The following is a 114,712-nucleotide window of genomic DNA, read 5'->3' as shown; positions in this document are numbered from 1 at the left end:
TGCTCGAGCAAATATTTACCGCGGGACTCTCGATTGCGCTCGGTATCATGATCGGGAAAATCACCAGCTTGTTATTTTTGCCGTTCCTCCAGACCACCGACAATACGAGCCGGCAGGTTCCGCCGTTCCACGTGGTATTCTCGGCGATCGATACGATTCGTCTATACAGCGTAGTCGGCGTGATGATGGCGATCGGCGCCGGCCTGCTGGTCGGCCATATTCGCAGACTCCGCGTGCATCAGGCCGTGAAGCTGGGAGAGGAGCGATAAACCGTGATCGATTGCGAAGGACTCGTGAAAATTTACAAGACCGACGATCTCGAGGTGGTGGCGCTCCAAGGTCTGAATCTCTCCGTGAAAGCCGGCGAAATGATGGCCATCATCGGCAACAGCGGCAGCGGCAAGTCGACTCTTCTGAATATATTAGGCGGACTCGACCGGCCTTCTGCGGGGCAAGTCACCGTCGGGCCGTGGAATCTGCTGAAGGCCAGCGATGAAGATCTGGTCAAGTACAAACGCGATACTGTCGGATTCATATGGCAAAACAACGCGCGAAACTTGCTGCCTTTTCTTACGGCGCTCGAAAACGTAGAAATGCCGATGATGTTCTCCGGCAAGCTGGACCGCCATTACGCCAAGCAGCTGCTCGAGTGGGTCGGCTTGAAAGATCGGATGCACAACAAGCTCCAGCAGTTGTCCGGCGGCGAACAGCAGCGGGTCGCCATCGCGATCTCGCTCGCCAACAAACCGCAGCTGCTGCTGGCCGACGAACCGACCGGTTCGGTCGATACCCGTACGTCGGATATGATCATGGACATTTTTCGAAAGTTTAATCGGGAATTGGGATTGACCATCGTCATCGTCACCCATGATTTGTCGCTCGCCGGCAAAGTCGACCGGGTCGTCGCGATCCGGGACGGATTGACCAGCACGGAATTCATCAAGCGCAATCCGAATCTGGACCTGTCCAAGCCGTTTGTGCAAGGGGAGTCATTGGAGGAGGTGCATGAAGCGTTCGTGGTCGTCGACCGGGTCGGCCGCTTGCAGGTTCCCAAAGAATATTTGCAGGCGCTGTCCATCGCCGACAAGGCAAGCATGGAGATTGATGGAGACAAAATTATTATTCGCGCACCGAAATTATTGGAGGGGGAAAAAACCGAATGAACAAACCCAAGAATGGGATCCACCGTTGGATGCTGATTGGCCTTGCCTTATCCCTGCTGTTCCCGCTGCTGGCAGCATGCAGTACCAAAAAAGATCTCAACGATCCGGCCAACCGCCGCACGTTGAAAATTGGCACCCTGTACGGCAGCAAACAAGATGAAACGTGGTTCCGGCAGCAATTTACCGACATGTTCGAACTGACGCATGAAGGGATCGATATCGAAGTTGTGCCTGCAATTGATTGGAGTGAGCAGCAATTCGAACCGCAGGACAAGAACGGCCGCCAGAAGCAGCCCGATCCGCTGGAGAAAGCAAAAGCGATCATGACCGGGTCCAATCCGGTGGACGTGATGATTTTCGACATGAACATGCTGTCTACGTTCGCGAACGAGAATCTGCTGAAGCCGCTCGACCCGATGCTGAAGGAAGACAAAATCGATACGGCGGAATTCGTTCCCTCCGTCATCGACGCGATCCGGGATGCGGGAAACAACAACATTTACGCGCTCACGCCGACCTTCATGCCGACCGCGCTCTATTACAATAAGAAGATTTTTCAAGATACTGGGGTTACGCTTCCCGCGGACGGGATGACTTGGGACGATGTTTTCAACAAGGCGAAGCAGTTGACCAAAGGCAGCGGCAAAGACGCCATTTTCGGGTTTTCTTTTAACCAATGGGGAGGTTCGGGCGAAAATTTCTGGGATATTCAAAACTATGTCGCCCCGCTGGAACTGAAAATTTTCGATGATAAAGCCGAAAAAATGCTCGTGAACAGTCCGCAATGGGAAAAAGCCTGGAGCACGATTTATGACTTGTATAAAGCGCATGTGTTCCCGCGGCAACAAGATATGAACGTGGATCAGCCGATGACCGACCGTGCTCAGTACAACCCGTTCCAAGGGCAGCTGTTCCTGAACGGCCGTGTTGCGATGACGCTTGGAGATTACGGCATGATTAATCAGATTCAGCAGTTCAACGACAACGCCGACAAGCTGAAGATGAAAAAGCTGGACTGGGATGTGGTGACGATGCCCGTGCACGCAACCGTTCCGGGCGTCGGCGGCAGCTACTCGTTCAACTCGCTGGCCGGAATCAATTCGAAAGCGCAAAATCAGGATGACGCTTGGGAATTCGTGAAATTTATGAACGGCAAAGAATGGGCGAAATTCAAGTCCCGCAGCACCTATGAAATGCCGTCCCGGACCGAATTCATCAAGGAGAGGGAAGGTATGCACTACAATGTGAAGGCCTTCACTCAGCTGAAACCGGCTCCGTGGATGGGCAGCTCTCTGAATGATCAGAAGCTGTACCGTGAAAGACCGAACTTGAACATGATGCAGCAGCTCGTGAATAACGCCTATATGTCCGTTTTCCAAGGCCAGAAGTCGGTGAAACAAGCGCTTCAGGATTTGGAGACGAAGGGCAACGACGTGCTGCAAAAAATCAAATTGAACCCGGACGGACCGCTGGAAGGCGTGTTCGACGACGTGTACGGTCCTGCCAAACCGATGGATAGCGTACAGGCAGAAGCTGTACCCGCAGGTTGAGTCCCCAACTGCGCAAGCGACGGAGAACATTCCGTCCTTGCGCGGTTTTTTGTTTGCCTGACGTTTCAAATCGTGCCGGAGGGCGTATTCTACAGATAAAGACTTTCCGGAGGGTAAGAAATGAGATGGGTCTATTGGCTGCGGCTGTACGACAGCAAGTTCCAAGCCGGCTGTCTCGTGCGGCGCATGGAGCATGACGGTTGGCTTTACGGGGTGGACTTGCCTCGGGAGATCGAAGTTTTCCGCTCTCGGCGCGGCCGGTACGGCGTGCGATATATTCCGTAATCGAGGTTTCCGCTCCTTGGCGATGCAGGCCGGCGTGTGGTAAGCTGTATATCGGCTCTACTGCGTTTGGAAGGAGGCGACTGCAGATGAATCGCTTGCCCATATCGGCGGAAACGGCTGTGAAGCTTGCCGCGTTCATGAAGGTGCCGTTGGAGCACTTGATGCATATGCCGCAGCATATTATGCTGCAGAAGCTGGCGGAGATGGCCAAAGCCGAATCCGAGAACCCGAAACCCGGTACAGCCGATGTTTCTAAGGAAAATCCTTGACAGCAGGCTCGTTCCTGGTGTATACTCATTTTTGTCGCTGTTGAAGCGCATATGATAATGACGCGGGGTGGAGCAGTCCGGTAGCTCGTCGGGCTCATAACCCGAAGGCCGCAGGTTCAAATCCTGCCCCCGCAACCAACCTTATCTCGGGACCGAGACGAGGGCCCTTAGCTCAGTTGGTCAGAGCTGTCGGCTCATAACCGATTGGTCGGGGGTTCGAGTCCCTCAGGGCCCACCAACCATGACCATTACGCGATACATAACCTAGGCAAGACCGGACACTGCCCTGAGCGGTGTTTTTCTCTTTTAGCATGCCTTTTTTTAGGGTTGCATAAACGTCGGAAGACGTGCTATATTAGGTTTTGTTCCATGCCGGGGTGGCGGAATTGGCAGACGCACAGGACTTAAAATCCTGGGGTGAGTGATCACCGTACGGGTTCGACCCCCGTCCTCGGCACCACATACATAAGCAACGACAATGGATGAATTGCCTTAAGCTCTCACAGGAATACGAATGTATATAGGAAATCCCTTTTTCGGAACTTGCTCCATCAAGCCGAAGAAGGGATTTTTTCGTTCGACATATTTCGAGATTATTCGACACATATTGACAAGCTCGTGCAATCGCGTTATGATAAAAACATCAACAATGTGTAAACGGTTACACATGAACGAAAAGGACCAGCCGGATGTGTGTTTCTTTCCGCATTCACAAGCTTGGTCCTTCCTAAATCCACCATGTGTAACCGGTTACACATTGGAATATCTGACCTTTTTTTCGGACATGGAGGTGCATATTGGCCACTATACGCGATGTTGCGAAGCTTGCGGGCGTTTCGATAGCGACCGTTTCCCGGTTGCTGAACAAGAGCGGTTACGTGAACGAAGAGACAAAGTTGAAGGTGGAGGCCGCGATTCGCAAGCTAAACTACGAGCCCAATACGATCGCGCGCGGTCTCGCCGGCAAGAAGACCGGTACGCTGGCGCTCGTGCTGCCGGACATTTCGAACCCCTTCTTTCCCGAACTGGCGAGAGCGGTCGAAGATGTGGCGCGCACGTACGGCTATACGGTTCTCCTCTGCAACTCCGACAATCAGCCGGATAAGGAGCGCGGGTACATGCAAGTGATGCGCCAAAGGTATGTGGACGGGATTCTGTTCGTCTCTCATACGCTGAACGCCCGCGATTTGGAATCGATGAGCGAAGCGAAAATCCCGATCGTCATGCTGGACCGCTCGCCCGCCAAAGTGATATGCCCGGTCGTCCGCTCCAAGAACGGCGAAGGCGCCCAGCTCGCCGTCCGCCACTTGCTGGAAGTCGGATGCCGGAAAATCGGCCACATCTACGGTCCGCAAGAAATGATTGTTGCGAAAGAGCGGGTCATGGGCTACGAGGAAGCGGTCAGATCGTTCCCATGGTACACGCCGACGATGATGGAGCCCGGTTATTTTACGATCGAAGGAGGAGCGGACGCGGTGGAGAAGCTGATGTCCAGACATCCGGACATCGACGGATTGTTTATCGGCAACGACTTGATGGCGCTGGGCGCGCTGAAAAAGCTGAAGATGCTCGGAGTTTCCGTTCCGGACCAAGTGGCGATATGCGGATTCGATGGTATCCAGATGGCGGCGCTTACGGAGCCGGAACTGACGACGATCGTCCAGCCCATTTACGACATCGGGATGATGGCGACTCGAATTTTGATTAAGAAAATTGAAGGGCTGATGGAAGAGCATCCTATATTTGAATTCGACGTCTCATTGGCAGCCAGAGGCACGACCCGTACGGGAAGGGGGTGAGGGGATCTGTCCGGACGCCGCCTGTCCTAGAGAAGCAAGAACGAGTGGGGGGGAAATACGCATGGGTTCAGATATTGTCGTCGTCGGAAGCTTGAACATGGATATGACCGTCAAGGTTGCCCGCAGGCCGAACCGGGGCGAGACGGTGTTCGGGAACAATTTTTTCATGAGTCCGGGCGGGAAAGGAGCCAATCAGGCTTACGCCGCCAGGAGGCTTGGCGCCTCCGTGTCGATGATCGGCCGAGTTGGCGCGGATGTATTCGGAGAGCAGCTTCGGAGCAATCTTCAACGGATAGGAGTTGATATGTCATCCGTTGAGGCGCTGCCCGGGCAGTCGTCGGGGATCGCCCTCATTTCCGTTGATCCGGAGGGGGACAACAGCATTATCGTCGCTCTCGGGGCTAACGAATCGATCACGACGGCGGACGTACGCCGATACGAAGCGCTGATACGTCAGGCCAAGCTGCTGATGGTGCAGTTGGAAATTCCGCTCGAGAGCGTTATGGAAGCGGTGGAGATCGCCCATCTTCACAAGGTGCCGGTACTGCTCGATCCCGCTCCCGCCCGGCCTTTGCCCGACGAACTGCTCAAAATGGTGGACTACATCGTCCCGAACGAGAGCGAGATCGCGGAGCTTACGGGCATTAAGGTGTTCGACGAACCGTCCGCTATTCGTGCGGCCGCTGTGTTGATGGGCAAAGGGGTAAAGAACGTGTTTTCCAAGCTCGGAGGCAAAGGCGTCGTCGTCGTCAAGCCGGATCAAACCTTCCATGTGGAGGGATACTCCGTCGAAGCCGTCGACACGACGGCGGCCGGCGATTCATTCGCAGGAGCGGTAGGTGCGGCGCTTGTCGCGGGGAAGGACGTCATCGAAGCGGCCCGGTTTGCCAACGCGGTGGGCGCGATTGCAGTTACCCGGGCGGGCGCGCAAGCTTCGATGCCCGAATTGGCGGAAGTCGAATCGTTCATGAAGCAACCGAAATAAAACCAGTTACGACCACATCTGAGAGGGGAAGTTCAAATGTACAAAGCAAAAGGTTGGGTCCTCAGTGTACTGCTTCTTTCCATCGTCCTGGTCCTTTCCGCGTGCGGAAAGGCCAATAATAATACTTCACCCGCCCCGGGAGGTTCCGCAAACGCGCCCGCCGGGAAAAAAATCAACGCGGTATTCTACGTGAACGGCACGCTCGGCGACAAAGGGTTCTTCGATTCCGCGCAGCGGGGCATGGTAAAGGCAGGGAAAGAGCTCGGCATCAACGTCAAATCCGTCGAAGGCGGCACGAACCAGGCCGACTGGGCGGCCGGACTGGAGTCGCTCGTCTCGAGCAAAAAATACGACGTTGTCGTAGTAGGCACGAGCCAAATGATCGATATCGTCAAAGATATCGCGGCCCGTTACCCGGACGAGAAGTTTATTTTCTTCGATGACGTCATCGAGGGCATGCCGAACGTTTACTCTATGCTGTACTCCCAAAGCGAAGGCTCCTTCCTGGCCGGGGCGTTCGCGGCGCTCGTCACGGAAAACACGGAACTGAAGGCGGCCAATCCGGACAAAGTGATCGGATTCGTCGGCGGCATGGACATTCCGATCATCAATGATTTCAAAGCGGGCTACGAGCAAGGGGCGCATTATATCGACCCCGGCGTCAAGGTCGTCGCCTCTTATATCGGCGATTTCGCCAATGCGCCGAAGGGCAAGGAACTGGCGCTCTCTCAATTCAATACGCAAAAGGCAGACATCGTCTACCAAGTAGCGGGCGGCGCCGGTCTGGGTGCGCTCGAAGCGAGCAAGAATGTCGGCAAATACTCGATCGGCGTCGATGGCAACCAGAACCCTCTGTACCCGGGCAACGTGCTGACTTCGATGGCGAAGAATATTGACGCATCCGTCGTCCGCGCGCTCGGCCTGTATCAGCAAGGCACATTGGCATTCGGCACGAATGAAGTGCTCGGACTGAAGGAAGGCGGCATCGGGCTTTCTAAGGACGATTTGTATGCCAAATATGTGCCGAAATCGATTCAGGACAAAATGACCGACATTGAGAACAAATTGGCAAGCGGCGAAATCCAAGTCAAATCGATTTTGAAATAACGAAGAATGGGGGTGAATCGATTTTCACCCCTCTCAATCTCCAGAATCGGGGTGGCAAGATGACCATTTTGCTGGAAATGAAGGACATTCATAAGGTGTATCCGAATGGGACTGCCGCCAACCGAGGGGTTGATCTCACCGTATACGAGGGAGAAATTCATGCGCTGGTCGGTGAGAACGGGGCCGGCAAGTCGACGTTGATGAAAATATTATTTGGCCTGGAAGCGCCGACAAGCGGAACGATCGAATATAAAGGCAAGCCGGTCTCGTTCAAGGGGCCGAAGGACGCGATCGAACAAGGGATGGGGATGGTGCACCAGCACTTCATGCTGGCGCCGTCGCTCTCCGTCTCGGAGAACATCGTTCTAGGCGAAGAACCAAAGAAAGGCCCGCTGTCCATGTTCCGGGACCGCGCCACAGAACGGCGGGGAATCGTCAAGCTCATCGAAACGTACGGATTGAAGGTCGATCCGGATGCGCGGGTGGAGACGATCCCGGTCGGGCAGAAACAGCGCGTCGAAATTTTGAAAGTGCTGTACCGCGGCGCCCGGCTCATCATTCTGGACGAGCCAACGGCCGTGCTGACGCCGCAGGAGACGGACGAGCTGTTCGCTTCCATCAAGGCGCTGGTCGGGCAGGGCTATACAATCATTTTCATTACGCATAAATTACGCGAAGTGATGGAAATCTCGAATCGGGTAACCGTCATTAAGGCGGGGAAGACGATCGCCACCTTGAACACGAAGGAGACGAATCCGGAACAAATCTCGAGGCTGATGGTCGGCCGCGAAGTGCTGTTCCGGGTGGAGAAGCAGCCCGCCGAGCCGAAGGAACCCGTGTTGTCGATCCGGGATCTCCATTCCGTCGACGACAAAGGCGCCCCTGCGCTTCGCGGAATATCTCTCGACATTCGGGCCGGAGAAGTCGTTGGAATCGCGGGTGTGGAAGGTAACGGTCAGACGGAGTTGGTCGAGGCGATCACGGGATTGCGCAGGGCAACATCCGGTTCGATCCGCTACCTTGACAAGGAATTGGTCGGCAAGAGCGTAGCCAATATCCGGGCGATGAAGATCGGCCATGTGCCGGAAGACCGGCAGACGACCGGGGCCAGCTTGACGTCCACGATTGCGGAAAATTTGATTCTCGACCATTATCGGAATCCGGAATTCAAGCGGGGACCATTTCTTAATAAAAAGAAAATTAAGCAATTCGCCAAAGTGATGATGGAGATTTTCGACGTGCGGGCGCAGAACGAAGAGGTGCTGGCCGGCTCACTGTCGGGCGGGAATTTGCAGAAGGTCGTCATCGCCCGCGAGCTCTCGAAAAATCCGAAGCTGCTGATCGCATCGCAGCCGACGCGGGGCGTCGATATCGGCGCGATCGAGTTCATTCACCGTGAAATCATCAAGAGGCGGGACGGCGGCGCGGCCGTGCTGCTCGTGTCGGCCGAGCTGTCTGAAGTGATGGCGCTGAGCGACCGGATCGCCGTTATTTATGAAGGCGAGATTGTCGCCGTGCTGGACAATACGCCCGAACTGACCGAGGAAAACATCGGGTATTATATGCTCGGATTGGGCAAAAAACATCGGGAAAAGGAGGGGGCGGCGCAATGAAAACGGAAAAAGCGATCTATTTGGAATTGGCCGGCATCGCGTTCGCGATCGTCATCGCCCTATTGTGCGGCTTCGCCGTCATCCTGGCGACAAGCGCGGAACCATTCACCGCCTTGTCCTCCTTGATCGTCGACCCGGTATCGAATCTGTTCAATATCGGCACCATCCTGAATAAGGCGGTTCCGCTCATCTTTACCGGCTTGTCGCTCGCCGTCGTTTTCCAGTCCGGCGTGTTCAGCATGGGCGCGGAAGGACAACTGTACGCCGGGGGGTTCCTGGGTGCACTCGTCGCCGTAAATATTCACGGGCTTCCGGCATGGATTCATTTTCCGCTCATTCTCGTCTGTGCGATGGCCGGAGGCGCGCTTTTCGCAGGCATTGCCGGATGGCTCAAGGCGTACTGGAACGCCAACGAAGTCGTGACGACGCTGATGCTCAACTTCGTTGCGATTCTGGCGACATCCTATTTCGTGAACAACGTGTTCAAAGATCCGGCAAGCGGCGGTTATGCGCGGATGCCGTATATCAGCCCCGATCTGCTGCTCAAGAAGCCGATTCCCGGCTTTCCGGCGCACACCGGGTTCGTGCTGGCGCTGCTCGCCGTCGTCGTTGTCTACTTGCTGCTGTATAAGACGAAGGTCGGCTACGAGCTGCGGCTCGTCGGCAAGAACAGCCGGTTCGCGGATTACGGCGGGATCCACACAAACCGGGTCATCATCTCGAGCATCATGATCGGCGGCGCGCTGGCCGGGCTGGCCGGCATCGTGGAAATATTGGGCGTCCACGGCACGTACAAGGACAACTTCTCGGCCGGACTCGGCTTTGATGGGATCATCATCGCGCTGCTCGCCCGCAACCATCCTGTCGGCGTTCTGATCGCGGCGCTGTTCTACGCTTATATCCAGGTCGGCGCGCAGACGATGCAGGTCGGAAGCGACATGCCGCGCGAAGTGGCCGTCATCATTCAGGTCATGCTCGTCCTGCTCGTCTCGTCGCAAGCGATATTCGCCTTTTTGAAGCAAAAATACGCCACCCGGCAAAAGGCGGTGAAATAAATGTGGCAAGCACTGTGGACCCAAATCGCGGACTTGACGTTAATCGTCGTGCTGCTGCGCCTCATGACGCCGATTCTGCTGTCCGCCCTGGGCGGGTTGATTTCCGATATCGCCGGCGTCATCAATATCGGGCTGGAGGGCCTGATGCTCCTCTCGGCGTTCACCTCGATCGCGGTCGGAGCGGCGACGGACAGCTGGGTGATCGGCACGATCGCCGGCGTTGCGGCTTCCGTCGCGATGTGCTACGTGATGGGTTTTTTCTCGATCAAGCTGAAGGTCGATATCATTATCGCAGGCTTCGCTGTCAACATTTTCGGATCCGGCTTTACGGTGTTCCTGATGAGCAAGATTTACGGCTTGACCGGCAACTACTCGCCTGAAAACTTGAACCCGATCCCGAACGTCGTCATTCCGGGCATTCAGGACATCCCGGTACTCGGCAAGCTGCTTAGCGGGCACAATCTGATGGTCTGGATTTCGCTGATTGCCGTCGTCTTCTGCTTCGTGCTGCTTTACCGTACGCCATACGGAGTACACTTGCGCTCCGTAGGGGAAGCACCAGCCGCGGCGAAATCGCTCGGGATTCCGGTAGGACGGGTCCAGTATTCGGCGCTCGCGTGGAGCGGGGTGTTCTCCGGCTTGGCCGGCGCGTACATGTCGATGGGCATGACCAGCATGTTCGTGAAGGACATGACGGCGGGCACCGGCTTCCTGGCCCTTGCCGTCGTGCTGCTCGGCAATCGGAACCCGGTCGGCATTTTCTTCGGTTCGCTCATCTTCGGACTCGCCAGCGCCGTGACGACGATCGTGCAGACGACGCCGGGCAGCCAGGTGCCGAGCCAGTTCATCCAGATGATCCCGTATGTCGTCACGATTGTCGCGCTCGTCATTTTCGCCGTCCGCAAAAAAAGAAAGCTGCTTACGCAAGCGTCCTAAAGGGAGGAACCGAACTATGAACACGAACAACAAACGGAAAATCATCATCGACTGCGACCCGGGTCACGACGACGCGATCGCCATTCTGCTCGCCGCCGCTAACCCGCGGATCGAACTGGTCGGCATCACCACCGTTGCAGGCAACGCCGAAGTGGAGAAGACGACGGTCAATGCACTCAAAGTATGCGAGATTGCCGGCATCCCTCACGTTCCCGTTTCCAAAGGCGCCGGCCAGCCGCTCGTACGCGTCCGGGAGACCGCTCCCGACATTCACGGCGAGTCCGGCATGGACGGTCCGCTTCTGCCTGAGCCAACGAAGAGCGCGACCTCTGAGCATGCCGTCGATTATCTGATTCGTACGCTGATGGCGTCGGAAGGCGATATTACGCTCGTTCCGGTCGGCCCGCTGACGAACATCGCCATGGCGATGCGCAAGGAACCGGCGATACTCGGCAAAATCCAGGAAATCGTCATCATGGGCGGCGGCACGTTCGGCAACAAGACGCCGGCGGCAGAGTTCAACATTTACGTGGACGCCGAAGCCGCCAAGGTCGTGATGGAGAGCGGCGTGCCGATCACGCTGATGGGTCTCGACCTGACGCATCAGGCGGTCGCGACTGACGAGGTGAAGGAGCGCATCATGGCGGTCGGCAACCGCCAGGCCCGTTTTATCGCGGAGCTGCTCGACTTCTTCAGCGGAACGTACCGGGAAGTATTCGGCTTCGAAGGCGCGCCGATTCACGACGCTTGCTGCGTGGCCTATTGCATCGATCCGACCGCGTTCGAGTGCAAGAAGCTGCGCGTCGACGTGGAGACGAAAGGCGAATTCAGCTACGGAATGACCGTCATCGATTTGCTCGGCGTAACCGGCCGGGAGCCGAACGTTAACGTTGCGCTCAAGCTCGACCGGGACAAGTTCTGGTCCATGCTCGTCGACACGATCCAAAACTACAACTGAGAAGGTGACAACATGTCCGCAACCCGAATCATTCTCGACGTCGATACGGGCATCGACGACGCGCTCGCTTTGCTGTACGCGGTGAAATCCGATGACATCCAGCTGGAAGGCGTAACGACCGTGTTCGGCAACGTGAGCGTGGAACAAGCAACCGTCAATACGCTGCAGGTGCTGGAGCTCGCGGGCGCACCGGCAAGCGTTCCGGTTGTCAAAGGCGCGGATCGTCCGCTGGTGCGCAAATGGGAGGGGCCGGTCGTTCATATTCACGGCGACAATGGACTAGGCGGCTTCCGGCTGCCGCCTCCGTCCCGGCAGGCGGCCGAAGGGCGTGCCGCCGAATACCTTGTGCGCAAAATCAACGAGCTTGGCCGGGACTTGACGCTTGTATTCGTCGGCCGGCTGACGAATCTGGCGCATGCACTCGCCATCGACCCGTCCATTGCCGGGAAAGTGAACCGTCTCGTCTTGATGGGCGGTGCGCTGCGGGCGCCGGGGAATGTAACGCCGACCGCGGAAGCGAACATCTGGGGCGATCCCGAAGCCGCTCACCGCGTATTCGAGTCGGGCATGCCGATTACGATGGTCGGCCTCGACGTCACGATGCAGACGGTCATGAAGGAGGAGCACGTGGCGCTCGTGAAACGAAAAGCTGGTACGGCGGGCGAACGAACGGCCGAATTCATTGAGCAAATATTGGCTTATTATTTCTCCGCATACGAGAAGCAGAACGGATTTTACGGCTCTCCGCTTCACGACCTACTGGCGGTCGCGGTCGCCGGCGATCCGACGCTTGTCGGGACGGAAGAGCTCGCGGTCAAAATCGAGACGAAGGGCGAGCTTAGCTCTGGAGCTACGATCGGAGACTTGCGCGGAAAGCCGGATTACGCAGTCAACGCGTCCGTCTGCGTATCGGTCGATTCGGAACGGTTTCTCAGCCGGTTCATCGACGTCCTCGCGTCCGGAGCACCGTCGGCGCAATGAGGTCGGTAATCGTCATCTTGCTTGGAGCCGTCAGCTACGGAGTGTTGTCGACCTTCGTGAAGCTGGCGTACCGCATGGGCTTTACCCCGAATGAAGTCGCCGGCAGCCAAGCGGCGTTCGGACTCGTATTGCTGCTGCTTCTGCTCGCGTTGATCGGACGGAAATCCGCGGTGCCGATGTTCAAAGGGGTAACCGCCAAAACATGGGTGGCCTTGCTGCCCATCGGGATATCTGTCGGCGCGACAAGCATTCTATACTACAATTCGCTTCGCTATGTGCCCGCGTCGATCGCGATCGTCCTGCTGTTTCAGTTCACCTGGATGGGCGTGCTGGCGGAAGCCGCGCTCCGGCGCCGGATGCCGGAGAAAGAGAAGCTGATCGCCTTGGCGTTCGTGCTTGCCGGAACGGTCCTTGCCGGAGGCATCGCGGGCGGCACCCTTCATCAATTGAAGCCGCTGGGTGTCGTGTTCGGGCTGTTATCGGCCTTATTCTATACAATCTTTATTACGTGGAGCAGCAAAGCCGCCGTGCAGGTCGCCCCCGTAACCCGAAGCGCGATCAATGCCGCCATATCCGCCGCAGTGGTCGCTGTCGTCTACCCCCCGGCCTTTCTCGTCAATGGGGCTTTGGCCGACGGGTTGTGGTATTGGGGGCTGCTGCTCGGATTGTTCGGCATCGTCATCCCGCAAATTTGTTTTGCGGTCGGGACGCCCAATACCGGGGGAGGCCTCGCCTCGATCCTGAGCGCGGCCGAACTGCCGGTGGCGGTCATGATGCCGGCATTGGTCCTGCAAGAGCATGTATCCGCTCTGCAATGGACGGGCGTTGTCGTGATTTTGCTCGGCGTTGCGATGCCGGAACTGATGAAAAGGAGGAATAAGGTTGAAGCCCATCATCTTGGATGTTGATACGGGAATTGACGATTCACTTGCCATCGCTTACGCGATTCATTCGCCGGAGCTTGAGGTGCTCGGCATTACGACTTGCTTCGGCAACGTCACGGTGGAAGAGGCGACGAGAAACACGCTCATCGTGCTTGAGCATCTGGATAGCGAGGTGCCGGTCATCCCGGGCGCGGGCAAGCCGCTGTTCCGGTTTCCGCTGAAAGGCAATACGGTCCATATCCATGGCCATGACGGTATCGGGAATACGCTGTCCGGCGAACCGGCCCGAAGCGCGCTGAACGGACATGCCGCCGGCTTCATCGTGGAGCAGGCAAGGCAACGGCCGAAGGAGCTGACGATCGTCACGGTCGGCACGCTGACAAACCTGGCGCTTGCCATTATGAGCGCGCCCGAGCTTGTCGAGCTCGTCGACCGGGTTGTCATCATGGGCGGCGCGGTAACCGTGCCCGGCAACGTCACGCCGACCGCCGAAGCGAACATCTATGCCGATCCGGAAGCAGCGGAATTCGTGTTCCGCTCGGGCATTCCGATTACGCTGGTCGGGTTGGACGTGACGATGCAGACGCTGCTGCCGCGCCGCGAGCTGCAAGGCTGGCGGGAGAAAGGCGGCCAGCTGGGCGGATTTTTAGCCGATATGACGGATTTCTACATCGACGCGTACGAAAGGTTCAATCCGGGCATCGGCGGCTGCGCGCTGCACGATCCGCTGGCGGTAGGCGTGGCGATCGATCCGAGCTTCATTCGGACCGTTCCGATGCACGTGCAGGTGGATGTAGAAGGCGTTCATTCGCTTGGCCGCACCGTCGGCGACCGGAGAAGCAAGCCCGCGTCCGGGCCTAACATGGACGTAGGTCTCGAAGTGGACGCAGTCCGGTTTCTGGACCATTTCCTGAGCCGAGTCGTGTAATCTCATATTGGCTATTGCCTGGAGAAGGCCGGGACGTTACCGGCCTTCTCCAGGCTTTTTTTGAAAGTAAAGTCCCCCAACCCGTCCCCCAACCCGTCCCCCAACCCGTCCCCCAACCCGTCCCCCAACCCGTCCCCCAACCCGTCCCCCAACCCGTCCCCCAACCCGTCCCCCAACCCGTCCCCTACCGCTAAGCACCAAAGTACAGTTCCCCCTATTCTTGTCATAAGTCCTGCCGTTCCGCTCGATAACGTCTAAGTGCGCAGAGGAAACGCGAGAGGAGGTGGACTGTAGTTTCATTTTGCCAAGCTAAAAATAAGATATAGGTCTACGACGATGCTGTAATTGTATTTTGCGAAATTACAGGGCCATTTCGGGCACACGCCCCTCAAAGCAGCTCTCCAATTTGGCAAAATAGAACTACAAATCGGTTCAAGGCGAATTCTTCGCTGTAAATTGGCGAAATACAATTGCAGAACGGTACGCGAACAAAATAGCTCACGCATGCCCGGCAGGGAATTTTGTTTTTCCAATTGGTTAATCATCGTTTAAACTAATTACATATAACAAGCCAGTAAGGAGGGGACCTCGTGCAGCTTGAAACCGAAAGGCTGTTGATTCGGGAAGTGAAGGCCCAAGATTTCGAAGCGATACATGCGTACGCGTCGGATCCGAATGTTGTCCGGTATATGATATGGGGACCGAACAGTGAGCAAGACACCCAAGATCACATTCAGCGCTGTCTGAACATGCAATTGCAAATTCCGCGAGCAGGTTACGAGTGGGCTGTAGTATTGAAACAAACGGGCCGATTGATCGGCGGCTGCGGGCTGCATGTGGAACAACCGTTGCAGGCGGAATTGGGTTATTGTTTTCACGCAGACTACTGGGGACAAGGCTACGCTTTCGAGGCTGCAACCGCTTTGCTGAAATTCGGCTTCGGCGAGCTGGGTTTACATCGCATGTATGCCACCTGCCGTCCTGCCAATATCGGTTCCGAGAAAGTGATGCAAAAAGCCGGCATGAAATATGAGGGACATCTCCGGGAGCATATGTGGCATAAAGGACAGTGGCATGACTCGTATTTGTACTCCATTTTGAAGCATGAATTTAAGGGGATGACAGGATGATACCGGCCGTTCTGCCCAACGACTGGCAGCAAGTGATGCAGGAGGAAATGCAGCAGCCCTATTATCAGGAGCTCATGGATCGGCTGGCAGAGGAGTACCGGACGCATACCGTTTATCCGGACAGAAGCCACATTTTTCAGGCGCTGAAATGGACGCCGTTTGAGCAGGTGAAGGCGGTCATTCTCGGACAAGACCCTTATCATGGAGCGGGTCAGGCCCACGGGTTGAGCTTTTCCGTGCAACCCGGAGTCCGAAAACCGCCGTCTCTGCAAAACATTTTCAAAGAATTACACAACGACCTGGGGTGCAAAATTCCGAATCATGGCTGCCTGGAGCACTGGGCGAAGCAAGGGGTGCTACTGCTCAACGCGGTGCTGACCGTGCGGGAAGGGAAGCCGAACTCTCACCGCAAGCTGGGGTGGGAGAATTTCACGAACCGCATCATCGCCGCACTCGGTCAGCGGGAACGGCCGACGGTGTTTCTGTTATGGGGGAGACATGCCCAGGAGAAGGCGGCGCTCATCCAACCGGACCGTCATCTCCTCATTGAGTCGGCACATCCAAGCCCGTTATCCGCGCATAACGGCTTTTTCGGCAGCCGTCCGTTCTCCCAGGCGAACGAATTTCTTGAATCTACAGGACAGACCGGGATCGACTGGCAAATTCCCGATTTGCCCTAAATAGGAGGACCGGTGTATGAGCGGCACCCGCTGGTTAACGCCGGCTACAGGTTATTTATCGGGTTACACGCATACGCTGAACCCTTACACCGGCTGCTCGTTTGGCTGTTCCTATTGCTACGTTCGCAGACTGCCGGTCGCTCTTTTCCGAGGAGAGCCTTGGGGCACGTGGGCGGAGCCTAAAAAAGGCGATCCGAAGCGGCTGCAGACAGAACTACGCAAAGCGAAAGCCAAAGGGTCCGTCACCGTGTTTTTCTCATCGGCGACGGACCCGTATCAACCGCTCGAGGCGAGCGTGAAGCTCAGCCGTACCTTGCTGGAAGCGATGGCGGACGAGCCGCCGGATTTTGTGCTGCTGCAAACCAGAAGTCCGCTGGTCGCCAGAGACATCGACGTCTTGCAGCGGCTGGGGCGACATGTTCGCGTCAGCATGACGGTGGAGAGCGACCGTGAGGACGTCCGCCGCCGGTTAACCCCTTCGGCTCCGCCTTTCGCGGCTCGTTTGAAGGCTCTAGCGCAATTGCGCGAAGCGGGAATCGCTACACAAATTGCGGTATCCCCGCTGCTGCCGCACTCACCGGGCTTCGCCAAGCTGCTTGCCGGCACTGCTCCCCGAGTGATCGTGGACGACTATTTCCGCGGCGACGGCAGCGAAGGGAGGCGCAGCCGTTCGCTCCGCATGCCGGAAGCATACGAGCAGGCTGGCTGGAGCGATTGGTACACGCCCGAAGCGGCGGACGCCTTGCTGCGGCAATTGCAAAGCCTGTTGCCGGAAGGGGCAACAGGCTTTAGCGTCGAAGGCTTTGCGCCTCCGCCATGATTCCACTTATTTACCGGAAGGAGATCCGTCTGTCGTGCCTGTCCCGCCCGACGTTCCATCCGGATTGCGAATCGGGTGCTTCGTCAAAGCTGTCTCAGCCGGCTCTTGTTCGCCGAGCACGGGCTTATATTTGGAGGAGACGTAGGCCGAAGCTTTCACCTCGGTGATGACCTGCGGATAGAAGGCCGCCGGGTCCGGCAAAATCAGGCGGTAATTCACGATCGCTTGATCGCCGATGAAACGGATGCTCGAGATGTCGATGCCATAGCCCGGATGTGGCGCCATAGCGGAGACCGTCACCTTCAGAAGGTCGTCGCTCACTTTTTCCGTAGTTAATTTGATATCGCTCAAAACCGTTGTCTCCGGATTCACAGGCGGAATCGGCTGCGTGTTCGCGACGAACTGGATGGCTCGGTGAACCATGCCGGCCGCTTCGCTGCGTGAGATCGCAGCTTTAGGACGGAAATTCTCTTTCGCGTCCAGCTTGGCGATTTTGGATATCAGCAGTCTCTGAACGGCTTCCATATAAGCAGGATTCACCGATTTTTCGTCATTGAAAGTCATGTACATCTGGATCCAAGCGTATTCTCCTTTTGTCAAAATCGCCTTGTACAGCCAGTAGGTGAACTGCTCACGCGTGGCATTGGCTTTCGGATCCATATTTTTCGGCAGATCCAAGCCGTTAAGATGGGCAATGACGAATGCTTGGGCATACCAGGCTTTGTTCGGCACCTGGGTGAAGTAATCGCTGGCTTCCGGCGCCTTGATGAACCTCAAGTTGTCGATATTCAGGTCCAGCCCTTTCACGATGAGCGTTACCGCACTCGCCACGTTCATCGCTTTTCCCGGCGCGAATTTCCCTTTACCGTCCCCCGAAATCACCCCCATCTTCTCCAACTGCTCGATCGAAGCCTTTTCCGGATCTTTGCCCACATCGCTGAACGCATACGCCGATCCGGCCAGCGACAGGCACAGAGACGCGATGAGAAGCAGCAGCATGAGCGGTTTGCTTTTCAGCCATTTCATCGTAAATATCCTCCTCATCTTAAGTATTTGCGGAAGTTTTACCGCTGTCGTCCTCTGTGACGCACGAGATCTGGAAAAGGTTGCACCAAGTCAGCCGGAATGTTTCGGCATGTTGATTTTGACGCACGTTCCGACGCCAGCCTCTGATTCAACTGCTATTGTTCCATGATGCTGTTCGACGATTTCCTTGCAAATCGCAAGGCCGATCCCTGTCCCGGTTGTTTTCGTTGTAAAAAAAGGATCGAAGACACGGTCGATAATGTCCTTCGTCATCCCTTGGCCATTGTCGCGGAAACAGAGAATGATATGCCGGGAAGAAGGATCGAGCTCGATTGCAATTTCAATATGGCCCCCCTTGGATACCGCATCCATGCCGTTATTCACAATGTTCAGGCACACTTGTTCTAACTGGGACGCAATCCCCAGCACCGCCAGGTTTTCGTTCGGAATCCGAACGGTAAGCGTAATATCGCGGTCGGCCGCCATCTGTCTAGTAATCACGGTAACCCGCTCCACCACCTCTTTCAGGTTCACCGCGGTTTCTTTGTTCATCGGGGTTTCATTTTTTCGGGCGAGAAGAAGAAAGCTGGATACAATGCCGTTGATCGAATCGACTTCGTCGATACAATAATTGAGATACTGTGCCATTTCGTCGATATTGGCACCAGGCTGCTGCAATTTGTTTTTGAGCAGCTGGGCAAATCCTTTGATGGAGGCAAGAGGATTCCGAATTTCATGCGCCATACCTGCCGCCATATGTCCCATGACCGACACTTTTTGGGCATGCAGATAATCGATTTTTTGATCCATAGCGACAAAATAACTGCGGGAAAATGCGGTAAATCGGGACCAGCAGCACATGACCACTCGCTCGTACAACATGAGACGAACCGTGGATTCGTCCACGGTTTCTTCGATCACGGCGAACAGCCGATGTTGAATGGTCGTGTGCAGATTTTGGCTTAATTCCAGCATAAGTGCGACGTTCCGTCCGAGCATTTGAACCGAGATGACTCCTTCTTGGAAGCCTTCATTCGCTATGGTTTCCAGATACCGGCGATACTCGGAAAGGTCTAGAAATAAAGCGTCCACGATACCCGCGATCATATTTTCGAAGTGGGGTTCAAGAATCAATCGGTTCGCAGCGACGAACAATTCATTTTCTTGGCTCTGTTCGGAAACGGAACGAAAATGAGTTTCCAGAATCGTGGGGATGGCATCCATAAGTTGATTGCGAAGCAGGTAACGGTCATCTGCAGACATATGCTTGTCCCAGCCTTTGCGTAGAGAATAAGAGTGGATTCGAGATCGACGGCCAAATCCCTTCTCCCTTAATCGCGGGAATTTCAAAGTTTAGGCCTTCGCTTCAATCGAGCCATCTATTGGCCGCATATAGTGGGAGTGAACTTTACCATGCAGGGCAAAGGTATGCCATCGTGGTGATTCGTGGAATTATGTTTTCGTAAAGTGCATCCCATGCAAGGGAGGTCAGGGCCTTGGAGCTCTTAAGCAGCATGATCGGAAACCCGGTTGAACTGCATATATCAGGCAATATCGAATGGGTCGGCATCCTCATTGATTACGGTCTCGACGTGGTGGTCATCTATGACGGAAGCCAATACGTTTATATTCCTTACGTCCATATTCTAAAGATGAAGTTGAACAGTACCGCGGAAATTTCGATGAATGAAACGGCGCAGAGGCAATTGAACAAAGAAAGTGAGCTGTCTTACCGGAAAATATTAATGAAAGCCCGAGGCATGTTCGTTCAAATCGTGACCGGCCATCAATCCGTCTACGGTTACGTAACGAATGTCATGAGCAACTATTTTGTGCTTCATTCTCCAGTTCACCGTACTTTATTTGTTCCGATGCTTCATATGAAATGGCTCATCCCTTATCCGGAAAATCACGCCCCATATTCATTAACTCCTGACGTTCTGCCTGCACAGCCATCCTCATTAAAGCTGGCCAACAGTTTTGAAGAAACATTGAAGAAAATGAAGGGGCAAATCGTCGTTTTCGATCTCGGCCACGAGCCGGACAAAATCGGTTGTTTAAAGAATATCGATAACAACACGGCGGAATTGGTCACAGCGGATCAAAGCACGGTTCATTGGAATATCCAGCATCTGAAATTGGTAAGCTTCCTAAACTTGTCGCGGTGAAGAGCTCTTCGCTTCTGGACCTTGGAATCGGACACTTTCCTGAAAAGTGCCGTTCTCCAGGGTCTTTATTTGTTTGCATCATTTCTTTACATAAAACAAACACCTTGATAATACCCGTAATAGTAAACCGGTTTAATCTCGATTCAGCACGCATAACGAAACAAATGGTTGTTTTGGAGGGGGGGACCGCAAGCAAAAAACAGTTGAAGGGTGATCGCTTTGTCAAACCGCTTTAACACTTTATCGAAAGGTTTGCCTGCCCATGTCCACCATTGAGGATGTAGCGAAAGCGTCCGGCGTTTCGAAAGGAACCGTATCGAGCGTGTTCAGCAAGAAGCGCCCGATCAGCAAAGAAGTGTCGGAACGCGTGCTGGCCGCGGCGAAGGAGTTGAACTACAAGCCGAATTACTGGGCCCGCAGTCTGGCGAACAAATCAACTAAGATTCTCGGCCTGAATATCCCAGGCGAGCAGTTCAAATTCAGCCAATTCCATCTTTCGCTGATGAATGGTGTGCTAGGGGTTTGCTACCGGCATGGATACCGTCTGCTCGTCAATTCGCTCCCGCCTTCTTACTTGAGCCAGGTTGAGCACTGGGTATCGGATCCTGTCGACGGAGAAATCATGCTCGATCCCGAAAACGAAGATCCGCGGATTATGGAACGGATTCATGGACAGGTGCCGATCGTGCTGGTCGGCAGACCGTCGTCGCAATACGAAAGCAAAGTTTCTTATGTAGATAACGACAATGTGGGCATGACAGAACAGATCACGCGTTACTTGCTGGAACTCGGACACCGCAATCTTTTATTTCTTAACGCGCCTAAGCACCGGACTGTGGCCGGAGATCGCGAGCTCGGATTTCGCAGCGCTTGCCGGGAAGCCGGCATTCCCGAAACGCATCAGCAGATCGTATTCAAACCGGATATTTATCGTCCGTCGAATGAATTCGGGTACGAAACGACGATGAAGGCGCTGCAAGAGATGCCGGAGATCACCGCCGTGATCGCAGATACCGACACGATGGCCCTGGGCGTGTACAAAGCGGCGGAACACCTGGGTATGACGATACCCGATCAACTTTCTGTATACGCTTTCAGCGACGATTCGACGTATTCTCCCGAGTTCACTCCTCCTCTCACAGGGGTTCGTCTGCATGCTGAACAGTTGGGGAGAGAAGCGGCGGTTATCCTGCTTGAGCAGCTGTCCAAAGAAACGAAAACCGTCAAACGAGCAATCGTACCGACGGAAATGGTCATCCGGAGTTCCTGTACGCAACGGAAAACTTTCATGAAATAGGGAGGCCTTCGCACATGAAAGTGAAATTTACGGCATTGTTGTCAGCGATTTTCGCCGTAACGATTCTTTTGTCCGCATGCAGCAACAGCAGCAAGAATAACAATTCCGACGCCTCGCCGTCCCCAGCGGCACCGTCACCAACCGGCACGGAGGCAGGGTCCTCTGCGGAACCCAGCGCACAACCCGAGAAGCTGCGCATCTTGGCTGCCAACGTAGGCGGCAAAACGCCGGAAGAAACTGCGCTGTTCCAACAAGAACTCAGCAAGCGCACCGGTTTCGAAGTAACGCTTGAGAAGCCCGCAAGCGACTACGACCAAAAGCAGCTCACGGCGCTCAGCTCGGGCGAAAAATACGATTTAATGGAAATCAGCGACCTCGCCAAATTCAGGAATTTCATCAGCCAAGGGGTCGTCACGGATTTGACGGATTTCGTCACCTCGTCATCGATGCTGTCCGACCCGGCCGTCATTCCTTCTGCAGAATGGGATTTGCTGAAGACCGAAGACGGCAAAATCTACGGTGTTTTCTCCAAATTCCAAGGTGCTACTATGCCGATCGTGCGGCAGGATTGGATGGATAAGCTGGGGTTGCAGCAGCCGAAGACGCTGGATGAACTGTATAAAGTACTGAAGGCGTTCAAAGAAAAGGATCCGGACGAAAATGGTAAGGCTGACACGTACGGCCTCAGCACGGCGGGTCTGTATGAAATCCAAGGCATCATGAGCGCAGCCGGATTGAAGGCCCGCTATGTCATGAAGGATGGGAAACGGACGATCCCCTACGCGACCGATGCGGCGATTCCGATGTATGAATGGTTTGCCAAACTGGTCAAGGAAGGCATCATGGACCCGAACTTCGTGACGAACGATACCGCCAAAATGCGCAATTTGTTCCTTACTGACCGCGTGGGAATGGTCACTTACTGGGACGCTTGGGTAGGTATGTTCAACAACTTGAAGAAGCAGGAAGATCCGAACACGAAGTTTGTGGCCAAGGGCATCGAGAGTATTCCCGGTCCGGACGGCACGATTCTGATGCGCCGCGGCGACCCGGATTTCTGGTTCATCCCGGCCAATGCCGAACATCCGGAAGCGGCAAAGAAGTTTCTAGAGTTCTGGCACAGCCAGGAAGGCATAATTCTGGGCAGCTTGGGTATCGAGGGCGAGGACTACACCGTAAGCAACGGAACCTATACGCTGACCGAAAACGGTAAAGCGCACAATTTGGACCACGGCGTTCCGTTCTGGTACAACACGAAAGTAGAGCCGCCATTCGGAAAGCTTCCAGGCGTGCAAGAAGCGCAGGATTTGGCGACGAAATACGCGACGTTGGAGCTCGCTTTACCGGGTTGGCCGGACGCCGAGAAAATTTTGCAAAATTACGCCTTGAAAGCCATGTCCGGCCAAATGCCGGCCAAAGATGCCGTTGCCGCTATGCAGAAAGAATTAAAAGCCGCCAATCTGATCGACTAATCCAAGCTGCCGGACGATATCAGCGGGCGGGGGACAGTTTTCCCCGCTCGTGTTTTCGTCTGCCGGACGACAGGGACGTGATGAAAACATGAATGCGATAAGGAAGCATGCGGTGCTCTACCTCATGATGGTGCCTGTCGTCGCCTACTTCATCCTGTTCGCATATTACCCGCTGGTTAAAGGGCTGCAAGTAAGCTTTCAGGATTACAGGCTGATGGGCAACCGTCCTTACATCGGTTTCCACAACTTTGAGACGGTGCTGCATGATCCGATGTTTTGGCGGTCATTCTGGAACACATTGTGGATCGGGGCAGGCATTATGATTTGCGGTTTTCTTGCTCCGCTGATTCTGGCCCTTTCTTTGAACGAGGTGCTGCAAAATTGGTATAAGAAAACAGCGCAAATGATTTTATACATTCCCCATTTGCTGTCCTGGGTCGTTGTCGGAGGGATTTGGATCTTTCTGCTCTCCCCCGACACCGGTCTCGTCAATTTGCTGCTCGTAAAGCTGACAGGACATTCACCCATTCATTTCTTGTCCCAAGAATCGTGGGCACGCAGCATTATGATCGGATCCGCCGTTTGGAAGGACATGGGATACAACTGCATTTTATTTCTGGCCGGCATTGTGGGGATCAATCCTTCGTTGTATGAGGCTGCACGAATGGACGGAGCTACCCGTTGGCAGCAAGTTCGATTTGTTACAGTACCTCAGCTGATGAACACAATGAAGGTCGTCATTCTGCTGAATACAATGGGTATTTTTCGCATCTTCGATCAGGTTTTTGTTATGCGGAACCCCGCGATTGCAAGAAAAGTCGATGTGTTGATGATGTACACCTACCAGAAGGGGATCATGGAAATTCGTATCGGCGTGGCGGCCGCCGCCAGCTTTTTCGTCGTCCTGTTCACGTTGCTGATTACGATGGCGGTAAGAAAATTGACTCGCTTCGATGAGGTGTGATGCCCGATGAGTAGAGAACGTTATGACCGTATGGGTTGGAAAAACAAGCTGTTCGACGCTGTCAATGCCGGATTTCTGCTCGTTTTGATGCTGACGATGATCATTCCGCTGCTCAACGTCGCCGCGCTGGCTTTCTCCTCCGGCATGGCGTCCATGCGGCCGGACATCATTCTTTTCCCGAAACAATTCAGCACTGAGGGCTTCCGGATCGTATGGAACAGCCTCGATTTATGGCTTCCGTTCCGGAACAGCGTCGTCGTCACTGTAACCGGAACGACGCTGCATGTGCTGCTCTCCAGCCTTGCGGGCTACGTGTTGATTCACCCCCATCTGCCGGGCAAAAAAATTATGGTCACATTTGTGCTTCTCACCATGATGATTCCTCAGGATGTCGTCATGATTCCTCTTTACGTCGTAAATAAAGAGCTGCATTTGATCAACACGTTGAACGCGCTTGTGCTGTCGGGACTCGTGTCGGGATTTTCCATCCTGCTCATGCGCAATTTTTTCTTGAGCGTTCCGTATGAAATGGCGGAATCCGCCCAAATCGACGGAGCGGGGGCATTCCGCATTTTCTCGACTATGTATATGCGGCTCGCGACGGCAGGACTGGCCACGGTGACGTTGTTCGAATTCGTAAGCCGCTGGAACAATTTCTCCTCAGCGCTTTTGTTCATTAACAATACCGCCAAATATACGCTCCAAATTGCGCTCAAAGCGATGATCATCGACACATCCAATACGTCCGGCACTTATTTGGTGACGACCAATGTTCGAATGGCCGGCATTCTCATCACGATCATTCCGCTGATCGCCATCTATCCGTTCGTGCAGCGGTTTTTCATGAGAGGCATCCTGCTCGGTGCCAACAAAGAATAGGAAAGGTGGCTGCGCAATGCAAATGACCTCAACGGAGATCCGGGAACAAAATCATCTGCTGATCATTCAGCAGATTCATATTTCGAAAGAAGAAGAGCGAACGTATCCGGAAGTGCCTTTCACGGTCAGCGGACCGGTAGAACGGATTGAGGTTCGATATACATACGAACGTTCCGGGGGAGGAACCGTTGTCGACATCGGGCTAAGATCGCCCGAACGCATCGTCGGCTGGAGCGGCGGCGCGCGGGATTCGTTCCTTGTCGGGTTGGAGAAGGCGACGCCGGGTTACTTGGCGGGACCGATCGCGGAAGGGGATTGGGCCGTTATGCTGGGCGCCTACCGTATTCCGGCTGCCGGATGTTCGATACGGCTGGAAATTCAGCTGGTCTACAAGCACTCACGCTGGATGAAAGGCGATTTGCATACACACAGCGTGCACAGCGACGGCACGTACGCCATATACGAGGCGATCTCCATTTGCAAGGAAAAAGGGTTTTCGTTTCTTGCCTTGACCGATCACAATACCGCCTCGCAAAATCGGACGACCTTTGCCGCCGAAGAGCAGCTGGTACTCATTCCCGGCGTGGAATTGACGAATTACAAAGGGCACGCCAACTTGCTCGGCCATCCCGATGCGCTCGACGATTTTCGCGTCTTGACGTCCGAACAAGCTGCGTCCGCGCTCAGGAAGGCGGCGGAACAAGGGGCTTTCGTCTCGCTGAACCACCCGTTCTGTACGGATTGTCCCTGGGAATTCGGCTTCGATGTTCCTTATGACGCGATCGAGGTTTGGAACGGGCCTTGGCGTCCGATTAACGCGGCGGCAGTCAAGTGGTGGCAGGAACAGTTGAGTACGGGTCTTCAAATCACGGCCATCGGCGGCAGTGATACCCATTCTCCTCATCCGTATGTAAAGCACGGACGACCAACGACGTATGTACTTGCGGAGAGCGAGACAACCGGCGGCATTCTGGACGGTCTGAGGCGCGGCCGCGTCATCCTGTCTTGCGATTCGGACGACACATTCATCGACCTGGCTGCGGGCGGCGCCGGGATCGGCGACATGTTGACCGTTCCGGAAACACAGCATCTCGAACTGACCATGAAGGTACGGCACGCCAATGGGGACAGGGTATTGTTATGGTCCGACCGGGGCGTCGAGCGGGAATGGACGGCAGAAGGCGACGTCGATTATGTATTCCAAGTGGCTGCAGATCGGAAGTTTTATCGCGCAGAATCTTATCGATTCATACCGGAATGGAAACAGGAGTTTATGACCTGCCTTACCAATCCGATCTATTTGTGCAAGCCATAAACACAACAAAAAAACCCTTGATGATCAAGGGTTTTTGCGTGTATGTATCCTCAAAATACTTGACGTAATTCAATCTGACCTTCCCCATATCCTTGCGGGTCCGGCATGCGCATGGCCCACTCGATGGCTTCTTCCCTCGACTTCACATCAATCAGAATGAAACCGGCAATCAATTCTTTCGATTCCGTAAATGGGCCATCCGTAACCACCGGCTTTCCCCCTGGTTCCGGAAACGAAAGGCGAATCCCATTTGAACTTGGATGAAGTCCTTTAGCCATAACCCGCACGCCTGCCTGAACTAATTCCTCATTATACTTCGTCATGGCTTCATTGAGCTCTAAGTTCGGGAGATTTCCGCCTTCCGAATTCTTTGAGGCTTTGACAATCAACATAAATAGCATAAATCTTCCTCCTTATTTTTGAGTCAAGTTCCTTTTAGCTCTATATAAATACAACGAACAAGAAATATCAAAATCGACAACATGAATAAAAAATCTTAAATAAATCAGAAAAAAAAGAGAAGCCTTGTGTATCAAGGCTTCTCGTGGTTGTATGTATGGTGATCTCAGCAGGGTTCGAACCTGCGACCCCCACCCTGTCAAGATGGTGCTCTCCCAGCTGAGCTATGAGATCATGGGATAGTGTCGACAAGAACTTATTATAGCGGCTTGCTCGCCTGAAGTAAAGAGGAAGTTTTGTACTTCTCGTCATCTCGCGGGCGACATTTGTTATACTACCAACTGCCCGAACCGATGTCAACCGATTTTCGGCCTTTTCGGTGATGTTTCCGGCCCGCCCCGCGTACAAATGTAGCATTCGGCATGGGAAGCGGGAGGCGAACCGATGAACGAACCGGTTTATTTGGTGGTTTGGCTGCTGGGCTTGTTCGGGCTGCTGGGCTGCGTGCTGGCCGGAGTGGCGAGGCTCGTGAAAAGAGACACAACGGAGCATGACCGGCGATATGTCTGGAAAACGGTGAAGTGGCCGCCGGACGACGATGCATCGGATCAGCCTTAATATCCGCAAAGAAGGCCCCGGAGAGCCGGAGCCTTAACGAATGATGCCGGGCTTACTCATCATCCCACTTGCGGGTATATGCCTTTTTGGTGACCCAGAGCACCAGCCAGGAGACCAGGATGATCAGCACTCCTGCGATGATATAAGTGGTTAACAACGCTCCAACGTCCTTTCCCCCAAGTTCTTTCTTATGATAACGGATTCCGTTCCGTTACACCAGCTTTCCGTTCTCGATGCGGTACACCTTGTGCTGCTCCACAAATTTCATTCGTCCGGTGCGCCCGGCAAATTCCGGCTGATTGTCGTCGTAGTGCATCAAGTAAACGATCTCCTGGATCCGTTCCGGCAAGGTAAGCAGGTTCGGCAAGTCCGCATGAACAACCCCGGGCGGGTGAAGCTGGCAATCGTGAAAAATGAGACTGACGCCGCGCTCGCTTACTAACCGTTCCAGCAGCTCTCCGTCGAACACCATATCGGCGGAATAAAAGAACGTTTCGTTCAGCAGCAACGAATAACTCGCTTTATTCGGAATGTGCGGGGTTCTCAACAATTCTACACTTAATCCGGGAAGCAATTCGGCAGGCTGGTTTTCCTTCAGTGGATGCACCTCAAAGTAGTCGTCCAGCGTCCGGTTCTCGTCCTGCTGCAAACCGCCTTTGAGCGTATGTTCCCATAAACGTTCGATCAGCGTGTCGGCAATGTAGAGAATCGGCTTGCGGCGGTAAACGAACTTCATTTGAAAAGCGAACTCTTCCAGACCGCCCACATGATCGGCGTGAATATGCGTGATGAGGACGGCATCCATCTCATCGAAGGTTTTGCCCAGTTCGTATAAAGCCCGGGGAGCGGTGATGCCGCAGTCCAACAGGAGGGTTCGTCCGTTGATCTCCAATAAGGCGTTGTTGTTATAGAACGTTTTGGCGAAGGCGCTTCCGGTACCTAACATCTGCAATTTCACACCATGACCTCCTTGGCAAGCGGCGGCCTGTTATAGGCCGGGCATTCTTGATCAATGTACCATAAATTTACCCCGCGATAAAAGGCGGCTCCCCTTGGAACCACGCGGTGTCTCCCGGCATAGGCTGTGAAGACGAAAACCGTTTTCACACGGGAGGGAATGGGATGTCCGCCAAACCGAAAAAGAAGAAAAAGCAAATTGCCGCCGACCGCGTTCAGCCGCAGATGAAAATCGTGACCTCCGACGTGTGCGCCGTTTGTAAGACGCCTTGCGCGCGAGGACTCGCGTATTTGGCCAGAATGAGCGTGCCGGGCGCGGTCGGAGAGGGTGTTCCTTGCATCTTGACATTGCCGGGCCGCAAGTAGTTTCGTTCGTGTAACCGAAAAAACGCAAACTCCGCGCAACTTTCCGCTGGAATGTCGGTATAACCAAGTACAGACAAGAAAGCAGGGAAGCAAGAAAGCGACGGAGGTAGCGGGACGATGAAGTGGAAAAAAATTGCGACGATGACTCTGGTCCTTACGCTGGTTTGCGGAACGGCCGTATTTGCGGAATCCGTATCCGATAATGTGAGGATCGTGATCAATAAGAAAGAATTGGACGACGCCGGTCTGATCGTGGACAACAAAGCCTACCTGGCGGTCAGCAAGTTCGCAGGCGCGATGCAGGCAATGCTTACTTGGGACAACGACACGAAGAAAGTGACGATCTACAAGCCCAACGTGCACATGTTGACGATGAAGGACAGCGTTCCTTTCCAAAGTGTGCCCAAGGACAAATACAAATTTTTCGTTTATGCCCAGATCGACAGCCTGAAAACGTCTATTTCCGCTTTTAAGATCACCATTACCGATCCTTACGGGGAAGCCACGCTGATCGACGCCCGCGACTCCTCGGATAAGAATTTTCCGTCCGATATGGACATTTTCGGAATCAAGACGAAAGATTTCACCTACGATTTCAAATATGCGGGTACGTATGTCGTCCGCTTTCTGATGAAGCAGGATGACGGTTCGGGATACCAAGTCGTGTCCGAAAAGGTTATTACCGCAAAATAAGACGAACTTAAAGGGCCTCTGCGTGTTCGGCAATACGCAGAGGCTTTGTCGTTTGACCCGGGTGTGGCGACATGATACGATACGTGGGGAAGACCAATTCATGCCATTGAACGGAGGTTCGCCATGAGCGATCATGTCCATGACGAGAACTGCAACCACGAACACGACGATGACGCGGTGTTCGTCGTAACGGACGAAGACGGCAACGAACACGAGATGGTGCTCGTCTACACGTTCGAGACCGGCGACCGCGCGTATGCCGTTCTGCTCGACCGCAACGATCCGGAAGACGACGGCGTCATTTTCCGCATTGAGGAAGACGGAGAAGACGAAGTGCTGGTCAATATCGAAGACGACGAAGAATGGGAACGCGTCATGAAAGTATATGAAGAACTGGCCGCCCAGGAAGCGGAGTAACCGAGGGAAAGACGACAAAACAAAAGGCAGCGCTGTCCGGAAGTAGGACATGCGCTGCCTTTATCATTTTACTTCCGCGGATTATAATACATGACTCGCCCGTTGAACAGCTTCACTTCGGCTTGCAGCCGCTTGCCGATCCATTTGCACAGCTCGTTGGCTTTGGCTTTATCTCCGTGCGTCGAGCCTTCCGGAAGGACAACGTGTATGTAGGGAACGACCGCGTCATTCTCCTCCCGCGTGCCGGTGCCGAATACGATGTGCCGGTACAGCGGGTTTTTGCCTTTCAAATAGAACCATTGGCCCGCGGCCTCCGGTTTTTGCTCGATGGCGTACGGAAAAGCGGCGTCGGCATATTCCCAGCCGAGCTGCCGTCCGGTTAGGGACGTTTGTGAAATATAGTGCTGCAGCTGTTCCTTCACGCCGTCCAAAGAGATCTGGTCGACGGCCGAGCCTTGCACGAGCGATATGTAAGCGCTTTGACTCATCGGTAGCCCACCCCCACGCCCATGATAGCATTTCCGTTTGGGGTTGGCAATCATTGCCTTAGACGCCACATCGCTCCGCGGCATCAAGAAAGGTCTGCTCCACATGGGGCAGACCTTGGCGTTCGGCAGCGCTTAGGATATGGCCGTTTCTTCCACGATCACCTTCACATTAGTGATGGATCGGTCCTCCGGTCCTTTGACGGGGAGGCCGACATCCAGGTGATCGACGATATAATCGATGTTTTCTTGGGAAATGACCTCACCCGGAAGCAAGATCGGAATGCCGGGCGGGTACACGTAAATGAATTCGGCGATGATCCGGCCGGCCGACTCCCGGAAAGGCACGAGCTCGGTTTCTCCGTAAAAGGCGTCCCGCGGAGAGAGCGACAGGTGCGGGATTTCGGGGATCTGCACCACGATTTCCTTCACTTCTCGCTTATCGAGAAACTCGGAGGACATTTCCCGCAGGGCTTCCACCAAAATGCCCAGCGCTTCTCCATCGTCTCCCGGCGTGACCAGGCAGAGGATGTTATACATATCGCTGAGCTCCACTTCGATCCGGTAACGTTCGCGAAGCCAATTTTCCGCGTCATATCCCGTGATGCCGAGCTTTCGGACATGGATCGTCAGCTTGGTCGGATCGTAATCGAACGTCGCTTCCTCACCGAGGATGTCATCTCCGAAGCTGTAGAGTCCCGGAATCTCATTGATCGCGTCACGGGTCCGCTTCGCCAAAGAGACCGTACGTTCCGCCAGCTGCTTGCCCTCAAGCGCAAGCCTGCGTCGTGCGGCATCGAGCGAAGCCAGCAGCGGATACGAGGTGGAAGTGGTCGTGAGCAAGCTGATGATCGTCTGGATCCGCTGAATATTGATGAGACCGCCCTGTACGTTGAGCACCGAGCTTTGCGTCATTGAACCTCCGAGCTTATGCAGGCTGGTCGCGGCCATATCGGCGCCTGCCTGCATGGCGGACATCGGCAGCTCGTCCGAAAAATGAATCAATGCGCCATGCGCTTCGTCGACCAGCACTGGAATGTCGTATTCATGTACCAGATCGACGATTTCCTTCAGGTTCGCGCAAACTCCGTAATACGTCGGGTTAATGATCAGTACCGCGGCGGCGTCCGGATGACGTTCCAGCGCACGGCGGACGGAGCGGGTCGTCACTCCGTGATCGATGCCTAGGTTGCGGTCCCGGACCGGCGATAGAAAGACCGGGCGGGCGCCGGCGAAAATAATGGCGGAGAGCACGGATTTGTGGACGTTGCGCGGTACGATGATTTTGTCCCCGTCCCCGCAGACAGACATAATCATCGTCATGATCGCGGTGCTCGTGCCTTGTATGGAGAAAAACGTCGCGTCCGCTCCGAAAGCGTCGGCCGCTAATTTCTGCGCTTCCTTAATAACGCCTGTCGGCTGATGAAGATCGTCGAGCGGCGCGATATTGATGAGGTCGATGGACAATACATTTTCACCGATGAAATCCCGGAATTCCGGGTCCATGCCGGTTCCTCTTTTATGACCGGGAATATGGAATTGAATCGGTTTGCGTTCCGCGTGCTTGCGAAGCGCGTCGAACAAGGGAGTGCGCGACTGGTCCAACTGGGCTCCCCGCCTTTCTATACCGGGATTTTTGTCGTATTTGCAATAAGCATGAGTATAACAAAAACGGGGGGGAAATCAACACTCGTGGCGCTTGTCACCAAAACGTCATGGCTTTCCGTTTGGTACAGATCGAAACTGTATGCTACCATTTGGTTTATTGAAGATGATCGTTCCCATTCCCCGGCTTGAGGAGAGAAAGCGCATTGAAAAGTAAACTGATCATCGTTGGGTTCATGCTGTTTACGGTATTTGTGGGCTTCGGCATCATTATTCCCGTGCTGCCGCAGTTGATTGCGGACGTCAGCCCGAACGCCGCCGAATGGCATACGGCGCTTATGTTGTCGCTTTACTCGCTCATGTCTTTTATTCTGAGCCCCGTATGGGGCGGCTTGTCCGAGCGGATCGGCCGCCGTCCGGTGATTATGATCGGCGTGCTCGGTTTCAGCGTGAGTTTTCTGATTTTCGGCTTGTCCGGCGGAAGCCTCGCCATCATGTATGCTTCCCGGATTTTGGGAGGGCTGTTCTCCGGCGCCGTCACTTCCTGTATCGTGGCCTATGTGGCCGATATCACGACGAATGAAGAGCGCACGAAAGGAATGGCCGTTGTCGGCATGAGCATCGGTATGGGCTTTACGTTCGGTCCCTTTTTCGGCGGATTGCTCAGCCAGATCACCCATCACGCTCCGTTTTTCGCCGCTGCGGCTCTGTCGCTGCTTACATTTTTCGCCGCCTGGCTCAAGCTCACGGAATCGCTGACGCCGGAAAAAAGGGCGGAAGCTGCACGTACCAAAAGGGTGTCGAGATGGACGGCTTTCCAAGGGCCTCTGAAGTATTTGTACGTTTTGGCGTTCTTCGTCACGTTCTCGTTGGCTATTCTTGAAGCGACGCTGCAATTGTTCGGCATGGAACGGTTTGACGTCACGCCTTTGAAGGTCGGTTATATGTTTTTCTTCTGCGGACTGGTCGGCGCTTTGGTACAAGGCGGAATTGTGAGGCGCCGCGTCAAAAAAGGGCAAGAAGGCCGTTATATCGCGGTCGGCCTTGTATTTTCCGCCGCTGGATTCTTTTTGCTGCTTACTGCGCAAAGCTGGCTGATGGCGACGATTTATTTATGCGTTTTCGGAATCGGAAATGCGCTTCTGCGTCCGTGCGTCACTTCTCTGATTACACAGAAAACAACGGTGGGGCAGGGAATCGCATCGGGTCTGAGCTCGTCCATGGACAGCCTTGGGCGCATCGTCGGCCCGCTGCTTGGCGGAGCACTGCTCGCCGCTTCCTCCTGGCTGCCGTTCGTCGTATCCGGCGCGCTGTCGTTGGCCGCATTGGCGCTGCTGGCCCAATTCCGCACGCTTGACCGGCGCAGCAACGAGGCGTCTGCCTGACAACCGGATCGCATAAGTGCCTTCGTACCGGACCACCTCGCGTGTGTCGGGAACGGAGGCACTTTTTTTATTTTATATGCAAAAAAGTTATTTAAGTAATCTTTACCATTCTGCCACTCGGCGTTCACAGTTTGCTGGGAATTTAATCTTGCGCTGATCTTTGGGTGGTACGATAATCGACAGTGCCGGCGTCTCTGGCAGGAATTGGACTCGGTCTTAAGTCCGGGTCGAAGTCCGGTCTCCAGCCGTTTATCGGCAGGACGCCGGGTGAGCTATGCTAAACAAGGACAGTAAAGAAACCGCAGGAGCGGGAGGAGAAACCAGCGTGACGAGATTTATTCAAGGAGCATTTAGAAACAAAGCGGCCGTCATCCTTCTGGTGATCATGGTTCTTGGCCTGGGCATTTTCAGTTACCTGAAGATGCCAATGGAGTTTTTGCCGGAAGCCGATCAACCGATGGTTACGGTTACGGTAGTAGGTCCAGGATACGATGCCGCAAGCATGGAACAGAATGTAACGAATCCGGTGGAACAAGCGGTTGCCGGGGTCAAAGGAAAAACGACGGTGACCTCTACCTCGGGCGACAGCTTCACCCAAGTCATGATGTACTTCGATTCGAAGACCGACATGAAAGAGGCGAAAACGGAAGTGGAGCGCGCGGTCAACGCGGTTAAGCTCCCGGAACGTATGTCGCCTCCATACGTCGTGCAGCTCAACACGTCGATGATTCCGATCTCGGTTGCGACGCTTACGTTTAATGATAACGTGAGTGATGCGCAAAAAGAAAAGCTGGAGCAGCGCATCGTCGATGCCTTCAACGGAATAGACGGCGTAGGCAACGTGCAATTGTCCGGCAAGTCGGCTCCCAAAGTGAGTATTACGCCGGATGCCGCCAAGCTTGCCGCCAAAGGCGTTCCTTTCCAGGCGCTGTACGGCGTGCTTCAAGGCCGTGAAGCCTCCGCTTCGGTCGGAGAGAAGATGCTCGACGGAACGGCGGCCAATCTTAACGTGACTGCGAATTTGGGAGACGTCGACACGCTGAAGAAGCTGCCGGTTGCACCGGGCGTCACCCTTGGCGATGTTGCCGATGTCAAGCTCGCTGCCGAATCGGAGAGCGTAAGCCGGTTCGAGGGCAAGGACGCCCTGCAGATCGTGATCACGAAAGCGGCCAACGCGAATGCGGTCACGGTAGGCAAAGACATCCAGAAGACGGCTGACGAATTATCGGCCGAAAACAAAGACGTGAACCTGAAGTTCATTTTCAGCACGTCTAGCGAGGTTGTGCACTCCGTCAACGACATGATGCGGGAAGTGCTGATGGGCGCCTTGTTCGCAACGCTGGTCATCCTGCTGTTCATGCGGAATATCCGGGCGACCTTGGTTACCATCGTCTCCATTCCGCTTTCGCTCGCGTTGACTTTGTATTTGCTCGACATGTCGGGCATTTCCCTCAACGTTCTGACGCTGGGCGGCGTGGCTGTGGCCGTCGGACGTCTGGTGGACGACAGCATCGTCGTCATCGAGAACATTTTCCGCCGGCTGCAGAAGGAGAAATTCTCCGTTGCCCTGGTGGTGGACGCGACCAAGGAAGTGTCCCGCGCGATTACGGTATCCACCCTGTGTACCGTCGCGGTTTTCCTGCCGATGGGCATGCTGCGCGGATCGCTGCAAAGTTTCTTGCTGCCGTTCGCGCTGACCGTGACTTACTCGCTGCTCGCTTCGCTGCTGGTCGCTTTGACGGTCATTCCGCTGATGAGCGCCGGCGTGCTCAAAGCATCTAAAATTAAAGAGCATTTGCCGTCTCAGCGGTTTAAAAAGTTCCTGCATTGGAACTTGCGCTTCAAATGGATTCCGATCACGATCGCGTTCTTGCTGTTGATCGGATCGGTTGGCACTTATGCAGCGATGCCCAAAGGTGCCATTGATTCCTCCACGGCTGCAAATTTGATCGTCACCCTGGACTACAAGCCGGATACGCCGGTGGATCAAGTGTTCGAAAACGGCAAGAAGATGGAAGCGTTCCTGATGAAACAGGAAGGCCAAGAGTGGGTCATGATGGAGATGGGCAACAGCGCCGACGCCGCGAAGTGGGGTCAGGTCGTATCCCCGACGCTCGTCAGCCTGAAGCTGCAAATGAAAGAAGGCGCCGACGCCGAGAAAATCATCGAAGCCGTCAAGGCAGAACGCGCCAACTATCCCGGCGCTAACGTGAACGTCGGACAAGGCGCACTGTTCGGCGGCGGGAGTTCGACTCAGGTAACGATCGACGTCACCGGAGATGATCTGCAGCAGATCGGCAAGACGGCGGAAGAGGCCATGGCCCAAATTAAGCCGATCAAAGATGTGCTGAAAGTGGAAAGCAATCAAGAAGAGAAGAAAACCGTTTATACGCTTGAAGTGGATCCGACCCAAGCGAAAGCCGGGGAAGTCGCTCAGCAGCTTCAGGGCATGATGAACCCGGTGCCGATCGGCTCGCTGAACGCCAGCGGACAGACGGTTCCCGTCATGCTGCAGCCGGTCCTCGTGCCGAAGTCCTCCGCTGAACTGGCGAACCTCACGGTCATGACCGAGCAGGGGCCGAAGCCGGTGTCGAGCTTCGCCAAGTGGGTGAAAGCGGAGAAACCGGCGAAATTCTACCATAAAAACGGCAAAAGCTTCGTTCGTATTACGGCATCGGTAGAGCCGAGTCAGCTTTCCATCGTGGGAGACAACATCAACAAAGAAATCGCAAAAATCAAAACGCCGGATGGCGTGAAAATCGTAGTAGGCGGAGCTTTGGCCGATCAAGCGGGCGATTTCACCGATTTGTTCATGGTAATGCTTGTATCGATCGCCATCGTATTCTTAATCATGGTGGTAACGTTCAAAACGATCCGCACGCCGATTGCCATCTTGTCGTCGCTGCTCTTCGTTCCGATCGGCGCCGTGCTCGGCCTGCTGATTTCGGGTGTGTCGCCGGATATTACCGCAATCTTCGGCGTGCTGATGCTGGTCGGCATCGTCGTGACGAATGCGATCGTGTTGATCGACCGTGTCCGTCACAACGAAGAGACGATGACGATTCGGGAAGCGCTGATCGAAGCGGCGGGAACCCGGATGCGACCGATTCTGATGACGGCTGTTGCCACAGTCTGCGCCATGCTGCCGCTCGTGTTCGGTTCTTCGCAAAGTGCAGGCATCGTTTCGCAGAGCTTGGCCATCGTGGTCATCGGAGGGTTGATCGCGGCGACGCTGCTGACGCTGGTCATCGTGCCTTGTATTTATGAACTGCTGTTCTTCCGCAAATCCGCGCGTCAGCGCCGGATCGCTCAAGAGCAGCAAAAACAAGTGGCAGCCGCCGTGTAAACCGGGTTGCGCCACGGATCGGGAGACCTCTGAGGGTCTCCCGATTTTTGTTTGCGCGGAGGCGGGCGTTTTAGGCTTGTGATGAATGGCACCGTTTTGTTACGCTGTTGGTATGCATGTCGAGACGATGAAGGGTGTGTGGGGTATGAACGTGGAAGAAGCGATTCGAACGAGGCGGAGCATCGGCAAGGTGAAGCCGGACGCCGTACCACGTGAATTGGTGGACAAGATTATCGAGGCGGCCGTGTGGGCGCCGAATCATTTTCATACGGAGCCGTGGTCGTTCATCGTGATGACGGGAGAAGGCCGCCGCGTGCTCGGCAAGGTGTATGCGGAAGTCGCGGGAGAGAGCAAGCGCGAGGAGACGGAAGAGGAGAGAGCCGAGAGGCTGCGGAAGGCCGAGCAAAACGCGTTCCGCTCACCCGTTGTGATTGCGGTCGTATGCAAGCCATCGGACGCGCCGAAGGTTGTGCGCGCCGAGGAACTGGCCGCGGTGCATGCCGCGGTCCAGAACTTGCTGCTCTCCGCCCATGCCCACGGGCTCGGCGCGGTGTGGCGCACGGGGGACGCCGCCTACCATCCGGCGGCCAAGCGCGCGTTCAACCTGGAGGAAGGCGATGAGGTGGCCGGCTATATCTATGTGGGCTATCCCGATATGGAGCCGCCGCACGCGAAGCGAACGCCGGGAACGGAGAAAACCGTCTGGCTCGAGGGGTAAGTTGTCGCTTTTAACGCGAGTCGGCGTACTACAGCTGCATCGTTTAAAATTGAGCGGTAGTCTTACCGCAACACAAAAAAAGGGTTATCCCGGACAGACACCGGGATAACCCTTTTTGTTCACTGCGAGGAAGCCATACGATACAACGGCAGCAGCGTCTCGAACGTGTCCTGCGCCTTACGCAGGAAAGCCCGGCCGTTGGACAAGAGCGGGTCTCCTTGAGGAATATGGATCCCGCAGGTGATTTCGGCCGCTTTCACCGTCTGCAGCCTGCGGAGCCAGTCGGCCAGTTCGGCGTCCGAGAGAGAGCCGTGCGGCGTTCCTTCCGGCACGGTGTGATCCTTGGACCACACATAATCGGCCGGGACGGCGCTTCGTACGGAAGAGAGCTCGCGCAAGGCGCGCTCCGCAAAAACCGTCTTATCGGGACATTCATATATAATCGCGAACTGCACAAACACATGAGTCGGCCAAATCCCGATCTGAAAGTGAGGATGCCCTTTATAACCCCGCGGATTTCTGGACCAAGCCACCCATGTGTCGGCCGGAGGATTCACCGATCTTCTCGCATGCTTGGCCACATGAGCCGTCATCGATTCCCCGCACAAGCCGGCCAGCACGGGCGAGAGATCCGAGCCCAGCGCGTCCAGTTTGGGACGGACCGTTCCGATAATCGCTTCCATGCGGCCCTCCAGCCCGGGTACCGTCATTGCTCGAAAGTCTTCTTTTTTAAAACCCGCAAATAAAGTTTTCGTCACGCTGTCACCTCGTCCAATGATGCAAAACACACTCCCCACTATAAGGGAAAATAGTCAAGAAACCAAGTTGCCATTACATAGTATGGAGTATAAGATAAAGGTAAGTAAGAATTTTCTGAACATTCGGTCAAGCTCGAGTCATGCGGATTTCGCAGGGGGTGGGATGGCCGTGTATCGCAGTCATGAAGTGGAATATTGCAATTTGGAGATCCGTTTCGACCGCCGTCAAATCCAGAATTTAATCCGCGAATTGATTCAGCAAGGCTACTCCCTCTATTGGAACGAGAATGACAGCTATTTCATCATTTCCGTGCGTACGGGGCGCAAGCTGCTTAAACTCCGGTTTCAACGGTTCCAAGGCCGCTATAAAATGGTCGGAAACTATGTGGTGAAAGACGAGAGACTGGCGCTGTGGATTGAAAAGCTGATCAACGATTCCCGAGGCCATGCCGTCGTCAAACGGTTTCGAGATCGTCAAGTGCTGATCGAAAATATTATGTTCGGAGAAATCATCCGTCTCGTGGAGGTGTCAGGCGTGGAACATCGGATCATCTATCAGAAGAGACCTCAAATCACACTGGAAGATATGGTGCAGGCGTTCAAATCCAAACGGGCCGAAATTCGCGCGGGCGTGCTTCGTCTTGAGGTCGATTATGAGCTGGCTGTGCTGCACGAAGCCCTTCAGCAGGGACGGACCGAGGATGCGGAACTCAGCAAGGAAAAGCTGCAAACGATGCGAACGGAAATGCTGCTGCTCGAGTTGTGAGATGAAAATAAAGAAGCATCCTTCCGCGTGGGGAGGATGCTTTTTGCTGTGCTTACGCCGCTTTGGCGAATTGCAGTTCGATGTTGAGTTTAATGGTGTCGCTGACAAGTACGCCGCCCGCTTCCAACGCGGCATTCCACGTCAGGCCGAATTCGGAACGGTTGAGGGAGCCTGCTGCGGAGACGGCGATTTTCTCGTTGCCCCATGGGTCTTTGGCCGGGCCGGAAATCTCACCGTTCAACGTAACGGGTTTGGTTACGCCTGCGATCGTGAGGTCGCCGGTAATTTCGTACTCTTCTCCGCCTTTAGAACGTACTTGGGTTACCGTGAAGGTAATGTTCGGATGCTGCTCCACGTTGAAGAAGTCCGGCGATTTCAGGTGGCCGTCGCGGCCTTCGTCTTTCGTATCTACACTCGCCGCGTTGATCTTGATGGTTGCCGTAACATCTGCCAGATTGGCCGGATCCGCAGCCACTGTTGCGTCGAAGTCGGTGAAGCTGCCGCGTACGTTGCTGATCATCATGTGGCGGACGCTGAAGCCGATGCCGCTGTGGGATTTGTCGAGCTGCCAGTTTACTTTTGCCATATTATAAGTTCCTCCTTAAGTGTTCTTAGTTAATACTATAAGTTAACTAACTATAAAAAAGCAAGTGGATAATTAGGCGAAATTTCCTCCGCCGGCATCGAACAATCCATGCGGGAAGAGAGCGGCTGTTTGGGTAAAAGGACGTAAGGTTTTCATCAGCAGGCAAAAAGAGTACAATAGGAATGTTATGACCGGACGGAAGCGGTTCAAGCTTCGAACGGGTCAGCCTTGTCAGTGAAAAATACGCAGTCGAAGGATGAAGAGAACATGACCAAAGCAAACATCGGCGTCGTCGGCATGGCCGTCATGGGACGCAATCTGGCACTGAACATCGAGAGTCGCGGCTTCACGGTGGCGGTATTCAACCGTTCCCCCGACAAAACGAAGGATTTGCTTGAGACGGACGGTAAAGGCAAAAACCTGGTCGGTACATACTCGGTGGAAGAATTCGTGAACGCGCTGGAAAAGCCGCGCAAAATTTTGATTATGGTTCAAGCGGGCGCCGGAACCGACGCCACGATCGAATCGCTGCTTCCGCACCTCGATCAAGGCGACATCATCATTGACGGCGGCAACGCCTACTTCCCGGATACGCAGCGCCGTAGCCGGGACTTGACCGCCAAAGGCTTCCACTTCATCGGAACCGGCGTGTCCGGCGGCGAAGAAGGCGCGCTGAAAGGTCCGTCCATCATGCCGGGCGGTCCGGAGGAAGCTTATCGTCTGGTCGAGCCGATCTTGACGGGTATTTCCGCCAAAGTGAACGGCGATCCATGCTGTACCTACATCGGACCGGACGGGGCCGGCCATTATGTAAAAATGGTGCACAACGGCATCGAATACGGCGACATGCAGCTCATCTGCGAAGCATATCAGCTGCTTAAAGACGTACTGGGCATGTCAACCGAAGAGCTGCATGCGACATTCAGCGAATGGAATAAGGGCGAGCTCGACAGCTACCTGATCGAGATCACCGCCGATATTTTCTCGCAAAAGGATCCGGAAACGGGCAAGCCGATGGTCGACGTGATCCTCGACGCCGCCGGACAGAAGGGCACGGGCAAATGGACCAGCCAAAGTGCGCTGGACCTGGGCGTACCGCTGTCGATCATCACGGAGTCGGTGTTCTCCCGTTTCTTGTCCGCCATGAAGGACGAGCGCGTCGCGGCCAGCAAGGTGCTGAAGGGACCTCAAACCCAAGCGTTCCAAGGCGACAAAACCGCGTTCGTGGAGAGCGTGCGCAAAGCGCTGTTTGCCAGCAAAATTTGTTCATACGCGCAAGGCTTCGCGCAAATGCGCGCCGCTTCCGAAGAGTACGGCTGGAATCTGCGCTATGGCGACATTGCGATGATTTTCCGCGGCGGCTGCATCATTCGCGCGCGCTTCCTTCAAAACATCAAGGACGCGTACGACCGCGATTCGAATCTTCGCAACTTGCTGTTGGACGAATACTTTAAAGGTGTCGTCGAATCCTATCAAGACGCTTGGCGGGATGTAGTCGCAACGGCGATCAAGTATGGCATTCCTGTACCTTCGTTCGCCAGTGCGCTCGCTTATTACGACAGCTACCGTTCGGAACGCCTGCCGGCGAACCTTCTGCAAGCGCAGCGCGACTACTTCGGGGCTCACACCTTCAAACGGCTGGACAAGGAAGGCACCTTCCACCACGATTGGATCCATTCCTAAGATCCTGATCGCGGCCGGCACAGAAGCTCTTCGAGCATTTCGCGGAAACAATCGGTTTCCGGTTGGTCGGGAGTCCTTCGGTGCAGAAGCAGAAGCGCCATCTCCGCATAACATGCGAAACAAGCCAGCAAACGCGGCTGATCGAGCCCCGACCATTCGGGCGCTCCATCGGCCGCTTTTCTTTTGACCAAATCGAGCGCCCATAACACGTCCTCGCGGACAAAAGGCTGGGCCGGATCCAACAACCGCTGAAGCGGATCTGTCCGGACGGCGTATTTGGCGGTTTCGTTCAAGTGCATCACCCGAGGTGGAGGCATAGTCTTGCACTATCCACCTTACGGTAAAAGTAGCGGTTTTATACCTGTCTGACCTTATGCTATGATAGGTAAAGCGTTAAAGCGAAAGAGGGATAAAGGGTTGATTGCAGCGCATAAAAGCCGAAACCTGATCGTTGTCGGATTTATGGGAACTGGCAAGTCGACGGTGAGCAAGCTGCTGTCTCAAAAGCTCGGATATACGGGCGTCGACACGGATGAGGAAATCGAGCGGCGAAGCGGAAGGACGATACCGGAGCTGTTCGCATCGGAGGGAGAGGCTTCTTTCCGCGATTGGGAAAGCCGGGTGATCCGCGAGGTGTTGGCGGGTGACCGTCAAGTGGTGGCCACTGGGGGAGGAGCGGTGCTCCGGGAAGAGAACCGCCTAGCGATGCTGGCCGCAGGCTGGGTCGTTGCGCTGACGGCGGACCGGGATACGCTGATCCGTCGTGTCAGCCTAAGCGCGGAAACGGGAAACCGTCCGCTGCTCGCGGGAGATGCGGCCAAGCGGGTCGATGAACTGCTGGAGGCCCGCAGGCACGCTTATGATTTCGCACACGTTATGATCGACACTTCGCGCCGGTCCCCTGCGGAAATTGCAGAATTGCTGCTTCGTTGGTTACGGTAATTGCGTCCAAGCCAACATTCCGCCTACCATATTGACGGGCTTTTCAAATCCGATCATGGTCAAATATTCGCACACTTGACCGCTTCGGTGGCTGCTGCGGCATACGAAGATGACTTCCCCTTCGCGGGGGATTTCGTCCAGCCGCTGCGGTATTTGGCCCATAGGAATATGGACGGCGCCGGGAATCATGCCGTAAGCGACTTCTTCCGGTTCCCGGACGTCGATGATGAGCGGCTTCTCTCCGGCATCCAGCCGGGCTTTCAATTCTTCAACCGAGATTTCTTCATGCGGATTCATCGGAATCATCCTTTCGGTTCGGACAGTACCATCATCATATGAAACCGTATGCCGCAGTGTCAATGGCTGCGGCCGGAGGCTGCCATGGCTGTTGTATGGGGAGTTGCCGCTGCCGGATTCCTCGGGGCGGCCGCTCGTTACGGAATCGGATTTTTGCTGCCGCATGGGGACGGAACCGGATTGCCGTGGGCGACGTTGTTCGTGAATTTGAGCGGTTCGCTGCTGCTCGGGCTGCTCATCGGCCGGGCCGCCCGCCGGCCGATGCCCGAATGGCTGCGCGAAGCGGCGGGCACCGGATTTCTAGGCGCTTTTACGACATTCAGCGCCTTTAATGCCGAACTCAGCGCACTGGTGCGGAACGAGGCGTATGCGTCCGCCGCACTTTATGTGCTATTGAGCGGAGGCGCCGGCTGGCTCGCTGCGGCTGCCGGTCTTGCCTGGGGACGGGGGAAATCCTCATGATCCTATGGCATCTCATACTGGTCGGCGTCGGCGGATCGGCAGGCGCGGTTTTGCGGTATGGAGTTGCACGATGGTTCGCCAACCGCGGCAAACTGCCTATTTATGCGACCTTAACGGTGAATCTTGCGGGATCGTTCGCCATGGGGGTGTTAATCGGCGCCCGGCTTTTAGAGGAAAAGCCCGATTGGTATGCTTTGATGGGCACGGGCGTTCTGGGCGGACTGACCACGTATTCGACTTTGAACGTGCAGAAAGCGCTGCTTGTCCGCGAAGGAGCGGCCGCCCGGTTAGGGAAATATGCCGCGGCCACCTATGTCGGAGGCTGGCTGTTGACCGCCTTGGGCATTTGGATTGGACGAGCCTCGTCGTTACATACATAGAATAGGAGTGTTCCGGTACATGGATATGATAGTCACGCCTACGGGCCGGCTGAAAGGCGAACTTCAAGCGTTGTCATCCAAAAACTACACGACCCGTTATTTGCTTGTCGCCGCATTGGCGGAAGGAACGAGCACGATCCGGTTTCCGGCGCATAGCGAGGACGGGGAAGCGATGCGCCGCTGCATACGCGACCTTGGCGCCGTTGTCGAGGAAGACGATGAGAAAATCGTCGTTACCGGTTTCGGCCGTCACCCGCGTCCGGTGAAGGAACTGAACGTAGGCAATGCCGGTGCGGTGCTTCGTTTCGTGCTCTCCATTGCGGCGCTGCTTCCCGAAGTGACGTTCGTCAACGCGTATCCGCAGTCGCTCGGCAAGCGTCCGCACGACGACTTGATCACCGCGCTTCAGGGAATGGGCGTGGAGATTGAGCACCACAACGGAAAGCTGCCGATCACCGTGAAGGGCGGACATCCGAGAGGCGGTAAAATACAAGTCTCGGGAAGCGTAAGCTCGCAGTTTTTGAGCTCGCTGCTGTTTCTTACGCCGCTGCTGGACGAGGACAGCGAAATCGAAGTGCTTCACGATCTGAAATCGAAGGTCGTGATCGGTCAGACGCTCGAGGTGCTGGCGCAAGCCGGTATCCGGGTGGAGGCTTCGGACGACCTTATGCATTACCGCGTGCCGGGGCGCCAGAAATACCGTGCGCAGGAATATACGGTGCAAGGCGATTATCCGGGATCTGCCGCTGTATTGGCCGCGGCTGCGGTGACGCAATCGGACGTGAAGCTGTATCGGCTGACCGAAGACAGCAAACAAGGCGAACGCGCTGTCGTGGACGTGCTTCGTGCGATGAAGGTGCCGCTTACGCACGAGAACGGCATCGTACATGTCCAAGGCAACGGACGTCTCACCGCAGGCGAATTCGACGGCGACGAGTTTACTGACGGCGTGCTGGCCATGGTGGCGGCAAGCGTCTTCGCCGAAGGAACTTCCCGCTTCTATAATGTAGAGAACTTGCGTTACAAAGAATGCGACCGCATCACCGACTATTTGACGGAGCTTCGCAAAGCCGGCGCCAATGTGGAAGAGAAGCGGGACGAAATCATCGTGCACGGCCGGCCTGAGGGAGTGGAAGGCGGCGTAGAAATCGACGCGCACTTCGATCACCGGGTGATCATGGCGTTAACCGTGGTCGGTCTGCGCGCGAAAAACCCGATCCGGATACGCGACGCGCATCATGTGGCCAAGTCTTATCCGCAATATTTCGACCACCTGAAACTGCTCGGCGCTCAAGTACAATGGGTAGAGTAAGTTCCCCCCAAAAGTGACGATAAGCTTCGATGTTTATTCCGATTACTTTTCGGGGAGCCCCCGAAGAACTAGAAAAAACTGTAACAATTAAAAGGAGGTCGTCATCATGGCATTTGAAAATCCTTCCCGGGACGAGATCAAGCAGATTTTACAGGAGGCCGGTACGATCGCGGTTGTCGGTTTGTCCGATGATCCTTCCAAAGTGTCGCATCAGGTGTCCGCCGCCATGCAGGCCAAAGGGTACCGGATCGTGCCGGTCAATCCGAATGCGGAATCCATTTTGGGCGAGAAGGCGTATCCTTCGCTCAAGGACGTTCCCGGACCGATCGACATTGTCAACGTGTTCCGCCGTCCGGAGCATACGCCTCCGATCGCCGAAGAAGCCGCTGCCGTAAGGGCGAAAACGCTGTGGCTCCAGCTCGGCATCGTGAATGATGAGGCTGCGCGCATTGCGCAGGAAGCCGGCCTGACGGTGATTATGGACCGCTGCATCAAGGTGGAAGATTCGATTTTGCTGCCGGGCGGCAAAGCATAAAGGCGAAGCTTTGAGGAGCGGCATCCGGTATACGGATGCCGCTTTTTTTTGACAAATTGGTGGACTCGGCTTACCATCGAGAAAGAGGAGGGGTTTGCCGCATGTTCGGAGTCGGCTATCTCCAAAGGCTGGGACGGGCGATGATGCTCCCGATGACGGTGCTGCCCGCGGCCGCTATTTTTCTTATGCTGGCGAGACTGCCCTGGGAACCGCTGGGTTGGCCCCAAGTGGCCGATTTGCTTCACGCCGGGGGGCTCGCGTTGTTTCAATACACGCCGTATATTTTTGCCGTCGGCATCGCGTTAGGGCTGTCCGATCAGACGGCGGCGGCGGGAATCGCGGCGCTCGCGGGCATGCTGATATTTTCCGCGATCACGCAAACCTACGATCCCGGCGGCGTTCAGCCGTCGATGTTCGCGGGCGCTATCATCGGCATGGTGACCGGATGGGCGCACGACCGGTTCAAGTCTTTTCAGCTGCCGGAATATTTGCAATTTTTCGGGGGGACGCGTTTCGTTCCTCTGTTTATGAGCGCTTTTTCGCTGCTCTTCGCCTGGCTCATGATCATGATGAGCCACAGCTTGTCGAATCTTGCATCTTCCGCCGGTATCGTGGTCGGATCCGCGGGAGGGTTCGGCATTTTCCTGTACGGCTTTTTGCACCGGATTTTGGTGGCGTTCGGCCTTCATCATATTCTGAACCATGTGTTCTGGTTTCAGGTGGGGGAATACCACACATCGGACGGAGCGGTATACTTCGGTGACATCCCGCGGTTTTTCGCCGGCGATCCGAACGCGGGCGCCTACATGGCGGGCTTGTACCCGACGATCATGTTTGCGCTGCCTGCCATTGCGTTCGCCATCATTCACGAGGCGCGCGAAGATCTGAAGCCGAAAATCTCGAAACAGTTCCGGGTAGCGGCGCTGGGCTCGCTGCTCACGGGAGTCACCGAGCCGGTGGAATTCGCCTTCTTGTTTGTGGCCCCTTATTTGTTTCTGTTCCATGCCTTGCTGTCGGGCGGCATCATGTGGCTGACCTACGAGCTCGGCATTCGTCACGGCTTCAGCTTCTCGGCGGGGGCTCTGGAATATTTCATCAACCTGCCTCTCTCGACGAAGGGGTGGCTGCTCCTGCCGCTCGGCGCGGCGGTAGGCCTGCTGTATTACGTGCTGTTCCGCTGGAGCATCCGGCGTTTTCAATTAACGACGCCCGGACGCGAGGACGCCACGCGGCTCGACGATTGGGCCGGCGACATTCCGTACCGGGCTCCGCTTATTCTTCAATCGCTCGGCGGCAAACAAAACGTCCGCGTACTGGACGCCTGCATCACCAGGCTGCGGCTTACGGTAGAGGATGACCGGCGTATCGATGTGCAGGCGCTCCGTCATTTGGGCGCGGCCGGCTTGATCCGGCTTGGAGGCGGACATGTCCAAGTGGTGTTCGGCACCTACTCCGAGCTCATCCGGGAAGAAATCCAGAAGCTGATGAAGCAAGACGTGCAGCAAGTTCAGTTCCACGCGCCGGTGCAGGGCCGGATGATCCCCCTCGAGGAGGTAGACGACCCTGTTTTCGCCAGCCGTCTCGTTGGACGCGGTGTTGCGTTTATTCCGGAAAAGGGCGAGCTGGTTGCGCCGGTGAAGGGCAAGATCATCCATGTTCACCCCTCGCTGCACGCCGTCGGCCTCCGGACCGCGGATGGTTTGGAGGTATTGCTCCATGTGGGGATCGACACTTCGCAGCTGGGCGGCAAAGGCTTCACCGCGCTCGCCAAGGAAGGGGACGAGGTGTCGCCCGGGCAGCCGCTGCTGCGGTTCCATCTGCCGACCCTCCGGCGGCATGCCAAATCGCTGGCTACTCCGATGGTCATCACGAATCCGGATATCGTCCGCTCCTGGCGCTTTGCACCGTTCAAAACGGTAAAGAAGGGGCAGGCGGCCGTCATGTCCGTTGTCGTTCGTCATAGAGAAGAGAAAGCGCAGGGGGTGGGCTCATGATTCAGGCATTAAGCGCTTCGGACGGTATCGCCATCGGCAAAGCGTTCGTTCTCCCTCAATGGGACTGGGAGCTTCCCGACCAAAAAATCGACGTGGCCGATCTCGCCAAGGAATTCGAACGTTTATACGAAGGGGTGCGCCGCTCCAAAACCGAAATCGCCCGGATCAAATCCGAGCTCGACGAAGCGGTGGGGGTTCAGGAATCCAGCATCTTCGACGCGCATATCGCCATTTTGGAAGACCCGGTATTCATGAATGAAGTGCAAGGCATCATCCAGCGGCAATACAAAGCGGCGGAGGTTGCCGTCAAGGAAGCGATCGATCACTTCGTCACGATGTTCGATCTGCTGGACGACGAATATATGAAAGAACGCGCGCTTGACATTAAAGATGTCGGCAACCGGCTGCTCAAGCATTTGCTAGGCGTGCCGGAAATATCGCTGCCCGAAGACACGCAGCCGTTCATCCTCGTCGTTCGCGAGCTGTCGCCTTCTCAGCTCATTAATCTAAAGCCGGAGCTGGTGCTCGGAATCGTCACGATGGCGGGCAGCCCGACTTCGCATGCGGCGATTATGGCGCGAGCTTTCGGCATTCCGCTCGTCATGGGCTTGGAGGGCAAGCTCGACCGGACGATCGCCACGGGCGACCTCTTGATCGTCGACGGAGGTGCGGGCGTCCTGCATGTGGATCCGGATGCGGAGACGATCGACAAGTACGCCGCTCTTCGCAAACGCCAGTTGTCCCAGCGGGAAAAGCTGCTGTCCTACGCCGGTGTGCCGTCGGTTACACCGGACGGATTCTCCATGGTGCTTGCGGCCAATATCAGTTCAATCAAGGAGCTGGAGGCGGCGCTCGCGAGCGGTGCGGAGGGGGTCGGACTGTTCCGCACGGAATTTTTGTACATGGACCGAGATCATTTCCCGACGGAAGATGAACAATTCGAAGTGTACCGTGCCGCCGCGGAAAAACTCGAGGGCAAGCCGCTGATCATCCGGACACTGGACATCGGCGGAGACAAACAGCTGGATTACTATGAAATGCCCGAGGAAGAAAATCCGTTTCTCGGCTACCGGGCGATCCGGTTCAGTCTGGGCCGGAAAGACCTGTTCAAAATTCAGCTGAGGGCGTTGCTCAGGGCGGCCGTATATGGCGACATCCAAATTATGTACCCGCTGATCACATCTGTTGAAGAGGTGCGGGAAGCCAACCAGGTACTCGCGGAGGCGCGGAAGGAGCTGCAGGCGGAAGGAACGGCTCATCGCGGCGACGTGCCCGCGGGCGTCATGATCGAAGTGCCCGCCGCGGTGGCCATTGCGGATTTGCTGGCGGAAGAGGCGGCTTTTTTCAGCATCGGCACGAACGATCTGGTGCAGTTCACGCTGGCGGTCGACCGGATGAACGAGAAAATCAACCACTTGTACGAGCCGCTTCACCCGGCCGTCCTCCGCATGCTCGTTCAGGTGACCGAAGCCGCCAAACGCCGCGGCATCCCGGTCAGCGTATGCGGGGAAATGGCGGGCGACGTTCTGGCGCTTCCGATCTGGCTCGGTCTCGGCATCGAGGAATTAAGCTTGTCGGCGCAAGCCATTTTGCCGGTGAAAGAATGCATGCTGCGGACGCCGGCTGAGGCCGGCCGGCGCATGCTGGACGAACTGCTCCGCTGCCGCACGGCGGAGGAAGTTCGCGAACGGGCTCAGCAATTTCATGTCGAGATGACGCCGAAGCGGGGAAGAGTGCGGACCGGCGTGAATTCCCGCCCATAAGGAGCCAATCGCATGTCGTTATTTTCCAAACGCCGCGGCCTTATTCCCGGCTTTCGTTGGCGTCGCTGCGTGCCCGCCGTCGTATGGATGGCGGTTATTTTTGCGCTTTCCTCCCGTTCGGGAGGGCAGTTGAACGAGTGGCTGCCGTTTTTTCGCGGCATTTTCCCGGGTCTGCAAAGCTTCGATCCGATGCATTATGCGGCCTATTTTATATTGGCATTGACTGTGGCGTATGCTTTCGGTGCTTACGCCTTTACGTTGAAAGGCTGTTTGTGGAATGTGGCCTTGTGCGTGATATACGGACTTAGCGACGAATGGCATCAAGCCTTTGTGCCGAACAGGTCGCCCGATCCGCTGGACCTGTGGCACGATGCGGTGGGCGCCGTATCGGCGTGCGCGATCCTGCTTCTGATCAAGCTCTTCCGGCAAAGAAATAGAAGCGCTTAATACCAAAATTTACAGGGAGAAACGGAGCAGGAATCGATCTGCGGGCCTCGAATTAAATGGGTAAGCTCGAAGTGGCATGAGGAGAGAACCCCTTTGAATAAAAGATGCGAATGCGGCGATACGAAAAGCCTTGCGCTGCGCACCGTCATATTTGCGCGGAAAGTGTCCATCACGAGAGTTCCGGTGTATTGCTGCTCCCAATGCGGGAGCCACGAAGTGTTTTCCGGCGTGAAGGGGGACATCAGCCGCCTGATCCGCGAACTGGGCGCGAAGCCGGCGCCCCGCACCATTCCGTTCGATCAGGTGCATGAATGGGCGGGTATTTTGACCGCGGCCGCTTCGGAAGGGGACTCGCTTCATAAGACCGCCGTTGAGCGGGCCGCGGAAGAGCGGACCAACGAGCTGCTCGATTTATGGCTGATTGCCTCCTCCGTCGGAGATGAGAACTGGAAGGCCGAACTGCAAAGCCGCTTGGCCCAATTGAACGCCGCATACATATCGTAAGACCGTCGGAAGGAGCGATCCTTCCGATCTTTTTTTGGCGATCTTTTTTGCGGTGGAAACGGTTTTCTGCTAGGATGAAAACATATCGAGCATTTTCAAGGAGGCGTGACATGTGGCAAACGAAATCCGTCAGTTAACCAAGGTGGAAGAGTGGGAGGAAGCGCTCAAAAGCACTTCGGAGCGCCCGATGCTTCTGTTTAAACATAGTACGAGCTGTCCGATCAGCGCAGGTGCGCATGAAGCCTACACCCAATACGTCGAAGATGCGAAAAACGCCAAAGTGGATTTTGCGATCGTGCATGTCATAGAGGATCGTCCGGTCAGCAATGCCGCGGCGGAGACGCTGGGCGTGCAGCATCAATCGCCGCAGGCGATCTTGATCCAAGACGGCAAGCCCGTATGGAACGAGTCTCACTGGCGCATCACCTATGAATTTTTGAGCGAGAAGCTCGGCGAGCCGGAATCTTCCGGGCGATAACCGCCGAAATGGGGTCCTGACATGCCGGAACATTGCGAATCCGGCGGTTTTGTTTTATGATTACCTTAATAATCCATGACCGGACAAGCTGGATGCCATTCCGATCATACTAATGGAGCGAACAATTGTGACGGTAACTATTTATGACGTAGCGCGTGAAGCCGGCGTTTCCATGGCGACGGTTTCGCGTGTCGTAAACAACAATCCGAACGTGAAACCGCAAACGCGGAAAAAAGTTTTTGAGGCGATCGAGCGCCTCGGATACCGGCCGAACGCGGTTGCACGCGGCTTGGCCAGCAAGAAGACGACGACGGTAGGCGTCGTCATACCGGACATCGCGAACGCGAACTTTGCGGAAGTCGCGCGGGGCATCGAAGACATCGCGAACATGTATCATTACAACATCATTCTTTGTAACGCGGATATGCGCAAGGACAAAGAAATCCGTGTTATCAACACGCTTCTGGAGAAGCAGGTCGACGGCTTGCTCTTCATGGGGGGAACCGTCACCGACGAGCATCTCCAGGCGTTCAATACTTCGAACGTGCCGATCGTGCTTTGCGCGACGACCGACGAGAAGGGCAACATGCCTTCGGTCGATATCGACCATGAAGGCGCCGCGTTCGATGCGGTGACGAAGTTAATCGGGGAAGGCCACCGCAGCATCGCCATGATCAGCGGCACGCTGAAGGACCCGGCCATCGGCTACGCTCGGTTTCAGGGGTATAAGCGGGCGCTGGAGAAAGCGGGAATCCCGTATCGTGAAGATTTCGTACGCGTAGGCAACTACAAATACGAATCCGGAATCGAAGCGACCCAGTATTTCCTCGAATTGTCGGACCGTCCTACCGCGATATTCGCCGCCACGGACGAAATGGCCATCGGTGCCATTCACGGCCTGCAGGATGCCGGGATTGCGGTTCCGGGTCAAGTATCCGTCATCAGCGTGGACAACAGCCGTATGGCTTCCATGGTTCGTCCGCAGCTCACGACCGTAGCGCAGCCGATGTACGACATCGGTGCCGTATCGATGCGTCTGCTCACGAAGCTGATGAAGAAAGAATCGGTCGAGAACGCGCGGGTCACGCTGCCGCATGAGCTGGTGCAGCGCCAGTCCGTCGCCGGCGCCAAAGCGTAAACTGTATAACCGAACACAAAGCCCCGCCGGGGATTCTCTCCCGCCGCGGGGCCTTCTTTGTCCTTCAGAAAGGGGATTTCGATGAATTACGGAACGATCGGCATCATCGGCGCGATGGAGCAAGAAATCGCTCTGCTGCGCCAAGAGCTTCAGAGCGAAGAAACGCTGCATCACGCCGGCATTACTTATCATGTGGGCCTTTTTCACGGCAGGAAGACGGTGTTGTGCAAATCAGGCGTCGGCAAAGTGAATGCCGCAGTCTGCACGCAGGTGCTGATCGACCGCTTCGGAGTAGACGCCGTTATTTTTACCGGGGTGGCCGGTGCCCTGGATCCCTCGCTTGAAATCGGAGATATCGTCATCTCCCGCAGCTCCGTGCAGCACGATATGGATGTAACGGCTCTCGGCTTTGCCCGCGGAGTGATTCCTTACCAGGACACGTCTGAGTTTCCGTCCCACCCGGATCTGATCCGGGTGGCGAAGGAAGCAGGCGAGCGGGTGTTTCCCGGTCGCTGCGTCATCGGCAAGGTGCTTTCCGGCGACCAGTTCATCGCCGGCCGGGATCTCGTGCGCAGGCTGCATGAGGAGCTGCAAGGCACCTGCACCGAAATGGAAGGGGCGTCCGTCGCGCAAGTGTGTCACATGAACGGGATCCCTCACGTGATTATCCGGTCCATGTCCGATAAAGCGGACGGATCCGCGCACGTCAATTTCGAGGAGTTTACGGTCGAATCCGCGAACCGTTCGTTCGCCATCGTAAACGATATGATTCAGCGTTTATGACCACAGGCATTATCCGAGATGCTGGAGCGCGAGCTCCAGCATCTTTCGATTTTTTTCCGTGATTTCAGCCCGGCGGGGCATTGGAGCCCACAAAGAAGTGTCGTCCAGCCAAGCGGCAGGCATAAGGGCCGGTCGCTTCTCCGAGGTGAGTGAAGGCCAGTCCGCGGGAAGCAGGGCTTCGGAAGGACTTTCATCAATTGTCCGGAGCAGCGGATCTCCGTTCATTTCCAGCCACAGCAGTCCCCAAGCCCGGGGGACGACCCGCCAATGGTCGTACCCGCCGCCGCCCAGCGCAATCCATTTTCCGCCTGTATAACGGTTCGCAGCTTCGTGAATCAACCTGGGCATCTCCAGGTAAATTTTCATGCTGCAATGCATATGCGCCAGCGGGTCGAAGGCATGGGCGTCACAGCCGTGCTGGCTGACGATCACATCCGGCCGGAAAGCCTCGACAGCCTTCTCCAGAGCGGCCGTGAAGCACTCGAGCCAGGAGTCGTCTTCCGTATACGGCTCCATGGGGAGGTTGAGACAGGCGCCGTAGCCGGTCGACACGCCGCGTTCGTGGGCAAACCCGCTGCCCGGAAACAGGAACTTGCCCGTCTCGTGCATGGACAACGTAAACACATCCGGATCGGTGTAAAAGAACCACTGTACTCCGTCACCATGGTGCACGTCGGTATCCACGTACAGAACCCGCGCGTCATATTTATCCCGGATCCGGGTGATGGCCGCCGCCGCATCGTTGTAAACGCAAAAACCCGAACCGCGTTCGGGGAAAGCGTGGTGCAGTCCGCCTGCCAAGTGCAGCGCGCGGTCCGCCTTGCCTGACATCACGGCTTCGGCGGCGGCAAGCGAACCGGCGACGACCGAGACGGCCGCTTCATGCATGCCGGGGAAGTACGGCGTGTCACCGTCCGCCTGCAGTCCGTATTCCGCCGCACGCGATACGACGGAGGGATTCGGGTGCTCGGCGCTAAGCGCTTTCACGGCTTCGATATAATCGGCACGATGAAGCGAGCGCACCGTCTTCTCGGCTTCCGCCGACGGAAGGGAGGGCAGCATGCGGGAGGAATCGAGCGTCCCGCACTTCCGTAGAAGTTCTTCCGTCAAAGCAAGACGGATCGGATGAAACGGATGATCTTCATGAAAGCGGTACCGCCCGCCGGCGGACGAATCAATCCAGACGGTTCTCGAAGTCAAAAGTCGTCTCCTGCCTTTCTTAAGCGCTGCCTCAGTACATAAAACGCTGACGAAACCGGACGCGGTCGAATTTCTCGACGGACTCCTGCGGCACCTGTCTGCCGACACGCACCATGAGGCAGTTGGCCGGGTGCGCGGTGATTTCCGGATCGTCCGTCGCGAACCATACCATGCCGACCGATTTCATGAGCCGTTCCATCATCTCGCGGTACTGCCACACGGACAGCCCGCTTCCTTCCAAATCCCAATGCCAATAATATTCGGTCGTATAAACGATGGCGTTATCCAACTGCCCGTTTTCGAAAGCGGCGGCAATCATCGCTTTGCCGAGTCCCATGGAACGGTAGGCATTGGCCACCTCCACGGCACCCAGCTCGATCAGATCGTCCATGCCGGCTTCCGACCAGCGCTCCATTTCATCCGGATAATGAAACGTCACATAACCGACAACGGTATTGCCGTCCCGGGCCAGCACAACCCGGCCTTCGGGAAGGCCGGCGATCTCGATGAGCGCCAGATGCTGTTCTTTCGGCCTGCGAAACGCATCCAAGTCCGGGTGCATCGTCATGGTTTGCAGACGTTCCGGCGGCACCGGACCTTCCACGGTAACGGTTTTGCCCGCACGCTCGATCGTATGGATAACCTCGGTTTTGTTATGTTTCATGCCGATCTCTCCAACAGCCGACCGCCGTCCGATCGAATGCGGAAGGGGTCGCTCTATTTGGTGTCATTATACACCAGGCTGCGCACTTTGTCCCTTTGCGCTCTTCATTTTACATCCCCCCATGTGCGCGCTTTCAATTTGCTATGTTATAATGCAAGTGGCGGAGAGATAAAATCTCCTGGAGTGTGTAAGCGCATTCGATAGTTTGTCGGGATACCAGACGGGAAGGTGAAAAGAATGACACTGGATCAAAATGAGAAATTGCCCCCGGTGGCGGCGGTCTCCAACATGGGACCCTACGAGGAAGCAGTGAAATCGTTCCGGTGGGAAGATGTCGAATCGCATTTCACTTGGTCGAAGACAGGGAAGGTCAACATGGCCTATGAAGCGATCGACCGTCATGTCGCCGAAGGCAAAGGGGACAAAATCGCCCTGCACTACAGCGACAACACCCGGGAGGAAAGCTATACGTTCGCGGATTTGGCGAAGCAGTCCAACCGGTTTGCCAACGTGCTTCGCGGGCTCGGCGTGTCCAAAGGCGACCGCGTATTTATTTTCATGCCGCGCACGCCGGAGCTGTACTTCAGCTTTCTCGGTATTTTGAAAGTCGGTGCCGTCGTCGGTCCTCTTTTCGAAGCGTTCATGGAAACCGCGGTCAAAGACCGTCTGCAGGACAGCAGCGCATCCGTGATCGTCACGACTTCATCGCTGCTCTCGCGCGTTTCCCGTTCGGAACTTCCTGATCTGAAGCATGTCGTCGTTTTCGGTGACGGTGTGGAAGAAGGCGGCGGAATCGTCGACTTCACGAAAGCGATGGCCGGAGCCTCCGATCAAGCGGAGATCGAATGGCTGGACCGCGAGGACGGTCTCATTCTGCACTATACATCCGGCTCGACCGGCAAGCCGAAAGGCGTATTCCACGTGCAAAACGCCATGATGCAGCATTATCATACGGGCCGAATCGTACTCGATCTCCGCGAGGACGATGTGTATTGGTGTACCGCCGACCCGGGCTGGGTGACGGGTACCTCGTACGGCGTGTTCGCGCCTTGGCTGAACGGGGTGACGAACGTCGTGCGCGGCGGGCGTTTCAGTCCGCAGGATTGGTACGGCACGATACAAAAATATAAAGTGACGGTCTGGTACAGCGCGCCGACTGCATTCCGCATGCTGATGGGGGCCGGAGAGGACGCGGTGAAGCCGTTCGACCTCTCGAGCCTGCGCCACGTGCTCAGCGTCGGCGAACCGCTGAACCCGGAAGTCGTCCGCTGGGGCTTCAAAGTATACGGCGAGCGCATTCACGACACCTGGTGGATGACCGAAACCGGCGGCCATATGATCTGCAACTATCCAAGCATGACGGTCAAACCGGGGTCGATGGGACGCCCGATTCCAGGCGTTCAAGCCGCGATTATCGACGATCAAGGCAACGAGCTGCCGCCGATGCGAATGGGGAATTTGGCGGTACGCACCCCATGGCCGTCGATGATGCGCAAAATCTGGAACAACCCCGCCAAATACGAAGAATATTTCCGCATCCCGGGCTGGTATGTGTCGGGAGACTCCGCGTATCGCGACGAGGAAGGATACTTCTGGTTCCAGGGCCGGATCGACGATGTCATTAACACTTCTGGCGAGAGGGTAGGCCCGTTCGAAGTCGAGAGCAAGCTGGTGGAGCATCCGGCAGTGGCCGAAGCCGGCGTCATCGGAAAGCCGGATCCCGTACGCGGTGAAATCATCAAAGCGTTCATCTCGCTTCGGGAAGGGCACGTGCCTTCGGAAGAGCTCAAAGCCGACATCGCCAAATTCGTCAAAGAAGGGCTGTCCGCCCATGCGGCGCCGCGGGAAATTGAGTTCAAGGACAAATTGCCCAAGACCCGCAGCGGCAAAATTATGAGAAGGGTGCTCAAGGCTTGGGAGCTGAACCTTCCGACGGGCGACCTGTCCACGATTGAAGATTGATTTCATACGGCCTTATCCCTCATCAGGCAAAAACCTCCGATCGCGCCGGTTAACGGTGCGGTCGGAGGTTTTTTTCGTACGTCCTGTTATTTGATTTGCACGGTGGCAGAGGATGGAGACTCCCCGGCCTCGTTGACAGCCGTCACCCTATACCAGCCGGTGGCAAGCGGAGAGACGTATTCAAACTCATTCGTCTCCGTCGTGCCGAGCATCTGGTAACCGGAAGACTCCGATTGAGAGTAGAAGATCCGGTAGACGGTTACCTTCTCGGAGGACGGATTGAGCTGCCATTTAAGCACGACGCCAAGCTCCGTTTTTTGCGCTTTAACTCCTTTAGGCGCGGACGGCATAGAAGCCGTGCTGCCCGTGTTGCCCGGCTGATCGTTGCCTCCGGCGCCAGGGTTCGCCGGTAAACCGGGATCGCCGGTGCCGCCCGGATCCGGGAAGCTGGGATCCGGCGTTCCCGGAACTCCGTCGGTGGCGACGAACTCGCTGCGAGCCGATTCGTTGCCCGCCACGTCCACCGCCGTCACATAGAAGCTGTAGGCCACTCCGGCGGAACCCGCCGCCGTGAAGCGCGAATCCTCGCCGGTGAGCACCGAGTTGCCGGTCTTCTCGTAATTGGAGCCATCCATGGAGCGGTACAGCCGGTATCCGACGACATCCGCGTCCGCTGTCGGTGTAAACGACACCTGCACGATGTTTCCGACCGCTTCGGCGGATATATGCGGAGGAGCGGAAGGAGCTTTGCCGTCATCCGTTCGGGGATCCGTCTTGGACGGCGCACTTTCTCCCGCATCCGCCGGTAAATAGTAGGCGAGAGCCTTGCGGCTTTGAGCGGACACTTTGAGCAGAGCCGCCTTCAAATCTTCGATCAGCTGGTCGATCGGCATTTCTCTCTTGATCATGATCGCTTCGCGCAGCATATCTTCGGGCGTTGCGGGATTCGGCACGTAATTCACGCCGTTATACGAAATATATTTCATTTTGACGAGCGTATCGTCTTCTTCGGTCGGGATGAACTCGCGGTTAAACAAGTCGGTCACCGTTTTGCCGGCTTCTCTCGTCAAGTCCGTCGGGAGCTTGCCGCTCACGCTGGACACGGTCATGGAGACAATGCCGTCCGGCCGATTGAACTCCCGTGTGGGGAACAGCCCAGGCTTGGCATCCGTCACGAGATTCATCACTTTCGCCCAAATCAGCTTGGCACGGTTATGTCCATCCCCGGACAACGTATGGATCTGCTTTTCATAGCCCGCCCAGACGCCAAGCGTGATGTCCGGCGTGAAGCCTTGGAACCAAACATCCCCGTAGTTTTGCGTAGTGCCGGTTTTCCCGGCAATCGGGATCTTGGAGAAGTTTTTAAAGTTCGATTTCACGCTGGTGGCCGTACCGTTGGTGACGACGGTACGCAGCATATCGGTCATCAAATAGGCCGATTGTTCGGACACGATCCGCTTCGGAACGGCTTTATGCTTATAGACGGGGTCGCCGTCGGGTCCGTTGATCTCCTCGATCAGATAGGCGTCGTTAAACACACCCTTATTGGCAATCACGCTGTACGCGTTCGTCAGCTCTTCCACGGAAACGCCGTATTGCAGGCCGCCGATGACGCCGGTCTGCGCGGACATGTCGCTCTTGGTCAGGGTGGTGATTCCGACGGACCGGGCGAAATCCCAAGCTTCCGGGATCGTCACCTTGTTCAGAAAAATTTTGAGTGCCACCGTGTTCAGCGACTTGTTCAACGCCTCGCGGGCGGTTACCAGTCCCAAATACTTGTTGTTGGAGTTTTTCGGAATATGCCGTCCGCTGCCGCCGTTGTTCAGAATAATCGGGGCATCGTCCAGCACGCTGGCCGGTTGAATCAGGCCTTTATCAATCGCCGGCAAGTAAGCGCCGATCGGCTTCATCGCCGACCCGGGCTGACGGGTCATCTGCGTCGCGAAGTTCATCTGCTCGATATGGAAGTCGCGGCCTTCGATCATCCCGATGATGGCGCCGGTTTTGTTGTCAAGCATGACCGCTGCGGTTTGCTCGACGCCCTTGACCTTATGGTCGGGCGAGAAATTTTTCGGGTCTTCCGCCACCTGATGCATCAAGTCATACACTTGTTTGTCGATGGTGGTCGTAATTTTGTAACCGCCGCGCAGCAGCTGCTGACGTGCGTTTTCAACCAGATCGGTATTTTCCTTTTTCCGCAAATCCTCTCTCTTCAGTGTCGGATTTTGCAGCAGCACGAGCTGTTCGGACGCTTGGCGCTCCACCTCGAGCATCAAGTAAGGGTATGTATTGTACGCTTTCTCGGTCGTTTTGGCGAGCGAGCCGTACAGATCGAACGCCAGCGCCTCTTCATATTCGGCTTGGCTGATTTTGTTCTCCTCGAGCATCCGCTTCAACACGAGCTTCTGGCGGTCCTGTGCACGTTTGAAGTTTTTCGGGTTGAACTCGCCTTTGCTCGTAAAGGCCGAATAAACGGACGGCAGCTGAGGCAGACCGGCGAGATAGGCGGCTTGGGCGATGTTTAATTGATGGAGATCGTCCACGCCGAAAATGCCTTTGGCCGCGGCTTTGATGCCGAACAAGTTGTAGCCGGACGAACCGTTGCCGTACGGAATTTTATTCAAATAAGCCGTAATGATTTCTTTTTTGTTGAGAAACCGTTCAAGGCGGAGGGAGAGGAATATTTCTTTGGCTTTGCGGCTCTGCGTCTGGTCGAGCGTCAGAAATACCCGCCTCGCGACCTGCTGCGTTATGGTGCTGCCGCCGGTTTGAACGTTTTCATTTAAGAGCTGCTGCTTGACGGCGCGAAGAATGCCGTTGGAATCGATGCCCGGATGCTGAAAAAAGTTTTTGTCTTCAATCGACACGACCGCGTCGATAATGGGCTGCGGAATTTCGTCATACTTCACAGGGCGCCGGTCTTCTTCCGTGCGCAGCTGTCCGATGAGCGATCCGTCGCGAAAATAGACGAAGCCCGTTTGGGCGTTTTCGCTGATTTTCTGTTCAATCATTTGCCGGCTGCGGACCGGATCGTCTTTGGTCAAAGACGCCACATATCCGGCAATCGCGCCTGCGGCGGTCAAACCGGCCAGCAAGGCGAAAAACAAGAGCCACAGTACGGTGAAACCGGCGATTTTGCCCGCCACTGCCCAGCGTTCCTTCGTACGCTTAGGGGAAGGAGGCAGGTGAGCCGTTCGTTTCGATTGATCCATCGGGTAACCTCCTTAACGCAAACAGCATTATTATAGCACATTTTGGTTTCGCGTTGATTTTCTTCGATATAGGGCATAGAAGGAATATGCGTGCGTGTTGACAGGTCGAATTGAACATGATATAAAGTGTATCAACACATGGATATCCAGCGATGAAGGGAACCCAGTAGCGTTCGGAATCAACGTTCCAGAGAGCCGGCGGTCGGTGCAAGCCGGTACTTGAACGGACGCGAAATACGTCCCGGAGCTTCTTCTGCCGAAACCGCCCCCGGGCGGAAGGAGAAGACGGCGGTCGGCCGATACCCGGCTTGAGGAACGCACGGCGCCGGCGCCGGACGTTCAAACGAGGGTGGTACCGCGATAACTCGCCCCTGCTGCAAAGCAGGTGCGGGTTTTTTTGTGTGTGAAAGGCTAATAACTTTGAGGTGATGAGAATGACTTCGACAACAGACAATCCCGTTCTTCCTCAAGATTTACTGGACGATCTCGAATATCGCGGACTGCTCTTCCAAGTTACGAACCGCGAGAACTTGAGCAGCAAGCTGAGCGCCGAGCGAGTCGTGCTCTACTGCGGCTTCGATCCGACAGCCGACAGTCTGCACATCGGCAGCTTGCTTCCGATTTTGACTTTACGCCGGTTCCAAAACGCCGGCCATCTTCCGATCGCACTCGTCGGAGGGGGCACCGGCTTGATCGGCGACCCGAGCGGCCGCTCGACCGAGCGCTCGCTTAACGGTCCCGAGACCGTAGCCGCATGGACCGACAGCCTGAAGCGGCAGCTGTCCCGATTTTTGGACTTCGACGCACAGCCGAACGCAGCCAAGCTTGTCAGCAACTATGACTGGCTCGCACCGCTCGACATTATCGCGTTTCTGAGGGACGTAGGCAAAAATTTCACGGTCAATTACATGCTGGCGAAGGATTCCGTCGATTCACGGCTCGCCCAAGGCATCTCCTTTACGGAATTCAGCTACATGATTTTGCAGTCCTACGACTTCTACAAGCTGCATACGGATCACGGATGCTCGCTTCAGATCGGGGGCAGCGACCAGTGGGGCAACATTACGGCAGGTCTTGATTTAATCGGCAAAATGGGCGGCGGCGACGCTTATGGCTTGACAATGCCGCTGGTCACCAAGAGCGACGGCAAAAAGTTCGGCAAGTCCGAATCGGGCGCCGTATGGCTCGACCGGAACAAGACGACCGCTTACCAATTCTATCAATTCTGGATCAATACGGACGACGCGGACGTGATCCGCTTCCTCAAGTATTTCACGTTTCTTTCCCGGCAGGAGATCGAGGCGCTGGAGGAGGAGCTGAAGACGAATCCGGAAAAACGCGCCGCTCAGAAGACGCTGGCGCGGGAAGTGACCCGCCTCGTCCACGGCGAAGCCGCGGTGGAAACCGCGGAGAAGGTGACGCAAAGCTTGTTTTCCGGGGATGTGTCGCAGCTGGGTGAAGACGAGCTGGCCGAGGCGATCCGGGACATGGCGAGCGCGACGGTGGAAGACGGCGACGATTTACCGCTGATCGATTTGCTGGTCGCTTCCGGCTTGGCCGCTTCCAAGAGCCAGGCAAGGAAAGATATCGAAAGCGGTGCCGTCTATGTCAACGGGGAGAAGTTCACCGGCCTCGACAGCGTTGTGAGCCGCGGACAACGGCTGTTCGGCAAATACGTCATCTTGCGAAGAGGGAAGAAAAACTACGCCGGCATTACGTTCCAGTGATGTTGATATGAAAAAAAGCCGCTCCGACTATCGTCGGGGCGGCTTTCGTATCTATGCGATTAGCGGCTGTAGAACTCGACGATTTGCTTCTCGTCGATGTCTTGGGAAAGCTCATCGCGGCTCGGCAGGCGCACATACTTGCCTTCCATCGCGTTGGCGTCAAAGTCGATGTAAGCCGGCAGGTGATGACGAGCTTCCATCGCTTCTTTGATCGACTTCAGGCTGCGGCTGCGCTCACGCAGGCCGATAACATCGCCCGGTTCAACCAAATAGGAAGCGATGTCGACTTTTTTGCCGTTTACCGTCACGTGACCGTGGGCAACGAGCTGACGGGAACCGTAACGAGTATTCGCCCAACCCAGACGATAGACGAGGTTGTCCAGACGGCTCTCGAGCAGGAACATGAAGTTCTCGCCGGAGATCCCTTTCATATGGCTTGCACGTTCGAACAGGTTGCGGAATTGCTTCTCGTTCAGACCGTACATGTGGCGCAGTTTTTGCTTCTCCTGAAGCTGAACGCCATAACCGCTGATTTTGCGGCGTTGACCAGCGCCGTGTTGGCCTGGAGGGAACGGGCGTTTCAGTTCTTTTCCGGTGCCGCTCAGGGAGATTCCGAGACGGCGGCTCAATTTAAACTTGGGACCAGTGTAGCGTGCCATATTATGCAGACTCCTTTTTCAAAAGGGGATTTTTTTGAAAAGTGGGGTTCGCTCGCGCCGGATTTCTCCATAACCGCAACGCCTTGAGACGTCCGGTTCCGTGCAGGAAGTTCAGCCGCTGCCTGACGGTGGGAAATCGGAGAGGGTGACACAAACTCGTACGCCCAATAATCAACAAGTTATATTATAAGAACTCACCGGCTTTTGTCAAGCATTTTGTATAAGTTAAGAGAAAGGGGAAAGCCTACCTTGCAAAGAAAGGAGGATTTGCCATGCGGACACGAATGGCCGTTTTTGCGCTGCTGTGTTTGGCATTGACCTCGACCGGATGTATGCAGCGCGCGGAAGGCATGCCGGCGGATAAGGCGTTCGCGCTGTCGGCGTCGGCTTTATCCGGAAGTGACAGCTACGGCGTTGCCGGCGAAATCGCAGTATACGACCCCAACGGAGCAATAGCAGGCAAATCGCGTTATGAAGGGGAAGTGACCGGCCACGGAAAAATCAATGTCAAATGGTCGGACAGCTCGCCGCTTGTCCGTACACAGGCAGCGGGAACGCAGAAGGGTCAACCCGCATTTCCGCCTCTGCAGCTTTTGAACGAGGTCAAGCACGGCAAGGCGACGGTGAAATATGCCGATCGCTCGAATGAGGACAGAGTCGTGAAGCTGCTGGTGACATTGGACGAAAATACGGCTACAAAGCGAATCGCGGAAGGGCTGCGGGCGGAAATACGCGGACTGAGAACCGACGTGACCGGGAAATCGCTGAGCGCGAAGCAAAGAAAACAAGCGGAAGACGTGCTGAGCAAAGCGGACCGAACGTTGGACGAAGCGCTGTCCACGCTGCGGGTCCGTACCGTCTGTTTGTGGACAGCCGACCGCAGCACCTGGTTCCCGCGGCAGATGCGGGAAGAGACCGTGCTATCCTACCGATGGAACGGCAAACCGTATCGGGAAAAGCGGGTTTCGGAAACGAATTTCCTACGCGGCGGTTCGAATGGTACAATGGGTGGCAGAAGGTAGCAGTTATTTATCAGTCAAGGAGGATTTCCGATGCGAGACCCAAGGATACAGCAATTGGCGGCGAATTTGGCGGGGTATTCCATCAAAGTTCAGCCGGGTGACAATGTGTTGATCGAAATGATCGGGGACGAGCGCGAGCTGCTGAAAGCGCTGATTGAGGAAGTGGCCCAACGGGGCGGACGGCCGTTCGTCGAAATTACCGATAAGTCCGTCGAGCGGGCGCTGCTCCGAAACGCGACGCCGGAGATGATGGAAACATGGGCGTATTATGACCTGGAGCGTATGAAAAAGATGCAAGGGTATATCGGCATTCGTTCGGGCAACAACGTCAACGAGCTGGCGGATGTTCCTTCCGAAAATTACAAATGGTATGACCGCCTGTACAGGCATCCGATACATAGTGAACAACGGGTAAAAAAGACCAAGTGGGTCGTTCTCCGATACCCAAGCCCATCGATGGCGCAGCTCGCCCAAATGTCCACGGAAGCGTTCGAGGATTTTTATTTTAACGTGTGCAATTTGGATTATGCGAAAATGGACCGTGCCATGGATCCGTTGGCCGACTTGATGAGACGCACCGACAAAGTGCGGATCACGGGGCCGGGAACCGATTTGACCTTCTCCATCAAAGACATCGGCGCCAAAAAATGCTCCGGTGAGCGCAATATTCCGGACGGTGAAGTATACTCCTGCCCGATCCGCGACTCCGTGAACGGCACGATCTCTTACAATACGCAGAGCGTATATAACGGATTTACTTTCGAGAATGTGAAATTCCGTTTCGAAAACGGCAAAATCGTCGAAGCGACCGCCAACGACTCCGAGCGGATCAACGCGCTGCTGGACACTGACGAGGGAGCCCGTTATATCGGCGAATTCAGCATCGGCTTCAACCCGTTTATTTTGCATCCGATGAAAGATACGCTGTTCGACGAGAAAATTGCCGGAAGCCTGCATTTCACCCCTGGACAAGCCTATGAAGACACGGACAACGGCAACCGCTCGTCGGTGCATTGGGATCTGGTGCTGATCCAGCGGCCCGACTATGGCGGAGGCGAAATCTATTTCGACGACCGGCTGATCCGCAAAGACGGCCTGTTCGTCATTCCGGAGCTGCAGAATCTGAATCCTGACGCTTTGAAATAAACGCTGACCCTTGCATGTCTCCGCCTATTAAAGGTATGATGGGAAAAGCAGGTTAACCCTATTTTTTGGAGGGAATACGATGTCCAACAATGCGGCAATTGTAGAGCTTTCGCAGACAGCGAACAAATTCCGATCTTCCGTAGTCTTGCAGGCCGAAAACAAGTACATCGACGTGAAAAGCATTCTGGGCCTGTTCACCACGCTGGTCGGCACGCACTCGTACGAGCTGCATGTGCACGGTCCCGACGCGGAAGAAGCCAAGAAAGAGTTGGCCGCCGTGTTCGCCAAGCATAACTTGAATGTTAAAGTAGTGGAATAATGATTCTGTAGTACGGTAAGCGCCCCGGCTCTTGGAGACGGGGCGTTTTTCTTGTGCGGCCCCCCGCGGCAGGGCGGGAGGAAAAGCGGGGACGCCCCGTCCTTGTGCTTCGCGGCAATTTCGTCTAATATGAAAGGGATAGCGATGATTGGAAGTTTGGCACAGGGGGAGTGGGAATGGCTTCACTGGAGACGGATACGATCGCGAACCTGAAGCAGAAGGCGCTCCGCCTGCTGCAGGAAGATGCCGATAAAATCGAGAAACTAATCGCCATTCAGATGGAAAACCTGACGACCCGCCAATGCCCGTTATACGAAGAAGTGCTCGATACGCAAATGTACGGGTTTTCCCGGGCGGTCGAATTTGCGGTTCGTACCGGATTGGTGGAAGAAGGCGCCGGCAAGCAGCTGGTCAGCCAATTGGAACGGAATTTGGCTCTGCTCTATGAAGCGCTGAACAACCGAATAGAGTAGCCGGACCGGTTCCGCTCGGAGCCGTTTGCCATAAGTTGACGCTTGACCTCGCGGTCAAGCGTCTTTTTACGTTACACGAAGTAAAACGCGACGCCGAGAATGACGTACACGATCAGAAGCAGCTTGCCTTCATACCAGGTGGTGGTGCCGTCTCTCGAGATCGACGTGGCGATGAGAACCGCGACGGCGATCGCCGCAAGCTCGATCGTGGAGAAGATCAAGTCCATGGGACGGCCGAAAATCAAGCTGACGAACACGAGGACGGGTGCGACGAACAGCGCGATTTGGAGGCTGCTTCCGACGGCAATTTCGACCGCCGCGCCCATTTTGTTTTTCATCGCGAGCAGGATGGCGGCGCTGTGCTCGGCGGCGTTGCCGATAATGGCCACCAGGAACGCGCCCACGAACAATTCCGATAAGCCGAACTTGTCGGTGAACACATGAAGCGTATGTACGAGCCATTCGCTGACAAAAGCGACCATCAGGGTAGCCAGCACCAAATACAAAATCGACTTGTTGCGCGACCATGCCGGCGGCTCTCCGTGGGAGGGCTGGGTTTCCTCGTGATCTTCGAGGAGATCCTTATGCGTAAACATGGAATAAACGAGCCAGCCCGCATAAGCCAAGATCAGACAGCCGGCGACGGTGACGCTTAGCGATATCGTTTCGTTCGGAGGAAATTTTTCCGTTTTCACGAACACCGCGGGAATGAACAGCGAGATGACGCCGAGCATCATGAGCGAAGCGTTCTGACCGGCCAGATGGATGTTGAACCTTTGCTCCTTGAACTTGAGCCCTCCGACGAATGCGCTGGCGCCAAGCACAAGCAGCAAATTGCCGATGATCGAGCCGGTCAAGCTCGCTTTCACGATGTCGAACAATCCTTCTTTAATCAGGAATATCGAGATGATCAGCTCCGCGGCGTTGCCGAATGTGGCGTTCAGAAAACCGCCGAGCCGCTGACCGGCATAATGCGAGACGGCCTCGGTCGCTTTGCCCAGAAAGCCGGCCACGAACACGATGGCCAATGCCGAGAGGATGAACTCGGGAACCGGTCCGAAGTGCAGGTAATGGGCTGCCGCGCTTAGCGCGAAGGTGAGGATGAGGAGCGGAAAAAACAGTCGCTTCACTTGCGTACACCTCAGTTGTGGAGAATGGTTTGCGGTTACGGTTCCTTATACTATAGCGAAAAGCCGTTGGCGTGTTCAAGTCGCGCACCTGGTAAGCCCGGGAGCCCGCCAGCGGTTGCTTGTGGCTGGATCTTCCAGTACAATGTAGTCATTAAAGGTTCGGGAGAGTGGGTCGCCATGACGGAAGAGCTGCAGCAAGAAGGACTCATACGCATATCGGATGACGTTGTCGCCACGATCGCGGGTCTGGCGGCACTCGAGACACCGGGCATCGCCGCCATGTCGGGCGGGATCTCCGAAGGATTGGCCAAGCGTCTCAGCGGGCGCAACGCGCAAAGAGGAGTGTCCGTTGAAGTCGGCCAAGTGGAAGCGGCCATCGACCTGCGCATCGTCGTACAATACGGCATTCCGATCCAAGAAGTGGGCCGCAGCCTGCAGGACAACGTCCGTGAAGCGGTGGAGAACATGACCGGCCTTCGCGTGGTGGAAGTGAACGTGAAAGTGGAAGGCGTGGCTTTCAAGGATGAGGAAGCGGAAGAGTGGAACCGAGTGAAGTGAACGAACGAAGAGCCATCCGGAAGGATGGCTTTTTTGGTGGGCTGAAAAAGGAAAACACCCCCGGGCAAGCCGGGAGTGCGGCATGGTCATGCATGGATGGCGGAACTGCGATCTTTGTCCTTGGCATTCACACGGTTGTATTCTCGCGAGATGCTGAGCAGAATTCCCATGCCGACGAGCGTCACGAGCATGGAGGATCCCCCATAGCTGATGAATGGCAGGGTGACTCCGGTAACCGGAATCGCGCCGCTTACTCCGCCCATGTTGATGAGGGCTTGAATGGCAATCAGCGAGACGAGGCCGACGCCGACCAACGTTCCGTACAAGTCCGGACACCTCAACGAAACAATCAGCGCGCGCCACAGGAACAGCAAGTAAAAGAGCAGGAATATGGTCGTGCCGAGGAACCCGAGCTCTTCGGCAATGACGGCGAAAATAAAGTCATTGTATGCATACGGCAAATAAAACAGCTTCTGCACGCTATGTCCGAGGCCCGCGCCGGTAAACCCGCCGTGGCCGAACGCTTCAAGCGAACGCACCAAGTGATAGCCGGTATGCTTCTCATCCGCCAGCGGATTCATGAACGCCGTAAACCGGGCAAACCGGTAACCGCCGTCGAATCCGGGATGGCTGAGCAAATAGATGCTGAAGCCGAGGGCGCCGATCCCGAGCAGCAATGCGGCCGAAAGGAGCACATGCTTCAAGTTGGAGCCGCCGGCGACGATGACGGTGGTGGCGCACAGAACCAAAATGATGCAGGAACCGACGTCCGGCTGAAGCAAAATGAGACCGACGACAAAGCCGACCACCATCATGACCGGAAGAAGGCCCCGTTTAAATTCGCGGAACTTTTCGTCCTTTTTGGTGATGATCGACGCGAGATACAAGATAATCGCAAGCTTTGCGAATTCGGTCGGTTGAATGCCGAGGCCGCCGATGCCGAGCCAGCTGCGGGCGCCGTTGGTTAAACTGCCCACGAACAAGACGACGATCAGCAGGACGATCGTGAAGAAGAGGTACGGTAAAAACCATTTTTTATACTTTTCGTACCGGACGTTCATCAAGACCAGCATGGCGAACGTCCCCATCCCGGCCCATAGAAGCTGTCTCTTCGTAAAATACAAAGCGTCGTTGCCGAATTTGGCGGACACGACGGTCATGCTGGAGCTGGCGCTAAATACCATGATCAGGCCGAAACCGACGAGCAGAAGCGTGAGGATGAGCAGCAAAAAATCCGGCGTCCCGCGCTGGCCCGCGGCCGGGGTTTTCATCGATAGATCCCCCGCGGTCTCAGCTGAGCAGCTGCTTCAATTCTTGCGCGCGCTGGGCAGCGGCGTTAAGAATTGGCTGCGGAACCGGAGATTCGTAGTCCAGTCCGTGCGGGAAGGTGGCGCGTCCGATGTAGACGGCTTCGACTTCCAGAATTGCGTCCGGATTTTCCAGCTTGCCTTCCACCGCGCGGGTATTGATGCGGAGGAAATAGTCTTCTCCGTTCGAGCGGTCGTGAAGCTTCAAATCATATGTAGCGCGGCGGTATTCCCATTGCCAGCGGACAAAGCCGAGTTTCTCGCTGGAATCGTCAAGATGGGCCAAATCGCTACGGATTCCGGTTAAGCCCGTGTTCTCGAGTATCATGTTAAAGCTCCTCCTTTGGAAGGTCCACACAAGCCTTATATTTCAAACTTCATCATAGACGGTTTGCTTTCCTTCTGCAAGCGTGCAGGAACGGGTAATTTAGAATGTTTTTTGAATTCGGCTCCGGTGACTCGCCGTGTCGTTTCTGATACAATAAGCACAAAAACGGCTGCGGAAACGTGACTCCAGAACCGAAGCCTTAGGAGGCGCGTCTGATCGTGAACGATGAAACCTTGCAATCCCTGTGCTCCGATATGGTGAACTGGCGCCGGCATCTTCACCGCCATCCGGAATTGTCCTTCAAAGAATACGAAACCTCGCGTTTCATCGCGGATTTGTTGGAATCTTGGGGACTGGAGGTGCGGCGCGGACTGGCGGGCGGCACCGGCGTCATGGCGAAACTTACGGGCGGCCGGCCCGGCCGGACAATCGCGCTTCGTGCGGATATCGACGCGCTGCCGATCGAGGATGAGAAATCGACCGAATACAAATCGACCGTTCAGGGCGTAATGCATGCGTGCGGGCACGATGCGCATACCGCCCAGCTGCTTGCGGCAGCTCGATATTATACGCTCCATAGGGAAGAGACGGCCGGCACGCGCGTGTTCATCTTCCAGCCGGGCGAGGAGTTCCTCCCGGGCGGTGCGGTCGGCATGATCGCCGACGGCGCATTGGAAGGCGTAGACGCCATTTACGGCGTTCATGTGTGGTCGCCTTTTCCCGCGGGCGTCATCGCGACAAGGCCGGGCCCGTTCATGGCATGCCCCGACGAGTTCGAGGTGGAGATCATCGGACGCGGTGGTCATGCGGGCCTTCCGCATCAAGCCGTCGATGCGCTGATGACCGGCGCGGCGTTGGTGAACGCGCTGCAGACGATCGTGTCCAGAAGCGTGAATCCGCTGGACTCGGCGGTGGTGTCGGTCGGCCAGCTGCATTCCGGCACGGCGCGCAACGTCATTGCCGAGCGGTGCAGCGTGAGCGGCACGGTGCGCACGTTCACGCCCGAAGTTCGGGCCTTGGTCCGCCGCCGGATGGAAGAAGTCGTCCGGCACACCTGCGAGACGCACGGAGCCGAGTACCGATTCCAATTCTTTGAGGGCTATCCGCCCGTGGTCAACGATGACCATGAAGCGAAGAGGGTATTTTCCGTCGCGGCCTCGCTGTTCCCAGAAGCCGAAGTACGGCTCGCCGATCCGATTATGGCAGGCGAAGATTTCTCTTATTATCTTGAGCAAAAACCCGGTTGTTTTTTCATGGTCGGAGCCGGAAGGGACGACGGAACATCCGCTCCTCATCATCACCCGAAATTCGATATCGACGAGCAGGCGATGCTTGTGGCGGCCCGGATGCTGATCGGGGTTGCCGACGATTCCGCATCGTTAAGCGCAGCGAGATAAATCGGACGAATGGCGCCTTTTATTTTCGGTCACGCTATACCGGAAAGGAGGGGCTCCCATGCGCAACATTGCGGAAACGATGACAAAGGAATGCATCACCATATCGCCGATGGACAGTTTGGCCGACGCTGCCGTCCTCATGAGAGAACATGACACAGGCTTTCTTCCGGTGGTCGAAGGGAACAAGCTGGTCGGTGTCGTAACCGACCGGGACATGGTGACCCGCGGACTAGCCAAACAGCTTCAAGGCTCCGCATCCGTGAAAGAAGTGATGTCGGACGACCTGACCACGGTGAAGCCGAACGCGTCGGTGGACGAAGCCGTGAGCCTGATGGCGTCCCGGCAAATTCGCAGACTTCCGGTCGTGGAGAACGGTGAATTGAAAGGCATCATCGCTTTGGGCGACCTGGCCGTGCAGCAAGTGTTCGTAAGCGAGGCCGGAGACGCGCTCAGCGGCATCTCGGAGCATGAACACCGGGAATCGACGTATCACTGATCCCGGTCGGTGTTGAAAAACAGGTCCATTTTCCAGCGTGATGCGGAAAGTGGACTTTTTGTGCGCTTGCGTGTTTCAATAGGGGCAGATATGGTTAAATCCATATATATTTGTGTGGATTTTTAGGTTTTCATGTCCATTTTATGACCCAAGGAGAAGTGGGAATGACGACTTCTGAGGCAGACGGCCAAGATTTGGCCAAGCGGTTGGAAGACACGGAACGAAAGCTGGAACGGGCGGAGAAACTGTTCCGGCTTCTTTCCGAAGCTACGCGTGAGGTTGTTTATCAGTGCGGCCCGGACGGGGTCATCTTTTACTGTTCTCCCTCTCTCCTCGAGCTGTTGGGCTACTCGGCGGATGAACTGGAAGGCCGGAGCGAAGAGATCTTGTACCATCCTGACGATATTCGCAAGCTTCGCGGCGCCAAGGATAAATCCACCCATCAGTTTAGAATGCGGCGTGCATGCGGGAAATATTTGTGGTTCGAAGTCACTACCGGTTACGTATCCACGGATGAAGGTCTGTCGTGCATTCAACGGATCGGACAGGAAATTACCGAGCGGAAAAAAATGAGGAAATTATCGCGGAAGCCCACAGCATTGCCAAGATCGGCAGCTGGGAATGGGATATTAAGCATCATGAAGTCACATTCTCGGATCAACTTCGCAGAATCTGCTTGATCGACACGGATCAATGGAATCGAAGGGCTCCTCAATTGGCGGACTTGGTGCCGGACGAAGACCGGCCGCGTTTCATGGAAAAAGTGGACCGTGCCCTGCGAGGAGACGGCCTGGACTTTGAATTTCGTCAACAACAGCCGGACGGTAACTTCCAATATTTTCAAGTCCGGGCACTCGTTTCATTCGACGATAACGGCGAAGCCGCGAAGATCAACGGAACGGTTCAAGACATTACAGACCGTAAAATTATCGAATTAAAGCTGCAGGAAACGGTCGAGCGATACACGTCTTTGAAAAAATACAATCACGACGCCGTCATGTCAGTAGACATGGAAGGCAACATCATCAACGGAAATATGATGGCTCAGCAGCTTACGGGGTATCCGATCAGCGAAATCATCGGCAAAAACTTGTCGCACTTTATCGGCAAAGACAATGTGAAAGAGATTTTATCCCGGTCGGTGAAGGATGTTACCGTTGAAAACAGCATCGACCGGTTTATTCATCGGAACGGCCATACGGCCGAGGTTCTCACCACCGTCGCCCCCATTATCGTGAACGAATCGAATGTGGGATATTACATTATCGTAAAAGACATTACGGAACAGAAAAAACTGATCATCGCCAAAGAAGCCGCGGAATCGACGAACAAGGCCAAGAGCGAATTTCTGGCGATGATGAGCCATGAAATCCGGACGCCCATGAACGGTGTCATCGGCATGACGGATTTGTTGATGGAAACGACGAACCTCGAACCGCAGCAGCGGGAATACCTCGCGGTCATCCGAAAAAGCGGCGAGACGCTCCTTGCCATCATCAACGATATCCTCGACTTTTCCAAAATCGATTCCGGCAAAACCGACCTTGCCGAAGAGCCTTTCGACGTGAGATCCTGCATCGTGGAATCCGTCGACCTGCTTTCTCCGAAAGCTCATGAGAAGCAGCTGCAGATTTCGTACTCGCTTCAATCTAACGTGCCGGCTATCCTGGTCGGCGATGCCAAACGGTTGAAGCAGGTGATCCTCAATCTCCTCGGGAATGCGGTGAAATTCACGAGCCAAGGCGGCGTATTCGTCGAAGCACGGCTGGCAGCGCGGCATCAGGACGAAGTCCTGCTGAAATTTACGGTGAAGGACACAGGGATCGGCATCCCCCCGGATAAAGCGGAGAATTTGTTCCAGCCGTTCTATCAATTAGACAATTTTATGACGCGGCAGTCGGAGGGAACCGGCCTTGGGCTTGCCATCAGCAAAAAACTGGTAAATCTGATGGACGGGGATATTTGGCTGGAGCAAGGGGAAGGGCCCGGCTCGACCTTCATATTCACGGTAAAGCTGAAGGAGAAAATAATGCCGGCGCAGGATGCGAATCCGGCGGAATCGTCCCGGATCGAGATGCCTTCACGCAAGCTGAACATTCTGGTGGCGGAAGACAACAAAATCAATCAGCTTGTCCTGCTCAAAATGTTAGAGAGATACGGACATCAAGTCCAGGTTGCCGAAACCGGCGAGCAAGTGGTGGAGGCCGCGTCGGCCGAACGTTTGGATATGATTTTCATGGATGTGCATATGCCGGGCATGAACGGCTTTGAAGCAACGGCCGCTCTACGGGAATACCATCCGCCGGGTGATTGCCCGGTCATCGTCGCCGTTACGGCCAGCGCGCTCAAAGGCGACCGCGAAAAGTGTCTCGAAGCCGGCATGGATGATTATATCAGCAAGCCGATCAACACCCGGGTGATCCGCGAAGTGCTGGAAAAACATTTTCCGTCCACAGAGATCAGCCGCGCCGTTCGATGACTTGGATAAAAATCCTAAAGGATAGGTCCCCCGGCAGTTGACCGCTTAACGTCCGTGTGTGGTATGATAAGCAACAGTACCAAAGAGCCGAAAGGTGAGGTGAGGCTTTATGGCCGTTATGCCACAGACCCTCCCTGCGGCAGCACCGGGCGTCTTGGATACGGTTCCCGTCGATTTGACGGAACTGCTGTGCCGCGCCTACACGCTGGGAGATATGATCAAGCGATCCGCCATGGCGGATGAATATGTTTATTGGAAACAAGTCGTCGAGAGAGACGAAGAGGCGAAACGTATCGCCCGCCGTCTGTCTGACGCCAAAAATAAGTTTGCGGAATGCGAGCGTTTCGGCCGGTTTCATCCGGATTACAACGAAGCGCTTGACCGGTTGTACGCCGTTCAGGCTGAGCTAGACGCGCTGGAGTCCGTCCGCCGATTCAAAGACGCCGAGCGGGAGCTGGACACGCTGCTGCACGAAATTTCGTTCGCCGTTGCACGTGCCGTTTCCGAATCGGTCAAGGTGCCCGATGGCGATCCGAACGCCAAAGGCTGCGGAAGCGGAGGCTCCTGTTCGTGCGGCGGCGGAGGCTGCGGCTGACATCGATTCGACAAGGCCGGGGGAATGACGGATGTTTGCGGAACGTATCGGATATATCGTTTGGTTCAGCGATTTTAAAGCGGCCCGCGGGCTGGACAAGTACGGCTCGCTCCACTATTTGTCCCGTAAAATGAACTACGCCGTGCTCTACATGGATGCCGACGGCTCCGAAGAGACGGTGCGCCATTTGCAGCGGCTTCCTTTTGTCAAGAAGGTCGAACGTTCATACCGTGGAGAGATCAAAACCGAATATGAGAAAAACGTACCGGACAAGACCCGTTTTTACGGGTTATGAAGGAATGTCCGGCTCACAAGAAAGTCTCCTGGCCGCGGAGACTTTTTTTGTATCTTTCATCCAAAACCGGAGCGACTTGATAGATAGAAGCCTTGGCGGTCTGTTAAATTTTTGTTGAATCTTCAGGAAGTCGTGCGGTAAAATGGACTTATATTCCATGTCAGAATAACCATGTTAAATGGGCATTTAGAACTATAAAGGGAGGGAATAAGCCGGTGAAAGACAAACACACGGAGCGGTGGAACACGTATGAACCTTTTCACGTCGTTCTGGGCGATAAGAGAGTGGCCGATATCATCATCACCAACCATGCCAGAGCGCGCTGGACCGACCGGGTGGAAAGCGAGAAAACCGGCTATTCCGATATTGCCCAATATATGTGGGAATGTTTGAAAGAAGGAAGAATCATCTCGTACTACCGGAACGAGCAGGACGTGTACACGATCGATGACGATCTCGTTTTCGTCGCCGAATTTGCCGTATCGGACAAGGATACGGACCTGCTCGGTCAGCCGCTTCACAAAATGATCGTGGTGACATTTCTCGGACGAATGTCCGAAACGATGGAGCTGCGTGATCTGAAAACCTATTATTCCTGGCTCCGGCATTCGCGCCGGATGACGCTGATCAAAAATAACCGCAAGCGCCGCTAATTGCGGTCGATTGCAAACCCAAGAAGGCTGTTCCCGGCGTTTGACCCGCAGGGAGCGGCCTTTTTCGCTTAGGGTTATGGTATAATATAGCGCAGATATTCGCGGGAAAAGGCGGGAGAGCATGGCGCTTAACGTGCATCAGCTGCATATTTTTTACACCGTTGCGGAGAGAGGAAGTTTCTCTTCGGCGGCTTTGGCGCTTCACATGACTCAGCCTGCCGTCACGATGCAGGTGCAGGCGCTGGAGGAACGGTTCGGCACGAAGCTGCTCAACCGTACGACCAAGAAGCTGGAGCTTACGGAGGCGGGGCATTGGCTGCTGCCTCAAGCCCGCAAAGCGGTAGAGCTGATGCGCGAGACCGACGCGATGATGGTTCGTTTCATCCAGGAATTGAAAGGCCGGCTGCAATTCGCGGCCAGCTTGACGATCGGCGAATACGTCCTGCCTCCGCTGCTCGGATCGTTCTTGAAGCGCCACCCGGAACTGTCCGTCAGCATGAAGGTGATGAACACCGCCGAAATTATCGAGGCGGTCCAATTTCAAGGACTCGATTTCGGCTTGATTGAAGCGCCGTGCGTCGTACCGGGTTTTCACACGGAAGCGGTCATGAACGACGAATTGGTGCTCGTGGCGCCAGCCGGTCATCCGTTCGCGTCCCGGGAATCGGTGGAGCTTTCGGAAGTGCTGGAACAGCCGCTCGTGCTGCGTGAAAAAGGTTCCGGCACCCGACAGGTGGTGGAAGAAGAGCTGGTTCGCCAAGGCGCGGATGAAGGACGGCTTCGGGTCGTCAGCGAATTCGGCAGCACCGGGGCGATTAAATCCGCGGTGGAAGCCGGATTGGGCTTGTCCGTTCTGTCCGCGTGGACGATCAAGCACGAAACGGCGCTTGGCTTGCTGAAGCCGGTCCGCATACGGGACGTGGCCTTCAGGCGTCAGTTTTTTGCCGTCCGGCTGCAGTCTTCCTTGCTGCCCATACCGGCTGCCGCATTATTGGAACAATTGAGAGGGCTGTCTCATGAGCAGAGCTGACCTGCATACGCATACGACGGCATCGGACGGCCGCCATCGGCCGGAGGAAGTCGTCCATATGGCATCGGAAGCCGGATTGGCGGCGGTCGCCGTGACGGATCACGATACGACTGCGGGAACCGCGGAAGCGCTGGAGGCCGGGAAACGGTACGGGATTCGCGTGCTGCCCGGCGTGGAAATCAGCACCTCCGCCGAAAGCCGCGACATTCACATCCTCGGCTACGGATTTTCTCTTGAGGATCCGGTGTTTCTTCAACGGCTCGCGGATTTGCGGCAAGTACGCAACCGGCGCAACGCGGAGATGATCGCGAAATTGAATGAGTTAGGGATGGCCGTCACACGGGAAGAGGTGGAGAGGGAGTCCTCCTCTTCTCGGCGGGGGGACGGTTCCGTCGGTCGTCCTCATATGGCGGAAGTGCTCGTTCGTAAAGGATATGTGAGAGATTTGCGGGAGGCGTTCGACCGTTTTCTCGGGGAGACGGGAGCGGCTTACGTGAACCCTGAACGTATCCGGCCGGAAGAAGCCGTACGCTGGATTCACGAAGCGGGCGGCGCGGCCGTGGTCGCTCATCCGGGACTGTACCGCAACGACCCGCTGGTGCTGGCATTGTTGGACTCGGGCGCCGACGGGCTGGAAGCTTTTCATTCCGACCACGATGAGGAAGCCCAGCGCCATTACGAGAGATTGGCCCGCTCGCGGGGCAAGCTGGCGACGGGAGGCTCCGATTTTCACGGCACGCTCGGCGGCGTCACGTTTCACGGCGCGGTAGGCCACCGGACAGTCGACGCTTCCGTCGTGGACGAGCTGCTGGCGCTTGCGGCTAGAAGAAGTGATTGAAAAACGGCGGTACCGGTTATGTCAGGCCGGTACCGCCGTTTTAAGTCACTCACCCTAACTTACACTACGAGTGGAGCAGAGCCGGTCACTTCACCCGGCTGGGGAGCTGCTGCACGAGCGCTTCGTCGGGGGTGACGTACAGCGTTTTTTGCCCCTCATAAATCACGTACCCCGGCTTGGCGCCGTTCGGCTTACGGACGTTGCGAATGCGCGTGTAGTCTACGGGCACGTTGCCGGACTCGCGCGCTTTGCTGAAATACGCGGCGAGCGTCGCGGCTTCATGCAGGGTCGCTTCGCCGAATTCGACGCTCCGGATGAGCACGTGCGAGCCGGGGATGTCCTTCGTATGAAGCCACGTGTCGGACGGCTGTCCGAGACGGTTCGTTACATAGTCGTTTTGCGTGTTGTTTTTGCCGACATAAATGTCGATTCCCTCGCTGGATGTGAAGCAAAGCACCGCAGGCGCGTCCTTTTTCTTTTTGCGTACGCCGCGTTTTCCGCCTCTCTCGCGAATATAGCCCTGCTCCGTCAGTTCCTCGCGAATTTCCTCGATATCCCTCGGCGTCGCCGTCTCCAGTCCTTGAAGCACAGATTCCAAATATTCGATTTCGCCGCGGGCGGCGGCCATCTGTTCCTCCACCGCGGCTTTGCTGTTTTTCAGCTTGTTATATTTTCGAAAATACCGCTGCGCGTTTTCGGTAGGGGTCAGCAACGGGTCCAGGCTCACATCGATGAGCGGCTGGTCTTCATCATAATAATCGGTGATGCGCACCGAGACGTCCCCGCGGGATAATAAATGAAGCTGCGCTGTGAGCAGCTCCCCGATGCGCCGGAATTGATCGGCTTCCCGTGCTTCCTCCAGCGTTTCTTCGAGCTTCACCAGCTTCTTCTCGTTTTTCGCTTTCTCGTTCATCAGAAACCGGTGCAGGTCCGATGTACGTTGTTTCACAAGATCGCGCTGCGCCTTGTCGCGGTAATAGATTTCGAGACATTCGTGCATCGTAGAGAAAATTCGCTCTTCTCCCGTTACGTGGGTCAATTTAAATGCGGAAAATACCGTTTTGCCGTCCGCCGTTTGCACCAGATTCGGAACATATTGATGGCGGGCGGTGTCCAGCATCGCTTCCCGGAACGCCTGCCAGAGCTTGTCGAGACCTTCGCCCCCGGCACGATGAACAATTTCGCGCGCGGCCAAAGGGCTGAAGCCCGTATAGGCGTTGACCAAGGCCTGCGCCTCCGAACCGGATGATTCCTCCATCGTGTGAAGAAATCTCGCTTCCGTCTCCGTGAGCGGATCCCGCTTGTCGTGCGAAGGAGGTGCGATATACCGCGCGCCCGGAAGAACGACGCGATAACTGCTCAAAGCCGGCGTGACGTGCCGGATGCCGTCATGGATGACGCCGGTGGCCGGATCGACCAAGGCGAGATTGCTGTGCCGGCCCATCAGCTCGAGCGTCAGCCTTTTCAACGTAAAATCGCCGAGCTCATCCCGGTGTCTGACGTCGATCCATACGATCCGTTCCAGCCCGTCCTGGCGGATGCTTTCGATGATGCCGCCCTCGCAATGCTTGCGAAGCAGCATGCAGAACATCGGAGGCTCGGCCGGGTTGTCCCACGTTTGCTCCGTCCAGTGAAGCCGGGGCATCGATGGATGGGCGGACAGCAAAAGTCGGCCCTGCATGCCTTGGCCGCGGATATGGAGAACGATTTCGTTGTCGGTCGGTTGATAGATTTTAGAGATGCGCGCGCCGACGCAGTCCTGAAGCTCGTGAACGAGGGCGCGGATCACGATCCCGTCGAGTGACATAAGGCGATAACTCCTGTTCCTGTTCGCTTTCGTGTCTTCCTATGATGCCATAGTTGCTCCGAAAGGGAAAGAGAGGCCGGGATATTTCGCGGCTTGTCTGAATACAAATAGCTTGAAAAGGCTGTCCGCCCGAAACGAAAGAGCGAAACAGCGCATAACGGGAGGAGATGAACGTAAACGTGGATGGGAAAACGTGGCATCAATTGGACGAGACCGGCCTTGCCGAGACGCTCGGCACCGACCCTCGGGCGGGCCTGACGCCGGAGGAAGCGGCCAGGCGGCTGCAGCAGATCGGAGCCAACGAGCTGCAGGAAAGGCGCGGCGAGTCGCCGCTGAAGCTTCTCCTCCATCAGTTCAAAGACTTCATGGTGCTCGTTCTGGTCGGAGCGGTCGTCATATCGGGCCTGCTCGGCGAGATGCTGGATGCTCTTACGATCGTTGCCATCATTTTGATCAACGGCATTCTCGGGTTTTTCCAAGAATTTCGGGCCGAGCGGTCGCTCCGCGCTTTGAAGGAACTGTCCGCGCCGACGGCCAAGGTGATCCGCGGTGGAGAGCTGATGACGGTCCCTGCCCGCACGCTCGTGCCGGGTGACCTGGTCGTGATGGAAAGCGGGGACCGAGTGCCGGCGGATTTGCGGCTGATCGACTGCCAGCAGTTCGCCGTGGACGAGTCCGCGCTGACCGGGGAATCGGTGCCGGTCGTCAAGCTGACGGCGGCGATCACCGCGGCGGAGCTGCCGCTCGGCGACCGCAAAAACTGCGGCTATTTGGGGACGATGGTCACGAGAGGAACGGCCAAAGGCCTCGTGACGGTCACCGGCATGGCGACCGAAATGGGCAAAATCGCCGATCTGATCCAGCGGACGGAAGAAGCCGATACGCCGCTTCAGCACCGTCTGGAGCAGCTGGGCAAAATTTTGATCGCCGTCGCGATTTTGCTCACGGTTATGGTGGTCGTGGCCGGCGTGCTGCATGGACAGCCGCTTTACGGGATGTTCCTGGCCGGCGTCAGCTTGGCCGTTGCGGCGATTCCGGAAGGCTTGCCGGCGATCGTGACGATCGCGCTGGCACTGGGCGTGCAGCGGATGATCCGCAGAAGGGCGATCGTACGCAAGCTGCCGTCGGTCGAGACGCTCGGCTGCGCTTCGGTCATTTGCTCGGACAAAACCGGCACTCTGACCCAAAATCAAATGACGGTCACCCGGCTGTGGCTCGGGGGCAGGCGGATCGACGTGTCCGGCGAAGGCTACGAGCCGACCGGGCAGCTCAAGCACGACGGAAAGAGCATAGAGGCTAAAGGCGACGCCGCGCTGCGCCGGATGACCCAAGTCGCCGCGTTGTGCAACAATGCGGTGCTCGCGCAAGGGGAACAAGCGGAGGAGCCGAAGAAGAAAAAAACGTCCAAAGCCGAAGAGCAGCCGGAATTGGAAGGCTGGAAGGTGAAGGGCGATCCGACGGAAGGCGCACTGCTTGTATTGGCGGCAAAAACGGGAATGACCCGCTCCGCCTTGGAATCCCTATACCGGCGGACGAAGGAGTTCCCGTTCGATCCGGACCGCAAGCGCATGTCGGTACTGGTGGAGCATCAAGGAGGCCGCTTGCTGCTCACCAAAGGTGCCCCGGACTTGCTGGTGGAGCGGTGCGCCTACGTGTTATGGGACGATCAGGTCATGCCGTTCACGGCCACGCTTCGCGCACGGGTGCTGCAGGCGAACGAGTCGATGGCCAAAGACGCGCTGCGCGTGCTCGGCTTCGCTTACCGCGACCTGAAAGCGCACGAAACGCCGGACAGCGACGACCAGGCCGAAACCGGTCTCGTTTTCGTCGGTTTGGCGGGCATGATCGATCCGCCGCGCAAGGAAGTGCACGAAGCAATCGTGAAATGCCGCCAAGCCGGCATTAAGACGGTGATGATTACCGGCGACCACGGCCTGACGGCCGAAGCGATCGCCCGTGGCATCGGCATCATGCAGCGAGGCGGGCGGGTCGTGACCGGCAGCGAGCTTTCGAGCATGAGCGACGCGGATTTGGACAGGATCGCGGACGAAGTGCACGTGTACGCGCGCGTGTCGCCGGAGCATAAGCTCCGGATCGTGCAGTCGCTGCAGCGGCGCGGACACGTCGTGGCCATGACCGGCGACGGCGTCAACGACGCGCCGGCCGTGAAGGCGGCCGACATCGGGATCGCGATGGGGATCACAGGAACGGACGTGACGAAGGAAGCATCCTCGCTCGTGCTCGCGGACGACAACTTCGCCACGATCGTCGCCGCGGTCGAAGAAGGACGCGGCATCTACGAAAATATCCGCAAGTTCATCCGTTACTTGCTCGCGTCCAACGTCGGCGAAATCTTGACGATGTTCATTGCCATGATGATGGGCTTGCCGCTTCCGCTGGTGCCGATTCAAATTCTTTGGGTCAACCTGGTGACCGACGGGCTGCCCGCGATGGCGCTCGGCGTCGATCAGGCCGAGAGCGACTTGATGCGCCAGAAGCCGCGCCCGGCCAAGGAAAACATTTTCGCCCGCAGGCTCGGGTGGAAAATTATCAGCCGCGGCGTCCTGATCGGTCTGTGTACGCTGGCGGCGTTCGTGCTGACGCTCCGTGCCGGCGACGGAGACGCGGCATCGCTCGTCCATGCGCAGACTGTCGCTTTCGCAACGCTCGTCATGGCACAGTTGATCCACGTGTTCGACTGCCGCAGCTCGCGGTCTATTTTCCACCGCAGGTTTTTCGAAAACCGGTTTCTTGTGCTGGCGGTTCTTTCCTCGCTGCTGCTCATGCTGGCCGTACTTTATGTAGAGGCGCTTCAGCCGGTGTTCAAAACCGTCCCTCTCGGTTTCCGCGATTGGGCGCTCGTCATCGTCGCTTCCGGCATTCCGACTTTCTTCATGGGAATCGGAAGCGTGCTAGGGACGTCGAAGCCGAAGAAAGGCCGCAAAATATCGTACGGCGGTCCTTCGAAAGCGTATCCGGCTTCGCGATAGTCGGACGGTCCCGGTGTCGCAATAGTGCAAACAAAGGGTGTTTGGCTGTATGCTTTCCTCGTCCGATGTGCGATAAAATACATCCCAGAAGATCGACAGGCGCAGGAGACGAGGGAGGACGTTTTTCATGAAATTTACGAAAATGCACGGGCTCGGCAACGATTTCATCGTGGTGTACGGGGAACGTGAGCTGCCGGCCGGCGCGGCGGATTTGGCGGTTCGTCTCTGCAACCGGTATTTCGGAATCGGGGCCGACGGGCTGGTTTATATTTTGCCGTCGGAGCGGGCGGATTTCCGCATGCGGATCATCAACTCGGACGGATCTGAAGCGGAGCAGTGCGGCAACGCGATTCGCTGCGTCGCGAAGTATGTGTACGACAACGGCTTGACGGACAAAACGGAGCTGACGATCGAGACGCTCGGCGCCGGTGTGCAGCCGCTCGTTCTGCAAACCGAAGGCGGCAACGTGTCTCAGGTCACCGTGGACATGGGCGAGCCCATTTTGAGCGGGCTGGATGTGCCGACCACGATCGACGCCAACCCGGTGATCGGACAATCCGTCGAAGTCGACGGCAGGTCATTCAAGTTCACCGCCGTGTCGATGGGCAATCCGCATTGCGTCATTTATGTGGACGACGCGGTCGGCTTCGAATTGGCGGCGTGGGGGCCGAAGCTGGAAAAGCATCCGCTGTTCCCACGCAAAATCAATGTGGAATTCGCCAAGGTAAATTCCCGCTCGCAGGTGGATATGCGAGTATGGGAGCGCGGCGCGGGTCCGACGCTCGCTTGCGGCACCGGCGCATGCGCGACGTTGGTTTCCTCGGTGCTGAACGGATTGACGGACCGGAAAGCCGTGATCTCGCTCGCAGGCGGCGATTTGCAGATTGAATGGAAAGAAGAGAACAACCGCGTTTATATGACCGGGCCTGCGGCCATGGTGTTCAAGGGAACCGTACAGTAAACCGCCGATTGCGAAAACCCGGCCGATTGCCGGGTTTTTCACATTTTCGACCACGTCAATTTATGCTACATTAATAATTACTTTACGGATGGAATGGATGGGGAAGCGTCATGAAACCGGATTTGCGCACGGCGCTCAAGGAAAGGCCGCTTGTGGGCGACGGTGCGATGGGAACGTACTTGTACCAGCTCGGCTTTCCGGTGGGCGTGTCATACGAGGAATTTAATCTGCTGAAGCCGAACGTGATCGCCGATGTGCACAGCCGGTATGTGAAAGCCGGCGCCCAGGTCATTGAAACCAACACGTTTTCCGCCCAGCGCGGGAAACTTTCCAAATACGGCCTGGAGCATAAAACGGAAGAGATCAAAGCGGCCGGCGTGTCCATCGCCCGGCAGGCGGCGGGGGACAACGCCTATGTGGTCGGCGCGATCGGCGCCAACCGCGCGGGACGGCGCAGAAATTTGCGGACGTCGAGCATCAAGCGGGACTTCGAGGAACAGATCGGCGCGCTGCTCGCGGCAAACCCGGACGGCTTGCTGCTCGAGACATTTTTCGACTTCGAGGAGATGTCGATGGCGCTCGCCCTTATCCGCAAACGGAGCGACCTGCCCGTCATTTGCCAGTTCGCAGTCGAAAACGCTGCCCGTACGGCGGACGGCGTGCCGCTGGCCGATGCTTTCGCCCGGCTGAAGGACGAAGGGGCGGATGTGATCGGCTTTAATTGCCGCAGCGGTCCGAACGCGATTTTGCGGGCGATGGAAACGATCCCCGCCGATCTCGGCGCGCCGCTCAGCGTATTTCCGAACGCGGGCATTCCAGACTACGTGGATGGAGAAGTGATCTATTCCGCTTCGCCGGAATACTTTGCCGCGTCGGCCATCCGGTTCGCGGATCTGGGTTCCCGGCTGATCGGCGGCTGCTGCGGCACGACGCCGGAGCATATTGCCGCCATTGCGGGCGCATTGAAAACCTACATCCCCGGTGCCGCCGCATCGGCACCGGCGGCAGCGCCGGCCGCCCGCCCCGTCCTCACGGCGGAACCGGCGGAGCCTCCGGTTTCCGGAGGGACCGGGGAGCAGGAGCCCAGCCTGGTGGAGCTTGTCCGCCGCCGGCATACCGTGATCGTCGAACTGGATCCGCCGCGCGATCTTGACATCAAGCGCTTCATGCAGGGAGCGCAGGCGCTCAAGGACGCCGGCGCCGACGCCGTCACGATGGCGGACAACTCTCTGGCCGTGACGCGCATGAGCAACATGGCCCTTGGCGCGCTGGTGAAAGAAACAGTCGGCATCCGGCCTTTGATTCATATCGCCTGCCGCGACCGGAACCTGATCGGCACGCAGTCCCACATGATGGGCCTCGATGCGCTCGGCATCGACCACGTGCTCGCCGTAACGGGCGATCCCGCGAAATTCGGCGATCTGCCGGGATCGAGCTCGGTGTACGATTTGACCTCTTTCGAAATCATTCGCATGATCAAGCAGCTGAACGAAGGCGTCGCTTTCTCGGGCAAGCCCCTTAAACAGAAAGCGAAGTTCATTGTGGGAGCCGCTTTTAATCCGAACGTCAAATATTTGGAAAAAGCGATCGAAAGGCTGGAACGCAAAATCGCTTCGGGCGCCGACTACATCATGACGCAGCCGGTCTATGACCCCGCGTTGATCGAGCGGATCGCCGAATCGACGCGCCATCTGTCCGTTCCGATCTTTATCGGGATCATGCCGCTGGCCAGCGGCCGAAACGCCGAATATTTGCACAATGAAGTGCCGGGCATCCAGCTTTCGGACGAGGTCCGCCGCCGGATGAGCGGATTGGAAGGGCCTGCCGGGCGCGCCGAAGGGGTTGCGATCGCACGCGAGCTTCTCGATGCGGCCATGGAGCATTTTAACGGAATCTATTTGATCACGCCGTTTCTGTCTTACGAAATGAGCGTAGCGCTGACCGAATACGTCATCCGGAACGGCGCGCGGGCAGCCCGGACGAAGTAGCGGGCGGCTTTGTCGCCGACTCTTGTCCGTCCTATGGTTTTGAAGTACAATAAAGCAATAAATCAATAGAATGTGGCAGACACATCCAACCCGCAGTATGCGGGGGGCCGCTTTCGGCAACAATGGGAGCGTATGGTAGACGCCCCGGAAGCTGCTGACGAGGAGAGACCGGAGGGAATCATGGCATGGCAATCAAGCTGATCAATATCGGTTTCGGGAACATCGTATCGGCGAACCGAATCATTTCGATCGTGAGTCCCGAATCGGCACCGATCAAGCGTATCATTCAAGAAGCCCGGGACCGTCATATGCTGATCGACGCGACCTACGGCCGTCGTACACGCGCGGTCATCATCACCGACAGCGACCACGTGATCTTGTCTGCCGTCCAGCCGGAAACGGTCGCGCACCGGTTGTCCACCAAAGACGACGAACATGACGAATGAATCGGGGAAGTCCATGAACAGAGGATTGCTCATCGTGTTATCCGGTCCTTCAGGCGTAGGCAAAGGAACCGTATGCTCGGCGCTTCGCGGCAAGCAGCCCGAGCTGATTTATTCCGTATCCGCCACTACCCGGCCGCCCCGGGAAGGAGAGCGCGACGGCGTAAATTATTTCTTCAAATCCCGCGAGCAATTCCAGGACATGATCCGGAATGACGCTTTGCTCGAATATGCGGAATATGTCGGGAATTTTTATGGGACGCCCCGCGATTTCGTCGAGAAGACGCTCGACGAAGGCAAAGATATCATTCTCGAAATTGAAGTGCAGGGCGCTTTGAAAGTGAAAGAGAAATTCCCGGAAGGTGTGTTCATCTTCCTGCTGCCTCCTTCGCTTGGCGAACTCAAGCAGCGGATCGTCGGAAGAGGCACCGAGTCGCAGGCGACGATCGAGCATCGTCTGTCGGTCGCGGTGGAAGAGATGAATTTGCTGTATCACTATGATTATGCCGTAGTGAACGACGATGTCGACTCGGCGTGCGCAAGGATCGGCGCGATCATGACGGCCGAACACTGCAAGCGGGAGAGGTTCCTTCACGAGTTGTTCCAGGAACTGAACGACTTGACGCCGGCGCAGAACGCAAGGGAGAGGTGAAGAGATGTTATATCCTTCGATAGACGAGCTGGTTCGCAAAGTAGACAGCAAGTACACGTTAGTCGTGGCCGCCGCCAAGAGAGCGCGCGGACTGCGGGAGGGCAAAGCGTCCGAGATGGTCGCTCCGAAATCCCACAAGGTGGTCGGAGTCGCGCTTGAGGAAATTTATCACGATTATATTCTAGTCGAGCATCTGAAATAAATAAGCGTTTCGGATCTGTCAGGTCCGAGGAAGGACAACCCGTGCGGTTGTTTTTTTTCTAAATGGAGGTTTATCGGGGCCCCAAAAAAAGTAATCGGAATAGGCTTCAAAGAATGGCTTCACTTTTTGGGGAGTGTTATAGATGGGAGGAAAACCAGATGAAGCCGCTTGCGGGGAAAACGGTCGTGCTCGGCATATCGGGCGGAATCGCCGCTTATAAAGGAGCCGCGTTATGCAGCAAGCTCGTCGCGATGGGGGCGTCGGTGCGCGTCGTCATGACGGAAGGAGCGGCCAAGTTCGTGACGCCGCTCACGCTGCAGACGTTGTCGCGGCATCCTGTGGCGACGGATGTATTCGACGAACGGGACCCGTCGGTCGTTCAGCATATTGATTGGGCGGACGCCGCGGATGCGGTCGTGGTCGCTCCGGCGACGGCTAACATCATCGGGAAAATGGCAAACGGAATCGCCGACGACATGCTGAGCACCATGCTGCTCGCCACGACCGCACCGGTCATCGTCGCACCCGCCATGAACGTTCACATGTGGGAACATCCGGCGGTCATGGATAACGTAACCAAGCTCGCTTCCAGAGGCGTACGTTTCGTCGAGCCGGGAACGGGGCAGCTTGCGTGCGGATACGTCGGCAAAGGCAGACTGGCCGAGCCGGACGAGATTGCGGGCGCCGTGGCTGCTCTGCTGGCCGGACCTCAGCCGCTCTCGGGCCGCAAGGTTCTGATCACGGCAGGAGGAACGGTGGAGCGGATCGATCCGGTTCGCTATATCACCAACGATTCCTCCGGCAAAATGGGGTTTGCATTAGCGGAAGCCGCACGGGACTTCGGAGCGGACGTGACGCTCGTTTGCGCGCGCACCGACGAGAAGCCTCCGGGCGGCGTTGAAATCGTGCGGGTGGAATCCGCACTTGACATGTATGAAGCGGTGACCGGGCGTCTAAGCGCCTTCGATGCGATCGTGAAAGCCGCGGCGGTGGCGGATTACCGTCCGTTGAGTAAGGAAGACAAGAAAATCAAGAAAAAAGAGGACAAGCTGTCTCTCGAGCTGGTGAAAAACCCGGATATTTTGCAAGCGGTCGGCGAATGGAAAGCTTCGCATCCCGGAGAAAGGCAGCCCTTCGTCATCGGTTTCGCGGCGGAAACAGGAGATCTCGAGAAGTTTGCGATGGACAAGCTGCGGCGGAAAAACAGCGACCTGATTGTGGCGAACGACGTCTCCGAGCAAGGAGCCGGCTTCGCCGTGGATACGAATGTCGTCAGCATATACGGCCCTGAAGGTCTGGTGGAACATATCCCTTTATCAGCCAAACGGACCGTGGCGGAACGGATTTGGCAGATCGCGGCGGAACGGATGACACGCGAATGACCATTGCCAGAGTGATTGTGGACGTGCCGAGCCGGGAAACGGACCGGCCTTTCGATTATTCGGTGCCCGACAGGCTGGCGCCGTGGACGGAAATCGGAAGCCGCGTAGCCGTGCCGTTTGCCGGACGTACGCTGCAGGGAATCATCAACGGCTTTGCCCAGGAGTCGGAAGTGGACGTCAGCCGGTTAAAGGCAGTGGAAGATGTGCTGGACGCCTTGCCGCCGCTTACGCCCGAGCTCGTTGAGCTGGGCGGCTGGATCAGCCGGCGGTGGCTGTGTCCGCTCATCGTCGCGCTGCAGGTCATGCTGCCGTCGGCGCTCAAAGGCAGGACGGAGAAATATATGGCTTTGGCCGAAGGTGTGTCCGAGCCGGATCTGACGGACGAATCGGACGCCGCTATATGGAACGTTTTCCGGCAAGGCAAGGCCGTGAAATGGTCGGCGCTGATGCAGCAGTTTCCGGACCGGGGACCGCTGCTCAAGCGATGGCTGAAGGAAGGGCGATTGACGGAAAGACAGCAAGTGGAGGACCGGTTGTCGGTCAAAACGGTGTTGACCGTTTTTCCGCCTGGCGAAGCCGAGTTGCGGGAGATGCTGGCGGGTATTCCGGCGAGGGCCCGCAAACAGCGGGAAGTGCTGGAATATTTGATTGCCCGTCCCGATCCGATCGCGATGGCCGACTTGGCGGAGGCGGCGGGAACGACAACGTCGACCGTACGTGCGCTTGCGGATCGGGGAGCGCTCGATATCCGCGAGGTGACGGAGGACCGCGATCCATACGAAGGGCGGAATTTTCCGGCTTCGACGCCGTTGCAGCTTACGCCGGCTCAGCATGCGGCGATGAATCCGATCGCGGGAGCTTTGAAGAACCGGGAGCATCGCGTATTTCTTCTGCACGGCGTAACCGGCAGCGGGAAAACGGAGATCTATTTGCAGGCGATTCAGCAGACGCTGTCCCAGGGGCGGGAAGCGATCGTGCTCGTGCCGGAAATCGCCCTGACGCCGCAAATGGTCGAGCGGTTTAAAAGCCGCTTCGGCGAACGGGTTGCCGTGCTGCACAGCCGGCTGTCCCATGGGGAGCGGTACGACGAGTGGCGCAAAATCCGCGAAGGCCGCGCGCAGGTGGCGGTCGGTGCCCGTTCCGCGGTTTTCGCCCCTTTTGGGAACATCGGCCTTATCGTCATCGATGAAGAACATGAAACATCTTATAAGCAAGAAGAAAGCCCGAAATATCATGCGCGGGATGTGGCCGTAGAACGTGCGCGCTCCCACGGAGCCGCCGTCGTGCTCGGTTCTGCGACTCCGTCTTTGGAAAGTTACGCGGCAGCCCATGGCGATCTCTCTCATGGCGGGGAAGTCCGATATATTTCGTTGCCCGAAAGGGTTGCGGATCGTCCGCTGCCGGCCGTACATATCGTGGATATGCGTGAAGAGCTGAAAATGGGCAATCGTGCGATGTTCAGCCGGCCGCTGACGGACGCGCTTCGCGACCGGCTGGAAAAGCGGGAGCAGACGGTGCTGCTGCTTAACCGCCGCGGATACGCCACCTTCGTCATGTGCCGCTCCTGCGGCTACACCTGCACGTGCCCGCACTGCGATATTTCGCTGACTTATCACCGCGGCTCGCAAAATCTCCGGTGCCATTATTGCGGCTACGCCGAAGCCGAGCCAAAAGTATGTCCGTCGTGCCAAAGCCCGCACATCCGGTTTTTCGGCACGGGTACGCAGAAGGTCGAGGAAGCTTTGGCGGCGGCGTTCCCGGGGATCCGGGTCATCCGGATGGATGTGGACACGACATCGGAAAAAGGTTCGCACGAAAAGTGGCTGACCATGTTCCGCAATCAGGAAGCGGATGTGCTGCTCGGCACGCAAATGGTCGCCAAGGGGCTGGACTTTCCCCGCGTCACGCTGGTCGGCGTGCTGGCTGCCGATGCGGCGCTCAGGCTGCCCGATTTTCGCGCGTCTGAGCGGACGTTCCAGCTGCTCACGCAGGTGGCCGGCCGGGCGGGGCGGCACGAGCTGCCGGGAGAAGTCGTCGTACAGACTTACGACCCGGAGCATATTTCCGTCGCTTCCGTGCAAGGGCACGATTACGGAGGGTTTGTCCGACACGAACTGGCCGTTCGGCACGCACTCGGTTATCCGCCATACGGCAGGCTTATTTCTCTTACGTTTTCCCACGAGTCGGTGCCTATGCTCATCTCCATCGGCGAAACGTTCGCGAAGCGAATGAAGGAGCGCGCCCATTCGCTCGGCATTCCGTCCGCGGCAATGCCCGGAGATTCGGAGGCAATGGACGTGCTGGGCCCGGTTCCTTCGCCCATTCCAAGGCTAAAGGATCGCAGCCGTTTTCAATGTATGGTAAAATATCGGGGAACGCTCGACGCCAGCGCTCTGACGGCAGAGGTGCTGCGCGATATGAGCGACGCGGTGAAGCGCAGCGGCGTGCAGATCAGCGTCGATGTGGATCCGCAAATGATGCTTTGATAAAAGGACTGATGAAGGATGGCCATCCGGTTGATCGTGAAACATCCCGACCCCGTTCTGCGGGAGAGGGCCCAGGAAGTGACCAAATTCAACGCCAACCTGCATAAGCTGCTCGACGATATGGCCGACACGATGTACGACGCGGACGGCGTCGGCTTGGCCGCGCCGCAAATCGGCATTTTAAAGCGGATTTTCGTCGTGGATGCGGATGAGGAGCACGGCCTGATCGAGCTGATCAATCCGGAAATCGTCAGCAAGGAAGGGGAGCAGCTCGGCGTGGAAGGATGCCTGAGCATTCCCGGACTTCAGGGCGATGTACGACGGGCGAATAAGGTCGTCATCAAGGGTTTTAACCGGTATGGCGAACCTGTTCAATATGAAGGAACCGAACTGCTCGCACGGGCGTTCCAGCATGAGCTCGATCATTTGAACGGCGTACTGTTCATCGATTTGGCCGAATCGGTATATGAGGCGCGTAAATTGGCGCCGGAGCAAGGCGGGGAATAAAGATGCGCTTAGTATTTATGGGGACGCCGGATTTCGCCGTGCCTTCCCTGCGAATGCTGCTCGAGGAAGGATACGAGGTGGCCGCCGTCGTGACGCAGCCCGACCGGCCGAAAGGCAGAAAACGGGAGATGACGCCTCCGCCGGTGAAAGCTTTCGCTGCGGAACGGGGCTTGCCCGTTCTTCAGCCGGACAAGCTTCGCGCTTCCGAAGCGGTCGCGCAGCTGGCGGCTTTGCAGCCGGATCTCATCGTCACCGCCGCCTACGGCCAAATTTTGCCGAAATCGGTTTTGGACCTGCCCCGGCTGGGCTGCATCAATGTGCACGGCTCGCTGCTGCCGCGCTATCGGGGCGGCGCGCCGATCCAGCGCTCGATCATCAACGGTGAAACGGTCACCGGCGTGACCTTGATGTATATGGCGGAAGGGCTGGACACGGGCGATATGATCGCCCGCGTCGAAGTGCCCATTACGGATGAGGATACGGCCGGCAGCATGTTCGGCAAGCTCAGTGCGGCCGGCGCCGCATTGCTGCGGGAATGGCTTCCGCGCATTGTGGAAGGAACCGCACCGCGCGAAGCGCAGAACGACAGCGAAGCCACGTACGCGCCGAACTTGACGCGCGAAGACGAGATGATTCACTGGAACGTGAACGCCCGTGAGGTGTTTAACCGGGTGCGGGGATTGAATCCGATGGCCGGAGCGTTTACGTTCCTGAACGGTGAAGTGTTCAAGGTGTGGACGTGCCGCATCCCGCAAGGATCCGACCTTATGATGCGTCCGGAGTGGGAAAGCCTGGATCCGGGCTCTGTCCTGGAAACCGGCGCCTTCGGGATCCGGATCCGTACGCAGGACGGCAGCGTGGTGCTGACGGAAGTGCAGCCGGCCGGCCGCAAAGCTTTGCCGGCCGCCGAATTTGCCAAAGGCGCGCGGCTGGCTCCCGGCACGGTGCTCGGGTAATCCGGGCGCCGTTTTTTCATTCAACGGCAGCGGAACAAGTGACCGTCATCCGGAACCCGCAACCCTCGGATTCGGATTTCCGGCTTGCAGGAGGACGTATAGTTTACGATTTAGTTGACGCATTGGAATGTGGAGATACTGGGGATACCCGGCATCTGCGGCGAAGGGAAGGGGGGATTTCCGCTGGCTGAACATCATACGAGAAAAAAACGGAGCCCGGCCGGTCCCCGGGAAGCGGCGCTGGAGGTGCTCTTGCGCGTGGAAGAGCAAGGAGCTTACAGCGGGCTCGCGCTGCACGGCGTGTTGACGGATACGGAGCTGTCCAGGCCGGATAAGGCTTTGGCTACCGAATTGGCATACGGCACGATTCAGCGGTTGAATTCGATCGACTATGTTCTTTCCGCCAGAGTGAAAGGATGGCCCCGCAAGGTGGAGCCATGGGTACGGTGCCTGCTCAGATTGAGCTATTATCAGCTGCGCTGGCTGGAACGGATACCGGCGCATGCCGCGGTGGACGAAGCGGTCCGCATCGCCAAAAAACGCGGTCATGCGGGAATCTCGGGCCTGGTGAACGGCGTGCTGCGCGGCATTGTCCGGGAAGGCGCCGCGGTTGCAGTGCCGACGGGACTGCCGGCCGCGGAGAGGATTTCGCTGGCGCATAGCCATCCGCTCTGGCTGGTAGAGCGCTGGATCGCCGCTTACGGCGAGCCGACGGCGGAAGCGATGTGCGAAGCGAACAACGAGCCGCCGCACGCCTCCGTGCGCGTTAACCGGCTGCGCACGACGCGGGAGAAGCTGCTTAGCGAGATGGAGGAAGCCGGTTTGAACGCGTCGATATCGTCCTTATCTGCGGACGCCGTCGTTGCGGTGAAGGCAGGCAGCTTGGCGGAAACGCCATGGTTCCGCGAGGGCCTGCTGACCGTGCAGGACGAGAGCTCGATGCTGGTCGCGGCCGCGGCCGATCCGAAGCCGGGCATGACGGTGCTCGACTGCTGCGCGGCGCCCGGCGGAAAATCGACTCACCTGGCGGAAATTATGCAGAACCGCGGCCGGGTGATCGCCAACGACGTGCATCCTCACAAGCGCGCGTTGATCGACAATCAAAAAGAGAGATTGGGCCTCGAAATCGTGGAGACGATGATTTCCGACGCACTCGCGCTGCCGGATCTGCTGCCGCCTCAGTCGATGGATGTCGTACTGCTCGACGCGCCATGTTCGGGATTCGGCGTCATCCGGCGCAAGCCCGAAATCAAATGGAACAAAACCGAGCAGGACATTGCGGGCCTGGCGGAGCTGCAAGGCCGGCTGCTTAGGTCCGCAGCGGCTCTCGTCAAGCCGGGCGGCACGCTGGTATACAGCACCTGTACGATCGCGCCGGAGGAAAACGAACAGTCCGTCCGGCGGTTTTTAGCGGAGTTTCCGGAATTTTCGCTGAATCCCGAATGGCCCGCTGAGGTGCTTCGTCCGCTTCGGGAGCGCGGCGTCGTCAACGGGTCGTTTTCAGGGATGGTTCAACTCTTGCCCCACCATTTCGGCAGCGACGGCTTTTTCATTGCCCGCATGCGGCGCGGCGATTGAATCGCATTGTCTTCCGGCTCTGAGGGCCTTTATGTTAAAATAGATCGAATGGCGGTGAACAAATGAAAAACGAGGCACAAAACGAAAAGCCTTTTATTTACGATTTTTCGCTCGAAGAGCTGCAGGACTGGACGAAGGAGCAGGGCGAACCCGCCTTCCGCGCCGGTCAAATTTTCGACTGGCTTTATGTCAAGCGGGTTTCTTCGTTCGAAGAGATGAGCAATTTGCCCAAACCGTTCCGCATGAAGCTGGAAGACGCGTTCCAGTTCGTCACGCTGTCGGAAATCGCCAAGTTCGAGTCCAAAGACGGCACGGTGAAGTTTCTGTTCGGCTTGCACGACAACCACGCGATCGAGACGGTCCTTATGCGTCACAACTACGGAAACAGCGTTTGCGTAACGACGCAGGTCGGCTGCCGCATCGGCTGTACTTTTTGCGCTTCGACGCTCGGAGGGCTGAAACGGAACCTGACGCCCGGTGAAATCGTGGCCCAGGTCGTGCAGTGCCAGAAGCTGCTCGATCCCGAAGACCAGCGGGTGTCGAGCATCGTCATCATGGGCTCGGGCGAACCGTTCGAGAACTACGACGCGACGATGAAATTTCTTCACAACATGATTCACCCGAAAGGGCTGAATATCGGCGCGCGGCACATCACGGTGTCGACCAGCGGCATCGTGCCGAGCATGTACAAGTTTGCGGACGAGAACACCCAGATCAATCTCGCGATTTCCATCCACGCGCCGAACGACGCGCTGCGCTCGAAGCTGATGCCGGTAAACCGCCGGTATCCTTTCAACGAAGTGATGGACGCGATCAAATACTACATCGAAAAAACGGGTCGCCGGGTAACGTTCGAGTACGCGTTGATCGGCGGGGTCAACGACCGGCCCGAACACGCCCGCGAGCTGGCCGACGTACTGCAAGGCATGCTGTGTCATGTGAACCTCATTCCGGTCAACTATGTGCCGGAGCGGGATTACGTTCGAACACCGAGAGATGACATTTTCGAATTCCAACGCATATTACAGAGCAAGAACGTGAACGCGACGATTCGCAGGGAGCAGGGGCACGACATCGCGGCGGCTTGCGGGCAGCTGCGGGCGAAGCATATGGAAGCGACGACGGGGTGATCGGTGTGAAAACCGCATGGAGAACGCATGTGGGGAAAGTCCGTCACGTGAATGAGGACCGGGCCTGGAGCGGCCGGCTCGCGGACGGATGGACGGGTGTGATCGTGGCCGACGGCATGGGCGGTCATCGCGCAGGGGATGTCGCCAGCGAACTGGCCGTAGGCTGCCTGGCGGACGCGCTGCAGTTCTGGAATCCGAACCAGACGCCGGCGGAGGCGGAAGCGGCGCTCCAGGAAATGATCAACAAGGCGAACCGCGTCGTGTACGAGACCGCATCTCTGAACGAGGAGTACCATAATATGGGGACGACGGTCGTCGTCGCGGTGATGAGCCGTGACGGCGGCTTTATCGGACATGTCGGGGACAGCCGGATCTACAGGCTTCGCGGCAGCCGGCTGGAGCAGTTGACGGACGATCACACCGTCATCAACGAGCTGTCCAAATCCGGCCAGCTGAGTCCGGAGGAAGCCGCGAGGCATCCGCTTCGGCATGCGATTACGCGGTCGGTAGGCACGGAACGGGACGTCAAAGCCGATATTATGGCGATCGACTGGATGCCGGGAGACCGGCTCTTGCTGTGCAGCGACGGGCTCAGCGGATTGGTGGAGGAAACAATGCTGCAACAGACTTTGGCACAAACGGGCGCGACGCTGGAAGAAGTGGCGGACCGCCTGGTGGAAATGGCGCTCGACGCCGGCGGAGACGATAATGTCACCGTCGTGCTCGTGGAAGCGGATGAAGCAGCCGCCGCGGGAGGGGAAACAGCATGATCGGACACACGCTTGGCGGACGCTATGAGCTGCTGGCCAGAATCGGCGGCGGAGGAATGGCGCTCGTATACAAAGCGCGAGACAACTTGCTCAACCGTTTCGTTGCGGTCAAGGTTTTGCGTCAACAATTTATGCACGACGATGATTTCGTCAAACGTTTCCGCAGGGAGGCGCAGGCCGCGGCTTCGCTGTCCCATCCGAACATCGTCAGCATTTACGATGTCGGACAAGAAGAGGATACGCATTATATCGTCATGGAATACGTCGACGGACCGAACTTGAACGAAATTATTCGTGAGAGGGCTCCGCTGCAGGCGGACGAAGCGGTCCGGATCGCCGGGCAAATTGCCGACGCCCTCGATCATGCCCATCATCATCAAATCATCCATCGAGATATTAAGCCTCATAACATTTTGATCGGGTCCAACGGAAGGGTGAAAGTGACGGACTTCGGGATCGCCCGGGCCGTCACCTCTTCCACCATCACACAGACCGGATCCGTTGTAGGGTCCGTGCATTATTTTTCGCCGGAGCATGCCAAAGGCGTGTCGACGGGCGAGAAATCGGATATTTATTCGCTGGGGATCGTGCTTTACCAAATGCTGACCGGGCGGCTTCCGTTTCTGGGCGAAAGCCCGATCAGCGTGGCGCTCAAGCATTTGCAGGACCCGTTCGAAGAGCCGCGCCAAGTGAATCCGCATATCCCGCAAAGCGTGGAAAACATCATTCTTCGCGCCATGCGCAAAAATCCGCAGGAGCGATACCAGTCCGCCAAGCAGATGCTGGCCGACCTGGAGACGTGCTTGCAGCCCCAGCGGCTCCATGAACCGCCGGTCCGATTCGCGAGCGATGACGATTCCGAATCGGACAAGACCCGGGTGATCCCGGCCATCAAGCCGGACATGCGAAATACGCTGGAGGCGCCGGCCGCCAAACGGGCGGACGCAGCGGACGAGCGCTGGGATTCGCGCGGCTTGGAGGAGAAGAGGCGCGGCTGGGTGACGCCGACGGTATTGGGCGTGCTGGCCGCCGTTCTTATCGGCGTGCTGCTGTGGGCAGTGTTTGCGCTCAAGGGGGCGCTTTCTCCGAAAGATGTGATGGTTCCGTCCGTTGTCGGCATGAAATTGGACGAGGCGAAAGCAAAGCTGGAGGCAACTGGACTGAAGTGGGAAGACCCCGTTGTCGAGGAAGCCAGCACGGAAGAGGAGAAAGGCAGGGTCGTTAAGCAAAACAAAGTCGATATTGAAGTAAAAGAAGGCTCGCTCATCCGCCTGACCGTTGGCACCGGTCCCGATCTGCCGACGATGCCCGGCGTGACGGGCAAATCGTTCGACGAGGCGAAGGCGGCGCTGCAGGATTTGGGCGTGGACGAAGCCAAGATCGAGCGAGTGGAAGTATTCGACGACAGCGAACCGGGTACGGTCTTAGAGCAGGATCCCGCGGAAGGGACGCAGTTTAACCCGGCGGAGGAAAAAATTTATCTCAAAGTCAGCAAAGGCAAAAAGACGTTCCCGATGCCGAAACTGGTCGACAAGAAGGAAAGTCAGGCGAGAGCGGAACTACTGAAGTACGGTCTGAAACTCAAGGATGATAAGGTGAATTACGAGCCGAGCTATTCCGTCCCGAAGGGAACCGTCTTCAAACAGTTCCCTGTCGAGCAGGACCAAAGCGTCACCGAAGGGATGGTAGTGGAGCTGTGGGTCAGCAGCGGATATCCGACGGATGCCAAGGAAGTCACCTACGACGTGACGGTTGCGCCTGCCGTCGAAGGCCAGGAAAGCGAAATTGTCATCATGTACTCTGACGCCACCGGTGACAATAAGCAGGCAGTCAAGAAAAAAATCAAGAGCATGACCACCTTTAAAGTCAAGCTCGTGCTGGCGCCGGGCAAAGACGGTCAAATCACCGTGTACCGAGACGGAGAGTACGTGAATAATACGCCTGTTCCGTATGAGGTTCAGCCGGCGGGCAATACGGTGACCCCTCCGGGGGACGGGAACGACCAAGGGAATTGAGACGGCGATGAAGCGTAGAATCAGTCTGGATGAAGGAGCCGTGAGCTGATGCCGGAAGGAATTATCGTGAAGGCGCTCAGCGGTTATTATTATGTGCGGGACGACCGGGGCGGGCCGCTTGTGCAGTGCCGCGCCCGGGGCATTTTCAAAAAGCGGGGCGAATCGCCGCTGGCGGGCGACCGCGTGACCTATGAAGCAACGGAAAACGGGGAAGGCACGGTAAACGAAATTTTGCCGCGCCGTTCCGCTCTGATCCGTCCCCCGGTCGCCAATGCGGACTTGGCGGTGCTCGTATTTTCGGTCGTCCATCCGGATTTGAACCTTCAGCTGCTGGACAAGTTCTTGGTCCACGTCGAGCATGCCGAACTGGATACCGTGTTAGTGTGGACAAAAAACGACCGCATTCCGGAAGGCCCGGAAGGCGCCGAAGCCCGCGCGCGGGTGGAAGAGGCCAAGCGGATGTACACGTCGATCGGGTATGAGGTGCTGGTCACCAGCGCCCGCGAAGGGGTCGGCGTCGCGGATGTGCAGCAGCGTTTGGCAGGCCATATCGCCGTTTTCGCGGGGCAATCGGGTGTCGGCAAATCGACGCTGCTCAACTCGCTCGTTCCCGGATTGACGCTCCAAACGGGCGAAATCAGCGAGAAGCTCGGCAGAGGCAAGCATACGACCCGGCACGTGGAGCTCGTTTCGCTGCCCGGAGGAGGCCTTGTCGCCGATACGCCGGGCTTCAGCCAGCTCGATTTCACCGAGCTCGGCATCGACGAAATCGGCTACTGTTTCCGCGAATTTCGGGAATTGTCGGCCGGCTGCAAATTTCGCGGCGGCTGCACGCATATTCATGAACCGGGATGCGCGGTGCGTCAAGCCTTGGATGAAGGCCGAGTCGCGCAAAGCCGATACGACCATTACAAACTGTTTATGACGGAATGGAAAGAGAAACCACGGAGGTATTGACATGCTGACGATCGCCCCTTCCATCCTGGCCGCCGACTTTTCGCGGCTGGGCGAGGAAATACGTGACATCGAAGCGGCGGGTGCGGATTGGATACACGTGGACATTATGGACAATCATTTCGTGCCGAATTTGACGTTCGGCCCGCCGATCGTGTCCATGATCCGGCCCGTAACGAAGCTGCCTTTTGATGTCCATTTGATGACGCAATCTCCGGAAACGCTGTTCCCCGCGCTGGCGAAGGCGGGAGCGGACCGGCTTACGGTCCATCCGGAAGCGTGCGTGCATCTTCACCGCACGCTGGGGTCGATTCGCGAGCTCGGCCTCAAAGCCGGCGTCGCGCTGAATCCGCACACGCCGTTATCCGTTATCGAATATGTGCTGGATATGATCGACCTCGTCCTCATCATGACGATTAACCCGGGATTCGGAGGCCAGGCGTTCTTGCCGGAGATGCTGCCGAAATTGCGTGACTTGCGGCAGCTCCTTGAGCGCAAAGGCCGCCGAGATATCCGGATCGAAGTGGACGGGGGCATTAATGCCGAGACGGCGGCCCTCGTGACGGAAGCCGGGGCGGATGCGCTCGTTGCCGGCACATATATTTTCGGAGCTCCAGACCGCGCTTCGGCGATCTCTTCGCTGCGTGCGGCATCCAGGCTCGCCGACTGAAGCGGCGCCGCCATCCGGCGCCGTGCCCATTTTTCCTTTGTGCCCCTTCCTCTGGTATAGGACAAAACAAAATCCGCATACATATGTATCAACAGCGAGCACCCGCATATCGGAACGCGTCGTATGAGAGGGAAAAACCCGAACAGGCGTCGGAACCGGGCTTGCGGATTCCGGGGGATGGGTGAATCCTGCGGAGGAGGGATGGGAGAATGAAATTTTACACCATCAAACTGCCGAGATTTTTGGGCGGTTTCGTCAAAGCGATCCTGAATACGTTTCACAAAAACTGACGTCCCCGGTTCCCGGCAGCGTGCCCTTGCGGCAACACCTGCTTTGCAGGTGTTTTTGCGCTGAATCCGGGAGGCGAGGTGTCGTCCGATAGGAACGCAAAAAGGGCTCTCCGATCCAGGTTCAACTTCATTGCTGAACCTGGCCGGAAGAGCCCTTTTGAAAATCAACAGCAGCCTTCATTATACACGAGTCACTTTGCCGGACTTAAGGGCGCGGGTGCTCACATATACCCGTTTCGGCTTGCCGTTCACCAGAATGCGCACTTTTTGCACGTTAACGCCCCAAGAGCGTTTATTATGGTTGTTGGCGTGAGACACATGATTGCCGGAACCCGGTTTCTTTCCCGTAATGTAACATTTGCGAGCCATGAAATCCACCTCCCTACCGATACTGCAAACACCATATTATCATAGCATAGCCGGGCGCTTAGTTGCAATGGCAAAAAAGCGGCCTCGCGCGAAGTCCATCGAAGGTCGCGGAATCTCGGCTTTTTATGGTCTTGGTGTCGAAGGTTGCCGATTATCCCCGATTTTAGGAGAAAACGGCTTCAAAGTACTGTTTTTTTATAGTACAATGAGGTATGGTCCATAATACAGGCATAAAGGAGTGAATTTCCATGCCGATGCAGCTGGCGACGGAAAACGGAAAAATTGACGTGGCGGATCAGGTGATCGCCGTGATAGCCGGTTCGGCGGCTATGGAATGTTATGGCCTGGTCGGCATGGCCTCCCGCAAAGGTCTGAAGGATGGCATCGCCGAGCTGCTCGGACGGGAGAATTTGTCCCGCGGCGTGGAAGTCCGGCGGGAAGGCGAACTTATGCATTTGGATCTGTACGTGATCGTCAGCTACGGAACGAAAATTTCCGAAGTGGCCCACAACATTCAATCGAAAGTCAAATATGTACTGGAAGAAGTCGTGGGACTGAAAGTCGATTTCGTCAACATCTTTGTACAGGGCGTACGCGTGATGAAGTAACCGGACGCTTCACGGGTTCGGGCCATGGCATCGTGACGGCGGATCGCTGCGAGGGCGCAGGACGATTCGCCGCACTCTAGGAAGGAGACAACCAGCTTTGAGTCGTGCTTTGAACGGAATGGAATGGACGGCCATGGTGCTGGCCGGCGCGGAGAGATTGTCCGCGAACGAGAGCCGCATCAATGCGCTTAACGTATTTCCGGTACCCGACGGGGATACGGGTACGAACATGAATTTGACCATGTCGGCCGGAGTAGCCGAACTTAGCCATAAACCGTCGGAAGAAGTGGGACGGGCGGCGGAAGTGCTGTCCAAAGGGCTTTTGATGGGCGCGCGCGGCAACTCGGGCGTTATTTTGTCGCAATTGTTCCGGGGCTTCTCCCGCGCGGTGGCCGGCGAGCGGGAGCTGACGGTACCTTTGTTCGCGAATGCACTGCAACAGGGAGTTGATACCGCTTACAAAGCGGTGGTCAAGCCTGTGGAAGGTACCATTCTGACCGTGGCGCGGGAAGCCGCCCGTCATGGGGTGACGTACGCGCGCCGCACGTCCGATTTGGCGGAATGGATGGCCGAAGTGCTGGCCAAAGCGTCCGAGACGCTGGCGCGAACGCCGGATATGCTGCCGGTTCTGAAACAGGTCGGCGTAGTGGATTCCGGAGGGCAAGGGCTTGTCTGTATCTATGAAGGCTTTGTCTCCTATTTGACCGGCAACGCGGCACCCGCGATCGTGACGCCCGCCGCGGCTCCGGCCGTGTCCGTCGTACAGCCGAAAGCTTCCGCGCAGGCCAAGCTCGAGACGGAGAGCATCGACTTTCCGTACGACATGGAATTTTTCATTCATCGTCCTTCCGCGGCGAAGCCGTTTTCCGAGAAATCGTTCCGTCAAGTGCTCGAGCGGGACGGAGATTCGATTATCCTCATCGAAGACGGGGATATCGTGAAGGTGCACGTGCATTCCCGCCGTCCAGGCGACGTTCTCAACAGCGCGCTGGAATATGGTGAATTGACGCATCTGCATATTTTGAACATGAGGGAGCAGCATCGGGATTTGCTCAAACCTGCAGCGGGCATGCCGTCTGCGGCTGCGGCGGTTGCGGCCAAAGGGCCGGAAGCCGGAGAAGCGCTCGGTGTGGAAGCCGCCTCGGGGATCCCGCATGGAGATTTCGCCTTTTCGGGCGTTACGGCTTCCCCCGAGAGCGAGCCGAATCCGGATGCGCACGAAATGGCGCCATACGGCGTAGTTGCGGTGAGCGTGGGCGAAGGCAACGCTGAATTGTTCCGGAGCTTGGGGGCGGACGTGGTGCTCTCCGGCGGACAAAGCATGAATCCGAGCACGGAGGATTTGCTCGGCGCCATTCGCTCCTTGTCGGCTCAAACGGTCATTTTGCTGCCGAACAATCCGAATATCGTGCTTGCGGCCAAGCAGGCGGCCGAATTGGCGGAGCGTCCGGTCATCGTGCTTCCCACGCGGACCATTCCTCAAGGCATGGCGGCGATGCTCGCCTTCCAGGAAGACGATTCGGAAGCGGCGAACGTCGAACGAATGACGAAAGCTTTCGAGCGGGTGTTGACCGGTTCGGTCACCCAGGCGGTCCGCGATACGCAGATGGACGGTTTGGATATTCGCGCGGGTCAATTCATCGGGATTCTCGACAAAACGATCGTGACGACAGCCGCGTCGGCGGAAGACGCCGGACGTCAGCTGCTGGAGCGGATGCTGGTCGGCGGCGGGGAAATTGTGACCATTCTCACAGGCGCCGATGCGGATGAGGGCCAAGCGGCCCGGTTGGAAGCCTGGATCGGCGAACGTTATCCGGATGCGGAAGTGGAAGTGCAGGAAGGCGGACAGCCGCTTTACCCGTTTTTATTCGCGGTGGAGCCTTAATCCGCCGCTTCTATCCTAAACCGTTGAAGGAGAAATGTGGCCATGGGTTCGATTGCGATCGTAACCGACAGCACGGCGGATATTCCGCAGCAGACGCGGGAACGGCTCGGCATTTCGATGGTACCGCTGAAAGTCATTTTCGGCAGCCAGAGTTATCTTGACAATATTGAGCTGCAGCCGGCGGAATTTTACCAGAAGCTGGTGGCTTCCCCGTCGTTACCGACGACGTCCCAACCTTCTCCCGCCGATTTTCTCGAAGTTTTCAAAAAGCTGACCGCCGAGGGCAAGTCCGTCATTTCCATTCATCTGTCCGGCGCGTTCAGCGGCACTTATCAATCGGCTGTCATTGCGAAATCCATGATGGAAGATGAAGGCGATATTACGGTCATCGACTCGAAATCGGCCTCTTACGGATATGGCCAGATGGTCGTGGCGGCGGCCGAATGGGCTGCCCAAGGCGCTTCCGTGGAAGAAATCGTGGCCGAAGTACATAGATTGCGCCGGGAGATGCGGCTTTATTTTCTGGTCGATACGCTGGAGTATTTGCAAAAGGGCGGGCGTATCGGCAAAGCGGCGGCGTTGTTCGGATCTTTGCTCAACATCAAGCCGATCTTGTCCATCGACGACGAGGGTGCGATTTTCCCCGTCGAGAAAGTTCGCGGCCACAAACGCGCCGTAGCCCGGATTGCCGAGCTGCTGGAGAGCGATTTGGGACAAACGCCGGTGAACCTGATGATGGTGCTCACCCCGGGGTTTGACGCGGGCGGCGGCGAGACGGCGGACATGTTGAAACAGCATTTGAACGTACGGAGTTATGTACAGTCGGAGATCGGACCGGTCGTCGGCACACATGCCGGACCCGGAACGATCGGAGTGTTCGTAACCCCCGCCAAGTAACAAGCCGCGGGCAAACTCCGCGGATGATTCGAGGTGGGCATAATGAATAACGATTTATTCGGCATACCTGTAGAACGACTTCAAGGCGTGGGCCCCTCCAAAGCGGAGGAGCTTCACGCCTTAGGCATTTACACGGTCGGCGATCTGATCGACTACTTTCCGTTCCGGTATGAAGATTACCGGGTCCGGCCGTTTCATGAAGTGAAGGACGGCGAGAAAATCACCGTGCAAGGGGCGGTCGCTTCGGCCCCCTCGCTGCAGCGCTACAGCGGCAAATCCAGACTTTTGGCGAGGGTCACGGTGGAAGGATTGATCCTCACGGCGGTCTGGTTTAACCGCGCATTCTTGAAAGATCAGCTGACGATCGGACGGGACATCACACTGACCGGCAAATGGGATCAACGCCGCCGGCAGCTTACGGTCGCGGAGTCGGAGTTTCCGGACCGGGGAGCGGGCAAAACCGGCACGCTGCAGCCGGTCTATTCCGTCGGCGGGAGCATAACGCAGGCTTGGATCCGCAAAACGATCGACCGTGCGTTAACGCAGTATGGAGCCATGATTCCGGAACTGCTTCCGGCGGAGATTGTAGCCCGGCATCGTCTCATACCCCGCCGGGAGGCCGTTCTGCGCATTCACCGGCCGGAGAATACGCACGAAGGACAAGAAGCCCGGCGCCGCATGGTGTACGAGGAACTGTTCCTGTTTCAGATGAAGCTGCAGGCCTATCGCGCCGCAAGCCGCAAACAGCCTGACGGTGTCGCGCACAAGGTCGACAGCGAAGATATCCGTCGCTTCGTGGCCGGGCTGCCGTTCGAGTTGACCGATTCGCAAAAACAGGTCATCAATGAAATTTTGCTCGATATGAAACGTCCTTATGTCATGAACCGGCTGCTGCAGGGGGATGTCGGCGCGGGCAAAACGGTGGTGGCGGCGGTGGCCTTGTACGCGACCGTTCGGGACGGGAATCAGGGAGCGCTGATGGTGCCTACTGAAATATTGGCCGAGCAGCATGCGCGTTCGCTGTCCAAGCTGTTCGAGCCGCACGGCATTCAAGTGGGCCTGCTTACGGGCAGCTTGACGGAACGCAAACGCAAAGACATTGTGGCCTCGCTGCAAATGGGGCTGCTCGATATTATCGTCGGCACGCATGCTTTGATTCAGGAGGACGTCTATTTCCGGCGGCTTGGTCTCGTCGTGACGGACGAGCAGCACCGCTTCGGCGTGAATCAGCGGAGCATTCTGCGCCGCAAAGGGATGAACCCCGACGTGCTCACGATGACGGCGACGCCGATCCCGCGTACGCTGGCGATTACGGTGTTCGGGGATTTGGACGTGTCCACGCTGCGGGAGCGGCCGAAGGGCCGCAAGCCCATTAAGACGTACTGGGTGAAGCATTCGATGATGGACCGCGTGCTCGGCTTTATTCGGCGCGAGAAGGAGGCGGGCCGCCAGACGTTCTTCATCTGCCCGCTGATCGAGGAGTCGGAGAAGCTCGACGTGCAAAACGCCATCGATTTGCACATGCAGCTGCGCCAGGCACTTCCGGAATTGCGCATCGGACTGCTGCACGGACGGATGACGCCGGCCGAGAAGGAAGAAGCGATGCGGGCTTTCGCCGCGGCGGAGACGGATGTGCTCGTGTCCACCACCGTCATCGAGGTCGGCGTGGACGTGCCGAACGCCACGCTCATGATCGTCATGGACGCGGACCGCTTCGGCCTTTCCCAGCTTCATCAGCTGCGTGGAAGGGTGGGGCGGGGCGAGCACCAGTCGTATTGTATACTGATCGCGGATCCGAAGTCGGAGAACGGCCAGGAGCGCATGAAGGCGATGACCGATACCGACGACGGCTTCGAAATTTCCCGTCGGGACTTGGAATTGCGGGGTCCGGGCGAGTTTTTCGGCACGAAGCAGAGCGGCATGCCGGAATTCCGTCTTGCGAACCTGCTGAACGATTTCGCGGTGCTCGAGCAGGCTCGCGACGATGCCGCCGAGCTGGCCGCCAAGGACGATTTCTGGTCGTCGGCTTCTTACGCGCCGCTGCGCGACCATCTGCTGCGGGAAGCGCGGCTGCAAGGGGAGCCGCTGGATTAGGGGGGCCCCGCCATATGCCCACTCATCTTCCTCGCTTTCCCGCATAAGATGAACCGAAGGCCATGGCGGAAAGGGTGTGGGAGACGGGCATGAGTTGGCAGAAGTTCGGCATACGGCCGGATCTGGTCGAGCGTGTCAAATTCAAAATGAAAAATCCGGCGATCAAGGACCGGATGATGGTAATGCTTGAAGGCGTGACGAAGTACGACCTGCAGGATCGGGCGAAGGTCCGGCGGTTGGTGAAATCCGCCGCGCGCATTCTCAATGAGCCGCTGACGGAGGTCCAGGAAGAGCAGCTCGTGTCTTTCATACTGGCGCAAAAAATCGATCCGAACAACACGCTGCACCTCATCAAACTGTGGGCCATGTTCCGCTAGCCAAAAAACGCTCCGCCTCCGGCTTTTACAGCCGGGGACGGAGCGTTTCGTTTTAGCCCGATACTCTCTCCAGACAAGCGGGGTCATCGTGAGCCGGACTGCCGACGCGTTTGTCCACCTCATAAGCGTCCATCTCGCCGGCCGGATAAGGGACGAGCAGTCTTTTCAGCGGCTCCGGATCCTGTACGTTCCGGTCCAGCCAGAGCGCTTCGTCTTCCGGGCGGAGAATGACCGGCATGCGGTCATGGATGTCCGCCATGAGCCGGTTGGGCTCAGTCGTCACAATCGCGAACGAACTCACCTTGCGTCCGTCCGGCGCCGTCCATGTCTCATACAGGGCCGCCATGCTGAACAGGCCGCCGCCCTTGAGCACGATGCGGTACGGCCGCTTGCCGCCGGCCGCCGTTTTCCATTCGTAAAACCCGTCCGCCGGAATGAGGCACCGTTTGCGGCGGAACGCGCTGCGGTAAGCGGGCCGCTCCTCCAGCGTTTCGGCCCGGGCATTGATCATGCGGCTGCCCACTTTCTCATCGTCCGCCCACGGAGGGATGAGTCCCCATTTCAACAGGCCCAGCCGGTTGCGCTGCCCGTCGTTCACGACCGCGGGCATCATCTGGGTCGGCGCCACATTGTAACGCGGCAATTGGAAAGGAACCGCCGGAAATTCGGCGAAATATCGCAACATCAGCTCTTCCAACGTCACGGTGATCGTATATCTTCCGCACATGGTCGCTTTCCCCCGATCCTATCGCTCGTGTTCTTTTATTGTACCGGGTTTCTGCGGACTTTTCACTCGCCCAATAAAATAGCCATCACAATTTCCCACTTGAATACGAACATGCGTTCTGCATATAATAAGAATCAATCGGGGAACGTTTGTTCGGAGGGATTTCGATAATGGCGACCGATAAACAACGAGAACGCACAATCATGCTAATTGACGGTCAATCGTTTTATGCTTCAGTGGAAAAGGCGGCTCACCCGGAATATCGGGATAAGCCGGTAGCAGTTGGAGATCCCGAGCGCAGATCCGGAATTATTCTCGCTGCATGCCCCATCGCCAAAGCGCGCGGGGTGACGACAGCCGAACGCGTAGGCGAAGCGATTGCGAAGTGTTCGGATCTGATTGTCATTCGCCCCCGGATGCAGACCTACATCACAGTTTCGCTCTTGATCACGGAAATCTACGAATCATTTACCGATTTAGTGGAGCCGTATTCCATCGACGAACAATTTCTCGATGTTACCGGTTCACTGTTCAGCAGAGGAGATGCTGAATACCTTGCGCACCAGATCCAGACGAAAGTGCTTTTGTCTACGGGCGTATGGTCGCGGGTTGGAGTCGGCCCATCGAAAATACTCGCTAAAATGGCAACGGACAATTTCGCAAAGAAGCGCCCGGACGGCATTTTTAAGCTTAACGATGGCAATGTCGAAACCGACCTATGGCCGCTGCCGGTAGAACAAATGTTTATGGTCGGCTCCAAAATGACGCATCATTTCTGGCGAATGGGCTTACGGACGATCGGTGACATCGCACGATTGGATCTGGGTGATTTTAAGCGGAAAATGCGCCGGGAAATGGGCAAACAATCCGATATCCAAGCGGAATATTACTGGCAGACGGCGCGCGGTATCGATCCGAGCCCGGTTGTCACATCGGTACGAGGCGCTTTAAAATCGATCAGCCACGGCAAAGCGCTGCGCGCCAGCCTTTATCGTAAATTAGCCGACATTGAAGTCGTCCTGCTGGAGCTCGTCGTTGAGGTCTGTCGCCGGGCGCGTCGTCTGGGCAAACAAGGCCGCGTAGTCTCGGTGGGGGCTGTAGAAACCGATGGGGAGCGAACGCTCTCATTCGGGCGGCAAATCACACTGCCGCATGCGACATCGCTCACACACGAAATGGCCGTCGCCGTGCGTCAATTATTCGCCCAGCACTGGCGGGGGATGCCGGTAAGCCGCCTCTTTATTTCGTTGACCCAACTTTCCGATGACGACACGTACCAGCTCACGCTATTTGAGGACCGTACGACGGTATACAACCTTGAACGGGCCACGGATTCGATAAAGGATCGGTTCGGCGATGCGGCCATTATGCGGGCATCCTCCTTGCTGGAGTCGGGTGTGGCGCGTGAGAGAGCAGCACAGATTGGGGGTCATTATCGTTGAGTAAGCTCGAGGGCAACGTGAGGTGGCAATCGAAAATGTTATTGACTGAGCATCAAGAGCAATATGAGTCGCGCAACAATCGGAAACCTGAAGGCCAGGCAACGCCGGAAGAGTTGACGATGATTCGGGATTACGTACTGCTGCCGCATCTTTTGACCATACTTCAAAACTGCCTGGAAGAGGTACAGAATTCGTCGAACGTTCTGAAAAGAGTATTCGCCGCGTTCACTCAGTTACTCATGAACCGAGTAACGAAAGACATGTATAGCGTTAAGCGCGAACTGAGCAGGCGGAATATTAAGATCCTGAACGACGAGCAGGCTGAATTAGTCGTTTATCACCGGTTCGTATGCCGCGGGTATGAAGATCGTTTCGGTATGGTGCGTGAGGTCATGCGGTCGGAACTCAGCGTAAGACTCACGAAGTATACCAACGAGATAACCGCGCTTTTGAAGGATTACGGGAAGTAAAACGGTAGACAGCACGGTCCGCTCTGTTATAATAAAAAGGTACGAAGAAGGTTTCGACAATTCCATAAAGCCCCGGGGGAGCTGGAGTTACGGCCGGCTGAGAGTGCATCCCGAATACGATGCAGACCCTTATACCTGATCTGGTTAGTACCAGCGTAGGAAGGCGGGAGCGCGGCGGTTTTTAGGACTGCGAGCGCATACGTTCGTGTATTTGGAACGCCCTCCGGAATCGGGGGGCGTTTTTGGTTTTGCCGGCACCCTCTACGTAAGTGGATTCATCCATCACGACCAAGAGAGGGAGAAGAGCATGAAAAAAGGAATCAAAGGTTGGAAAATGGGCGCGGCGGTGCTGGCGGGACTTCTTGTGCTGACCGGCTGCAGCGGTAATAACGGCTCGAAAGATGCGGCATCTCCGTCCGCACCGGCAACGGATTCGCCGTCCGCTTCACCTGAATCAAGCAAGCCGCTCAAGGAAGTGAAAGTCGTCCTCGACTGGACGCCGAACACGAACCATACGGGGCTGTATGTAGCGCGCGATAAAGGTTTCTGGGAAAAACGCGGCCTGAAAGTGGAAATTGTGCAGCCGCCGGAAACCGGCGCCAGCCAAATGGTCGCCAGCGGCGCGGCGCAATTCGGAGTCGGCTATCAGGAGGACCTGACGCTCGGACGCGAAAACGGCGTTCCGCTCGTGTCCCTCGCGGCGATTATCCAGCACAATACGTCCGGCTTCGCTTCTCCGGTCGCCAAGAACATCAAATCGCCGAAGGACTTCGAGGGCAAAACATACGGCGGCTGGGGCTCCCCCGTGGAACAGGCCGTCATCGAGACGCTCATGAAAGAGCAGGGAGCGGATCCTTCCAAAGTGAAAATCGTCAATATCGGAACGGCGGACTATTTCACGGCGGTGAAGCGGGACATCGATTTTGCGTGGATCTATTACGCCTGGACGGGGGTCGAGTCCGAAACCCGCAAGGAAAACCTCAACATGGTCTGGATGAAAGATTACGACAAGCGTCTGGACTACTACACGCCTTTGCTCATGACCGGCGAAAAAATGATTCAGAACGATCCGGACGTCGTGCGCGCGTTTACCGAAGGTGCGGCCGAAGGCTACAAGTTCGCGATCGATCATCCCGACGAAGCGGCGGATGTGCTCATCCAGGCGGTGCCGGAATTGAACAAGGATCTGGTACGCGCCAGCCAGAAGTGGCTGAGTTCAAAATATCAGGACGACGCTCCGCGCTGGGGCGAGCAGAAAAAAGAGGTGTGGGAAGGTTACGCGGACTGGATGACGCAGCACGGCATTATGAAGAAAAAATTGAACTTCGATGAGATGTTCACCAACGAATTTTTACCGAAGTGACGGGTTCCGGCTCGTCCGGTGAAAGGGGATGCCAAACATGGCAAAGGCGCTGCTCAGCGTACAAATCATTCCGAAAACGAACGGCGGGGAAGACGTGATCCCTTATGTGGACCGCGCGATTGCGATCATCAAGGAGTCCGGCGTGAACTACCTCGTGGGACCGTTAGAGACGACGATGGAAGGCGAGTTCGACGAGCTGCTCGCCGTTCTGAAGCGCATGAACGAAGCGATGTTCGAGATGGGATGCCCGTCTGTTATATCGCAGGTGAAGCTGCTTGTGGGCGGGCCGAATGCATCGATCGAACGCCTGCTGGAGAAATATCCCGATGGGAAATAACGTTTGGCGGCGGGTGTGGCCGCCCGCCGTCTCTTTCGTTGCATTCGTCGCGCTTTGGCAACTCAGCTGCAGTATCTTCAAGATCGACCCCTGGATTTTGCCGAGTCCGGCGAAAATTGCCGTCCACCTGGCTGAGGACGCCCCGGCATGGAGCCGTCACTTAGCCGCCACTTTGCGGCTGGTGTTGTCGGGACTCGCGCTCGGCGTGGCAACGGGAATCGCCGTAGCCGTGGTGCTGCATCTGATGCCGCTGGTTCGTTCGGCCGTCTCACCTTTTATTATCGCTTTCCAAAATGTGCCGATCATCGCCCTCGGGCCGCTGCTGATGATTTGGTTCGGATTCGGCCTGACGCCCAAGCTCATTTTGCTGACGCTGGTCTGCTTTTTTCCGGTGGCGTGGTCGATGTTGGCCGGGCTGGGACGCACAGAGCCGCATTTGCGGGAGTACTTGGAGATGATCGGCTCGACAAAATGGGATATTTTGCGCCGGCTGGAGCTTCCGGCTTCGCTGCCGTTTTTGGTATCGGGATTGAAGATTGCGGTGACCTACAGCGTGTCCACGGCGATGTGGGCGGAGTGGCTCGGCGCCGACAAGGGGATCGGCTATTATCTCATTATAAAATTTAAAGGCTACGACATTACCGCGGTGTTCGGGGCCGTAATTTGCATCGTGACGCTGAGTCTCGCGTTATACGGCTTGGCGGCGCTGCTGGAACGGCGGATCGTCTATTGGCGTCCTCGATCCCGGGCAGGACGGGCAGGTGACGCGAAATGAGCAAACTGGAATTGCGGAACATTTCCAAAAGCTACGTGCGGGACAAAAAAACGTTCTCCGTATTGGATGATATTACGATCAGTGTGGGCGAAGGGGAATTTGTAACGCTGATCGGGCCGTCGGGCAGCGGCAAATCGACGATGTTCCGGCTGATCGGAGGCGTGGAGACGCCGGATCGAGGACAAGTGCTCATCGGCGGCCGCGACGTCACCGGCGTGCGCGGGCTGATCAGCTATATGCCGCAGCAAGCGTCGCTGTTTCCGTGGATGACGGTCCGGGACAACATTGTGTCCGCTCTCGAAATCGCCGGTGCTGCGAGGGGCGAGGCGCGGGCGAGCGCGGAGGATTGGCTCCGCCGCATCGAGCTGGATTCCGTGGCGGGAGAATATCCGCACGTGCTGTCCGGGGGCATGCAACAGCGTATTTCGTTTTTGCGGGCGCTGCTTATGCCGCGCGATGTGATGTGCCTGGACGAGCCGTTCGCGGCGCTCGATGCGCTGACGCGGACGGAGATGCAGCGGTGGCTGCTGAAGCTGTGGGAAGATCAGCGCCGTTCCGTGCTGTTCGTCACCCACAGCATTGAAGAAGCGCTGACGCTGTCCGACCGGATTTACGTGTTGTCCCCCGCTCCGGCCCGGGTGCTGAGGGAAATCACGGTTCCGTTCGAGCGGCCCCGGCGCGCGGATGTTTGGACGCTGCCGGCGTTCACGGCGCTGAAGCGGGATATTTTGGCCTTGCTCGGAGAAGGGGACGGAGATTCCGATGCCATTTGACGCGCATATTCATTTGGACCAGTACAAGCCGGCGGAGCGCACCGTTATGCTGGACGCGGCTTTTCGAAGCGGGGTGGAGGGTGTCCTGTCCGTGTCGATGGACCGGGCTTCCTGCGAAGAGAACCTGCGGCTCGCCCGCACGTATCCTGGCCGGGTGATTCCCGCGTATGGGCATCATCCCGAGCAGCCGCCGTTGGAGGGCGCGGCTCTGGACAGCTTGTGCCGCTGGATCGCCGAGCGGCCGAGGCACGAAACATTCGCGATCGGAGAAGTGGGGCTGCCGTATTTTCTTCGTAAAGAAGCGGAAGCGGCGGGGCGTCCGTTCGACACGGCGCCGTATATGACGCAGTTTGAGCGATTTGTACGGTTGGCGGCGGAACTGGACCGCCCGTTGGCGCTGCACGCGGTGTATGAAGATACGGACACCGTAATGGATTTACTGCAAAAATACCGCATTCGCCGGGCACACTTTCACTGGTTCAAAGGAAGCCCGCAAACGGTGGAGCGCTTGATAGATAACCGGTACATGATCTCGGTGACGCCGGAAGTGTTGTATGACGAGGAAACCCGGCATCTTGCCCGTACGTATCCGCTGGATTTGCTCATGGTGGAGACGGATGGACCGTGGCCTTTTGAAGGACCTTTTACCGGAAAGCTCACGGAACCTTCGATGGTGATCGACTCCGTTCGTGAAATCGCTCTGTTGCGCTCGCTTGACGTCGACACTGTGCGGAATATCGCGGCGACGAACACTCAAGAATTCTACGGATTTCTGGAACAGGGCGGGCGACTTCAGGAGTGATACTTGCCGGCCGGCTCGTTGAGCACCCATTCCAGCAGCATGATTTGATCTTCAAGCCGGTCGATTCTGTGCTGCTGTGTGTCGTCCGTTTGCGTGAGGGACGCTTCCAATGTTTGCACAATAGAAAAAGCACCCGAAGGTGCTTAAGGAGCGGGATGGCGCTGCTCTAAATCTGTCCCCGGGATGCCAGCTGCTGCTCCGCCATCATGATCATGCGGCGAACCATATTCCCGCCGATCGCGCCGGCATCGCGGGTCATCAAATAGCCGTAGTAACCGTCGCGCGGCAATTGGATTCCGAGCTGGCCGGCCACCTCGTATTTGAGCTGGTCCAGTGCTTGCTGCGCTTGGGGGACAAGCCGTCGTCTGCTTGGCATTGAAATACACCTCCGTGATTTGCTTCTATCTTGCTTCCGGTACTTTCCTCTTATACCAAGCCTTGCGAATTTACTTGTCCATTTTGCTGCCGAAAAAACAATCCCCGCTGACCTAACGGTCGGCGAGGATTTTGGTGTTATTTTGCGACGCGTGTGTCGTCTCCCTGTGGATGTTCGGTCGACTGTTCGAACTCGGGATAATTTTGCTGTTCGATTTCGGGATTTTCGGGCTGCGGAATTTCCGGACGTTCCGACATATCCAAAACCTCCTGTAAAGCTGATTGGCTCATCGCGATCCCGACGATGGCGCTGCTTATTTTGCTTCCTAGACTTGCCTTCTATGTATGATCAGTTCCGGTGGAGCCACCAATCGCCTAATGAATATCTATACGAAACGTGTATCATAGAGTGTAGAGAACGGCGCAAGCGATTGTTTGCAGCTTTTCTTCATAACCTTTTGCCTCCTTGGGGTCACGTTATCGTGGCCTCTTTTTTTTGTGATACATATGAGATCGTTTCCGGCAAAAAAAGTCGACCCCCGTCTCACGACGAGGGTCTTCATGGGAGAGGAGAAACCGGACGAAGAGCTTATGGGGAAACGTAAGTCTTCTCCGCGGTTGTCCCCGGCACCTCTCGGTACCGGTACTATCATGGTGTACTTAACGAACGGAAAATATACGCACGCGGGGAAAAATTTTCGCCTAAGCCGTCGCGCACTCGGGAAGCCTGTCGGACATGCCGCTTTTGCAAGATTCCGGATTGTGGTAACATAACACCAGTTAATCAGGTGCTATCATAAGGAACACAGCCAGGGGATGAATGAGTGAGGGTTATATCGGGACAAGCCAAGGGGCGGCCGCTCAAGGCCGTGCCGGGAAACACGACCCGCCCCACCACGGATAAGGTGAAGGAAGCATTGTTCAGCATCATCGGACCTTATTTTGACGGGGATAGGGTGCTGGATTTGTTCGCGGGAACGGGCGGACTCGGCATTGAAGCGCTCAGCCGCGGAGCGGGCAGCGCCGTCTTCATCGACGCCAATCAGCGAAGCGTGGAAGTGGTGCGCCGCAACTTGGAAGCGACGAAGTTCGGGGACCGCGCGGAAGTATACCGTAACGACGCCCGCAAAGCGGTGAAGCTGCTGGAGAAAAAAGGGGAGCCTTTCGACCTTCTGTTTCTGGATCCGCCTTACGCGATCACCGACTGCGACGCCATTCTTCAGGACTTGGCGGACCGCGGACTGGTGGCCGGCAACGCGGTGGCCGTCGTGGAACATTCGAGCGACGTATTGTATCCGGAGCAGTTCGGCGGCTTTCACAGGAAGCGGCATGCCGTGTACGGCGAAACGGCTTTATCCGTTTACCGCTACGATGCGGAAAGCGGCAGGGAACAAACGGAGTCGCCGGCTGCACCGGACTCGGAGGGAGAGCAACCATGATCGCTGATTCGCATCGCACGGAAGGCAACGCCCGGGTCGCCGTTTATCCGGGAAGTTTCGACCCGGCTACATTTGGCCATCTGGACATCATTCAACGAGCCGCCAAGCAGTTCGACCGCCTCATTGTGGCCGTGCTCAACAATACCTCGAAAAGCCCGCTTTTCAGCGTGGAAGAACGGAAAGAGCTGCTGCGGGAAGTGACGAAGGACTTGCCGAATGTGGAAATCGACAGCTTCCGCGATCTGCTCGTCCGCTATATGCGCTCCAGACAGGCGCGTATTATCATCCGCGGCATCCGGTCGGTCACCGACTTCGAATATGAGCTGCAAATTGCCTCCACCAACCGGCAGCTGGACGAAAGCATCGAGACGATATTCATGATGACGAACCCCAAATATTCGTATTTGAGCTCGAGCATTGTGAAGGAAATCGCCACATTTCACGGGGACGTTCAGGACTTAGTGCCCCCGGCTGTAGAAATTGCGCTTCGCAAAAAGTTTGATGAAAAACGTCTGCCATAACGGTTTGGTTCCATGAGAAGCCCTGACAGGATCGGGGCTTTTTGTGTTTTGTCGGGCAGCGGGGAATCGGAGAGGGAGCGTTACAGCGGCCGGGTACGCAAACAAGAACAAATGGAGGAGGTCTTTAGCCGCTGTGTTGACGTTTTAATTGTCTGACGGCGGTTTCGATTGGGGTGGCTTGGGCCGAATCATCATCGCCAGCAGCGCGAGGAACAAGAATACGGCCAAGCTGCTCAGGCCGGCCAGCCAAATCTGAAGCCACTGCCGCCAGCCCGCCCAAGCGGGATCTTCGGCTGCGGTCACGCCGGCGGAGGCGAACCAGCTGTCCGGCAAAAATGGCGGCGAGCCGGAAAAACCGGAAGGATCGGCCGCCGCCATCATATGGGCGATCGGAAAGGTGACGGCCAGGGCCAAGGCCGCGTGAAGAAGTTTGCCGGCGATGAGACGCGCCCAAGGGAACGTTCCGGCCGTTCCGAAGGCCGCTCGCGCCTGAAGCAACCCGCTCCAGCCCGTCCAAGCCAATACTGCGGCTAACAGGGCGGCCGCCTGGGCGGGAGCGGTCTCGAACAGAGGAGACCGGCCGCTCGCATAGGCGCCCAGATGCATCTCATATAAACCGGGAATGGTCAGCCACGCATCGATTCCGGGCAATGCCAGCTGCAGCAGTCGAAGAATGACGGAAGTCATCATCATCAGCCCCCCGACGGTCATCAGCGTTGCGACCGCGTTCGTTACCGCATCGGCCAGCTGACGGCCAAGCGGCCTGCCGTCCGCCTTCCTCGCTTCGATCGCGGCATGCAGCATTTTTCTCGGAAGAGGCATGGAGCGGGATTCGTTGCTCGGCGCCGGCACAATTTCCGCTGATCCGGACGAAGATTTGGCGACACGAGACCAGATGATGCCCGTTGCGACGGCTGACAGCCACAAGCCGGCTGCGACGGCCCAGCCGAGCGCCGGAGCGTGTAAAAAACCGCTGCCGACAATGACGACAACGAGAAAAGGGTTGGGGACATGGGAGACGAGCAGGAGGGTATCCGTGTCTTCGTCCCGGGTCAGGCCGGCTTCGCGCAGCCGCGCGGCTTCCTTGGCCCCGGCGGGAACGCCGGCGGCCCAGCCGAAAGCGACGGCCCAGCCCGCCGCTCCGGGCAGACGAAAAAAAGCCCGCGTTAGCGGTTCTGCCCATGAGGAAAATGCGTGAAGCAGGCCGGAGGCGGCCAGCAGTTCGGCGAGAATGAGCGGAGGCACGAGCCCGGGAAACACTTGCTCCCACCATATTTGCAGCCCGGATAAAGAAGCCCGGAACGCTTCTCCAGGCGATCTGACGATGCCGATCACGACAAGCAGCGCCGCGCCGCCGAGCGCGACGGACACCAGAACCGGCCACTTGCGGTGAATACGTTCCGACATGCTGCGGCTCCCCCTTGCTTGGACTCCCTACCAAATGTACGCTAGGCGTCGGGGGGATAGACCATCTTGTCCAACACGACCTACAGAATCATGACGGGCGGCTGCTTGTAATCCCGCAATGCAGCCGCGGGATCGGGATGGCGGAAGGCGAGCGCGTAAATGGCCGAGGCGCGTGCGTCCAGCTCGAGGAACGCCCAATGGCCGCGGGCGGCCGATGTAATGACCGGTACGGACGCGGACTGACGCATAAGGTGAAGCAGTTCTCTTCCTTTTGGGGTAAAACCGAGTACGCGGATATATTCGACGCCGGAAGCCAGTTTTTCCGGGGTAAGCTGCTGTTTGCGGTGGCCAAGCAAAATACGGAGCAGCGTGCGCTGCAGTTTCGTCCGGGTGTAGCGTTTCGTTTTTAAGCGGTCCAACAGGGCGCCGACCTTGAAATCGCCTAAATCCTCGAAAATGCGCCGAATGCGATGCTCCAGCCCTTCGGTCACTTCAGCAAACGTCGAGAGCTCGGCGGCATCGGAGCGAAGCAGCTCATGAAACAGCGGCCGGGCAAACGATTCCCAATCTACCGGAGCACGGCCGGCCTGAGCTTCGCGTACCAAAATCGCCAAGGTGGTCGCCGGTACATAAGGCGCAAGCTCCTCCCACGAGCCGGACACCGTGAGCAGACGGCGAAGGGCGGTTGCGCTCGCGATC

General features: G+C 56.7%; 116 protein-coding genes, 4 tRNA genes, 1 riboswitch and 1 other annotated feature (2 of these 122 running past the window's edge). Of the genes, 95 read left to right on the top strand and 25 right to left on the bottom strand.

Translation table 11 applies throughout. From position 1 onward, the window contains the following. The 21 genes from E5161_RS05450 to E5161_RS05350 form a co-directional block, all read left to right on the top strand. A protein-coding gene (locus E5161_RS05450) for an ABC transporter permease (RefSeq protein ID WP_136776699.1) crosses the window boundary here: on the top strand, positions 1-269 show its final stretch. It extends 2,620 nt beyond the left edge of the window; the window shows 269 of its 2,889 coding nt (coding positions 2,621-2,889); the start codon falls outside the window, past its left edge; its stop codon occupies positions 267-269. A 3-nt stretch (positions 270-272) separates the two neighbouring features. Beyond that, complete coding sequence (locus E5161_RS05445; protein WP_136776698.1) at positions 273-1,163, top strand: ABC transporter ATP-binding protein; 891 nt, start codon at positions 273-275, stop codon at positions 1,161-1,163. After that, a complete protein-coding gene (locus E5161_RS05440; RefSeq protein WP_246042107.1) occupies positions 1,160-2,713 on the top strand; it encodes an extracellular solute-binding protein in 1,554 nt (517 codons plus the stop codon). The genes E5161_RS05445 and E5161_RS05440 overlap by 4 nt, the downstream gene beginning before the upstream one ends. Positions 2,714-2,833: 120 nt before the next feature. Next, a complete protein-coding gene (locus tag E5161_RS20690; RefSeq protein ID WP_169306578.1) occupies positions 2,834-2,998 on the top strand; it encodes a hypothetical protein in 165 nt (54 codons plus the stop codon). Positions 2,999-3,084: 86 nt separating this feature from the next. Continuing rightward, complete coding sequence (locus E5161_RS05435) at positions 3,085-3,267, top strand: YycC family protein (RefSeq protein ID WP_136776697.1); 183 nt, start codon at positions 3,085-3,087, stop codon at positions 3,265-3,267. A 61-nt stretch (positions 3,268-3,328) separates the two neighbouring features. After that, a tRNA-Met gene (locus E5161_RS05430) sits at positions 3,329-3,405 on the top strand. A gap of 23 nt (positions 3,406-3,428) precedes the next feature. After that, a tRNA-Ile gene (locus E5161_RS05425) sits at positions 3,429-3,505 on the top strand. A gap of 133 nt (positions 3,506-3,638) precedes the next feature. Next, positions 3,639-3,727: transfer RNA gene (locus E5161_RS05420), tRNA-Leu, on the top strand. Between the two features lie 337 nt (positions 3,728-4,064). After that, positions 4,065-5,066, top strand: a complete 1,002-nt coding sequence (locus tag E5161_RS05415; protein WP_136776696.1) for a LacI family DNA-binding transcriptional regulator — start codon at positions 4,065-4,067, stop codon at positions 5,064-5,066. Between the two features lie 61 nt (positions 5,067-5,127). Further along, on the top strand, positions 5,128-6,051 hold the full coding sequence (gene rbsK, locus E5161_RS05410; protein WP_136776695.1) for a ribokinase: 924 nt from the start codon (positions 5,128-5,130) through the stop codon (positions 6,049-6,051). 36 nt (positions 6,052-6,087) lie between these two features. Next, entirely contained in the window at positions 6,088-7,158 is a 1,071-nt protein-coding gene (locus tag E5161_RS05405; RefSeq protein WP_136776694.1) for a BMP family lipoprotein, read from the top strand. Between the two features lie 59 nt (positions 7,159-7,217). Next, positions 7,218-8,771 (top strand): ABC transporter ATP-binding protein, encoded by a 1,554-nt coding sequence (locus tag E5161_RS05400; protein WP_136776693.1) that lies wholly within the window; start codon positions 7,218-7,220, stop codon positions 8,769-8,771. Beyond that, positions 8,768-9,826, top strand: coding sequence for an ABC transporter permease (locus E5161_RS05395; protein ID WP_136776692.1), 1,059 nt, complete (start codon positions 8,768-8,770; stop codon positions 9,824-9,826). The genes E5161_RS05400 and E5161_RS05395 overlap by 4 nt, the downstream gene beginning before the upstream one ends. Further along, positions 9,827-10,762, top strand: coding sequence for an ABC transporter permease (locus E5161_RS05390; protein ID WP_136776691.1), 936 nt, complete (start codon positions 9,827-9,829; stop codon positions 10,760-10,762). A 16-nt stretch (positions 10,763-10,778) separates the two neighbouring features. Beyond that, positions 10,779-11,720 carry a nucleoside hydrolase gene (locus E5161_RS05385; protein ID WP_136776690.1) on the top strand — a complete coding sequence of 314 codons (942 nt, stop codon included), beginning with the start codon at positions 10,779-10,781 and terminating at the stop codon, positions 11,718-11,720. A gap of 12 nt (positions 11,721-11,732) precedes the next feature. Then, positions 11,733-12,701: a nucleoside hydrolase gene (locus E5161_RS05380; RefSeq protein WP_136776689.1), complete on the top strand. Its 969-nt coding sequence runs from the start codon at positions 11,733-11,735 to the stop codon at positions 12,699-12,701. Continuing rightward, positions 12,698-13,609 carry an EamA family transporter gene (locus tag E5161_RS05375; protein WP_136776688.1) on the top strand — a complete coding sequence of 304 codons (912 nt, stop codon included), beginning with the start codon at positions 12,698-12,700 and terminating at the stop codon, positions 13,607-13,609. Before E5161_RS05380 ends, E5161_RS05375 begins: the two co-directional genes overlap by 4 nt. Beyond that, the gene (locus E5161_RS05370; RefSeq protein ID WP_136776687.1) at positions 13,584-14,513 is read left to right on the top strand and encodes a nucleoside hydrolase; all 930 of its coding nucleotides are present in this window, start codon (positions 13,584-13,586) and stop codon (positions 14,511-14,513) included. The genes E5161_RS05375 and E5161_RS05370 overlap by 26 nt, the downstream gene beginning before the upstream one ends. Before the next feature lie 590 nt (positions 14,514-15,103). Continuing rightward, positions 15,104-15,643, top strand: a complete 540-nt coding sequence (locus tag E5161_RS05360) for a GNAT family N-acetyltransferase (protein ID WP_136776686.1) — start codon at positions 15,104-15,106, stop codon at positions 15,641-15,643. Then, complete coding sequence (locus E5161_RS05355) at positions 15,643-16,323, top strand: uracil-DNA glycosylase (protein WP_425456459.1); 681 nt, start codon at positions 15,643-15,645, stop codon at positions 16,321-16,323. The genes E5161_RS05360 and E5161_RS05355 overlap by 1 nt, the downstream gene beginning before the upstream one ends. A 16-nt stretch (positions 16,324-16,339) precedes the next feature. Next, complete coding sequence (locus E5161_RS05350; RefSeq protein ID WP_136776684.1) at positions 16,340-17,143, top strand: SPL family radical SAM protein; 804 nt, start codon at positions 16,340-16,342, stop codon at positions 17,141-17,143. Positions 17,144-17,149: 6 nt separating this feature from the next. On the opposite strand, the gene E5161_RS05345 is transcribed toward E5161_RS05350, so the two are convergent. Both E5161_RS05345 and E5161_RS05340 read right to left on the bottom strand, forming a co-directional pair. After that, positions 17,150-18,169, bottom strand: a complete 1,020-nt coding sequence (locus E5161_RS05345) for an S-layer homology domain-containing protein (RefSeq protein WP_246042106.1) — start codon at positions 18,167-18,169, stop codon at positions 17,150-17,152. 90 nt (positions 18,170-18,259) lie between these two features. Beyond that, positions 18,260-19,432 (bottom strand): sensor histidine kinase, encoded by a 1,173-nt coding sequence (locus E5161_RS05340; protein WP_136776682.1) that lies wholly within the window; start codon positions 19,430-19,432, stop codon positions 18,260-18,262. Between the two features lie 233 nt (positions 19,433-19,665). Here E5161_RS05340 and E5161_RS05335 point away from each other — a divergent pair, with 233 nt between their 5' ends. The 6 genes from E5161_RS05335 (at position 19,666) to E5161_RS05310 (ending at position 26,264) form a co-directional block, all read left to right on the top strand. Next, positions 19,666-20,337 carry a DUF2642 domain-containing protein gene (locus E5161_RS05335; RefSeq protein WP_136776681.1) on the top strand — a complete coding sequence of 224 codons (672 nt, stop codon included), beginning with the start codon at positions 19,666-19,668 and terminating at the stop codon, positions 20,335-20,337. Between the two features lie 262 nt (positions 20,338-20,599). Beyond that, entirely contained in the window at positions 20,600-21,634 is a 1,035-nt protein-coding gene (locus E5161_RS05330) for a LacI family DNA-binding transcriptional regulator (protein WP_136776680.1), read from the top strand. Between the two features lie 14 nt (positions 21,635-21,648). Beyond that, the gene (locus E5161_RS05325; RefSeq protein WP_136776679.1) at positions 21,649-23,106 is read left to right on the top strand and encodes an extracellular solute-binding protein; all 1,458 of its coding nucleotides are present in this window, start codon (positions 21,649-21,651) and stop codon (positions 23,104-23,106) included. 88 nt (positions 23,107-23,194) lie between these two features. After that, entirely contained in the window at positions 23,195-24,070 is an 876-nt protein-coding gene (locus tag E5161_RS05320) for an ABC transporter permease subunit (RefSeq protein ID WP_136776678.1), read from the top strand. 6 nt (positions 24,071-24,076) lie between these two features. Next, positions 24,077-24,949: a carbohydrate ABC transporter permease gene (locus tag E5161_RS05315; protein ID WP_246042105.1), complete on the top strand. Its 873-nt coding sequence runs from the start codon at positions 24,077-24,079 to the stop codon at positions 24,947-24,949. Between the two features lie 16 nt (positions 24,950-24,965). Beyond that, complete coding sequence (locus tag E5161_RS05310) at positions 24,966-26,264, top strand: CehA/McbA family metallohydrolase (RefSeq protein WP_136776677.1); 1,299 nt, start codon at positions 24,966-24,968, stop codon at positions 26,262-26,264. Between the two features lie 50 nt (positions 26,265-26,314). Here the strand turns inward: E5161_RS05310 and E5161_RS05305 are convergent, their stop codons facing one another. Both E5161_RS05305 and E5161_RS05300 read right to left on the bottom strand, forming a co-directional pair. After that, positions 26,315-26,665, bottom strand: coding sequence for a YciI family protein (locus E5161_RS05305; RefSeq protein ID WP_136776676.1), 351 nt, complete (start codon positions 26,663-26,665; stop codon positions 26,315-26,317). A gap of 156 nt (positions 26,666-26,821) precedes the next feature. Next, positions 26,822-26,897: transfer RNA gene (locus tag E5161_RS05300), tRNA-Val, on the bottom strand. Between the two features lie 210 nt (positions 26,898-27,107). Here E5161_RS05300 and E5161_RS20685 point away from each other — a divergent pair. After that, complete coding sequence (locus E5161_RS20685; protein WP_169306577.1) at positions 27,108-27,281, top strand: hypothetical protein; 174 nt, start codon at positions 27,108-27,110, stop codon at positions 27,279-27,281. A gap of 211 nt (positions 27,282-27,492) precedes the next feature. Here E5161_RS20685 and E5161_RS05295 read toward each other — a convergent pair whose 3' ends face one another. Next, complete coding sequence (locus E5161_RS05295) at positions 27,493-28,227, bottom strand: MBL fold metallo-hydrolase (RefSeq protein ID WP_136776953.1); 735 nt, start codon at positions 28,225-28,227, stop codon at positions 27,493-27,495. A gap of 176 nt (positions 28,228-28,403) precedes the next feature. On the opposite strand from E5161_RS05295, the gene E5161_RS05290 reads away from it, so the two are divergent. From E5161_RS05290 to E5161_RS05280, 3 genes are all read left to right on the top strand, one after another. Continuing rightward, positions 28,404-28,604 carry a hypothetical protein gene (locus E5161_RS05290; RefSeq protein ID WP_136776675.1) on the top strand — a complete coding sequence of 67 codons (201 nt, stop codon included), beginning with the start codon at positions 28,404-28,406 and terminating at the stop codon, positions 28,602-28,604. A gap of 117 nt (positions 28,605-28,721) precedes the next feature. Then, entirely contained in the window at positions 28,722-29,297 is a 576-nt protein-coding gene (locus E5161_RS05285) for a stalk domain-containing protein (protein ID WP_136776674.1), read from the top strand. Between the two features lie 123 nt (positions 29,298-29,420). Then, on the top strand, positions 29,421-29,714 hold the full coding sequence (locus E5161_RS05280; RefSeq protein WP_136776673.1) for a DUF1292 domain-containing protein: 294 nt from the start codon (positions 29,421-29,423) through the stop codon (positions 29,712-29,714). A gap of 68 nt (positions 29,715-29,782) precedes the next feature. Here the strand turns inward: E5161_RS05280 and E5161_RS05275 are convergent, their stop codons facing one another. Together E5161_RS05275 and E5161_RS05270 are read right to left on the bottom strand one after the other, a co-directional pair. After that, positions 29,783-30,202 (bottom strand): DUF1885 family protein, encoded by a 420-nt coding sequence (locus E5161_RS05275; protein ID WP_136776672.1) that lies wholly within the window; start codon positions 30,200-30,202, stop codon positions 29,783-29,785. Positions 30,203-30,334: 132 nt separating this feature from the next. Continuing rightward, positions 30,335-31,804, bottom strand: a complete 1,470-nt coding sequence (locus tag E5161_RS05270) for an aminotransferase class I/II-fold pyridoxal phosphate-dependent enzyme (protein WP_136776671.1) — start codon at positions 31,802-31,804, stop codon at positions 30,335-30,337. A 206-nt stretch (positions 31,805-32,010) separates the two neighbouring features. On the opposite strand from E5161_RS05270, the gene E5161_RS05265 reads away from it, so the two are divergent. The 3 genes from E5161_RS05265 to E5161_RS05255 all read left to right on the top strand — a co-directional run bounded on the left by E5161_RS05265 (position 32,011) and on the right by E5161_RS05255 (position 37,253). After that, on the top strand, positions 32,011-33,189 hold the full coding sequence (locus tag E5161_RS05265; RefSeq protein WP_136776670.1) for an MFS transporter: 1,179 nt from the start codon (positions 32,011-32,013) through the stop codon (positions 33,187-33,189). A 325-nt stretch (positions 33,190-33,514) separates the two neighbouring features. Further along, positions 33,515-36,535, top strand: a complete 3,021-nt coding sequence (locus E5161_RS05260) for an efflux RND transporter permease subunit (protein WP_136776669.1) — start codon at positions 33,515-33,517, stop codon at positions 36,533-36,535. 145 nt (positions 36,536-36,680) lie between these two features. Next, positions 36,681-37,253: a nitroreductase family protein gene (locus E5161_RS05255; RefSeq protein WP_136776668.1), complete on the top strand. Its 573-nt coding sequence runs from the start codon at positions 36,681-36,683 to the stop codon at positions 37,251-37,253. Between the two features lie 119 nt (positions 37,254-37,372). On the opposite strand, the gene E5161_RS05250 is transcribed toward E5161_RS05255, so the two are convergent. After that, entirely contained in the window at positions 37,373-38,011 is a 639-nt protein-coding gene (locus tag E5161_RS05250) for a DUF1054 domain-containing protein (protein ID WP_281279845.1), read from the bottom strand. Positions 38,012-38,180: 169 nt separating this feature from the next. Here E5161_RS05250 and E5161_RS05245 point away from each other — a divergent pair, with 169 nt between their 5' ends. Further along, positions 38,181-38,777, top strand: coding sequence for a hypothetical protein (locus E5161_RS05245; RefSeq protein WP_136776951.1), 597 nt, complete (start codon positions 38,181-38,183; stop codon positions 38,775-38,777). A 52-nt stretch (positions 38,778-38,829) separates the two neighbouring features. Here the strand turns inward: E5161_RS05245 and E5161_RS05240 are convergent, their stop codons facing one another. Next, positions 38,830-39,363, bottom strand: a complete 534-nt coding sequence (locus E5161_RS05240; RefSeq protein ID WP_136776667.1) for a YceI family protein — start codon at positions 39,361-39,363, stop codon at positions 38,830-38,832. Between the two features lie 267 nt (positions 39,364-39,630). On the opposite strand from E5161_RS05240, the gene gndA reads away from it, so the two are divergent. Continuing rightward, positions 39,631-41,046: an NADP-dependent phosphogluconate dehydrogenase gene (gene gndA, locus E5161_RS05235; RefSeq protein WP_136776666.1), complete on the top strand. Its 1,416-nt coding sequence runs from the start codon at positions 39,631-39,633 to the stop codon at positions 41,044-41,046. Here the strand turns inward: gndA and E5161_RS05230 are convergent. After that, positions 41,043-41,363 (bottom strand): hypothetical protein, encoded by a 321-nt coding sequence (locus E5161_RS05230; RefSeq protein WP_136776665.1) that lies wholly within the window; start codon positions 41,361-41,363, stop codon positions 41,043-41,045. The genes gndA and E5161_RS05230 overlap by 4 nt on opposite strands. A gap of 100 nt (positions 41,364-41,463) precedes the next feature. On the opposite strand from E5161_RS05230, the gene E5161_RS05225 reads away from it, so the two are divergent. After that, positions 41,464-41,988 carry a shikimate kinase gene (locus tag E5161_RS05225; RefSeq protein ID WP_425456451.1) on the top strand — a complete coding sequence of 175 codons (525 nt, stop codon included), beginning with the start codon at positions 41,464-41,466 and terminating at the stop codon, positions 41,986-41,988. Here E5161_RS05225 and E5161_RS05220 read toward each other — a convergent pair. Then, positions 41,980-42,285 (bottom strand): rhodanese-like domain-containing protein, encoded by a 306-nt coding sequence (locus E5161_RS05220; RefSeq protein ID WP_136776663.1) that lies wholly within the window; start codon positions 42,283-42,285, stop codon positions 41,980-41,982. The genes E5161_RS05225 and E5161_RS05220 overlap by 9 nt on opposite strands. 84 nt (positions 42,286-42,369) lie before the next feature. Between E5161_RS05220 and E5161_RS05215 the strand changes: the two genes are divergently transcribed. The 11 genes from E5161_RS05215 to E5161_RS05165 all read left to right on the top strand — a co-directional run bounded on the left by E5161_RS05215 (position 42,370) and on the right by E5161_RS05165 (position 52,081). Beyond that, a complete protein-coding gene (locus tag E5161_RS05215) occupies positions 42,370-42,747 on the top strand; it encodes a fluoride efflux transporter FluC (protein WP_136776662.1) in 378 nt (125 codons plus the stop codon). Next, positions 42,744-43,127, top strand: coding sequence for a fluoride efflux transporter FluC (locus E5161_RS05210; RefSeq protein WP_136776661.1), 384 nt, complete (start codon positions 42,744-42,746; stop codon positions 43,125-43,127). Before E5161_RS05215 ends, E5161_RS05210 begins: the two co-directional genes overlap by 4 nt. A gap of 19 nt (positions 43,128-43,146) precedes the next feature. Then, a complete protein-coding gene (aroA, locus tag E5161_RS05205; RefSeq protein ID WP_136776660.1) occupies positions 43,147-44,439 on the top strand; it encodes a 3-phosphoshikimate 1-carboxyvinyltransferase in 1,293 nt (430 codons plus the stop codon). A gap of 106 nt (positions 44,440-44,545) precedes the next feature. Continuing rightward, positions 44,546-44,974 carry a CoA-binding protein gene (locus tag E5161_RS05200; RefSeq protein WP_136776659.1) on the top strand — a complete coding sequence of 143 codons (429 nt, stop codon included), beginning with the start codon at positions 44,546-44,548 and terminating at the stop codon, positions 44,972-44,974. Between the two features lie 101 nt (positions 44,975-45,075). Continuing rightward, complete coding sequence (locus E5161_RS05195; protein ID WP_136776658.1) at positions 45,076-46,968, top strand: glucose PTS transporter subunit IIA; 1,893 nt, start codon at positions 45,076-45,078, stop codon at positions 46,966-46,968. After that, complete coding sequence (gene ptsP, locus E5161_RS05190; protein WP_136776657.1) at positions 46,965-48,731, top strand: phosphoenolpyruvate--protein phosphotransferase; 1,767 nt, start codon at positions 46,965-46,967, stop codon at positions 48,729-48,731. Before E5161_RS05195 ends, ptsP begins: the two co-directional genes overlap by 4 nt. Positions 48,732-48,743: 12 nt before the next feature. Next, on the top strand, positions 48,744-49,178 hold the full coding sequence (locus E5161_RS05185) for a VanZ family protein (protein ID WP_136776656.1): 435 nt from the start codon (positions 48,744-48,746) through the stop codon (positions 49,176-49,178). A gap of 93 nt (positions 49,179-49,271) precedes the next feature. After that, positions 49,272-49,682: a hypothetical protein gene (locus E5161_RS05180; RefSeq protein ID WP_136776655.1), complete on the top strand. Its 411-nt coding sequence runs from the start codon at positions 49,272-49,274 to the stop codon at positions 49,680-49,682. A gap of 112 nt (positions 49,683-49,794) precedes the next feature. Next, positions 49,795-50,160 (top strand): bacillithiol system redox-active protein YtxJ, encoded by a 366-nt coding sequence (gene ytxJ / locus E5161_RS05175; RefSeq protein WP_136776654.1) that lies wholly within the window; start codon positions 49,795-49,797, stop codon positions 50,158-50,160. 127 nt (positions 50,161-50,287) lie between these two features. Continuing rightward, a complete protein-coding gene (ccpA, locus tag E5161_RS05170) occupies positions 50,288-51,298 on the top strand; it encodes a catabolite control protein A (RefSeq protein ID WP_136776653.1) in 1,011 nt (336 codons plus the stop codon). Positions 51,299-51,379: 81 nt separating this feature from the next. Next, positions 51,380-52,081, top strand: coding sequence for a 5'-methylthioadenosine/adenosylhomocysteine nucleosidase (locus tag E5161_RS05165; protein WP_136776652.1), 702 nt, complete (start codon positions 51,380-51,382; stop codon positions 52,079-52,081). 9 nt (positions 52,082-52,090) lie between these two features. On the opposite strand, the gene E5161_RS05160 is transcribed toward E5161_RS05165, so the two are convergent. Beyond that, a complete protein-coding gene (locus tag E5161_RS05160) occupies positions 52,091-53,281 on the bottom strand; it encodes an acetoin utilization protein AcuC (protein ID WP_136776651.1) in 1,191 nt (396 codons plus the stop codon). A gap of 31 nt (positions 53,282-53,312) precedes the next feature. After that, positions 53,313-53,945 (bottom strand): GNAT family N-acetyltransferase, encoded by a 633-nt coding sequence (locus E5161_RS05155; RefSeq protein ID WP_136776650.1) that lies wholly within the window; start codon positions 53,943-53,945, stop codon positions 53,313-53,315. Between the two features lie 237 nt (positions 53,946-54,182). Between E5161_RS05155 and acsA the strand changes: the two genes are divergently transcribed. After that, complete coding sequence (gene acsA, locus E5161_RS05150; RefSeq protein ID WP_136776649.1) at positions 54,183-55,907, top strand: acetate--CoA ligase; 1,725 nt, start codon at positions 54,183-54,185, stop codon at positions 55,905-55,907. An 86-nt stretch (positions 55,908-55,993) separates the two neighbouring features. Here acsA and E5161_RS05145 read toward each other — a convergent pair whose 3' ends face one another. Then, positions 55,994-59,119, bottom strand: a complete 3,126-nt coding sequence (locus E5161_RS05145) for a transglycosylase domain-containing protein (RefSeq protein ID WP_136776648.1) — start codon at positions 59,117-59,119, stop codon at positions 55,994-55,996. A gap of 143 nt (positions 59,120-59,262) precedes the next feature. Beyond that, positions 59,263-59,495 (top strand) — a binding site (T-box leader). A gap of 58 nt (positions 59,496-59,553) precedes the next feature. Here E5161_RS05145 and tyrS point away from each other — a divergent pair. Then, positions 59,554-60,846, top strand: a complete 1,293-nt coding sequence (gene tyrS, locus E5161_RS05140; RefSeq protein WP_136776647.1) for a tyrosine--tRNA ligase — start codon at positions 59,554-59,556, stop codon at positions 60,844-60,846. Between the two features lie 59 nt (positions 60,847-60,905). On the opposite strand, the gene rpsD is transcribed toward tyrS, so the two are convergent. Further along, positions 60,906-61,505: a 30S ribosomal protein S4 gene (gene rpsD, locus E5161_RS05135; RefSeq protein WP_136776646.1), complete on the bottom strand. Its 600-nt coding sequence runs from the start codon at positions 61,503-61,505 to the stop codon at positions 60,906-60,908. Between the two features lie 272 nt (positions 61,506-61,777). Here rpsD and E5161_RS05130 point away from each other — a divergent pair, with 272 nt between their 5' ends. From E5161_RS05130 to E5161_RS05115, 4 genes are all read left to right on the top strand, one after another. Next, a complete protein-coding gene (locus tag E5161_RS05130; protein ID WP_136776645.1) occupies positions 61,778-62,527 on the top strand; it encodes a hypothetical protein in 750 nt (249 codons plus the stop codon). Between the two features lie 30 nt (positions 62,528-62,557). After that, complete coding sequence (locus tag E5161_RS05125; RefSeq protein ID WP_136776644.1) at positions 62,558-63,673, top strand: aminopeptidase; 1,116 nt, start codon at positions 62,558-62,560, stop codon at positions 63,671-63,673. 79 nt (positions 63,674-63,752) lie between these two features. Next, positions 63,753-63,992 carry an HPr family phosphocarrier protein gene (locus E5161_RS05120; protein ID WP_136776643.1) on the top strand — a complete coding sequence of 80 codons (240 nt, stop codon included), beginning with the start codon at positions 63,753-63,755 and terminating at the stop codon, positions 63,990-63,992. A gap of 176 nt (positions 63,993-64,168) precedes the next feature. Further along, on the top strand, positions 64,169-64,465 hold the full coding sequence (locus tag E5161_RS05115; protein WP_136776642.1) for an Fpa/YlaN family protein: 297 nt from the start codon (positions 64,169-64,171) through the stop codon (positions 64,463-64,465). A 71-nt stretch (positions 64,466-64,536) separates the two neighbouring features. Here the strand turns inward: E5161_RS05115 and cax are convergent, their stop codons facing one another. Continuing rightward, complete coding sequence (gene cax / locus E5161_RS05110; RefSeq protein ID WP_136776641.1) at positions 64,537-65,595, bottom strand: calcium/proton exchanger; 1,059 nt, start codon at positions 65,593-65,595, stop codon at positions 64,537-64,539. Positions 65,596-65,772: 177 nt separating this feature from the next. On the opposite strand from cax, the gene E5161_RS05105 reads away from it, so the two are divergent. Continuing rightward, positions 65,773-66,153: an Asp23/Gls24 family envelope stress response protein gene (locus tag E5161_RS05105; RefSeq protein WP_136776640.1), complete on the top strand. Its 381-nt coding sequence runs from the start codon at positions 65,773-65,775 to the stop codon at positions 66,151-66,153. An 86-nt stretch (positions 66,154-66,239) separates the two neighbouring features. Here E5161_RS05105 and ftsW read toward each other — a convergent pair whose 3' ends face one another. Then, positions 66,240-67,424 (bottom strand): putative lipid II flippase FtsW, encoded by a 1,185-nt coding sequence (ftsW, locus tag E5161_RS05100; RefSeq protein ID WP_136776639.1) that lies wholly within the window; start codon positions 67,422-67,424, stop codon positions 66,240-66,242. 19 nt (positions 67,425-67,443) lie between these two features. Then, complete coding sequence (locus E5161_RS05095) at positions 67,444-67,788, bottom strand: YugN family protein (protein ID WP_136776638.1); 345 nt, start codon at positions 67,786-67,788, stop codon at positions 67,444-67,446. A 218-nt stretch (positions 67,789-68,006) separates the two neighbouring features. Between E5161_RS05095 and E5161_RS05090 the strand changes: the two genes are divergently transcribed. The 9 genes from E5161_RS05090 (at position 68,007) to E5161_RS05050 (ending at position 75,571) form a co-directional block, all read left to right on the top strand. Continuing rightward, entirely contained in the window at positions 68,007-69,185 is a 1,179-nt protein-coding gene (locus E5161_RS05090; protein ID WP_342773813.1) for a M20 metallopeptidase family protein, read from the top strand. Positions 69,186-69,243: 58 nt separating this feature from the next. Next, a complete protein-coding gene (locus tag E5161_RS05085; RefSeq protein WP_136776636.1) occupies positions 69,244-69,681 on the top strand; it encodes a CBS domain-containing protein in 438 nt (145 codons plus the stop codon). 164 nt (positions 69,682-69,845) lie between these two features. After that, positions 69,846-70,361: a PAS domain-containing protein gene (locus tag E5161_RS21060; RefSeq protein WP_169306576.1), complete on the top strand. Its 516-nt coding sequence runs from the start codon at positions 69,846-69,848 to the stop codon at positions 70,359-70,361. Further along, positions 70,358-72,160, top strand: a complete 1,803-nt coding sequence (locus E5161_RS05075; protein ID WP_281279856.1) for a PAS domain-containing hybrid sensor histidine kinase/response regulator — start codon at positions 70,358-70,360, stop codon at positions 72,158-72,160. The genes E5161_RS21060 and E5161_RS05075 overlap by 4 nt, the downstream gene beginning before the upstream one ends. 109 nt (positions 72,161-72,269) lie before the next feature. Further along, on the top strand, positions 72,270-72,755 hold the full coding sequence (locus E5161_RS05070; RefSeq protein WP_342773812.1) for a YlbF/YmcA family competence regulator: 486 nt from the start codon (positions 72,270-72,272) through the stop codon (positions 72,753-72,755). Positions 72,756-72,786: 31 nt separating this feature from the next. Then, positions 72,787-73,050 carry a YlbG family protein gene (locus E5161_RS05065; protein ID WP_136776633.1) on the top strand — a complete coding sequence of 88 codons (264 nt, stop codon included), beginning with the start codon at positions 72,787-72,789 and terminating at the stop codon, positions 73,048-73,050. 215 nt (positions 73,051-73,265) lie between these two features. Then, positions 73,266-73,703, top strand: coding sequence for a hypothetical protein (locus tag E5161_RS05060; RefSeq protein ID WP_136776632.1), 438 nt, complete (start codon positions 73,266-73,268; stop codon positions 73,701-73,703). A 121-nt stretch (positions 73,704-73,824) separates the two neighbouring features. Further along, positions 73,825-74,733: a LysR family transcriptional regulator gene (locus tag E5161_RS05055; RefSeq protein WP_136776631.1), complete on the top strand. Its 909-nt coding sequence runs from the start codon at positions 73,825-73,827 to the stop codon at positions 74,731-74,733. Beyond that, complete coding sequence (locus tag E5161_RS05050) at positions 74,720-75,571, top strand: PHP domain-containing protein (RefSeq protein WP_136776630.1); 852 nt, start codon at positions 74,720-74,722, stop codon at positions 75,569-75,571. The genes E5161_RS05055 and E5161_RS05050 overlap by 14 nt, the downstream gene beginning before the upstream one ends. An 85-nt stretch (positions 75,572-75,656) precedes the next feature. Here the strand turns inward: E5161_RS05050 and E5161_RS05045 are convergent, their stop codons facing one another. Next, entirely contained in the window at positions 75,657-77,378 is a 1,722-nt protein-coding gene (locus E5161_RS05045) for an Rqc2 family fibronectin-binding protein (RefSeq protein ID WP_136776629.1), read from the bottom strand. Between the two features lie 179 nt (positions 77,379-77,557). Between E5161_RS05045 and E5161_RS05040 the strand changes: the two genes are divergently transcribed. The 17 genes from E5161_RS05040 to spoVM all read left to right on the top strand — a co-directional run bounded on the left by E5161_RS05040 (position 77,558) and on the right by spoVM (position 97,352). Beyond that, entirely contained in the window at positions 77,558-80,368 is a 2,811-nt protein-coding gene (locus E5161_RS05040; RefSeq protein WP_425456458.1) for a calcium-translocating P-type ATPase, SERCA-type, read from the top strand. Positions 80,369-80,495: 127 nt separating this feature from the next. Then, entirely contained in the window at positions 80,496-81,329 is an 834-nt protein-coding gene (gene dapF, locus E5161_RS05035; RefSeq protein ID WP_136776627.1) for a diaminopimelate epimerase, read from the top strand. Between the two features lie 110 nt (positions 81,330-81,439). Continuing rightward, complete coding sequence (locus E5161_RS05030; protein ID WP_136776626.1) at positions 81,440-83,317, top strand: bifunctional homocysteine S-methyltransferase/methylenetetrahydrofolate reductase; 1,878 nt, start codon at positions 81,440-81,442, stop codon at positions 83,315-83,317. A 185-nt stretch (positions 83,318-83,502) separates the two neighbouring features. Continuing rightward, positions 83,503-83,763, top strand: a complete 261-nt coding sequence (gene remA, locus E5161_RS05025) for an extracellular matrix/biofilm regulator RemA (RefSeq protein WP_027084220.1) — start codon at positions 83,503-83,505, stop codon at positions 83,761-83,763. A gap of 13 nt (positions 83,764-83,776) precedes the next feature. Next, entirely contained in the window at positions 83,777-84,412 is a 636-nt protein-coding gene (gene gmk / locus E5161_RS05020; RefSeq protein ID WP_136776625.1) for a guanylate kinase, read from the top strand. Between the two features lie 4 nt (positions 84,413-84,416). Next, positions 84,417-84,614, top strand: a complete 198-nt coding sequence (gene rpoZ / locus E5161_RS05015) for a DNA-directed RNA polymerase subunit omega (protein ID WP_136776624.1) — start codon at positions 84,417-84,419, stop codon at positions 84,612-84,614. 158 nt (positions 84,615-84,772) lie between these two features. Continuing rightward, positions 84,773-85,996: a bifunctional phosphopantothenoylcysteine decarboxylase/phosphopantothenate--cysteine ligase CoaBC gene (coaBC, locus tag E5161_RS05010; RefSeq protein WP_136776623.1), complete on the top strand. Its 1,224-nt coding sequence runs from the start codon at positions 84,773-84,775 to the stop codon at positions 85,994-85,996. Then, positions 85,993-88,482: a primosomal protein N' gene (gene priA / locus E5161_RS05005; RefSeq protein ID WP_136776622.1), complete on the top strand. Its 2,490-nt coding sequence runs from the start codon at positions 85,993-85,995 to the stop codon at positions 88,480-88,482. Before coaBC ends, priA begins: the two co-directional genes overlap by 4 nt. Positions 88,483-88,500: 18 nt before the next feature. Next, a complete protein-coding gene (def, locus tag E5161_RS05000; protein WP_136776621.1) occupies positions 88,501-88,989 on the top strand; it encodes a peptide deformylase in 489 nt (162 codons plus the stop codon). A 2-nt stretch (positions 88,990-88,991) separates the two neighbouring features. Next, complete coding sequence (fmt, locus tag E5161_RS04995) at positions 88,992-89,945, top strand: methionyl-tRNA formyltransferase (protein WP_136776620.1); 954 nt, start codon at positions 88,992-88,994, stop codon at positions 89,943-89,945. Positions 89,946-90,098: 153 nt separating this feature from the next. Next, positions 90,099-91,523, top strand: coding sequence for a 16S rRNA (cytosine(967)-C(5))-methyltransferase RsmB (gene rsmB / locus E5161_RS04990; RefSeq protein ID WP_425456457.1), 1,425 nt, complete (start codon positions 90,099-90,101; stop codon positions 91,521-91,523). A gap of 62 nt (positions 91,524-91,585) precedes the next feature. Next, complete coding sequence (gene rlmN, locus E5161_RS04985; RefSeq protein ID WP_136776618.1) at positions 91,586-92,653, top strand: dual-specificity RNA methyltransferase RlmN; 1,068 nt, start codon at positions 91,586-91,588, stop codon at positions 92,651-92,653. A 5-nt stretch (positions 92,654-92,658) separates the two neighbouring features. Then, complete coding sequence (locus E5161_RS04980; protein ID WP_136776617.1) at positions 92,659-93,423, top strand: Stp1/IreP family PP2C-type Ser/Thr phosphatase; 765 nt, start codon at positions 92,659-92,661, stop codon at positions 93,421-93,423. After that, positions 93,420-95,438 carry a Stk1 family PASTA domain-containing Ser/Thr kinase gene (pknB, locus tag E5161_RS04975; protein ID WP_136776616.1) on the top strand — a complete coding sequence of 673 codons (2,019 nt, stop codon included), beginning with the start codon at positions 93,420-93,422 and terminating at the stop codon, positions 95,436-95,438. Before E5161_RS04980 ends, pknB begins: the two co-directional genes overlap by 4 nt. 48 nt (positions 95,439-95,486) lie before the next feature. Continuing rightward, positions 95,487-96,395, top strand: coding sequence for a ribosome small subunit-dependent GTPase A (gene rsgA / locus E5161_RS04970; protein ID WP_136776615.1), 909 nt, complete (start codon positions 95,487-95,489; stop codon positions 96,393-96,395). A gap of 1 nt (position 96,396) precedes the next feature. Further along, positions 96,397-97,062 carry a ribulose-phosphate 3-epimerase gene (gene rpe / locus E5161_RS04965; protein ID WP_136776614.1) on the top strand — a complete coding sequence of 222 codons (666 nt, stop codon included), beginning with the start codon at positions 96,397-96,399 and terminating at the stop codon, positions 97,060-97,062. A 209-nt stretch (positions 97,063-97,271) separates the two neighbouring features. Next, complete coding sequence (gene spoVM, locus E5161_RS04960; RefSeq protein WP_136776949.1) at positions 97,272-97,352, top strand: stage V sporulation protein SpoVM; 81 nt, start codon at positions 97,272-97,274, stop codon at positions 97,350-97,352. Between the two features lie 180 nt (positions 97,353-97,532). Here spoVM and rpmB read toward each other — a convergent pair whose 3' ends face one another. Next, positions 97,533-97,721, bottom strand: coding sequence for a 50S ribosomal protein L28 (rpmB, locus tag E5161_RS04955; protein ID WP_136776613.1), 189 nt, complete (start codon positions 97,719-97,721; stop codon positions 97,533-97,535). Between the two features lie 248 nt (positions 97,722-97,969). On the opposite strand from rpmB, the gene E5161_RS04950 reads away from it, so the two are divergent. From E5161_RS04950 to E5161_RS04930, 5 genes are all read left to right on the top strand, one after another. Then, a complete protein-coding gene (locus E5161_RS04950) occupies positions 97,970-98,329 on the top strand; it encodes an Asp23/Gls24 family envelope stress response protein (protein WP_136776612.1) in 360 nt (119 codons plus the stop codon). A 133-nt stretch (positions 98,330-98,462) separates the two neighbouring features. Further along, complete coding sequence (locus E5161_RS04945) at positions 98,463-100,214, top strand: DAK2 domain-containing protein (RefSeq protein ID WP_136776948.1); 1,752 nt, start codon at positions 98,463-98,465, stop codon at positions 100,212-100,214. A 42-nt stretch (positions 100,215-100,256) separates the two neighbouring features. Continuing rightward, positions 100,257-101,111: a DegV family protein gene (locus E5161_RS04940; protein WP_136776611.1), complete on the top strand. Its 855-nt coding sequence runs from the start codon at positions 100,257-100,259 to the stop codon at positions 101,109-101,111. A gap of 42 nt (positions 101,112-101,153) precedes the next feature. Next, the gene (gene recG / locus E5161_RS04935) at positions 101,154-103,205 is read left to right on the top strand and encodes an ATP-dependent DNA helicase RecG (protein ID WP_136776610.1); all 2,052 of its coding nucleotides are present in this window, start codon (positions 101,154-101,156) and stop codon (positions 103,203-103,205) included. Between the two features lie 89 nt (positions 103,206-103,294). Continuing rightward, entirely contained in the window at positions 103,295-103,582 is a 288-nt protein-coding gene (locus E5161_RS04930; RefSeq protein ID WP_136776609.1) for a stage VI sporulation protein F, read from the top strand. Between the two features lie 52 nt (positions 103,583-103,634). Here E5161_RS04930 and E5161_RS04925 read toward each other — a convergent pair whose 3' ends face one another. Continuing rightward, positions 103,635-104,309 carry an SOS response-associated peptidase gene (locus tag E5161_RS04925; RefSeq protein WP_136776608.1) on the bottom strand — a complete coding sequence of 225 codons (675 nt, stop codon included), beginning with the start codon at positions 104,307-104,309 and terminating at the stop codon, positions 103,635-103,637. A gap of 170 nt (positions 104,310-104,479) precedes the next feature. On the opposite strand from E5161_RS04925, the gene E5161_RS04920 reads away from it, so the two are divergent. From E5161_RS04920 to E5161_RS04890, 7 genes are all read left to right on the top strand, one after another. Next, positions 104,480-105,751, top strand: coding sequence for a DNA polymerase IV (locus E5161_RS04920; RefSeq protein ID WP_136776607.1), 1,272 nt, complete (start codon positions 104,480-104,482; stop codon positions 105,749-105,751). 35 nt (positions 105,752-105,786) lie between these two features. Continuing rightward, complete coding sequence (locus E5161_RS04915) at positions 105,787-106,221, top strand: YhjD family protein (RefSeq protein ID WP_246042102.1); 435 nt, start codon at positions 105,787-105,789, stop codon at positions 106,219-106,221. 64 nt (positions 106,222-106,285) lie between these two features. Next, positions 106,286-106,400: riboswitch (TPP riboswitch) on the top strand. 128 nt (positions 106,401-106,528) lie between these two features. Beyond that, positions 106,529-107,584 (top strand): ABC transporter substrate-binding protein, encoded by a 1,056-nt coding sequence (locus E5161_RS04910; protein WP_136776605.1) that lies wholly within the window; start codon positions 106,529-106,531, stop codon positions 107,582-107,584. Between the two features lie 37 nt (positions 107,585-107,621). After that, the gene (locus E5161_RS04905) at positions 107,622-107,921 is read left to right on the top strand and encodes a thiamine-binding protein (protein WP_136776604.1); all 300 of its coding nucleotides are present in this window, start codon (positions 107,622-107,624) and stop codon (positions 107,919-107,921) included. Beyond that, positions 107,911-108,696, top strand: coding sequence for an ABC transporter permease (locus E5161_RS04900; protein ID WP_136776603.1), 786 nt, complete (start codon positions 107,911-107,913; stop codon positions 108,694-108,696). Before E5161_RS04905 ends, E5161_RS04900 begins: the two co-directional genes overlap by 11 nt. After that, a complete protein-coding gene (locus E5161_RS04895) occupies positions 108,693-109,469 on the top strand; it encodes an ABC transporter ATP-binding protein (protein WP_136776602.1) in 777 nt (258 codons plus the stop codon). The genes E5161_RS04900 and E5161_RS04895 overlap by 4 nt, the downstream gene beginning before the upstream one ends. Then, a complete protein-coding gene (locus E5161_RS04890; protein ID WP_136776601.1) occupies positions 109,459-110,271 on the top strand; it encodes a TatD family hydrolase in 813 nt (270 codons plus the stop codon). The genes E5161_RS04895 and E5161_RS04890 overlap by 11 nt, the downstream gene beginning before the upstream one ends. Here E5161_RS04890 and E5161_RS21265 read toward each other — a convergent pair. Both E5161_RS21265 and E5161_RS04885 read right to left on the bottom strand, forming a co-directional pair. Further along, positions 110,262-110,390, bottom strand: coding sequence for a hypothetical protein (locus E5161_RS21265; protein ID WP_281279843.1), 129 nt, complete (start codon positions 110,388-110,390; stop codon positions 110,262-110,264). The genes E5161_RS04890 and E5161_RS21265 overlap by 10 nt on opposite strands. 47 nt (positions 110,391-110,437) lie before the next feature. Then, on the bottom strand, positions 110,438-110,647 hold the full coding sequence (locus E5161_RS04885; protein ID WP_136776600.1) for an alpha/beta-type small acid-soluble spore protein: 210 nt from the start codon (positions 110,645-110,647) through the stop codon (positions 110,438-110,440). Between the two features lie 823 nt (positions 110,648-111,470). On the opposite strand from E5161_RS04885, the gene rsmD reads away from it, so the two are divergent. Further along, positions 111,471-112,085 carry a 16S rRNA (guanine(966)-N(2))-methyltransferase RsmD gene (gene rsmD / locus E5161_RS04875; RefSeq protein WP_136776598.1) on the top strand — a complete coding sequence of 205 codons (615 nt, stop codon included), beginning with the start codon at positions 111,471-111,473 and terminating at the stop codon, positions 112,083-112,085. Then, positions 112,082-112,606 (top strand): pantetheine-phosphate adenylyltransferase, encoded by a 525-nt coding sequence (coaD, locus tag E5161_RS04870; RefSeq protein WP_136776597.1) that lies wholly within the window; start codon positions 112,082-112,084, stop codon positions 112,604-112,606. The genes rsmD and coaD overlap by 4 nt, the downstream gene beginning before the upstream one ends. Positions 112,607-112,750: 144 nt before the next feature. Here coaD and E5161_RS04865 read toward each other — a convergent pair whose 3' ends face one another. Together E5161_RS04865 and E5161_RS04860 are read right to left on the bottom strand one after the other, a co-directional pair. Beyond that, complete coding sequence (locus tag E5161_RS04865; RefSeq protein ID WP_136776596.1) at positions 112,751-114,013, bottom strand: hypothetical protein; 1,263 nt, start codon at positions 114,011-114,013, stop codon at positions 112,751-112,753. Positions 114,014-114,093: 80 nt separating this feature from the next. Next, a protein-coding gene (locus E5161_RS04860) for a nucleotidyltransferase (RefSeq protein ID WP_136776595.1) crosses the window boundary here: on the bottom strand, positions 114,094-114,712 show its 3' portion. 617 nt of this gene lie beyond the right edge of the window; the window shows 619 of its 1,236 coding nt (coding positions 618-1,236); its start codon lies off the right edge, out of view; the stop codon is at positions 114,094-114,096.

It is taken from the genome of Cohnella pontilimi (assembly GCF_005049045.1).
GTDB lineage: Bacteria > Bacillota > Bacilli > Paenibacillales > Paenibacillaceae > Cohnella > Cohnella pontilimi.
Note: the sequence above shows the minus strand (reverse complement) of the source record. Positions and strands in the feature narration are given on the sequence as shown.

Excerpts from the sequence above, each read along its gene's own strand:
- E5161_RS05440 (WP_246042107.1), top strand. The coding sequence starts at position 1,160 with ATGAACAAACCCAAGAATGGGATCCACCGTTGGATGCTGATTGGCCTT.
- E5161_RS20690 (WP_169306578.1), top strand. The coding sequence starts at position 2,834 with ATGAGATGGGTCTATTGGCTGCGGCTGTACGACAGCAAGTTCCAAGCC.
- E5161_RS05435 (WP_136776697.1), top strand. The coding sequence starts at position 3,085 with ATGAATCGCTTGCCCATATCGGCGGAAACGGCTGTGAAGCTTGCCGCG.
- rbsK (WP_136776695.1), top strand. The coding sequence starts at position 5,128 with ATGGGTTCAGATATTGTCGTCGTCGGAAGCTTGAACATGGATATGACC.
- E5161_RS05405 (WP_136776694.1), top strand. The coding sequence starts at position 6,088 with ATGTACAAAGCAAAAGGTTGGGTCCTCAGTGTACTGCTTCTTTCCATC.
- E5161_RS05400 (WP_136776693.1), top strand. The coding sequence starts at position 7,218 with ATGACCATTTTGCTGGAAATGAAGGACATTCATAAGGTGTATCCGAAT.
- E5161_RS05395 (WP_136776692.1), top strand. The coding sequence starts at position 8,768 with ATGAAAACGGAAAAAGCGATCTATTTGGAATTGGCCGGCATCGCGTTC.
- E5161_RS05390 (WP_136776691.1), top strand. The coding sequence starts at position 9,827 with ATGTGGCAAGCACTGTGGACCCAAATCGCGGACTTGACGTTAATCGTC.
- E5161_RS05385 (WP_136776690.1), top strand. The coding sequence starts at position 10,779 with ATGAACACGAACAACAAACGGAAAATCATCATCGACTGCGACCCGGGT.
- E5161_RS05380 (WP_136776689.1), top strand. The coding sequence starts at position 11,733 with ATGTCCGCAACCCGAATCATTCTCGACGTCGATACGGGCATCGACGAC.
- E5161_RS05375 (WP_136776688.1), top strand. The coding sequence starts at position 12,698 with ATGAGGTCGGTAATCGTCATCTTGCTTGGAGCCGTCAGCTACGGAGTG.
- E5161_RS05350 (WP_136776684.1), top strand. The coding sequence starts at position 16,340 with ATGAGCGGCACCCGCTGGTTAACGCCGGCTACAGGTTATTTATCGGGT.
- E5161_RS05345 (WP_246042106.1), bottom strand. The coding sequence starts at position 18,169 with ATGAAATGGCTGAAAAGCAAACCGCTCATGCTGCTGCTTCTCATCGCG.
- E5161_RS05340 (WP_136776682.1), bottom strand. The coding sequence starts at position 19,432 with ATGTCTGCAGATGACCGTTACCTGCTTCGCAATCAACTTATGGATGCC.
- E5161_RS05330 (WP_136776680.1), top strand. The coding sequence starts at position 20,600 with ATGTCCACCATTGAGGATGTAGCGAAAGCGTCCGGCGTTTCGAAAGGA.
- E5161_RS05325 (WP_136776679.1), top strand. The coding sequence starts at position 21,649 with ATGAAAGTGAAATTTACGGCATTGTTGTCAGCGATTTTCGCCGTAACG.
- E5161_RS05320 (WP_136776678.1), top strand. The coding sequence starts at position 23,195 with ATGAATGCGATAAGGAAGCATGCGGTGCTCTACCTCATGATGGTGCCT.
- E5161_RS05315 (WP_246042105.1), top strand. The coding sequence starts at position 24,077 with ATGAGTAGAGAACGTTATGACCGTATGGGTTGGAAAAACAAGCTGTTC.
- E5161_RS05310 (WP_136776677.1), top strand. The coding sequence starts at position 24,966 with ATGCAAATGACCTCAACGGAGATCCGGGAACAAAATCATCTGCTGATC.
- E5161_RS05305 (WP_136776676.1), bottom strand. The coding sequence starts at position 26,665 with ATGCTATTTATGTTGATTGTCAAAGCCTCAAAGAATTCGGAAGGCGGA.
- E5161_RS20685 (WP_169306577.1), top strand. The coding sequence starts at position 27,108 with ATGAACGAACCGGTTTATTTGGTGGTTTGGCTGCTGGGCTTGTTCGGG.
- E5161_RS05295 (WP_136776953.1), bottom strand. The coding sequence starts at position 28,227 with ATGTTAGGTACCGGAAGCGCCTTCGCCAAAACGTTCTATAACAACAAC.
- E5161_RS05290 (WP_136776675.1), top strand. The coding sequence starts at position 28,404 with ATGTCCGCCAAACCGAAAAAGAAGAAAAAGCAAATTGCCGCCGACCGC.
- E5161_RS05285 (WP_136776674.1), top strand. The coding sequence starts at position 28,722 with ATGAAGTGGAAAAAAATTGCGACGATGACTCTGGTCCTTACGCTGGTT.
- E5161_RS05280 (WP_136776673.1), top strand. The coding sequence starts at position 29,421 with ATGAGCGATCATGTCCATGACGAGAACTGCAACCACGAACACGACGAT.
- E5161_RS05275 (WP_136776672.1), bottom strand. The coding sequence starts at position 30,202 with ATGAGTCAAAGCGCTTACATATCGCTCGTGCAAGGCTCGGCCGTCGAC.
- E5161_RS05255 (WP_136776668.1), top strand. The coding sequence starts at position 36,681 with ATGAACGTGGAAGAAGCGATTCGAACGAGGCGGAGCATCGGCAAGGTG.
- E5161_RS05240 (WP_136776667.1), bottom strand. The coding sequence starts at position 39,363 with ATGGCAAAAGTAAACTGGCAGCTCGACAAATCCCACAGCGGCATCGGC.
- gndA (WP_136776666.1), top strand. The coding sequence starts at position 39,631 with ATGACCAAAGCAAACATCGGCGTCGTCGGCATGGCCGTCATGGGACGC.
- E5161_RS05230 (WP_136776665.1), bottom strand. The coding sequence starts at position 41,363 with ATGCCTCCACCTCGGGTGATGCACTTGAACGAAACCGCCAAATACGCC.
- E5161_RS05220 (WP_136776663.1), bottom strand. The coding sequence starts at position 42,285 with ATGAATCCGCATGAAGAAATCTCGGTTGAAGAATTGAAAGCCCGGCTG.
- E5161_RS05215 (WP_136776662.1), top strand. The coding sequence starts at position 42,370 with ATGGCTGTTGTATGGGGAGTTGCCGCTGCCGGATTCCTCGGGGCGGCC.
- E5161_RS05210 (WP_136776661.1), top strand. The coding sequence starts at position 42,744 with ATGATCCTATGGCATCTCATACTGGTCGGCGTCGGCGGATCGGCAGGC.
- aroA (WP_136776660.1), top strand. The coding sequence starts at position 43,147 with ATGGATATGATAGTCACGCCTACGGGCCGGCTGAAAGGCGAACTTCAA.
- E5161_RS05200 (WP_136776659.1), top strand. The coding sequence starts at position 44,546 with ATGGCATTTGAAAATCCTTCCCGGGACGAGATCAAGCAGATTTTACAG.
- E5161_RS05195 (WP_136776658.1), top strand. The coding sequence starts at position 45,076 with ATGTTCGGAGTCGGCTATCTCCAAAGGCTGGGACGGGCGATGATGCTC.
- ptsP (WP_136776657.1), top strand. The coding sequence starts at position 46,965 with ATGATTCAGGCATTAAGCGCTTCGGACGGTATCGCCATCGGCAAAGCG.
- E5161_RS05185 (WP_136776656.1), top strand. The coding sequence starts at position 48,744 with ATGTCGTTATTTTCCAAACGCCGCGGCCTTATTCCCGGCTTTCGTTGG.
- E5161_RS05165 (WP_136776652.1), top strand. The coding sequence starts at position 51,380 with ATGAATTACGGAACGATCGGCATCATCGGCGCGATGGAGCAAGAAATC.
- E5161_RS05155 (WP_136776650.1), bottom strand. The coding sequence starts at position 53,945 with ATGAAACATAACAAAACCGAGGTTATCCATACGATCGAGCGTGCGGGC.
- acsA (WP_136776649.1), top strand. The coding sequence starts at position 54,183 with ATGACACTGGATCAAAATGAGAAATTGCCCCCGGTGGCGGCGGTCTCC.
- E5161_RS05145 (WP_136776648.1), bottom strand. The coding sequence starts at position 59,119 with ATGGATCAATCGAAACGAACGGCTCACCTGCCTCCTTCCCCTAAGCGT.
- tyrS (WP_136776647.1), top strand. The coding sequence starts at position 59,554 with ATGACTTCGACAACAGACAATCCCGTTCTTCCTCAAGATTTACTGGAC.
- rpsD (WP_136776646.1), bottom strand. The coding sequence starts at position 61,505 with ATGGCACGCTACACTGGTCCCAAGTTTAAATTGAGCCGCCGTCTCGGA.
- E5161_RS05130 (WP_136776645.1), top strand. The coding sequence starts at position 61,778 with ATGCGGACACGAATGGCCGTTTTTGCGCTGCTGTGTTTGGCATTGACC.
- E5161_RS05125 (WP_136776644.1), top strand. The coding sequence starts at position 62,558 with ATGCGAGACCCAAGGATACAGCAATTGGCGGCGAATTTGGCGGGGTAT.
- E5161_RS05120 (WP_136776643.1), top strand. The coding sequence starts at position 63,753 with ATGTCCAACAATGCGGCAATTGTAGAGCTTTCGCAGACAGCGAACAAA.
- E5161_RS05115 (WP_136776642.1), top strand. The coding sequence starts at position 64,169 with ATGGCTTCACTGGAGACGGATACGATCGCGAACCTGAAGCAGAAGGCG.
- E5161_RS05105 (WP_136776640.1), top strand. The coding sequence starts at position 65,773 with ATGACGGAAGAGCTGCAGCAAGAAGGACTCATACGCATATCGGATGAC.
- ftsW (WP_136776639.1), bottom strand. The coding sequence starts at position 67,424 with ATGAAAACCCCGGCCGCGGGCCAGCGCGGGACGCCGGATTTTTTGCTG.
- E5161_RS05095 (WP_136776638.1), bottom strand. The coding sequence starts at position 67,788 with ATGATACTCGAGAACACGGGCTTAACCGGAATCCGTAGCGATTTGGCC.
- E5161_RS05085 (WP_136776636.1), top strand. The coding sequence starts at position 69,244 with ATGCGCAACATTGCGGAAACGATGACAAAGGAATGCATCACCATATCG.
- E5161_RS21060 (WP_169306576.1), top strand. The coding sequence starts at position 69,846 with ATGACGACTTCTGAGGCAGACGGCCAAGATTTGGCCAAGCGGTTGGAA.
- E5161_RS05070 (WP_342773812.1), top strand. The coding sequence starts at position 72,270 with ATGGCCGTTATGCCACAGACCCTCCCTGCGGCAGCACCGGGCGTCTTG.
- E5161_RS05065 (WP_136776633.1), top strand. The coding sequence starts at position 72,787 with ATGTTTGCGGAACGTATCGGATATATCGTTTGGTTCAGCGATTTTAAA.
- E5161_RS05055 (WP_136776631.1), top strand. The coding sequence starts at position 73,825 with ATGGCGCTTAACGTGCATCAGCTGCATATTTTTTACACCGTTGCGGAG.
- E5161_RS05050 (WP_136776630.1), top strand. The coding sequence starts at position 74,720 with ATGAGCAGAGCTGACCTGCATACGCATACGACGGCATCGGACGGCCGC.
- E5161_RS05045 (WP_136776629.1), bottom strand. The coding sequence starts at position 77,378 with ATGTCACTCGACGGGATCGTGATCCGCGCCCTCGTTCACGAGCTTCAG.
- dapF (WP_136776627.1), top strand. The coding sequence starts at position 80,496 with ATGAAATTTACGAAAATGCACGGGCTCGGCAACGATTTCATCGTGGTG.
- E5161_RS05030 (WP_136776626.1), top strand. The coding sequence starts at position 81,440 with ATGAAACCGGATTTGCGCACGGCGCTCAAGGAAAGGCCGCTTGTGGGC.
- remA (WP_027084220.1), top strand. The coding sequence starts at position 83,503 with ATGGCAATCAAGCTGATCAATATCGGTTTCGGGAACATCGTATCGGCG.
- gmk (WP_136776625.1), top strand. The coding sequence starts at position 83,777 with ATGAACAGAGGATTGCTCATCGTGTTATCCGGTCCTTCAGGCGTAGGC.
- rpoZ (WP_136776624.1), top strand. The coding sequence starts at position 84,417 with ATGTTATATCCTTCGATAGACGAGCTGGTTCGCAAAGTAGACAGCAAG.
- coaBC (WP_136776623.1), top strand. The coding sequence starts at position 84,773 with ATGAAGCCGCTTGCGGGGAAAACGGTCGTGCTCGGCATATCGGGCGGA.
- priA (WP_136776622.1), top strand. The coding sequence starts at position 85,993 with ATGACCATTGCCAGAGTGATTGTGGACGTGCCGAGCCGGGAAACGGAC.
- def (WP_136776621.1), top strand. The coding sequence starts at position 88,501 with ATGGCCATCCGGTTGATCGTGAAACATCCCGACCCCGTTCTGCGGGAG.
- fmt (WP_136776620.1), top strand. The coding sequence starts at position 88,992 with ATGCGCTTAGTATTTATGGGGACGCCGGATTTCGCCGTGCCTTCCCTG.
- rlmN (WP_136776618.1), top strand. The coding sequence starts at position 91,586 with ATGAAAAACGAGGCACAAAACGAAAAGCCTTTTATTTACGATTTTTCG.
- pknB (WP_136776616.1), top strand. The coding sequence starts at position 93,420 with ATGATCGGACACACGCTTGGCGGACGCTATGAGCTGCTGGCCAGAATC.
- rsgA (WP_136776615.1), top strand. The coding sequence starts at position 95,487 with ATGCCGGAAGGAATTATCGTGAAGGCGCTCAGCGGTTATTATTATGTG.
- rpe (WP_136776614.1), top strand. The coding sequence starts at position 96,397 with ATGCTGACGATCGCCCCTTCCATCCTGGCCGCCGACTTTTCGCGGCTG.
- spoVM (WP_136776949.1), top strand. The coding sequence starts at position 97,272 with ATGAAATTTTACACCATCAAACTGCCGAGATTTTTGGGCGGTTTCGTC.
- rpmB (WP_136776613.1), bottom strand. The coding sequence starts at position 97,721 with ATGGCTCGCAAATGTTACATTACGGGAAAGAAACCGGGTTCCGGCAAT.
- E5161_RS04950 (WP_136776612.1), top strand. The coding sequence starts at position 97,970 with ATGCCGATGCAGCTGGCGACGGAAAACGGAAAAATTGACGTGGCGGAT.
- E5161_RS04945 (WP_136776948.1), top strand. The coding sequence starts at position 98,463 with ATGGTGCTGGCCGGCGCGGAGAGATTGTCCGCGAACGAGAGCCGCATC.
- E5161_RS04940 (WP_136776611.1), top strand. The coding sequence starts at position 100,257 with ATGGGTTCGATTGCGATCGTAACCGACAGCACGGCGGATATTCCGCAG.
- recG (WP_136776610.1), top strand. The coding sequence starts at position 101,154 with ATGAATAACGATTTATTCGGCATACCTGTAGAACGACTTCAAGGCGTG.
- E5161_RS04930 (WP_136776609.1), top strand. The coding sequence starts at position 103,295 with ATGAGTTGGCAGAAGTTCGGCATACGGCCGGATCTGGTCGAGCGTGTC.
- E5161_RS04925 (WP_136776608.1), bottom strand. The coding sequence starts at position 104,309 with ATGTGCGGAAGATATACGATCACCGTGACGTTGGAAGAGCTGATGTTG.
- E5161_RS04920 (WP_136776607.1), top strand. The coding sequence starts at position 104,480 with ATGGCGACCGATAAACAACGAGAACGCACAATCATGCTAATTGACGGT.
- E5161_RS04915 (WP_246042102.1), top strand. The coding sequence starts at position 105,787 with ATGTTATTGACTGAGCATCAAGAGCAATATGAGTCGCGCAACAATCGG.
- E5161_RS04910 (WP_136776605.1), top strand. The coding sequence starts at position 106,529 with ATGAAAAAAGGAATCAAAGGTTGGAAAATGGGCGCGGCGGTGCTGGCG.
- E5161_RS04905 (WP_136776604.1), top strand. The coding sequence starts at position 107,622 with ATGGCAAAGGCGCTGCTCAGCGTACAAATCATTCCGAAAACGAACGGC.
- E5161_RS04900 (WP_136776603.1), top strand. The coding sequence starts at position 107,911 with ATGGGAAATAACGTTTGGCGGCGGGTGTGGCCGCCCGCCGTCTCTTTC.
- E5161_RS04895 (WP_136776602.1), top strand. The coding sequence starts at position 108,693 with ATGAGCAAACTGGAATTGCGGAACATTTCCAAAAGCTACGTGCGGGAC.
- E5161_RS04890 (WP_136776601.1), top strand. The coding sequence starts at position 109,459 with ATGCCATTTGACGCGCATATTCATTTGGACCAGTACAAGCCGGCGGAG.
- E5161_RS04885 (WP_136776600.1), bottom strand. The coding sequence starts at position 110,647 with ATGCCAAGCAGACGACGGCTTGTCCCCCAAGCGCAGCAAGCACTGGAC.
- coaD (WP_136776597.1), top strand. The coding sequence starts at position 112,082 with ATGATCGCTGATTCGCATCGCACGGAAGGCAACGCCCGGGTCGCCGTT.
- E5161_RS04865 (WP_136776596.1), bottom strand. The coding sequence starts at position 114,013 with ATGTCGGAACGTATTCACCGCAAGTGGCCGGTTCTGGTGTCCGTCGCG.